At 43.4% G+C, this 115,343-nt stretch carries 73 protein-coding genes, 1 tRNA gene and 1 other annotated feature; of the genes, 37 read left to right on the forward strand and 37 right to left on the reverse strand.

Annotated features, from left to right (window positions below; all coding sequences use genetic code 11):
- The coding region (locus Xind_RS00555; RefSeq protein WP_338114322.1) for a non-ribosomal peptide synthetase at positions 1-4,015 on the reverse strand (4,015 nt) is incomplete at its 3' end.
- A 980-nt stretch (positions 4,016-4,995) separates the two neighbouring features.
- Here Xind_RS00555 and Xind_RS23745 point away from each other — a divergent pair.
- From Xind_RS23745 to bla, 5 genes are all read left to right on the forward strand, one after another.
- Positions 4,996-5,310 (forward strand): arginase family protein, encoded by a 315-nt coding sequence (locus Xind_RS23745; RefSeq protein ID WP_420856054.1) that lies wholly within the window; start codon positions 4,996-4,998, stop codon positions 5,308-5,310.
- Positions 5,255-5,536, forward strand: a complete 282-nt coding sequence (locus tag Xind_RS23750; RefSeq protein ID WP_369793170.1) for an arginase family protein — start codon at positions 5,255-5,257, stop codon at positions 5,534-5,536. The genes Xind_RS23745 and Xind_RS23750 overlap by 56 nt, the downstream gene beginning before the upstream one ends.
- Positions 5,508-5,633: a hypothetical protein gene (locus tag Xind_RS23755; RefSeq protein ID WP_420856055.1), complete on the forward strand. Its 126-nt coding sequence runs from the start codon at positions 5,508-5,510 to the stop codon at positions 5,631-5,633. Before Xind_RS23750 ends, Xind_RS23755 begins: the two co-directional genes overlap by 29 nt.
- 327 nt (positions 5,634-5,960) lie before the next feature.
- Positions 5,961-7,901, forward strand: coding sequence for an exoribonuclease II (locus Xind_RS00565; RefSeq protein WP_047685593.1), 1,941 nt, complete (start codon positions 5,961-5,963; stop codon positions 7,899-7,901).
- Between the two features lie 190 nt (positions 7,902-8,091).
- Positions 8,092-8,934 carry a class A beta-lactamase gene (gene bla / locus Xind_RS00570; protein WP_369793171.1) on the forward strand — a complete coding sequence of 281 codons (843 nt, stop codon included), beginning with the start codon at positions 8,092-8,094 and terminating at the stop codon, positions 8,932-8,934.
- Positions 8,935-9,171: 237 nt separating this feature from the next.
- Here bla and pulA read toward each other — a convergent pair whose 3' ends face one another.
- Positions 9,172-11,985, reverse strand: coding sequence for a pullulanase-type alpha-1,6-glucosidase (pulA, locus tag Xind_RS00575; RefSeq protein WP_246432433.1), 2,814 nt, complete (start codon positions 11,983-11,985; stop codon positions 9,172-9,174).
- Between the two features lie 355 nt (positions 11,986-12,340).
- Positions 12,341-13,699, reverse strand: coding sequence for an aspartate aminotransferase family protein (locus tag Xind_RS00580; RefSeq protein ID WP_187649253.1), 1,359 nt, complete (start codon positions 13,697-13,699; stop codon positions 12,341-12,343).
- Between the two features lie 685 nt (positions 13,700-14,384).
- Here Xind_RS00580 and Xind_RS00585 point away from each other — a divergent pair.
- The 4 genes from Xind_RS00585 to Xind_RS00600 all read left to right on the forward strand — a co-directional run bounded on the left by Xind_RS00585 (position 14,385) and on the right by Xind_RS00600 (position 40,911).
- A complete protein-coding gene (locus Xind_RS00585) occupies positions 14,385-17,654 on the forward strand; it encodes a non-ribosomal peptide synthetase (protein WP_187649254.1) in 3,270 nt (1,089 codons plus the stop codon).
- A 26-nt stretch (positions 17,655-17,680) separates the two neighbouring features.
- Complete coding sequence (locus tag Xind_RS00590; RefSeq protein ID WP_187649255.1) at positions 17,681-27,580, forward strand: non-ribosomal peptide synthetase; 9,900 nt, start codon at positions 17,681-17,683, stop codon at positions 27,578-27,580.
- 28 nt (positions 27,581-27,608) lie between these two features.
- Positions 27,609-38,357 carry a non-ribosomal peptide synthetase gene (locus Xind_RS00595; RefSeq protein ID WP_187649256.1) on the forward strand — a complete coding sequence of 3,583 codons (10,749 nt, stop codon included), beginning with the start codon at positions 27,609-27,611 and terminating at the stop codon, positions 38,355-38,357.
- 103 nt (positions 38,358-38,460) lie between these two features.
- Positions 38,461-40,911 (forward strand): penicillin acylase family protein, encoded by a 2,451-nt coding sequence (locus Xind_RS00600; RefSeq protein ID WP_187649257.1) that lies wholly within the window; start codon positions 38,461-38,463, stop codon positions 40,909-40,911.
- Between the two features lie 122 nt (positions 40,912-41,033).
- Here the strand turns inward: Xind_RS00600 and Xind_RS00605 are convergent, their stop codons facing one another.
- The 5 genes from Xind_RS00605 to Xind_RS00625 all read right to left on the reverse strand — a co-directional run bounded on the left by Xind_RS00605 (position 41,034) and on the right by Xind_RS00625 (position 44,384).
- Positions 41,034-41,483, reverse strand: coding sequence for a GNAT family N-acetyltransferase (locus tag Xind_RS00605; RefSeq protein WP_187649258.1), 450 nt, complete (start codon positions 41,481-41,483; stop codon positions 41,034-41,036).
- A 240-nt stretch (positions 41,484-41,723) separates the two neighbouring features.
- A complete protein-coding gene (gene yciH / locus Xind_RS00610; RefSeq protein WP_047678121.1) occupies positions 41,724-42,047 on the reverse strand; it encodes a stress response translation initiation inhibitor YciH in 324 nt (107 codons plus the stop codon).
- Complete coding sequence (gene pyrF, locus Xind_RS00615; protein ID WP_047678124.1) at positions 42,040-42,780, reverse strand: orotidine-5'-phosphate decarboxylase; 741 nt, start codon at positions 42,778-42,780, stop codon at positions 42,040-42,042. Before pyrF ends, yciH begins: the two co-directional genes overlap by 8 nt.
- 98 nt (positions 42,781-42,878) lie before the next feature.
- Positions 42,879-44,048, reverse strand: a complete 1,170-nt coding sequence (lapB, locus tag Xind_RS00620) for a lipopolysaccharide assembly protein LapB (RefSeq protein WP_047678127.1) — start codon at positions 44,046-44,048, stop codon at positions 42,879-42,881.
- Positions 44,049-44,054: 6 nt separating this feature from the next.
- The gene (locus tag Xind_RS00625) at positions 44,055-44,384 is read right to left on the reverse strand and encodes a LapA family protein (RefSeq protein WP_047678175.1); all 330 of its coding nucleotides are present in this window, start codon (positions 44,382-44,384) and stop codon (positions 44,055-44,057) included.
- A 573-nt stretch (positions 44,385-44,957) separates the two neighbouring features.
- Between Xind_RS00625 and ribA the strand changes: the two genes are divergently transcribed.
- The gene (ribA, locus tag Xind_RS00630) at positions 44,958-45,554 is read left to right on the forward strand and encodes a GTP cyclohydrolase II (protein ID WP_047678130.1); all 597 of its coding nucleotides are present in this window, start codon (positions 44,958-44,960) and stop codon (positions 45,552-45,554) included.
- 144 nt (positions 45,555-45,698) lie between these two features.
- On the opposite strand, the gene acnA is transcribed toward ribA, so the two are convergent.
- Complete coding sequence (gene acnA, locus Xind_RS00635) at positions 45,699-48,404, reverse strand: aconitate hydratase AcnA (RefSeq protein WP_187649259.1); 2,706 nt, start codon at positions 48,402-48,404, stop codon at positions 45,699-45,701.
- Between the two features lie 236 nt (positions 48,405-48,640).
- Between acnA and Xind_RS00640 the strand changes: the two genes are divergently transcribed.
- From Xind_RS00640 to Xind_RS00650, 3 genes are all read left to right on the forward strand, one after another.
- Complete coding sequence (locus tag Xind_RS00640) at positions 48,641-49,456, forward strand: hypothetical protein (RefSeq protein ID WP_187649260.1); 816 nt, start codon at positions 48,641-48,643, stop codon at positions 49,454-49,456.
- Between the two features lie 94 nt (positions 49,457-49,550).
- Complete coding sequence (locus Xind_RS00645) at positions 49,551-50,168, forward strand: FMN-binding negative transcriptional regulator (RefSeq protein WP_047678139.1); 618 nt, start codon at positions 49,551-49,553, stop codon at positions 50,166-50,168.
- Positions 50,169-50,373: 205 nt separating this feature from the next.
- Positions 50,374-51,072 carry a hypothetical protein gene (locus tag Xind_RS00650; RefSeq protein WP_156115303.1) on the forward strand — a complete coding sequence of 233 codons (699 nt, stop codon included), beginning with the start codon at positions 50,374-50,376 and terminating at the stop codon, positions 51,070-51,072.
- 81 nt (positions 51,073-51,153) lie between these two features.
- Here Xind_RS00650 and cysB read toward each other — a convergent pair whose 3' ends face one another.
- The 3 genes from cysB to sohB form a co-directional block, all read right to left on the reverse strand.
- The gene (cysB, locus tag Xind_RS00655) at positions 51,154-52,128 is read right to left on the reverse strand and encodes an HTH-type transcriptional regulator CysB (protein WP_047678146.1); all 975 of its coding nucleotides are present in this window, start codon (positions 52,126-52,128) and stop codon (positions 51,154-51,156) included.
- Between the two features lie 341 nt (positions 52,129-52,469).
- Positions 52,470-55,067: a type I DNA topoisomerase gene (gene topA, locus Xind_RS00660; RefSeq protein ID WP_187649261.1), complete on the reverse strand. Its 2,598-nt coding sequence runs from the start codon at positions 55,065-55,067 to the stop codon at positions 52,470-52,472.
- A gap of 481 nt (positions 55,068-55,548) precedes the next feature.
- Complete coding sequence (sohB, locus tag Xind_RS00665) at positions 55,549-56,595, reverse strand: protease SohB (protein WP_187649262.1); 1,047 nt, start codon at positions 56,593-56,595, stop codon at positions 55,549-55,551.
- Between the two features lie 295 nt (positions 56,596-56,890).
- On the opposite strand from sohB, the gene Xind_RS00670 reads away from it, so the two are divergent.
- Together Xind_RS00670 and cobO are read left to right on the forward strand one after the other, a co-directional pair.
- The gene (locus Xind_RS00670; RefSeq protein WP_047678179.1) at positions 56,891-57,655 is read left to right on the forward strand and encodes a YciK family oxidoreductase; all 765 of its coding nucleotides are present in this window, start codon (positions 56,891-56,893) and stop codon (positions 57,653-57,655) included.
- Positions 57,655-58,251 carry a cob(I)yrinic acid a,c-diamide adenosyltransferase gene (gene cobO, locus Xind_RS00675; protein ID WP_047678154.1) on the forward strand — a complete coding sequence of 199 codons (597 nt, stop codon included), beginning with the start codon at positions 57,655-57,657 and terminating at the stop codon, positions 58,249-58,251. Before Xind_RS00670 ends, cobO begins: the two co-directional genes overlap by 1 nt.
- A gap of 177 nt (positions 58,252-58,428) precedes the next feature.
- Here cobO and rluB read toward each other — a convergent pair whose 3' ends face one another.
- The 5 genes from rluB to Xind_RS00700 form a co-directional block, all read right to left on the reverse strand.
- Positions 58,429-59,352 (reverse strand): 23S rRNA pseudouridine(2605) synthase RluB, encoded by a 924-nt coding sequence (gene rluB / locus Xind_RS00680; protein ID WP_047678157.1) that lies wholly within the window; start codon positions 59,350-59,352, stop codon positions 58,429-58,431.
- A gap of 75 nt (positions 59,353-59,427) precedes the next feature.
- Entirely contained in the window at positions 59,428-60,048 is a 621-nt protein-coding gene (locus Xind_RS00685; protein ID WP_047678160.1) for an L-threonylcarbamoyladenylate synthase, read from the reverse strand.
- A 50-nt stretch (positions 60,049-60,098) separates the two neighbouring features.
- Complete coding sequence (gene rnm / locus Xind_RS00690; protein WP_047678162.1) at positions 60,099-60,971, reverse strand: RNase RNM; 873 nt, start codon at positions 60,969-60,971, stop codon at positions 60,099-60,101.
- Between the two features lie 367 nt (positions 60,972-61,338).
- The gene (locus Xind_RS00695; RefSeq protein WP_187649263.1) at positions 61,339-66,408 is read right to left on the reverse strand and encodes a trypsin-like serine protease; all 5,070 of its coding nucleotides are present in this window, start codon (positions 66,406-66,408) and stop codon (positions 61,339-61,341) included.
- Positions 66,409-66,436: 28 nt separating this feature from the next.
- Positions 66,437-68,842, reverse strand: a complete 2,406-nt coding sequence (locus tag Xind_RS00700; protein ID WP_187649264.1) for a hypothetical protein — start codon at positions 68,840-68,842, stop codon at positions 66,437-66,439.
- Positions 68,843-69,149: 307 nt separating this feature from the next.
- Positions 69,150-69,250: a sequence feature (Trp leader region), on the forward strand.
- A 40-nt stretch (positions 69,251-69,290) separates the two neighbouring features.
- Between Xind_RS00700 and Xind_RS00705 the strand changes: the two genes are divergently transcribed.
- The 7 genes from Xind_RS00705 (at position 69,291) to Xind_RS00735 (ending at position 76,268) form a co-directional block, all read left to right on the forward strand.
- Positions 69,291-70,850 carry an anthranilate synthase component 1 gene (locus Xind_RS00705; RefSeq protein ID WP_187649265.1) on the forward strand — a complete coding sequence of 520 codons (1,560 nt, stop codon included), beginning with the start codon at positions 69,291-69,293 and terminating at the stop codon, positions 70,848-70,850.
- A complete protein-coding gene (locus Xind_RS00710; RefSeq protein WP_047686083.1) occupies positions 70,850-71,446 on the forward strand; it encodes a glutamine amidotransferase-related protein in 597 nt (198 codons plus the stop codon). The genes Xind_RS00705 and Xind_RS00710 overlap by 1 nt, the downstream gene beginning before the upstream one ends.
- 22 nt (positions 71,447-71,468) lie before the next feature.
- Positions 71,469-72,467 (forward strand): anthranilate phosphoribosyltransferase, encoded by a 999-nt coding sequence (gene trpD / locus Xind_RS00715; protein WP_047686081.1) that lies wholly within the window; start codon positions 71,469-71,471, stop codon positions 72,465-72,467.
- A 2-nt stretch (positions 72,468-72,469) separates the two neighbouring features.
- A complete protein-coding gene (trpCF, locus tag Xind_RS00720) occupies positions 72,470-73,837 on the forward strand; it encodes a bifunctional indole-3-glycerol-phosphate synthase TrpC/phosphoribosylanthranilate isomerase TrpF (RefSeq protein ID WP_187649266.1) in 1,368 nt (455 codons plus the stop codon).
- A 77-nt stretch (positions 73,838-73,914) separates the two neighbouring features.
- Positions 73,915-75,108 (forward strand): tryptophan synthase subunit beta, encoded by a 1,194-nt coding sequence (gene trpB / locus Xind_RS00725; protein ID WP_187649332.1) that lies wholly within the window; start codon positions 73,915-73,917, stop codon positions 75,106-75,108.
- A complete protein-coding gene (trpA, locus tag Xind_RS00730) occupies positions 75,108-75,914 on the forward strand; it encodes a tryptophan synthase subunit alpha (protein ID WP_187649267.1) in 807 nt (268 codons plus the stop codon). Before trpB ends, trpA begins: the two co-directional genes overlap by 1 nt.
- A gap of 39 nt (positions 75,915-75,953) precedes the next feature.
- Positions 75,954-76,268: a BON domain-containing protein gene (locus Xind_RS00735; RefSeq protein WP_187649268.1), complete on the forward strand. Its 315-nt coding sequence runs from the start codon at positions 75,954-75,956 to the stop codon at positions 76,266-76,268.
- A 161-nt stretch (positions 76,269-76,429) separates the two neighbouring features.
- Here the strand turns inward: Xind_RS00735 and ompW are convergent, their stop codons facing one another.
- Complete coding sequence (ompW, locus tag Xind_RS00740; protein WP_047684734.1) at positions 76,430-77,071, reverse strand: outer membrane protein OmpW; 642 nt, start codon at positions 77,069-77,071, stop codon at positions 76,430-76,432.
- A gap of 377 nt (positions 77,072-77,448) precedes the next feature.
- Between ompW and Xind_RS00745 the strand changes: the two genes are divergently transcribed.
- Positions 77,449-78,189: a YciC family protein gene (locus Xind_RS00745; protein ID WP_047684731.1), complete on the forward strand. Its 741-nt coding sequence runs from the start codon at positions 77,449-77,451 to the stop codon at positions 78,187-78,189.
- 44 nt (positions 78,190-78,233) lie between these two features.
- Here Xind_RS00745 and Xind_RS00750 read toward each other — a convergent pair whose 3' ends face one another.
- Positions 78,234-79,970, reverse strand: coding sequence for a SulP family inorganic anion transporter (locus Xind_RS00750; RefSeq protein WP_246432434.1), 1,737 nt, complete (start codon positions 79,968-79,970; stop codon positions 78,234-78,236).
- Between the two features lie 175 nt (positions 79,971-80,145).
- Here Xind_RS00750 and Xind_RS00755 point away from each other — a divergent pair, with 175 nt between their 5' ends.
- On the forward strand, positions 80,146-80,682 hold the full coding sequence (locus Xind_RS00755; RefSeq protein ID WP_047684728.1) for a septation protein A: 537 nt from the start codon (positions 80,146-80,148) through the stop codon (positions 80,680-80,682).
- A gap of 75 nt (positions 80,683-80,757) precedes the next feature.
- The gene (gene yciA, locus Xind_RS00760) at positions 80,758-81,192 is read left to right on the forward strand and encodes an acyl-CoA thioester hydrolase YciA (protein WP_038270132.1); all 435 of its coding nucleotides are present in this window, start codon (positions 80,758-80,760) and stop codon (positions 81,190-81,192) included.
- 174 nt (positions 81,193-81,366) lie between these two features.
- On the opposite strand, the gene Xind_RS00765 is transcribed toward yciA, so the two are convergent.
- The 3 genes from Xind_RS00765 to Xind_RS00775 form a co-directional block, all read right to left on the reverse strand.
- Positions 81,367-82,107, reverse strand: coding sequence for a hypothetical protein (locus tag Xind_RS00765; RefSeq protein WP_047684725.1), 741 nt, complete (start codon positions 82,105-82,107; stop codon positions 81,367-81,369).
- Between the two features lie 246 nt (positions 82,108-82,353).
- A complete protein-coding gene (gene tonB, locus Xind_RS00770; RefSeq protein ID WP_338114324.1) occupies positions 82,354-83,094 on the reverse strand; it encodes a TonB system transport protein TonB in 741 nt (246 codons plus the stop codon).
- 86 nt (positions 83,095-83,180) lie between these two features.
- Positions 83,181-83,357, reverse strand: coding sequence for a YciY family protein (locus Xind_RS00775; protein WP_156115410.1), 177 nt, complete (start codon positions 83,355-83,357; stop codon positions 83,181-83,183).
- 329 nt (positions 83,358-83,686) lie between these two features.
- On the opposite strand from Xind_RS00775, the gene cls reads away from it, so the two are divergent.
- From cls to Xind_RS19865, 3 genes are all read left to right on the forward strand, one after another.
- A complete protein-coding gene (cls, locus tag Xind_RS00780) occupies positions 83,687-85,147 on the forward strand; it encodes a cardiolipin synthase (protein WP_187649269.1) in 1,461 nt (486 codons plus the stop codon).
- Positions 85,148-85,305: 158 nt separating this feature from the next.
- Positions 85,306-85,665 carry an HI1450 family dsDNA-mimic protein gene (locus Xind_RS00785; protein WP_156115409.1) on the forward strand — a complete coding sequence of 120 codons (360 nt, stop codon included), beginning with the start codon at positions 85,306-85,308 and terminating at the stop codon, positions 85,663-85,665.
- 308 nt (positions 85,666-85,973) lie between these two features.
- Entirely contained in the window at positions 85,974-86,591 is a 618-nt protein-coding gene (locus tag Xind_RS19865; protein ID WP_222941684.1) for a tail fiber protein, read from the forward strand.
- A gap of 166 nt (positions 86,592-86,757) precedes the next feature.
- Here Xind_RS19865 and oppF read toward each other — a convergent pair whose 3' ends face one another.
- The 6 genes from oppF to Xind_RS00820 all read right to left on the reverse strand — a co-directional run bounded on the left by oppF (position 86,758) and on the right by Xind_RS00820 (position 94,140).
- The gene (oppF, locus tag Xind_RS00795; protein WP_047684716.1) at positions 86,758-87,774 is read right to left on the reverse strand and encodes a murein tripeptide/oligopeptide ABC transporter ATP binding protein OppF; all 1,017 of its coding nucleotides are present in this window, start codon (positions 87,772-87,774) and stop codon (positions 86,758-86,760) included.
- Positions 87,771-88,778, reverse strand: a complete 1,008-nt coding sequence (oppD, locus tag Xind_RS00800) for an ABC transporter ATP-binding protein (protein WP_047684714.1) — start codon at positions 88,776-88,778, stop codon at positions 87,771-87,773. Before oppD ends, oppF begins: the two co-directional genes overlap by 4 nt.
- Before the next feature lie 9 nt (positions 88,779-88,787).
- Positions 88,788-89,696 carry an oligopeptide ABC transporter permease OppC gene (oppC, locus tag Xind_RS00805; RefSeq protein ID WP_047684711.1) on the reverse strand — a complete coding sequence of 303 codons (909 nt, stop codon included), beginning with the start codon at positions 89,694-89,696 and terminating at the stop codon, positions 88,788-88,790.
- Positions 89,697-89,710: 14 nt separating this feature from the next.
- Positions 89,711-90,631, reverse strand: a complete 921-nt coding sequence (gene oppB / locus Xind_RS00810) for an oligopeptide ABC transporter permease OppB (protein ID WP_187649270.1) — start codon at positions 90,629-90,631, stop codon at positions 89,711-89,713.
- Between the two features lie 100 nt (positions 90,632-90,731).
- Entirely contained in the window at positions 90,732-92,372 is a 1,641-nt protein-coding gene (gene oppA / locus Xind_RS00815) for an oligopeptide ABC transporter substrate-binding protein OppA (protein ID WP_047684705.1), read from the reverse strand.
- 136 nt (positions 92,373-92,508) lie between these two features.
- Positions 92,509-94,140, reverse strand: coding sequence for an ABC transporter substrate-binding protein (locus Xind_RS00820; protein WP_047684702.1), 1,632 nt, complete (start codon positions 94,138-94,140; stop codon positions 92,509-92,511).
- Positions 94,141-95,050: 910 nt separating this feature from the next.
- On the opposite strand from Xind_RS00820, the gene adhE reads away from it, so the two are divergent.
- Positions 95,051-97,687, forward strand: a complete 2,637-nt coding sequence (adhE, locus tag Xind_RS00825; RefSeq protein ID WP_047684699.1) for a bifunctional acetaldehyde-CoA/alcohol dehydrogenase — start codon at positions 95,051-95,053, stop codon at positions 97,685-97,687.
- A gap of 117 nt (positions 97,688-97,804) precedes the next feature.
- On the opposite strand, the gene Xind_RS00830 is transcribed toward adhE, so the two are convergent.
- Positions 97,805-98,410 (reverse strand): thymidine kinase, encoded by a 606-nt coding sequence (locus Xind_RS00830; protein WP_187649271.1) that lies wholly within the window; start codon positions 98,408-98,410, stop codon positions 97,805-97,807.
- Between the two features lie 645 nt (positions 98,411-99,055).
- Between Xind_RS00830 and hns the strand changes: the two genes are divergently transcribed.
- Positions 99,056-99,457, forward strand: a complete 402-nt coding sequence (hns, locus tag Xind_RS00835; protein WP_047684693.1) for a histone-like nucleoid-structuring protein H-NS — start codon at positions 99,056-99,058, stop codon at positions 99,455-99,457.
- 251 nt (positions 99,458-99,708) lie between these two features.
- Here hns and Xind_RS00840 read toward each other — a convergent pair whose 3' ends face one another.
- The 3 genes from Xind_RS00840 to galU are packed head-to-tail and all read right to left on the reverse strand — an operon-like array spanning position 99,709 to position 103,013.
- A complete protein-coding gene (locus Xind_RS00840; protein ID WP_047684690.1) occupies positions 99,709-100,719 on the reverse strand; it encodes an NAD-dependent epimerase in 1,011 nt (336 codons plus the stop codon).
- Positions 100,720-100,727: 8 nt separating this feature from the next.
- Complete coding sequence (locus Xind_RS00845; protein ID WP_047684687.1) at positions 100,728-102,071, reverse strand: UDP-glucose dehydrogenase family protein; 1,344 nt, start codon at positions 102,069-102,071, stop codon at positions 100,728-100,730.
- Positions 102,072-102,095: 24 nt separating this feature from the next.
- Complete coding sequence (galU, locus tag Xind_RS00850; RefSeq protein WP_047684684.1) at positions 102,096-103,013, reverse strand: UTP--glucose-1-phosphate uridylyltransferase GalU; 918 nt, start codon at positions 103,011-103,013, stop codon at positions 102,096-102,098.
- Positions 103,014-103,467: 454 nt separating this feature from the next.
- Here galU and Xind_RS00855 point away from each other — a divergent pair, with 454 nt between their 5' ends.
- The 3 genes from Xind_RS00855 (at position 103,468) to Xind_RS00865 (ending at position 105,112) form a co-directional block, all read left to right on the forward strand.
- On the forward strand, positions 103,468-103,929 hold the full coding sequence (locus tag Xind_RS00855) for a YchJ family protein (RefSeq protein WP_047684681.1): 462 nt from the start codon (positions 103,468-103,470) through the stop codon (positions 103,927-103,929).
- Positions 103,930-103,986: 57 nt separating this feature from the next.
- Complete coding sequence (purU, locus tag Xind_RS00860) at positions 103,987-104,835, forward strand: formyltetrahydrofolate deformylase (RefSeq protein ID WP_047684678.1); 849 nt, start codon at positions 103,987-103,989, stop codon at positions 104,833-104,835.
- 192 nt (positions 104,836-105,027) lie between these two features.
- A tRNA-Tyr gene (locus Xind_RS00865) sits at positions 105,028-105,112 on the forward strand.
- A gap of 357 nt (positions 105,113-105,469) precedes the next feature.
- On the opposite strand, the gene Xind_RS00870 is transcribed toward Xind_RS00865, so the two are convergent.
- Entirely contained in the window at positions 105,470-106,333 is an 864-nt protein-coding gene (locus tag Xind_RS00870; protein WP_038270174.1) for a helix-turn-helix domain-containing protein, read from the reverse strand.
- A 649-nt stretch (positions 106,334-106,982) separates the two neighbouring features.
- On the opposite strand from Xind_RS00870, the gene xthA reads away from it, so the two are divergent.
- A complete protein-coding gene (gene xthA / locus Xind_RS00875) occupies positions 106,983-107,789 on the forward strand; it encodes an exodeoxyribonuclease III (RefSeq protein ID WP_047682546.1) in 807 nt (268 codons plus the stop codon).
- An 84-nt stretch (positions 107,790-107,873) separates the two neighbouring features.
- On the opposite strand, the gene Xind_RS00880 is transcribed toward xthA, so the two are convergent.
- Positions 107,874-109,793: a DNA topoisomerase III gene (locus Xind_RS00880; RefSeq protein ID WP_187649272.1), complete on the reverse strand. Its 1,920-nt coding sequence runs from the start codon at positions 109,791-109,793 to the stop codon at positions 107,874-107,876.
- Positions 109,794-109,945: 152 nt separating this feature from the next.
- Complete coding sequence (locus Xind_RS00885; RefSeq protein WP_047682542.1) at positions 109,946-110,497, reverse strand: NAD(P)H nitroreductase; 552 nt, start codon at positions 110,495-110,497, stop codon at positions 109,946-109,948.
- A 170-nt stretch (positions 110,498-110,667) separates the two neighbouring features.
- Between Xind_RS00885 and sppA the strand changes: the two genes are divergently transcribed.
- The 3 genes from sppA to pncA all read left to right on the forward strand — a co-directional run bounded on the left by sppA (position 110,668) and on the right by pncA (position 114,369).
- Positions 110,668-112,563: a signal peptide peptidase SppA gene (gene sppA / locus Xind_RS00890; RefSeq protein WP_187649273.1), complete on the forward strand. Its 1,896-nt coding sequence runs from the start codon at positions 110,668-110,670 to the stop codon at positions 112,561-112,563.
- 131 nt (positions 112,564-112,694) lie between these two features.
- A complete protein-coding gene (gene ansA / locus Xind_RS00895; RefSeq protein ID WP_047682538.1) occupies positions 112,695-113,714 on the forward strand; it encodes an asparaginase in 1,020 nt (339 codons plus the stop codon).
- Between the two features lie 19 nt (positions 113,715-113,733).
- Positions 113,734-114,369, forward strand: coding sequence for a bifunctional nicotinamidase/pyrazinamidase (pncA, locus tag Xind_RS00900; RefSeq protein WP_047682536.1), 636 nt, complete (start codon positions 113,734-113,736; stop codon positions 114,367-114,369).
- A 90-nt stretch (positions 114,370-114,459) separates the two neighbouring features.
- On the opposite strand, the gene Xind_RS00905 is transcribed toward pncA, so the two are convergent.
- Together Xind_RS00905 and msrB are read right to left on the reverse strand one after the other, a co-directional pair.
- Positions 114,460-114,744 carry a YeaC family protein gene (locus Xind_RS00905; protein WP_047682534.1) on the reverse strand — a complete coding sequence of 95 codons (285 nt, stop codon included), beginning with the start codon at positions 114,742-114,744 and terminating at the stop codon, positions 114,460-114,462.
- A gap of 102 nt (positions 114,745-114,846) precedes the next feature.
- Entirely contained in the window at positions 114,847-115,254 is a 408-nt protein-coding gene (gene msrB / locus Xind_RS00910; protein ID WP_047682532.1) for a peptide-methionine (R)-S-oxide reductase MsrB, read from the reverse strand.
- Positions 115,255-115,343: the final 89 nt, after the last annotated feature.

Here is a 115,343-nt window from a genome sequence, read left to right on the forward strand (position 1 = left end):
AGTAGTTAATAACAGTGTACGTTCTGCTTCCGGCAGGATATTCAACTGCCCGTACCGGGGTTTCCGGCGCCTGTTCCAGCGCCGCCACCAGACTTTCCAGCGCCTGCTGCATATAGCCGCATATCCGCGCCGGCTCAAACGGCTGCACGACCTGCGCCGTTAAGCCTAACGCCTCACCAAAATCTTCCACTGACAGTACAAAGGGATAGTTGGTTCGCTCCTGTTCCCCAACAAATTCAATCCCTCTGACCAGTTCACCTGACATTCCCAATAAGACATTGTGTCGATAATTCAACAAAGCACTAAAGAGGGATGTACCACGGTCAACCCCACTACACTGCTGCGCCAGCGCCAGTGATGCATGTTCATGGGCTAATAATCCCGCCAGCCGGCGATGGGCGGCCTGCACGCTGTCCCGTACCGGTATATCATCAATATCCAGCCGCAACGGTAAGGTATTAATAAACAGCCCCATCCCATTCCCTGTTCCTTCGCCACCAGTCATACGTCCAAACAACACGGTGCCGAATACCACTTTTTCCTGTCCACAGACCCGTGACAACACCTGGGCCCAGGCCAGATGACACAAAGCCGCCAAACTGACGCCTAACTGCCGGGCCTGACTGCGCAAGCGATTATTCAGCTCAGGCGTTAACATTTGGTGAAATTCCGTCACCTGTGAACCGTCACGATGCACCTCTGTCAAGCCAAACGGCAGCGTCGGCTCTTCCACTTCAGCTAACATTTCAGTAAAGAAACGGGTATCGGCTTCCTGACTCATCCCCAATCGGGACTGAGCCACCAGATTGCGAAACGGCACCGGTACAGGCAGATTTTCCTCTTGCCCTGTCAAGTATAACTGGACTTCACGGTGCATCATTTCTAGCGCTTCATGGTCGCCAATCAGGTGATGGTGCAATTCCAGTAAGAACCAGCGGCCATCAGTTTCCTGCGCTACAACAAAATGCAGAAGCGGAGCCTGACCCAGAACCAAGCGATAATGACGCGGATCAAAACGCTGACTTAACTGGTCAATGACCGGACCATCAGCCGGATCCAGCGTCAGCTCAGTCACTGATAAGTCAGCATGACGCCAGACGACCTGTACTGGCACGGATATGTTTTGCCAAATAAAGGCGGTGCGTAAGATATCGTGCCGCTCAATGATTTGTTGCATCGCTGCCAGATAACTATCCAGCAAAGCGCGATCAGCAAAAATCATCTGGACGGTCAACAAATACGGATCGCCTTTCTGCGCCAATAAGTGATGGAACAAAATACCGTCCTGCAAGGGCGATAAGGCGTAGATATCCTGAATATTTTCTATCCCACCCGGCACTTGTTCAACAATTTGGTCAACATCTGCCTGGGTTAAATCCACCAACGGTAACATCGCCGGGGTCAGTTGCTGTGTTGCGGGAGTAATCATATTGGGTGGGACTTCGATAGTCTGATGCTGCCCCAACATTTTCGCCAGATCGGATAACACAGGCGACCGGAATAAATCACTCGCCGCCAGCGCCAACCCCTGCTGATGCAGGTGCTCAATCATACGCATCGCGAGCAGGGAGTGGCCACCCAATGCAAAGAAGCTGTCATGGCGGCTAATTTGCTTAATGCCCAATAACTCACTCCAGACTGTCGCCAGTATCGTTTCCTCTTTCCCTTGCGGGGCGTCATACACCTGCCGGACAAATGCTTCATCGTCGGGGGCCGGTAATGCCCGGCGATCCAGTTTGCCATTCGGAGTCTGCGGGAAGCTGTCCAGACGCATAAAGGCTGCCGGCACCATATAATCCGGCAGAAGTGCACTCAGATGGGTACGCAAGCTGTTTATCCACTCGTCATTCTCTTCCTCCCTCACAGTTTCCGCCACGATATAAGCCACTAACCGCCTACTTTGTCCGTCATCCAGTGCCAGCACTGCTGCCTGATTCACTGCTGGATGCTCCAGCAAACGGGTTTCAATTTCCCCCAATTCGACACGGAAGCCGCGGATTTTTACCTGCTGGTCATTACGACCCAGAAACTCCAGGTTTCCGTCCGGCAGGTAACGGGCCACATCCCCGGTACGATACATCCGGGCACCCGATACGGGGCTAAAAGGGTCGGGGATAAAGCGTTCTTCACTTAAAATTGGCTGGTTCAAATACCCCCGCGCAACCCCCACACCACCAATGTAGATTTCCCCTGAGCAACCTAGCGGTACGGGTTGTCCATTGTTGTCCAGTAAGTAAATACGGGTATTGCTGAGGGGCCGGCCGATGGAACGATCATCGTCCGAAGAGAAGACTTCTTGACAGGTGGCGGTAACGGTATTTTCCGTCGGGCCATAAGCATTTAATAACCGAGGGCGGTGACCCGACTGGGCAAACCAGTCCTGAAGGGCTTTTTTCTGCACAGCTTCACTGCCGATGATAACCAATCGGAGCGCGTCAGGTAGTGCTAATTCTGGCTCTCTGGCTGCCAGTTCAGACCAGAATAACGTGGGCAGTAACAGCACCGTGATACGGTTTTCCCGCACTAAGGTGATAAATTCTGTCATTGATTCCAGCCAGCTATCATCGCGAATAACCAGCGTAGCACCATAACATAATGAGGAGAAACACTCCTCAACCGCAACATCAAAGGCAAACGCCGCAAACTGCAATACCCGATCCTGCGCCGTCACGCCATACTGTTCATTGACGCCCAACATGCGCTGATAGACCGCCTGATGCTCCACCATCACCCCTTTTGGTTGACCGGTGGAGCCGGAGGTATAAATCACATAGGCCAGATTTTGCGGTGTTAACATTGAAACTTGTGGGTTACTGTCCGGTTGATCCGGCTGCATCGTCGGGTCAAGTACCGTCAACTCAGCCAGTATCTTGTCACCCAATATGGACTGTCCGGTGCCATCCGCCAATATTACGGATGGGGCACTGTCATTTAGGATATATGCCAGACGCTCAGCCGGGTAGGTAATATCCAGCGGCACATAAGCCCCACCGGCTTTCAGTACTGCGAGTAGTGACACCACCATGGCCTGTGAGCGTGCCACGCAAATGGCAACCCGTTGCTCCGGTCCAATTCCCTGCTCAATCAATTGGTGGGCCAGCCGGTTAGCGCGGGCGTTTAATTCAGCATAACTCAGTGTTTGCCCCTGATACTCAAGTGCCGTAGCCTGTGGGGTCTTTTGTACCTGTTGCTCAAACCACTGATGAATACACAAGGCTTCAGGATAAAGGATTTCAGTCGGGTTCCAGGTTTCCAATAGCAATGTCCGTTCCACCTCCGGCAACAAATTAAGCTGCTCAATGGGGATATCATCACTTCTTCCTTTTGATAACAGCAACATCTGTAAATGGTTATCCATGCGCGCAATCACTTCCGCACTCAGGCGATTTTCATCATAGATCCAACGGAAAAAACCGCCCTGCTCATTTATCTGAAGTGTCAGCAATTCACCCGACGCTTTTTGATCACACTGTCTGTCATCCTGTATCACCGAAACCGCTATCGACCACGGATAGTGAGTGCTTAATTCAGGGATGGCGTGCAATGAAGGTAAATGAGAAAGGCGGTCATAATTGAATGTCTGGTGTTGCGCCAGTTGGGTAAGTTCATCATCAACCGCGTCAGCTACCCCATACCACGGTTGATCCAACGCCACTGCAATGTCCATGGGCACCACTGAGGCCAGATTTGCCTGGTTATCGTTTAATGCTACCCCCCAGCCGATTTGGCATACTGGCTGCTGAGTCAGACGCGCAAGATAGATAACAAATGCTTGCAACACTATTCGCCACGGCTCTTCTTGACCACTTTGAAGAGACGGGGACTGCCAACAGCTGATTGCCCAACGGGGTTCAGCAATCTTATGGGGAATGTCGAAAGGTAACTGGAGGGGGTGCAAAGCGGCAAGACGCTGATACCAAAATAATTCACTGGGTGTGAGTGATTGTAGAGTATTTATTCCAGAAAGTGCTTCACCATTAAGACTATTTCCCGTTGTAGCAATGTTATCTTTCATTTATTTATTACCTCATCTCAACGAATCTGTTAGTTGTTTGAAAATATTCAGTCTGTAGGATCATCAAAAATATTTTTTCTTACTTTTTTTCATTTGACTGGAGAGAAATACAACTCATGCATAAAACATGGATCAAAATATTTAGGCAGTACTTTTTGTCAGGCTTTAAATACAATAGCCCGATGAATAGTGATAATGTTAACGTTATGAAATAATAATTTTGTTAACAATGAAAAAATAATTAGCCAGATAAATTGGAATAGGACATTCTATTTTTATTAACTCCATTTACTATCCTCATAAATAGCAATAGAATCGCAGATTAAAAATACTTAAACCCTAATATATTTTATAACCATTGAAGCCATTTGATTTCTCTACTTCAAGATACAGGTTTAAAATTATTTTACTTATAATAAATCCAATTATTTAATTAGTTTACATTCTTGGGTATTAAAATATATACAATCAATAAAAATATTATTACTCTCAATCGTGCAATAATATATACCCTATTAACTTGAAGATGCAAATTTCATTACCTTAAAAAGATTTATTCTCTTTTTCTCCAAGCGAGACTTAAAAAAATGATGAACACAGTGGCAGTGATAATAGTCGCCTGTGACTAAAAAAACAGGGAAAATTTTCAAAAAACTTCCCACCAAAATATAATTGGAGATTTAAAATAAGCGGCTATTTTTTGCACAAATATAAGGTGTTATCTTCGATGATGAGGGTAACAAAAACAGTCGAATTTTCCGGGCATAATTTATTTAAAACCAGCATCTTCAAGTTGAAAAGATTTATATAGTATAAGTGGCGAAAAATAATCTTAATAAAATTTCACTTTGATCACCACTTGTCGTCATTTCATCAAAACATTATCAGGTGACTGAATTATCAGATTTAAGATCTGAGTTAATACCGGGTTATTCATTTTTTCGTCAAGTGAACCATTTTTATTAAAGGAGCCGAATATTATGGCTAATAGAAATAATAAAACGTTAAGATTAATTTTTCCTCAGTGGCAAGGAGGAAATAATCCTCCCTATTATTTTGGCGCAAAACTTTTGTCGTGGCTTGCCCCACAATCTGCCGGACCTGTTGAGGAAGTCCCTGTAATTCCACCGTCAGAAATCCCGCCCAGGGAGGAAAATGGAATAGTGGGACGTTCTGTACTAACTGAACAATTATCCATTGCACGTCAATTAATTGAGCAGCATTCTCCTGATTCTGTTGTTGTACTGGGGGGGAGATTGTCTTGTCTCTCTTGCGCCATTTTCTTGGCTGAATGAAAAATATACAGATAAACTGGGGATATTGTGGATTGATTCACACCCTGATGTGCAAACTCCGGTTCAGTATAAAAACGCTCACTCCCATGTTCTCGGTGCCCTGATGGGGAATAGTGATACTGATTTTATTAGTACAGTAAAATTGCCTGTATACATACGCCACTGGAATATAAGGCAAGTTAACTATTTCAGATATTGTGGGCTTAATCAATCGCGCTACTTCTGACACAAAGACAGTCGGTCTGACTATTTCTGAACATCTTCCCTGGGATGCCATTAACCTTAAAGCCATGCTGGCTCAACTTCCACTACTGGGTAAGTAAAAATTAGAAGCATATCAATTCTGTGTATTGAGATTCTGTGTATTGAAAGGCCAGAGTTCATTCGACCTCAGTTTTTTAAGAAGATGTATTCTTCAAGCAAGTGCCAGCGATTTTTATTGATCGCTGGTGCAATAAATCAGTGCGGAAAATGTGGCATACTGCAACCAGAAAAACCTCTACGGCCAGCCAAACATAAACAGTATAATTATTAGTCTTTGCTGACAGTTTTTCGTGTTTTGATAAGATGTTACTTGCTCCATAACCTTGATTCGCGTAAAACTGTTACCCAAAATTACCAATAATAACTCCATAACTCTCCTGATTATTATGTTTCAAAACAATCCGCTGCTTGCTCAGCTAAAACAGCAACTTCACGCTCAAACCTTGCGTGTAGAAGGTTTAGTCAAAGGAACTGAAAAAGGCTTCGGCTTTCTGGAAGTCGATGGTCAAAAAAGTTACTTTATTCCACCACCTCATATGAAAAAAGTGATGCACGGTGACCGCATCACAGCCGCTATTCACACCGACAAAGAAAAAGAGATCGCTGAACCAGAAACGCTTATTGAACCCTTCTTGTCCCGTTTTGTAGGAAGGATCCAGAAAAAAGAAAACGATAACCGTCTATGGATTGTTCCTGATCACCCATTGTTAAAAGACGCTATCCCTTGCCGACCGGCCAATACAGTGACCCATAATTTCGAAAATGGTGATTGGGCTGTTGCTGAAATGAAGCGTCATCCATTGAAAGGTGATCGTGGATTCCATGCAGAGGTAACAGGCTATATCACCCGTGGTGATGACCACTTCGCTCCCTGGTGGGTTACTCTGACACGTCATAATCTGGAACGTGAAGCACCCGCTATGACGGATTGCCAATTGGATGATAATTCTTTTGAACGTATTGATCTGACTTCTCTTGATTTTGTGACCATTGACAGTGCAACAACTCAAGATATGGACGATGCATTGCACATCGCCCGGAATAATGACGGAAGTTTAAAACTCTCCGTCGCCATCGCTGATCCAACGGCTTATATCAAAGCTGACAGTGAACTGGATAAAATCGCTTACCAGCGTAGTTTCACCAACTATCTGCCGGGTTTTAATATTCCTATGCTGCCCCGCGAACTATCTGATGATTTGTGTTCGCTGCGTCCAAATGCCCGACGCCCTGCTCTGGTTTGTCAGGTTTCCATTCTGGAAGATGGGCAACTAGGTGATGATCTTCAATTTTTCACAGCCTGGGTCGAATCGAAGTTCAAATTAGTTTATGACGAAGTTTCTGACTGGCTGGAAGGCCAGGATGGTTGGAAACCGGGTTCTGATGCTGTTGCTGAGCAAATCACACTATTGAAAGAAATGTGCGAGCGCCGTAACAACTGGCGCCAACAGCACGCCCTTGTGTTTAAGGAAAGACCAGATTATCGGTTTATTCTTGATGAAGGGGGGAATGTGGCTGATATTGTTATCGAGCAGCGCCGCTCCGCCAATCGCATTGTTGAAGAAGCAATGATCGCGGCTAACTTGTGTGCGGCAAAAATCCTGCGCGATAAATTAGGTTTCGGTATTTATAACGTTCATACTGGATTTGAACCAGCACAAATTGAGCACGTTGTTGAAGTGCTCAAGGAACACAATATTGAAACCTGCCATGAAACTCTGTTGGGATTAGAAGGGTTTTGCGAATTGCGTCGCGAACTGGATAAACAACCGACGCAATTCCTCGATAGCCGTATTCGCCGTTTCCAGACTTTTGCGGAAATCAAAACAGAACCCGGCCCACATTTTGGACTCGGTTTTGATGCTTACGCAACCTGGACATCTCCTATCCGTAAGTACAGCGATATTATCAACCATCGTTTGCTGAAAGCGATTATTCAACAAACAGAAGCAGAAAAGCCAGCCGAAGAAATTTGCCTGCAATTATCCGAGCGTCGACGGGCAAATCGTATGGCTGAACGTGATGTAGGCGATTGGCTCTATGCCCGTTTTCTTGCCCCTCACGCTGGTACGGATCAAACTTTTTCCGCTGAAATTATTGATATCACTCGTGGTGGATTGCGTGTTCGCCTGGTTGACAATGGCGCAATTGCTTTTGTCCCAGGCCCATTCCTGCATGCTGTTCGTGATGAACTTCAATGCAGCCAAGAAACAGGTTCCGTATTAATTAAAGGCGAAACAGTTTATCGTCTGAATGACATTATCAATGTGCGTCTTGAAGAAGTCAGAATGGAAACCCGTAATATTGTGGCACGCCCTGTTAGTTAAACTTGTTAGTAAAACTTAGCAGAGAAATACCCAATAAAACGGGACTTCCAGAACAATAAACACACTGCCGCTATTATAAGCGGCATTTTTACAACAAATATTAAACAATTATTCAGATTTTCATATGAAACTTCTTACACTAAAATTCACGCGCATTACCGCAGCAATTTTACCTTTATTCAGTGCATTAATGACTTCACCTTCCCAGGCATCCCCTACTCAGCCTAATACGGCTCAACAAGAACAGATTATTAATCAACTTATCGCCTTAGAAAAAAGTGCTAATGGACATCTTGGTGTGTTCTTAATCAATACAGCAGACAATTCAACCATCGGTTATCGGGCAAACGAACGTTTTCCGTTGTGCAGTACCAGTAAATTTATGGCAGCCTCTGCGCTTTTGAAAAAAAGCGAAAAAGATGAAAACTTACTGAACCAGCGTATCAACTACAAACAATCCGATGTTGTTGAATATAGTCCGATTACCGAAAAACATATTGCAAGCGGTATGACATTAGCAGAGTTGAGCGCAGCAACTTTGCAATATAGTGATAATACAGCTATGAACTTGCTACTTGACCAATTAGATGGCCCGCGTGGTTTGACAAAATTTGCCCGTACTATCGGCGACAATAAATTCCGGTTAGATCGCAAAGAACCTGAATTGAACTTAGTCAAACCGGGTGATGAACGTGATACATCGACACCTCAAGCTATGGCGGAAAGTTTATACAAGTTGACCTTAGGTAATATGTTAGCAACCAATCAACGTGTGCAACTGGCAGAATGGCTAAAAGGAAATACAACGGGTGATGCCAGTATTCGTGCCGGAGTACCAAAAGATTGGGTTGTGGGAGATAAAACGGGTCTCTGTGACTACGGGTCAACCAATGATATTGCCGTGATCTGGCCGACGGAAAACAGAGCGCCATTAGTATTGGTCACTTATTTCACTCAACCTGGCGATAAAAACGCTAAAGCCCGTCGTGATGTACTGGCAGAAGCAGCCCACATACTGATTCAAACTAAATAAAGATCGACAATGCTACGCGGTTAATTTACGGCGTAGCTTGAGAAGATTTATAAAACAAGGTTTAATCGAAGCTACAAACCGACCCTGCCCGCCCTAAACATTGACTGACAGAAACAGGGGTCGGTTATCGGTTCATGCCTGACAAGTTATTAACATTCTTCCCACAGTGAATAACGGGGCCTTACAGCATCAGGTAAAATATTCGCTCAAGAGACTCAAACAGCTTGCCCGGTTTTGTTATTTCTTACGAACAGGTAAACCTGTTCCACGCATTCCTTCTTGCGGTAAAACCAGTACGGCTGCCGACCATGCGGGCATTGTTACTTCGCCATCCTCAGTGATCCGTATCCCTGCGGCCAAAGATGTCTTGCCCAATTCACGTTGAATATCATTTAATTTCAATCCGTTGACATTAAGATCTTTAACAGTCACAGACCAAGATGCAGCGTTAATAACGACAACCAAGCCATCAAACCGCCAGTCAAGATCACGTGGAGTCATATTGCCATCATCAATCGTCATGACCATTAAACCCATTTGCTGCTGAGGACCAACATTAACAAAATCGACACGTTGTCTGACAACAGCGCCATTACCAAGAGCCATCAATGGTGAAAACTGACGTAACTGCAATAACTCCTGATAAAACGCCATCATCTGTAATAATTCATTTTGACCTGGTTTTTTCACCTGATTTTTCACACGATTAATCAGTGGGTAATTCTTACCATCATCACTCTGTGCTGGCAGCCCCACATCATAATTATTGTCCTTATAGTCATAACTAACACGATTAAACCAATCGCCAGCGTTATAAGAATCACGGGTAAAGGATTTTGAACGCAATAATTCTGATCCATGTTGATCGAAAGCCAGACCTTGCCCAAGAAATACTGTAGCCAGGGAGATCGCCTGCATACGAACCCGTGTTATCAAATCCGCTTCATAGGCAGCTTTATAGCTAATAATGTCCCACAATGTTTGATTATCGTGTTTAGATACATAATTCAGTACTTCAAGCGGGGCTGATGCATAACCCGCAATAGCGCCCTTATAATCAATTTCGCTACCTGTTTTCACTGCCCCGTCTTTATCGATCATGACAAAATCAGCCAGATTACCAGCCATGCCAAGCCGAACCAGATCCCATAAATGACGAACGTTATCGGCATCTAACCTGGAAATTTCATTAGGCAATATTTCAGCACCATTACCGACCCCCTGATTACTGCGGATACTGTCGGCAACATCAAATGGCCCACCGCCACGCACCGCATCACGCAATCGGTCAGAGAAAGTACCAATGCCAGTTCCTTTAAGATTGATTTGAGAAGCTGTTTCGAATCGATCATCCTGCCCAGAATTCCACCCTTCGCCGAAAAAGTAGATCGATGGATTAATCGCCCGTACTTTTTCTAACGCTGATATCATTTGTGCTTTAGGATGATAACCCATTAAATCGAACCGAAACGCATCTATCTTATAATCTTTAACCCATGTCACCAGTGAATCTTCGATCAATTTGGCAAACATGCGATGCTCCGGCGCAGTATCAGAACAACAGGTATTATTTTCAACCTTGCCTGTTATTTCATCCAAACGGTGATAATACCAAGGTACAATCTTATCCAACACCGATGTTCTGGATGTCGGGCCTGCTGCATTGGTATGGTTGTAAGCAACATCCATGATTACGTTCATTCCCAATTGTTGCTTGATGGCCTGCACCATGGCACGAAACTCTTTTATACGAACAGAACCTTCCGGCTCAGTAGCATAAGAGCCTTCTGGTACTGAATAGTGAAACGGATCGTAACCCCAGTTATAAGAATCCGTTTTTGCCACCATCGTATTCAATTCTTGCACTTGCGGATTATTGATATTGTCATCACGCCGCAACTGCTGCAAAACCTCCCTCACAGTTAATGAACTATGGCAAAATGCCGCAAAACGACTGTTCTTCACTATGGGATTGATTTGACACAGACGGCTAAAAGGATGATCGAGATCAGCCACCTGATGACTAAATTCATTGATGGAAGCAATATCAAACACAGGCAACAGTTCTATATGAGTCATTCCCGCCTGACTTAATGCCTTAAGATGCTTGAACATATCGCTGTTATTGTCAGTCAGTGCCAGATATTTACCACGCCAGGCTACGGACACCGTACTGTCTGAAGCGGAAAGATCACGGATATGCGCTTCATAAATGGTCATACGTGCAATATCGGCTGGCGTATTTTGTGGATGTGGTGCCAACAGGTTATCCCAGTTGTGGGGCTTTAACACTTCATCATTCAAGTTGACGACCTGACTATATTCCGAATTAGCAGACAAGCTATAAGAATAGGGATCGGTCACTTCATAGTGTTCTACATTGCGAGATTGAGGATGATAGACCTGTAAGGCATAGCGGTAATAAGCTCCAATCAATTTCTTGTCACCTTGCCATGACCAGGAACCACTGGCTGTATCACGTTGCATGACATGATTAGCGATAACCTGTTTATTTTGATCATAGATAATCAAACTTACCTTTTGTGCCGTGGGTGCCCACAACCTGAAAATCACACCTTTATTATTGATCCTGGCCCCATATTCCAATTTATCAGCCGCATCGGCGAAACGATCGTCTAATACCCCCGCCGTTTGTACTTGAGTTGCCGATATAAATAGACCTTGCTCATTGGCCGAAAAAACCACCAAATCTCCGGTCAGGAGTCGATCAATATCCACGTTTTCAGGCAAGCGGAAAGCTGGCCACTTTGCCAAATGTGGGAATTTTTTTGCTGTTTCCTGACTTAAAACTGTTGGTGTGAGTGTCAGATAATTATCAGTAAAATAACCCTGGTCATTGGCCTCTACCTTATTACTTTGGTTGTGATATAAGCGAATAACAGATTTACTTTCACCTCCTGACCATAATAACGTCTGCCTGTCAATCCAATGTGCAGAAGCCTGAGAAATTTCTGGCACAGAATGAGAGGTGTTAGTACGACAAAGATAGATTTCTTCACTACCTGATATTTGCTTCACACGATGTGCCATCAGTTTCTCCTGATTTTTGAACAAATAACACTTGTTTTTCATGAAACTATTTTTAGTAAAATGATTTAATATAAAACTACTTTGTGCACAGCTTGTAAGTAATAAAATCAATAGGCTATTCAATACAACAAGATAAACCTTCCTCCAGAAGTTAGATTTCACAGTTAAACCTTTTTACTTAAAAGATAACATTAATCATTTATACCCTATTGGGTTTCAAAATGCAGCGCGGCAGCAAGGGAGTAATCCCCAAGCGCATAGATAACGATGTGATTGGGATGAGTGAACCGTGTAATATTATCCCGGTGCCTAAATATCTTTTTTATCATACCACGTAACAGACACCGGATTAACATTATCCTTTTTTGTGAGTCATGTTATTGTAAAAAACAAAAACCTCTTCAAGAATTTGAAACGCTTCGTTTACGGTTTTAATATCAATATTTAATGGAGGTAATAACCGAAGAACAGTATCATTACGGCCACCAAGCTCAGTAATAAGTCCATGTTGCAATGCCAGTTTCTGCAATTCTTTAGCACTTTTCTCATCAGCATCTTCGAGCTTAGGATCTAATATTTCCACCCCTAACATAAGGCCTTTCCCACGAATTTCACCAAGGAATGGAAATTTAATTTTTAATGCATTCAATTTCTCAATGATTATTGAAGACATCGCTTTTACATTATCCAGTATGTTTTCTTGCTTAATTATTTGAATAGCTTTTACTCCCGCACTAAAAGCAAGCTGATTTCCTCTAAATGTACCTATGTGATTTCCTGACAGCCAATTTTTATATGCTTTTTTATAAAACATTAATGATGAAGGAAGCCCTATTCCGCTGGTTCCTTTTGATGTGACAAAAATATCAGGCTCTATGTTATACTGTTCGAATGCATACCAAGTCCCGGTTCTACCACAACCTGTCTGAATTTCATCAATAATTAGAGGAATATTGAATTCTCTCGATAACTGATAAATTTTAGATACAAAAGATTTTTCGGCAACATAAAGACCACCTTCTCCTTGTACCAATTCAAGGATAATTGCTGCGATATTTCCAAGACCTGAGTTTGCATCTCTTAATGCAGATTCCAGAAACATACCAGCATCAAGTTGCTGTGAATTCATCACCCAACTGGTTTGAGAATGTGATTCTGAGCCAAAGGGGAAAAAATGTACGCCCGGCATCAAGCCCAAAAAATCTTTCTTCATTTGGCGATTGCCAGTGACTGCTAAAGCGCCAGTAGTACATCCGTGGTATCCGCCTCTAAAACTGATAATTTCCTGATGACCCGTTGATACTTTAGCTAATTTAATTGCAGCTTCTACTGCATCAGCTCCCGTAGGCCCACAAAAATGTAGCTTGTAAGAATCCCGCAGTTTTTCAGGTAACATACTAAAATGAGCTTCAGTAAATGATTCTTTTATTGGTGTAGGAAAGTCTAAACCAAGACTTAGCTTTTTCGCCTGTTTACATACCTCATCTACTAATTCTGGGTGCGAATGCCCCAATGGTAATGACCCTGCTCCCAATAAAAAATCGATAAATATGTTACCATCGACATCTTGCACGTAAGAACCACACGCTCTGTCTAAAGCTATTGGTAATCTTTTCGGATAAGATATCGCATCGGACTCCCATTGAGCTTGTTTTTGTAAAGCAATTTTTGATTTTGGTCCAGGAATCTCAGTTTTAATTATTGACTTTTCCATTATCCATTCTCTTTTTTAATTTAAACTTGAAATTGTTCATAGCTGTATTGATAATCTAAAGTTATTTTCAAATAAACAAATAAATTATTTTTACAAATTTAAGCGTAAAATATATATGGTAAATTTTTAGTCATTGTTTTGTAAGCCATTTATTTAATCAACAAAAGAAATAGTTTTACACCAATGGATATAATATCAATAAATTTTAATTATATCCCTCATTTTCAATAATTTCATCACATAATTCCACCTACTCACCTTATCTATTTTATCTCTTGATTTGAGAATAAAAATATTAATAATAAGTTCATTAGAGATAATTTCTTACTTGAAACATCATTAATTACTCTCATAACAAATAATATATCAAATAATAATTATTATAAATTTATTATTGGTTTTTATTTATTCGGCATCTGAGCATAATGTGTAAAAAAATGTATCAATACTCAAATAAATACCAAGCTCAGTAACATGTTAAATATTTTTTATTAGTGCTCTCTGTCGGGGGAATAACAGTTCAAAATGAAAAAAGCCGGTATTTTCTCGCAACAGACTGGGTCAGTTTTTTGCTATTTTTTGAGTATTCCACAAACATTTTATCTAAGTGTAAAGGTCATTTCTAATTTAATAGTTCAATTATTATATTTTTTAATATGCATATAAAAAAAGGGAGCTATATAAAGTGAATCACCCTGAAAATATGAAACTATTTTCCTTATCTGAAGCTCAGAATAGTCGTTGGTTTCAATATCAAATTAATCCAACCCAACGGGGAAAAAATAATAGTGCATTTTGTGCACGGGTTAAGGGTTTAACTGTTGAACGTTTAGAAACTGCAATCAATCATCTGATAAAACGACATCCTATGTTACGGTCTAGCTTTGGACTATACGATGGCAAGTTGGGATACCGTATTGCAGAGCATGTTGAAATACAGATCCAACAACATAATGCTAAATATCTCGACGAAAATACGCTGCAACAACGAATACGCAGTGATTGCTGGCATCCTTTCGATTTGGAGCACCCATTGCGGATTTATGCCAGTTGGTATCAATACCATCCCGAAGAAAGCATCATGGTACTAACTTTTGACCATCTGGCAGTTGATGGCTGGTCTTATTGGTTATTATTGGAAGAATTAGGCCGTGTCTTAGCCTCACAAACCTTAGAACCAATATCAGAGCATAGTTTTCAAGACTATGTTACATGGCAGCAGCGATGGCTGAACAGTAACAGTGCAAAAAAACAACAAAATTTCTGGCGTAATCATTTGGCTGGTCATCTGAATACACTACAGTGGCCAAACATAAAATGGTCAACAGAAAATGTCTCTCTTAAAAATACACCAACACCATTAACCGATAAAATCACAATTTCTCGCCTGATTCCAGATATATTGGCGAATAAACTCCGCACTATGGCTTCTGAATATGGCAACAGTCTGTTTGCTATTTTTCTGGCTGCATACCAAATCTTATTGAATCGCTACACAGAACAGAACGATATTATTATAGGCTCAATGATGCCGGGGCGAAGCCGTGCACATTGGGGAAAATTGGTCGGTGAATTTGTTAATCCAGTCGCATTACGTGGTCAAATTGACGGTGATATGAACGTTCGTGAGCATATTCTCCAAGCTCAGAAAAGCATCCGTCAGGCTATTGAAAATCAAAAATATCCCTTTGCTAAGGTACTGGAGCAACTAAAATTACAACGCCATGCAGAAACTCATCCCGTTTTCCAGACTTTGATGACTTTTCAACAACCTCGATATATTGGTGACTTATTATTGCTATGGATGGACGAAGATAATCGTACGACAGTACATTGGGGAGGTGCAGAATTACAGCCTTTTTCCTATCCCCTTTATGCTGATACTCCCGTCCCTTTGATGCTTAATATATTAGAGGTCAACACACAAATTCGGTGTTATTTCCATTACGATCCCCAGTTGTTCGATACTGAGTTAATCCATCAACTCATGAAAAATTTCTTCGTTTTGCTTACTGCAATGGCTGATAACGAACAACAAAAAATTGACCATTTGCCACTGATGAATGAGCAAGAACGTCAACAAATTCTCTGTAATTTCAATACAACAAATAAAGCCTTTCCTCAACAAACTTTGATTCACCAACTGGTAGAACAGCAAGTCACCCGCACGCCAAACGCAATTGCCCTAATTTATGATAACCATAAATTAAGTTATGCTGAATTAAACCGACAAGCCAATCAATTAGCCCATGCTTTGGTTAAATTTGGTGTTTGCCCAGATGACCGTATCGCCATTTGCATGGAACGCAGTGCGGATATGGTGGTTGGTTTGCTAGGAATACTCAAAGCAGGTGCCGCCTATGTACCTCTCGATCCTGAATATCCGACAGATCGTCTGAATCACATATTATCAGATAGTAATCCAATACTCGTATTGACTCATCAAAATCTGAAAAGACATTTACCAGAAACAAATATTCCTGTATGGCGATGGGGAAGTGAAGAATTTCAAACAAAAATGACTGTGCAGGAGGAAAATAATTTATCAGTTACCGAATTAGGCCTGACATCCCGCCACTTAGCCTATGTACTCTACACTTCTGGTTCAACTGGTCTGCCCAAAGGGGTTATGAATGAGCATCGTGGCGTTGTAAACCGTCTGCTATGGGCTAAAGACGAATACCAATTGAATCAACATGATCGTGTATTGCAAAAAACGCCGTTCAGTTTCGATGTTTCAGTATGGGAATTTTTCCTGCCTCTGCTCTCTGGCGCTCAGTTAGTCATAGCACGCCCTAATGGCCATAAAGACCCCGTCTATTTGCTGGAAGAAATTGAACTCCGTGGTATTACAACTATTCACTTTGTTCCTTCCATGCTGCACAGTTTCATTCATCATATTCCAGCAAAGCGTTGCCCTTCTTTGCGTCAAATTTTATGCAGTGGAGAAGCACTGCCATACTCTCTGCAACAGAAATGCTTATCTCATTTACCTCACAGTGAGCTGCATAATTTATATGGCCCAACTGAAGCCGCTATCGATGTCACCTCCTGGCGTTGTGGATCAGACAAATATTCCGCTTCAGTGCCAATTGGTTACCCTATTGCCAATACGAAAATCTATATTCTTGATAAATATGAGCAACCTGTACCCATCGGCATTACGGGAGAAATCTATATCGGTGGTATTGGCGTTGCCCGTGGCTATTTAAATCGTCCAGAGTTGACAACAGAACGTTTTATTCCTGATCCATTTAGCAACAACAAAGATGCAAGAATGTATAAGACAGGAGATTTAGGGCGATGGTTGCCTGATGGAAGTATCGATTATCTGGGGCGTAATGATTTTCAGGTCAAGATACGAGGAAACCGGATTGAATTAGGCGAAATTGAAACCTGCCTGACTCAATGTGCTGGTGTTCAACGTGCCATTGTTGTCGTGCATGAATACGACGCTACAGATAAACGATTAATTGCTTACCTTATACCTGAATCAGATATCACCTTGAGCATTCCCAAGCTGCGGGAACAACTGAGCATTAATCTGCCTGATTATATGATCCCCAGTGCATTTGTCACACTGGATGCTTTTCCATTGACCCTGAATGGTAAGTTGGATCGCCGAGCACTGCCAGTCCCCGATCATTCAGCAGTAATCACACAAGAATATGTCGCGCCACAAGGTGAAATTGAAGAACAATTAGCCAATATTTGGCAAATATTACTGAAAATTAAACGCATAGGACGCCATGACAATTTCTTCGAACTTGGCGGGAATTCACTATTAGTCCTACAGCAACAATCAAGAATATGGGAAATATTTGGTGTAGAGCTTTCTGTTCAGCAACTGTTTTCGCACCCCACCCTCAGCCAACTTAAAGAGTGTATTGTCGATGCTCAATTACTGCAATTTGACGCTGAATTACTAAAAAGTATTTACAAATCCATGAATTAAACATCAACCTTAAATGGTACTTAAGTATGAATAATAATGAATTAAATTCTTTACCATTAGCGGAACGTGAAAAATTACTTGAATCAGCTAAAGCAGCGAAGCTAACTCGTCAATATACACAGAGAACATCAATTACTGTACAACCTCGTGAGGGTGATATTCCATTATCTTGGGCACAACAACGCCTTTGGTTTTTAACTCAACTCGATCTTGCGGCACAAACAGCCTACCATATGTCAACAGGGCTTCACCTACAGGGCCTCCTGAATCAAAATGCGCTTAAGGCTGCGTTGGATAGGATTGTGGCTCGCCATGAAATCCTGCGAACAACTTTTGTGTCGATTGAAGGTACTGCCCGGCAAGTTATCGCAGATGCCAACGGTGGTTTTGCTTTAACGACTGAAGATATCAGTCACTTACCTGAGTCAGAAAAACAAACTACGGTAGAAAAGTGCGCCCGATACGAGGCCATCACTCCTTTTGATTTTACCCAAGGGCCGTTGTTCAGAGGGCATTTGCTTCGTTTAGCAGAAGATGAGCACATCCTACTGTTAACACAGCACCATATTATCTCGGATGGCTGGTCAGTTAATGTATTGATATATGAGCTATCCACCCTTTATCACGCTTTCTGCCAGGAGCTCGTTGATCCATTACCTGAATTACCGCTCCAGTATATTGATTACACCCTTTGGCAACATCAGTGGTTGCAAGGGAACGTTCTGGAAAATTTATTGAATTACTGGCGCAATGAATTGCAAGGTGCGCCAATACTGCTGGAGTTACCTACAGACAAACCACGCCCGATAAAACAGAGTTATACGGGCAACCGCGTTAATGTCGCCTTTTCACCCACCTTAAGCACAGCATTAAAAGCATTTAGTCAACGCCACGGTACGACCTTATTTATGACCCTACTGGCAGGCTGGTCGGTGTTGCTTTCTCGCATCAGTGGTCAGCACGATCTCGTGATTGGCACTCCCGTTGCCAATCGACAACAACACGAACTAGAGCCATTAATCGGTTTCTTCGTTAATACGTTAGCTTTACGTATTCAATTAAGTGATAACCCCAGTATCAGTGAATTATTGAATCGGGTGAAACATCAAGCTTTGAGTGCTTATGCACATCAAGATTTGCCATTCGAACAGTTGGTAGAAGTGTTAAAACCGCCACGTAATCTAAGCCATAGCCCTATCTTTCAAGTCATGCTGGCTTTGGACAATACGCCAGGGCAGCAAAGTTTCGAGCTATCTGGATTACACGTGAAAGAACTGTCACATATCAGAAATAGCACCTACTTCGATCTCACCTTATCTCTGAATGATACAGATCAAGGTTTGGTTGGTGATTTGGAATATTCCAGCGATATTTTTGAACACGCCAGTATTGAACGCATGGCCGGTCACCTACAAACTCTATTAGAGGCGATGATCGCCGATGACAACCAGCAAATAGAAACTCTCCCGTTGCTGACGTCACCGCAACGCGATCAACTACTGACCAATTTTAATCTCTCTGCACAAGACTACCAGCAGGATAGACTTATTCATCAATTAATTGAGCAGCAGGCTGCATCCAGGCCAGATGCCATTGCCCTGATTGGGGAAGAAGGTCAACTCAGTTACGCTGAATTAAACCGACATGCCAATCAACTGGCGTATGCCATCAGAGCAGCGGGAGTGTGCCCAGATGAGCGGATAGCCATTTGTGTCGAACGTAGTCTGGAAATGATCATCGGTCTGTTAGGGATTTTGAAGGCGGGAGCCAGCTATGTTCCGCTCGATCCAGAACATCCTACAGAACGGTTAATCTATATGCTGTCAGACAGCCAGCCAGCACTCATTCTGACTCAACGTCATCTTAGCGCGCGACTAACCAGTATCGACCTGCCAATTTGGGCACTGGACAGCACAGAACATCAAACCCATATTGCCAGCCAACCCCGAGACAATATCTCAATCACTCAATCAGGGCTAACACCCTCAAATCTGGCTTATGTGCTGTACACTTCCGGCTCCACGGGATTGCCTAAGGGAGTCATGATTGAGCACCGAAACGTAGTACACTTAATTCATGCTCATATACAGATGACAAAATTGACGCAATATGACCGTGTACTGCAATTTGCTTCATTTGGGTTTGATAATTCAGTCGCGGAAATATTTCCAACCCTTGCTGTTGGCGCTACATTGATCTTACGTCCGGCTCACATCAAAGTGCCGGATGCAGAATTTATCACTTTTCTGCAAGAAAATAATATCACCGTTGTCGATTTACCCACTGCCTTCTGGCACTTATGGGCTCAAGAAATCAACAACGGTTATAGTTATCCTCCCAAACAATTACGTTCTGTCGCCGCCGGAGGCGAAAAAGCAGAATCTCGTCATCTGAAAGCCTGGTTATCCAGCCCAGGGACACAAAAGTGCCGTTGGATTAATACCTATGGCCCGACAGAAACCACCGTCAACGCAACCTCAAGTGTGTTTGATAAAGATAACCCTTGTCCTTTTGAAGATATTCCCATCGGCTGCCCCATTACCAATACCCGCATCTATATTCTGGACAAACAGGGTCAACCCGTTCCTGTCGGTGTCACCGGGGAGATATATATCGGCGGGGATGGTGTTGCTCGTGGCTATTTGAACCGACCTGATCTGACATCTGAGCGGTTTCTTTACGATCCATTCAGCAATAAGCCAGAAGCACGCATGTATCACACGGGTGACTTAGGCCGTTGGCAGCCTGATGGTAATATCCATTATCTGGGGCGCAATGACTTTCAGGTCAAAATTCGGGGATTCCGTATTGAATTGGGTGAAATTGAAACGCAGTTAGTTGCTTGCATAGGGGTTAAAGATGCCATCGTTATCGCAAGGGAGGATGATAATGGGGATAAACGGTTAGTTGCTTATTTAATCCCCCAACCCAATACTATTCTAAATGTTGCCAGCCTACGTGAACAACTCAGCAATAACCTCGCCAGCTATATGATCCCCAGTGCTTTCGTTACACTGGAAGCCTTCCCACTAAATCAGAGTGGTAAAGTAGACCGAGCAGCCCTGCCCATCCCTGATCGCTCCGCCAGTGTTACCCATGAATACGCCGCACCACAGGGAGAAATTGAACAACAACTGGCAGAGATTTGGCAAAACTTATTGGGCCTGAAGCAAGTCGGACGCCATGACAATTTCTTTGAGCTAGGTGGACACTCTTTATTGACGGTACAGGTAGCATCTCGCTTACGTCAGACTCTGAATATTAATGTCACGCTGCAAAATCTGTTTCTTCAACCAACATTAGCTGACTTAGCACAAACTTTGGTCATAGAAACTCAGTCAATTCAACCCGATATTATACCTGTCAGCCGCCAAGAGCCATTACCACTCTCCTGGGCGCAGCAGCGTTTATGGTTTTTAGCGCAACTCGACACCGCGGCCCAAACCGCCTATCACGTATCAGGAGGTTTACACCTGCATGGCGTCCTGGATCTGCCCGCCCTCACAGCGGCGTTCGATCGCCTGGTCGCCCGGCACGAAATTCTGCGCACCACCTTCCGGCGGGTCGACGGGCAGGCCCGGCAAATTATCGGCCACCCGGACTGCGGGTTTGCCCTGACGGTACACGATTTCAGCCAGTTACCGGCCGCCGACCAGCATGCCGCTGTTGAGGCCGTCACTGACGGGGAAGCCTCCCAGCCCTTCGATTTTAGTCACGGCCCCCTGATACGCGCGCAACTCCTGAAACTCGCCGACCACCAGCACCGCCTGCTGTTAACCCAGCACCACATTATTACGGATGGCTGGTCCCTGAATATCCTGCTGCATGAACTGGCCACGCTTTACCGCGCCTTTACCCGCGGGCAACCCGATCCGCTGCCGCCACTGCCCGTGCAGTATGCTGATTATGCGCTGTGGCAGCGGCAATGGTTACAGGGGACGGTACTGGAAACGCAGCTGGCCTTCTGGCGCCAGGCGTTACACGGCACGCCGGCCTTGCTGGCCTTGCCCACCGATCACCCCCGGCCCGCCGTGCAAAGCTACCGGGGCGATCTGCTCCCCTTTACCTTATCCCCGTCCCTTGTGGCCGCCTTAAAAGCCTTAAGCCAGCGCCACGGCACAACCCTGTTTATGACCCTGCTGACCGGCTGGGGGATTTTACTGGCCCGCTTAAGCGGCCAGCCGGATATCGTGATTGGCACCCCCGTGGCAAACCGGCAGCACAGTGCGTTAGAGCCGTTAATCGGTTTCTTTGTCAACACCCTGGCCTTAAGGGTCACGGTGGACGATAATCCCAGTGTGCAGGCCCTACTGGCCCGGGTAAAAGCCCATACGGTGGCGGCCTATGCCCACCAGGATCTGCCGTTTGAACAGCTGGTCGAAGCCCTGCAACCCCCGCGCAGCCTGAGCCACAGCCCGATCTTTCAGGTGATGTTTGCCCTGGATAACACCCCCAAACATCAGCGGTTCGACTTACCCGGCTTAACCCTGACCGAGATGCCCGCCCCCCGCAGCCAGGCCCAGTTTGACCTGACGTTATCCCTGAACGAAACCGCCGAGGGGATCTCAGGGGATCTGGAATACGCCACCGACCTGTTCGGGCGGGCGACCATCGAACGCCTCAGCGGCTACCTGACCCAGATTTTAACGGCAATGGCCGCCGATGACCGCCAGCCCGTGAACGCCCTGCCGCTGCTGACCCCGGCCCAGCGCCACCAAGTGCTGGTCCAGTTTAACGCCACCGCCACAGACTCCCCGCGGGAGACGCTTATCCACCAGCTGATTGAACAGCAGGCTGCCGCCACCCCCGCGGCCCCGGCCCTGGTGAGCGAAGCGGGCCAGCTCAGTTATGCCGCCTTAAACCGGCAGGCCAATCAACTGGCCCATGCCCTCCGGGCCACGGGGATCCGCCCGGATGACCGTATCGCCCTGTGTGCCGACCGCAGCCTGGAGATGATTATCGGGATGCTGGCCATCTTAAAGGCCGGCGCCAGTTACGTACCGCTCGATCCCGACTACCCCACCGACCGGTTAATCTATCTGCTGACAGACAGCCAGCCGCTCCTGATACTGACCCAGTGTCACCTGCGCGCGCGACTGGCCGGTACCGGCCTGCCCATTTGGGTCCTGGACAGCGCCGCCCCCCACACGGCTATCGCCCGTCACCCGCAAACCAATCCTGCCCACACGGAAACCGGCCTTACGCCCGCCCATCTGGCGTATGTGCTGTACACTTCCGGCTCCACCGGCCAGCCGAAAGGGGTGATGGTTGAGCACCGGCAGGTGGTGAATTTTATTCAGGCACAAATCCAGCTCACCGCCCTGACCCCGCATGACCGGGTACTGCAATTCGCTTCCTTCGGGTTTGATAATTCCGTGGCCGAAATCTTCCCCACCCTGGCGGTGGGCGCCACCCTGGTCTTACGCCCGGCCCGCCTGAAAGTGCCGGATACCGACTTTGTCACCTTTCTGCACACCCACCGCATCACGGTGGTCGATTTGCCCACCGCGTTCTGGCATCTCTGGGCCCAGGAAGTCCGGGCGGGGCACAGCGCACCGCCGCCCGCCCTGCGCTCGGTGGCCGCCAGCGGTGAAAAAGCGGAGGTGCGCCACCTGCATGCCTGGTTAACCCACCCGGCGGCCCAAGCCTGCCGCTGGATTAATATTTACGGCCCGACCGAAACCACCGTCAATGCCACCGCCTGCCCGTATGAGCCCGGCCAGCGCCCGCCCGCGGACGATATCCCCATCGGCCGGCCGATGGCCAATACCACCGTCTATATCCTCGACCCCCAGGGGCAGCCCGTGCCGGTCGGCGTCACCGGCGAGATCTATATCGGCGGCGAGGGGGTGGCCCGCGGCTACCTGAACCGCCCTGAGCTGACCGCGGAACGCTTTCTCCCCGATCCCTTCCGCCCGGTGCCGGGGGCGCGTATGTACCGCACCGGCGATTTGGGCCACTGGCGGCCGGAGGGCTCGGTCCATTACCTGGGGCGCAATGATTTTCAGGTCAAACTCCGCGGATTCCGCATTGAACTGGGGGAAATCGAAACGCACCTGGGGGCGTGCCCCGGGGTGAAGGACGCCCTGGTTATCGTCCGGGAAGACGACCCCGGCGACAAACGGCTGGTCGCGTATTTGGTCCCCGACACCCCCGGCCCGCTGGATGCGGCCCGCCTGCGTGACCAGCTCAGCCATCACCTCGCCAGCTATATGATCCCCGGGGCCTTCGTGACCCTGGCCGCCTTTCCGCTTAACCCGAGCGGCAAAATTGACCGCCAGGCGTTACCGGCCCCGGACCGGGCCGCCCGTGTCAGCCGGGCCTATGCCGCCCCGCAGGGCGAAGCCGAACAGCAACTGGCCGCGGTGTGGCAAACCCTGCTCCAGCTGGCCCAGGTCAGCCGTCACGATAATTTCTTTGAACTGGGCGGGCATTCGTTGCTGGTGGTCACGTTGATCGAGCAGCTGCGCCAGCACCGCTGGACCCTGCCGGTCAGCGCCGTGTTTGCCGCCCCGACCCTGGCCGCCATGGCCCGGCAACTGACCCCGGCCCCGGCGGACAGCCCCAGACCCGGCCCGCCTGCCAACCTGATCCCGCCGGACTGCCCGGCCATCACCCCGGCGATGTTACCGCTGGTGTCACTGACCCCGGCCCAGATTGACGCGGTGGTCGCCCGGGTCGCCGGCGGCGCGCGCAATGTGCAAGATATGTATCCCCTCGGCCCCCTGCAGGAAGGGATCTTATTCCATTATTTGCTGGACACCGGCAGTGACACCTACCTGGACCGCCAGTTTATCCGCTTTGACAGCCGGGCCCGGCTGGCGCAGTTCTTACAGGCCCTGCAACAGGTGATCGCCCGCCATGATATTTTGCGCAGTGCGGTCCACTGGCAGGACCTGCCCGACCCCGTGCAGGTGGTGTACCGCCGGGCCGTCCTGCCCCAGACCGAAGCCGTGCTGGTGCCCGGGGAGGCGGGCGAACACCAGTTACGCCGCCTGACGGACACCCGCCTGGATATCACCCGGGCCCCGTTACTGGCCGCCACCTTCGCGCAGGAGCCCGGCAGCCCCCACTGGCTGCTGGCCCTGCAACACCATCACCTGGTGTGTGATCACCTGTCGCTGGAAATGATCTTCAATGAAATGCAGGCCCTGCTTGCCGGCCAGGGCGACACGCTGCCCCCGTCACTACCTTACCGGCACTTTATTGCCCAAGTCCGTGCGGTGCCGGCTGAAACCCACCAGGCTTACTTCCGGCAACTGCTGGGGGATGTGGCAGCGCCCACCCTGCCGTTCAGCCTGACCGAGACCCAACACCGCCCGGCCGATATCGCCGAAGCCGTTATGCCACTGGAGGACGCGCTCAGCCAGCAGATAACCGCGTGTGCCCGCCAGCAGGGGGTCAGTGCCGCGGTCTTGTTTCATGTCGCCTGGGCTCAGGTGCTGGCCCTGTGCAGCGGGCAGGACGATATTGTGTTCGGCACGGTGTTACTGGGGCGCCTGCAGGGCGGGGCCGGGACGGCTCAGGTATTCGGCATGCTCATCAATACCCTGCCGGTCCGTATCCGGCTACAGGATGACACGGTGCAACAGGCGGTACAGGCCACCCATCAGCAGCTCAGTGCCCTGCTGGCGCACGAGCAAACGCCGCTGGCCCTGGCGCAGCGGTGCAGCGGCATTCCGGCCCCCCTGCCCCTTTTCAGCAGCTTACTCAATTTCCGCCACAGCCAGCGGGCCCCTGAGCCAGCGGCCTCACCGGCCTGGGCCGGGATCCAGGTTCTTTCCGACGAAGAATACAGCAACTACCCGTTATCGCTGGATGTGGATGCCTTTGAGGACGGGTTTGCGTTAACCGCCCAGTGCCCGTCCTCCCTGAATCCGGCCCGCATTAACCAGTATATGGTGGCGGCGTTAAGCCAGCTGGTGAACGCCCTGCACACCGCCCCGGCCCGGGCTATCCGTACCCTGGATGTTCTCCCGGACGAGGAACGCCACCGGTTACTGGTGGCCTTTAATCCGGCGGCGGTGACGGCCCCGGCCGGCCTGCTTCACCAGGCGGTTGAGCAGCAGGCGGCCCGCACACCGGCCGCCACCGCCCTGATCGGGGGTGACACGTCACTCAGTTACGCCGCCCTCAACCGGCGCGCCAATCAGCTGGCCCACGCCCTGATCGCCGCCGGCGTGCGGCCCGATGACCGGGTGGCGATTTATGCCGGGCGCAGTGCCGCCCTGATTATCGGTTTACTGGGGATCCTTAAAGCGGGGGCCGGTTATGTGCCGCTGGCCACCGACCACCCGCGCGAACGCCTGGCGTATCTGTTGTCAGACAGTGCCCCGGTCTTGCTGCTGACGCAAACCCATTTACAGCCGCACCTGCCTGAAACCCCGGTGCCTGTCTGGTGCCTGGATGAAGCCCGCCAGCAGGCCAGCCTGGAGACCTCTCCGGCTGACAACCCGCAACCGGCCCGGCTGGGATTGCAGCCGCATCATCTGGCCTACGTGATTTACACCTCCGGCTCGACCGGGTTACCGAAAGGGGTGATGGTTGAACACCGTCATGTGACAAGTTTTGTCGCGGCGCAGTTGCAGGCCAGCCCCCTGACTGCCACCGACCGGGTGTTGCAATTTACCGCGGTGGCGTTTGATACCGCGGTGTCGGAAATCTTCCCGACCTTCGCCGCCGGGGCCACTTTAATTCTGCGGCCCGACGCCCTGCACATCCCCGACAGCGCATTCAGCGCGTTTTTGCACGCGCAGAAAATCACCGTTCTGGATGTGCCGGCCGCGTTCTGGCACTTGTGGGTGCAGGAGCTGGCTGCCGGCCGGTGCCCTTTCAGCCCTGATTTACGCACGGTGACGGTGGGCGGCGAAAAAGTGGAGGCCCGCCACTTACACACCTGGCGGGCTTTACCCGAGACCCAGCCGTGCCGCTGGCTTAACGCCTATGGGCCCACGGAAACCACTGTCACGGCCACCATCTGGGCAGGGGATAACACCGGCCAGCCCCCGCAGATGGGGCCCCCCGTGGCGGCTGTCCCGATTGGCCGCCCGCTGTCCAACAGCAAACTCTATATTCTGGATGCGCACGGCCGGCCGGTGCCTGTCGGCGTCACGGGGGAAATTTATGTGGGGGGCGCGGGGGTTGCCCGCGGTTACCTGAACCGCCCTGACCTGACGGCCGAACGGTTTATCCATGATCCGTTCAGTGCCCGGCCGGGGGCGCGCATGTACCGCACCGGGGATCTGGGCCACTGGCGGCCGGACGGCCATATCCACTGTCTGGGGCGCAATGATTTTCAGGTGAAAATCCGCGGGTTCCGCATTGAGCTGGGGGAAATTGAAACACAATTGGCGGCCTGCCCGGGGGTTAAAGAGGCGGCAGTGATTGCACGTGAAAATACAACAGGAGATCAATGTCTAGTCGCTTATCTAGTCCCACAACCCAATATTTCTTTAGATCCCAATGGACTGCGTGAACAACTCAGTCGTCACTTGATGGAGTACATGCTTCCTCAAGCTTATATGATACTGGATACCTTACCTCTCACCGCAAATGGAAAGCTGGATCGTCAAGCACTGCCTGCGCCGGATCACTCCTCTATTGCTGTCCATACATATGAAATTCCTCAAGGCGAAATTGAGCAACAACTTGCCACAATTTGGCAGGATTTATTAGGGTTAGACCAAGCCGGACGCCATGATGATTTCTTTGTATTAGGAGGAAACTCGCTTTCGATCATGCAGTTATCCAGGCACCTGCGTAACACATTCCATCTTGATATATCGGTTGCAGATATCTTCCGTCATTCAACTCTATCTCAACTTGCTGAACTTATTTCATCAATACAACAAGATATCAGTTCCATACAACAAGAACTGGATGATCTGTCTGAGGATGAGTTGCTTGCCATGTTACGTGAAGATTAATAGTGAACAAAATGGGCAAAAGAACAAAATGAATAATAACGAACAAAGACTAAATCAGTTAAAGCAGGCAGTACTTCAGAAAAAACTGAAAGGAAGAATTCCAGATAAGCAAATTGAAGAAAAATATCAGCTAGTCAGTAGAACCGATCCGAAACAGGAATTACCACTCTCCTGGGCACAGCAGCGTTTATGGTTTTTAGCGCAACTCGACCCCGCGGCCCAAACCGCCTATCACGTGTCAGATAGTTTACACCTGCATGGCGTCCTGGATCTGCCCGCCCTCACAGCGGCGTTCGATCGCCTGGTCGCCCGGCATGAAATCCTGCGCACCACCTTCCGGCGGGTCGACGGGCAGGCCCGGCAAATTATCGGCCACCCGGACTGCGGGTTTGCCCTGACGGTACACGATTTCAGCCAGTTACCGGCCGCCGACCAGCATGCCGCTGTTGAGGCCGTCACTGACGGGGAAGCCTCCCAGCCCTTCGATTTTAGTCACGGCCCCCTGATACGCGCGCAACTCCTGAAACTCGCCGACCACCAGCACCGCCTGCTGTTAACCCAGCACCACATTATTACGGATGGCTGGTCCCTGAATATCCTGCTGCATGAACTGGCCACGCTTTACCGCGCCTTTACCCGCGGGCAACCCGATCCGCTGCCGCCACTGCCCGTGCAGTATGCTGATTATGCGCTGTGGCAGCGGCAATGGTTACAGGGGACGGTACTGGAAACGCAGCTGGCCTTCTGGCGCCAGGCGTTACACGGCACGCCGGCGTTACTGGCCTTGCCCACCGATCACCCCCGGCCCGCCGTGCAAAGCTACCGGGGCGATCTGCTCCCCTTTACCTTATCCCCGTCCCTTGTGGCCGCCTTAAAAGCCTTAAGCCAGCGCCACGGCACAACCCTGTTTATGACCCTGCTGACCGGCTGGGGGATTTTACTGGCCCGCTTAAGCGGCCAGCCGGATATCGTGATTGGCACCCCCGTGGCAAACCGGCAGCACAGTGCGTTAGAGCCGTTAATCGGTTTCTTTGTCAACACCCTGGCCTTAAGGGTCACGGTGGACGATAATCCCAGTGTGCAGGCCCTACTGGCCCGGGTAAAAGCCCATACGGTGGCGGCCTATGCCCACCAGGATCTGCCGTTTGAACAGCTGGTCGAAGCCCTGCAACCCCCGCGCAGCCTGAGCCACAGCCCGATCTTTCAGGTGATGTTTGCCCTGGATAACACCCCCAAACATCAGCGGTTCGACTTACCCGGCTTAACCCTGACCGAGATGCCCGCCCCCCGCAGCCAGGCCCAGTTTGACCTGACGTTATCCCTGAACGAAACCGCCGAGGGGATCTCAGGGGATCTGGAATACGCCACCGACCTGTTCGGGCGGGCGACCATCGAACGCCTCAGCGGCTACCTGACCCAGATTTTAACGGCAATGGCCGCCGATGACCGCCAGCCCGTGAACGCCCTGCCGCTGCTGACCCCGGCCCAGCGCCACCAAGTGCTGGTCCAGTTTAACGCCACCGCCACAGACTCCCCGCGGGAGACGCTTATCCACCAGCTGATTGAACAGCAGGCTGCCGCCACCCCCGCGGCCCCGGCCCTGGTGAGCGAAGCGGGCCAGCTCAGTTATGCCGCCTTAAACCGGCAGGCCAATCAACTGGCCCATGCCCTCCGGGCCACGGGGATCCGCCCGGATGACCGTATCGCCCTGTGTGCCGACCGCAGCCTGGAGATGATTATCGGGATGCTGGCCATCTTAAAGGCCGGCGCCAGTTACGTACCGCTCGATCCCGACTACCCCACCGACCGGTTAATCTATCTGCTGACAGACAGCCAGCCGCTCCTGATACTGACCCAGTGTCACCTGCGCGCGCGACTGGCCGGTACCGGCCTGCCCATTTGGGTCCTGGACAGCGCCGCCCCCCACACGGCTATCGCCCGTCACCCGCAAACCAATCCTGCCCACACGGAAACCGGCCTTACGCCCGCCCATCTGGCGTATGTGCTGTACACTTCCGGCTCCACCGGCCAGCCGAAAGGGGTGATGGTTGAGCACCGGCAGGTGGTGAATTTTATTCAGGCACAAATCCAGCTCACCGCCCTGACCCCGCATGACCGGGTACTGCAATTCGCTTCCTTCGGGTTTGATAATTCCGTGGCCGAAATCTTCCCCACCCTGGCGGTGGGCGCCACCCTGGTCTTACGCCCGGCCCGCCTGAAAGTGCCGGATACCGACTTTGTCACCTTTCTGCACACCCACCGCATCACGGTGGTCGATTTGCCCACCGCGTTCTGGCATCTCTGGGCCCAGGAAGTCCGGGCGGGGCACAGCGCACCGCCGCCCGCCCTGCGCTCGGTGGCCGCCAGCGGTGAAAAAGCGGAGGTGCGCCACCTGCATGCCTGGTTAACCCACCCGGCGGCCCAAGCCTGCCGCTGGATTAATATTTACGGCCCGACCGAAACCACCGTCAATGCCACCGCCTGCCCGTATGAGCCCGGCCAGCGCCCGCCCGCGGACGATATCCCCATCGGCCGGCCGATGGCCAATACCACCGTCTATATCCTCGACCCCCAGGGGCAGCCCGTGCCGGTCGGCGTCACCGGCGAGATCTATATCGGCGGCGAGGGGGTGGCCCGCGGCTACCTGAACCGCCCTGAGCTGACCGCGGAACGCTTTCTCCCCGATCCCTTCCGCCCGGTGCCGGGGGCGCGTATGTACCGCACCGGCGATTTGGGCCACTGGCGGCCGGAGGGCTCGGTCCATTACCTGGGGCGCAATGATTTTCAGGTCAAACTCCGCGGATTCCGCATTGAACTGGGGGAAATCGAAACGCACCTGGGGGCGTGCCCCGGGGTGAAGGACGCCCTGGTTATCGTCCGGGAAGACGACCCCGGCGACAAACGGCTGGTCGCGTATTTGGTCCCCGACACCCCCGGCCCGCTGGATGCGGCCCGCCTGCGTGACCAGCTCAGCCATCACCTCGCCAGCTATATGATCCCCGGGGCCTTCGTGACCCTGGCCGCCTTTCCGCTTAACCCGAGCGGCAAAATTGACCGCCAGGCGTTACCGGCCCCGGACCGGGCCGCCCGTGTCAGCCGGGCCTATGCCGCCCCGCAGGGCGAAGCCGAACAGCAACTGGCCGCGGTGTGGCAAACCCTGCTCCAGCTGGCCCAGGTCAGCCGTCACGATAATTTCTTTGAACTGGGCGGGCATTCGTTGCTGGTGGTCACGTTGATCGAGCAGCTGCGCCAGCACCGCTGGACCCTGCCGGTCAGCGCCGTGTTTGCCGCCCCGACCCTGGCCGCCATGGCCCGGCAACTGACCCCGGCCCCGGCGGACAGCCCCAGACCCGGCCCGCCTGCCAACCTGATCCCGCCGGACTGCCCGGCCATCACCCCGGCGATGTTACCGCTGGTGTCACTGACCCCGGCCCAGATTGACGCGGTGGTCGCCCGGGTCGCCGGCGGCGCGCGCAATGTGCAAGATATGTATCCCCTCGGCCCCCTGCAGGAAGGGATCTTATTCCATTATTTGCTGGACACCGGCAGTGACACCTACCTGGACCGCCAGTTTATCCGCTTTGACAGCCGGGCCCGGCTGGCGCAGTTCTTACAGGCCCTGCAACAGGTGATCGCCCGCCATGATATTTTGCGCAGTGCGGTCCACTGGCAGGACCTGCCCGACCCCGTGCAGGTGGTGTACCGCCGGGCCGTCCTGCCCCAGACCGAAGCCGTGCTGGTGCCCGGGGAGGCGGGCGAACACCAGTTACGCCGCCTGACGGACACCCGCCTGGATATCACCCGGGCCCCGTTACTGGCCGCCACCTTCGCGCAGGAGCCCGGCAGCCCCCACTGGCTGCTGGCCCTGCAACACCATCACCTGGTGTGTGATCACCTGTCGCTGGAAATGATCTTCAATGAAATGCAGGCCCTGCTTGCCGGCCAGGGCGACACGCTGCCCCCGTCACTACCTTACCGGCACTTTATTGCCCAAGTCCGTGCGGTGCCGGCTGAAACCCACCAGGCTTACTTCCGGCAACTGCTGGGGGATGTGGCAGCGCCCACCCTGCCGTTCAGCCTGACCGAGACCCAACACCGCCCGGCCGATATCGCCGAAGCCGTTATGCCACTGGAGGACGCGCTCAGCCAGCAGATAACCGCGTGTGCCCGCCAGCAGGGGGTCAGTGCCGCGGTCTTGTTTCATGTCGCCTGGGCTCAGGTGCTGGCCCTGTGCAGCGGGCAGGACGATATTGTGTTCGGCACGGTGTTACTGGGGCGCCTGCAGGGCGGGGCCGGGACGGCTCAGGTATTCGGCATGCTCATCAATACCCTGCCGGTCCGTATCCGGCTACAGGATGACACGGTGCAACAGGCGGTACAGGCCACCCATCAGCAGCTCAGTGCCCTGCTGGCGCACGAGCAAACGCCGCTGGCCCTGGCGCAGCGGTGCAGCGGCATTCCGGCCCCCCTGCCCCTTTTCAGCAGCTTACTCAATTTCCGCCACAGCCAGCGGGCCCCTGAGCCAGCGGCCTCACCGGCCTGGGCCGGGATCCAGGTTCTTTCCGACGAAGAATACAGCAACTACCCGTTATCGCTGGATGTGGATGCCTTTGAGGACGGGTTTGCGTTAACCGCCCAGTGCCCGTCCTCCCTGAATCCGGCCCGCATTAACCAGTATATGGTGGCGGCGTTAAGCCAGCTGGTGAACGCCCTGCACACCGCCCCGGCCCGGGCTATCCGTACCCTGGATGTTCTCCCGGACGAGGAACGCCACCGGTTACTGGTGGCCTTTAATCCGGCGGCGGTGACGGCCCCGGCCGGCCTGCTTCACCAGGCGGTTGAGCAGCAGGCGGCCCGCACACCGGCCGCCACCGCCCTGATCGGGGGTGACACGTCACTCAGTTACGCCGCCCTCAACCGGCGCGCCAATCAGCTGGCCCACGCCCTGATCGCCGCCGGCGTGCGGCCCGATGACCGGGTGGCGATTTATGCCGGGCGCAGTGCCGCCCTGATTATCGGTTTACTGGGGATCCTTAAAGCGGGGGCCGGTTATGTGCCGCTGGCCACCGACCACCCGCGCGAACGCCTGGCGTATCTGTTGTCAGACAGTGCCCCGGTCTTGCTGCTGACGCAAACCCATTTACAGCCGCACCTGCCTGAAACCCCGGTGCCTGTCTGGTGCCTGGATGAAGCCCGCCAGCAGGCCAGCCTGGAGACCTCTCCGGCTGACAACCCGCAACCGGCCCGGCTGGGATTGCAGCCGCATCATCTGGCCTACGTGATTTACACCTCCGGCTCGACCGGGTTACCGAAAGGGGTGATGGTTGAACACCGTCATGTGACAAGTTTTGTCGCGGCGCAGTTGCAGGCCAGCCCCCTGACTGCCACCGACCGGGTGTTGCAATTTACCGCGGTGGCGTTTGATACCGCGGTGTCGGAAATCTTCCCGACCTTCGCCGCCGGGGCCACTTTAATTCTGCGGCCCGACGCCCTGCACGTCCCCGACAGCGCATTCAGCGCGTTTTTGCACGCGCAGAAAATCACCGTTCTGGATGTGCCGGCCGCGTTCTGGCACTTGTGGGTGCAGGAGCTGGCCGCCGGCCGGTGCCCTTTCAGCCCTGATTTACGCACGGTGACGGTGGGCGGCGAAAAAGTGGAGGCCCGCCACTTACACACCTGGCGGGCTTTACCCGAGACCCAGCCGTGCCGCTGGCTTAACGCCTATGGGCCCACGGAAACCACTGTCACGGCCACCGTCTGGGCAGGGGATAACACCGGCCAGCCCCCGCAGATGGGGCCCCCCGTGGCGGCTGTCCCGATTGGCCGCCCGCTGTCCAACAGCAAACTCTATATTCTGGATGCGCACGGCCGGCCGGTGCCTGTCGGCGTCACAGGGGAAATTTATGTGGGGGGCGCGGGGGTTGCCCGCGGTTACCTGAACCGCCCTGACCTGACGGCCGAACGGTTTATCCATGATCCGTTCAGTGCCCGGCCGGGGGCGCGCATGTACCGCACCGGGGATCTGGGCCACTGGCGGCCGGACGGCCATATCCACTGTCTGGGGCGCAATGATTTTCAGGTGAAAATCCGCGGGTTCCGCATTGAGCTGGGGGAAATTGAAACGCAGTTGGCGGCCTGCCCGGGGGTTAAAGAGGCGGCAGTGATAGCGCGTGAAGAAAAGGACGGTAATACCAGTCTGGTAGCTTATATTATTCCTCAGTCAGATATCACGCCGGATGCCATTCAGTTGCGTGAACAATTAGGTACACATTTAATGGAATATATGCTGCCTAGTATCTTTGTGACATTGGATGCTTTCCCACTTACCCCAAATGGAAAAATAGATCGCAAGGCATTGCCAACACCTAAACAGACAGATGTCATCAGTCGTGAATATCAAGCTCCTGCCAACACAACTGAACAGAAATTAGCCATCATCTGGCAAAATTTGCTACAACTGAAGCAAGTAGGACGCCATGATAACTTTTTTGAATTGGGAGGACATTCTTTACTGGTCGTTAGCCTAATAGAACAACTACGCCAATGCGGCTTTACATTGCAAGTCAGTGCCGTATTTTCATTTCCCGTCTTAGCAGATATGGCAAACCATCTAATTAATAAGACCGCTGATGATTCTACAGCACAAATCATTCCACCTAATTTGATCACAAATGCTAGTCAGATTATCACACCTGATATGTTGCCATTGGTATTGCTAACACAAGAACAAATTGATCAAATCGTTGCCAACGTGGTTGGGGGTGTTAGCAATATTCAAGATATTTACCCACTGGGGCCATTACAAGAAGGGATTCTGTTTCACCATTTACTGGAAACAAAAGGTGATATTTATCTGGACAATATGATGATAGCCTTTGACTGTCGTGCAAGGCTGGAGACATTTTTGCAAGCACTACAGCAGATAATCAACCGTCACGATATCTTACGTAGTGCGGTTCATTGGAATGATCTTCCTGAACCCGTGCAAGTTATTTATCGTCAAGCACAGCTTCCCATTACCGAACTGACATTATCACCCGAAGGTGAGGCTGAGCAGCAATTACTCCATCATACTGATCCACATTTGATACGTCTGAATATCACACAGGCTCCATTATTGTCAGCCACCATTGCCAAAGATCCCCATAGTGGAAAATGGTTGCTGGCCTTGCTACATCACCATTTGGTTTGTGATCATCACTCACTGGAGATCATATTCAATGAAATTCAGACAATACTCTTGGGGCAAGGCAATCAACTTCCCCCTCCTTTGCCTTACCGTAACTTTATCGCTCAGCTCCGCATGGTGCCTCTTGAGCAACATCAAGTTTACTTCCGCCAACTTTTAGCTGATGTTGATGAACCGACTTTGCCTTTTGGTTTGTTGGAAGTTCATGGCGAAAACAGTGAACATTTTGCAGAAACTGAATTCGAATTAGAAACATCACTGGCCCAGGCATTGCGAAATTGTGCTCACCAACAAGGCGTCAGTACAGCAGTACTGTTCCACGTCGGCTGGGCACAAGTACTGGCACAATGCAGCGGGCGAGATGATGTTGTTTTTGGTACTGTGCTGTTGGGGCGTTTACAGGGGGTAATCAATTCAGACAAAACTCTCGGTATGTTTATGAATACACTTCCCATCCGCATTAAATTAGGCGATTTCACTGTGCAGCAAGTTGTCCAGCAGACATACCAAGTATTGAGTGAATTATTGGAACACGAACAAGCCCCGCTTTCATTGGCTCAACAATGCAGTGGCGTCAAGGCACCTTTACCTCTGTTTAACAGTCTGTTGAATTATCGCCACAGCCCAAATAATGATAATGATCAGAATACGCGATCTGCTGAGGAAGGTATCGAGCTGTTAAGTTCTAATGAACGTACTAACTACCCACTAAGTTTGGCAGTTGATGATACTGGACAGGGATTCACGCTGACCATGCAGTGTGTATCATCCCTTGATCCCAAACGGATTAACGCCTTCATACTTACTGTGCTATATGACTTAGTCAAGATTTTGCAAAATTCACCAGAACATACCTGCCGACAATTGAACATCTTGCCACAGGAAGAACGTATCCAACTCTTGCAAGCATTTAACAATACTCATATTGAATATTCGCAAGATGTTTTAATCCACCAACGCTTTGAGCAACAAGTGGAATATTCGCCTACGGCTATCGCCTTAATTTACGGCGATCAACAATTGTGTTACGACGAACTGAACCGAAAAGCTAATCAGTTAGCACACTATTTAATTTCACTTGGTATACGCCCAGATGATCGGGTGGCAATTTGTGTTGAGCGCAGTCTGGATATGGTCATCGGCTTATTAGGCATATTGAAAGCAGGCGCGGGGTATGTTCCTCTTGACCCAGACTATCCTACTGAACGACTGTCCTATATGCTGTCGGACAGCCGGCCTGTAGTATTACTGACCCAATATGCCCTGCAAGTTCGTTTCTTCGATACAGAAATTCCCTTATTGGTACTGGATGATAGTAAGTACCAAGCAAAAATCAGAAATCAGCCAGATTATAATTTGTCAGCCTCTGATTTAGGAATTACATCACGTAATCTAGCGTATGTACTGTATACCTCCGGCTCAACAGGGCTACCCAAAGGGGTAATGATAGAACATATTAGTGTGGTTAACCTGCTACTCTCAATGCAAGAGATATTGCAAATTACTATTGACGACACAATGCTCTTCTCCACTACCATTGGCTTTGATATAGCCGGGCTGGAGCTTTATTTACCCTTATTCAGCGGCAGCCGTATTGTCTTAGCGTCATCACGAATAGCCAAAGATCCCGAACAATTGGCAGCATTCATTGCATTACATAACATCAAAATTGTACAGGCCACACCTACCGCCTGGAGAATGTTGCTTGATTCTGGATGGATAGGTGCAGACATCAAGGCATTAAGCGGTGGTGAAGCGCTATCTCACGAACTGGCACAACGTTTAAAACAAAAAGTTAGTAGCTTATGGAATCTGTATGGACCAACAGAAACAACTATCTGGTCAACAGTATCCACTAATATTTTGATCGAGCAAATCAACCATCACACGAAATCTCAAATAACGATTGGTCGTCCAATCGCCAATACTCAAATTTATTTACTTGATCAACACAACCAACCTGTCCCCATTGGAGTAGTTGGTGAAATTCACATCGGAGGTATCGGAGTGGCTCGCGGTTATTTGAATCGTCCAGAACTTACCAATGAACGCTTTGTTCACAATCCTTTCAGTGAGCAAGTTGATGCACGAATGTATAAAACAGGAGATTTAGGACGTTGGCTTCCTGACGGTACTATCGATTATCTCGGACGTAATGATTTTCAAGTCAAGATCCGTGGTTTTCGGATTGAACTGGGTGAAATTGAAGCCAAACTACTTGCCTATCCTGGGATCCAAGAAGCGATTGTGATGGTACGTGAAGATATCACTCATGATAAGCGTCTGGTGGCTTATCTGGTCTTACAGCCAGAGATGACCCTGAATTTGGAACAATTGCGGGAAACTTTACATACCAGTTTGCCTCACTACATGATCCCTAATGCTTTTGTAACATTAGATTCATTTCCACTAACGCCAAATGGTAAGTTAGATCGCCAATCTTTACCATCACCAGATGCATTTGCTGTGATTACTCAAGACTATGAAGCTCCTGACGGTGAAATAGAGAATATCATTGCTGAAATCTGGCAAGAAAACCTCAGATTAGACCGTATCGGAAGGCATGATCATTTCTTCGAACTCGGTGGGCACTCGCTACTGACATTACAAATTGTTACACGCTTACGTCGGGCTTTAGACATCAATATAGCAATACGAGATCTATTCCTTCACCCAACAATCAGTAAGCTTGCCTGTTACCTGCAACAACTTTTATCCGGCAGCTATCAGGAACAACAAAAAAACATAGTCACTATCCGACAAGGCAAAGAGGAATCGTCACTGCTTCTTGTTCATCCAGCAGGAGGTGGTATCCACTATGCCTATGATCTTGCTGCTCATATTCATGATCAAGACATGACAATTTATGGAATTACCGCCAGTGATAGATTCGGAGATGAAAATCTTCAATTAACGTTTAGCGAAATGGCTAAAGAGTATATTACCTCTATTCGTCAAGCTCAAATACCGGGACCTTACACGATTGCTGGATGGTCAATCGGCGGAACTCTTGCATATGAAATAGCCAACCAATTGATAGCCGAAGGAGAAACTGTCAATTTCATAGGATTAATTGATTCGATTGCCAGTTATCAAAATACATTCACCCAGGAAGAGAAACAGACTGGATTACTCTTTAATGCAAAAAATACTTTGTATAACGTACTAGCAGAAGAGATAGATATCTCCCCTCATGTGGATGAGAAATTACAAAGGATTACAGATAAATATGACTACAATACCCTACTGGCTTTTGCTCAGCAGAACGATTTACTGCCACCTCAAATCCCTTCAGATAATATTCTCTACTATCTGAGCCTTTATCATAATATTATGGTTGCGGCCTATCGCTATATTGCCCCAACAAACATTGCTTCAGAAATCCCTCTTCATGTCGTCTTGTTCAGAGCAACAGAACAAAATGAGCAGCACAGCTATGCCCTTGGGTGGGAAGATGTTATTCCACCAGAACAGCTCTCTATTGTTCATGTTGTTGGTTCTCATGAATCCATTATGAAGTTGCCGCATATCAAACATGTCGGTCAGGCCTTACTGGAAGCCATTATGGCCACAAAAGAAAATTATTAACTGGATACCACCTCCTATGGAGGTGGTTAACAGCAGGTTGACTCCGCCAAATAATATTCTCTCCTATGAAGAGATATTTTTACTATTGCTAGGAAAAAGAAACATGATATTTGAAACGATAAAAATAAAATCCTGCCTTAAAATGATTACCTTCATTTTTAGCTCAAGCTTATTGGGGGGCTGTCTTCATCACGCTCCTGCGACACAAGTTAATAGTCATTTGGATAAATATGCAGAAATACGTCGCACCAGTTTAGGCATTCCACATATTAAAGCCAAAAATTGGGTTGGATTAGGTTATGGCTATGGTTATGTTCAGGCACAGGATAATCTTTGTACTATGGCAGATTCCTTTCTGACTTATCGTGGCGAACGATCCCGATATTTTGGCGGAAAAACCACACTGGTTTATGAAGGGATAACAAATAAAGTGAAAAATCTGGATTCTGATTTTTATCACCGCCATATTCTTTCAGAAGATATGCTGGAGCGTATGATTCAAGCCCAACCTGAAAAGATCAAACAACTTGTTTCCGGCTTTACGGCTGGTTATAACCGATACCTGCACGAATTACCCCTTCATAGCACGGCTCATCAGGCCTGTCGTGATAAGGACTGGATCCAGCCGATCAGTGAACAGGATATTTATCGACGTATGTATGCTGTCTTATTCGCAGAGGGGTATACCCTTATGTTAACTAACATTGTCAGTGCCCAACCTCCCACGACTTTGTCAACTACGGATATTTCAACCTCAGAATTACCGATATCAATAGCTTCATTTCGTTTGAACAGATTGGTAAGTAAAGGCATTGGTAGTAATGTTTATGGATTTGGAACACAAGCCACTCATTCAGACTCCCCTCTATTATTTGGCAATCCGCATTGGTTTTGGTTTGGCCCAGACCGTTTCTACCAAGCTCAATTCACAATTCCTGGTGAAATCAATGTCAGTGGAGTGTCATTTTTAGGGATTCCCATTATCCAAATCGGCTTTAACAAGGATGTTGCATGGAGTCACACCAATTCGGTAACAGCTCGTATAGGTTTTTATGAACTCAGTCTGGCACCTGATGATCCATTAAGTTACCTCCGTGATGGCAAAAAAATAAAAATGCAAGCCAACACCATTACAGTTCAAGTTAAACAAGATACTGGCACTGTGATTCCCGTTACCCGCACATTGTATAAGTCAGAATATGGGCCACTGGTGAATCTTTCCCCACTACGTTGGGACACAGAAAAAGCATTTGCAGTTCGCGATATCAATCAAGACAATTTCCGCTTATGGCGAAACTGGTTACGCTGGGGTCAATCCCGTTCTCTTGACGAATTTATTGCTATCCAACAGCAAGAAGCGGCTATGCCCTGGGTAAATACCGTCGCCGTGGGTCGTGGCAGTGATCAGGCCTGGTATGCGGATATGGGTGCTGTCCCTAATGTTTCCCCAGAGCAAGTGAAAATTTGTACCACTAAATCCCGCCAAATCTTGGCTGCTCAATTATCTCCGGGTATTCCATTTTTTGACGGTTCACACAGTTTCTGTGATTGGCAGAGTGACCCTGATTCAGTTCAAGCAGGTGCTGTAGGACCAGCGCGAATGCCTAATTTGCTGCGTACTGATTATGTCGCCAATATGAACGACAGTTATTGGCTTACCAATCCCCAGACACCTTTGACGGGTTATCCTGTCATCTTTGGCCCTGATGGTAATAAACCTGTCAGTATGCGAACACGTTTAGGCCATATCATGGTACAAGAACGTTTGAAAGGTCATGATCAATATCCGGGGAAATTCATCAATAATGAAGTACTCCAGAAAATGGTTTTGAACAGTCGCGTTTTGACCGCTGAATTATTCAAATCTCAACTGTTAGAAAAAGCTTGTCATTCACCGCTGGTCGATATACAACATGACCCTCTGAATGACATAACCTACTCCTCTCCGCAACGCGTTAATATAACCACAGCCTGCCATATTCTAAAGGCTTGGGATAATAGTGGTAATATTACCGCACGAGGGGCACATATTTGGGATGGTGTTTGGGATCGTCTGCTGGATTTACCGGATCATATTTTATTTGCCATTCCCTTTAACAAAAATGATCCATTAAATACACCACGTAAGCTCCATGCTGATATAACAGAAACACTCCGGCAAGCACTGGGATCCACCGTGCTGGATTTAAATCACCGTGGATTATCACTGGATGCGCAACGGGGTGACTATTTATATTTACCACGAGGAAATAATCGTGTTCCTTTATATGGTGGCTGTGGTGAAATCGGGTATTTCACTATCGCTTGTATAAAACAAATCGATGATACAAAACTCGATATCTTTGGCAACAGTTACTTACAGCTTATTAGCTTTCCAAATAATAAAGTAGAGGCTTATACTGCATTATTAACCTCATTGTCAGATGATCCTGCTTCGCCGCATTATAGTGACGCCACTCGTTTCTATAAGGCTAAACAATGGTTACATTTACCATTTGAAGAATCAGAAATTATCTCAGATCCAAATTATCGTCTTCTGATTTTAAAAGATTGATGTCTGACGTTATTTAAGAAACTTTGAAAGAAGTATGTAGAAGCTATCGAGATCAAATAGAATGAGGCGCCTGCGCCTCATTCCTTATATTAGCCACATGTAATCCTAAATCAGAAAAATTTTTATATATCTAAACTGTAATAATACTCTTCTTTTAAAACTTTTCCCGTGAAAACAAAACCAAAAGAAGTATAAAGTTTTTTAGCAATTAGGTTATCATCATCTATCATCAAAGTTACAGTTTTAATTCCTGTTTCTTTAAAGTAAGATAATATCGCTTCAAATGTCATTCTTCCTAGCCCTTTTCCTAAGAATTTGTAATCAAGCATATATCGACAAATTTCCACTTCCTGTGGTTTCTGTTCTATATGTTTATACATAAAAAAACCAATCAATATTCCATTATGATATAAGGCCTTTGGTTCAAATTCAGGAAAAAATTTGGCTTCAGCAATTGAAATAGCATTGCAACAAATATATTCTTCCATCACAGTTCCAATACCATCTTTATTTGATGTTAATTCGCATATATCAAACAAATTATCTCTATCAATTTCACGTATTTCTATCATATATAGTAACCTTTTAAACTAACTAAATGTCAGTGGTGTGCTAAATAGTATGAATTTTAAAATGTTAAAATCTTCTCATAATAGATAATCTAATTGAATAATTAATATTTAACTTTGAGATATGAAACGCATTGAATTTTGATTGAGTCAATAGGCCGCTATGACAAGCTACACAATTAATTTACTGCATAGCTTGTGAGGATTTACGAAATGCGTATGAGGTAAGGATGAGAAACTAAATCAGCCACCCGCTAATTTCACTTTCATGCCTTTCGCTTCCAGCAATTGCTTCAGCAAATCACGCTTATCACCCTGGATTTCAATTTCACCATCCTTAACGGAGCCACCACAACCACATTTTTTCTTCAATTCTGCTGCCAGTTTGGTAAGCGTTTGGTCATCAGCATCAATACCTGTGATCACACAAACCCCTTTCCCTTTACGCCCACTGGTTTGACGTTGAATACGCACGATACCATCACCTTTAGGACGAGCAGGAGTCACTTTTTCTTCCTGAATGCGACCAAAATCTGTCGAATACACCAGGCGAGAATTATTATCCATGGACAATCCCAATAGACTGATTAATTTTCTGTAATGCCAGTGCGGGATTTTCAGCACGAGTAATCGGACGACCGATTACCATGTAATCCACACCTGCCTGAACAGCTTGTGGTGGCGTCATAATACGGCGTTGGTCTGCGGCATCTGAACCTTCAGGGCGAATACCCGGTGTAATCAGTTTGAACTCCTGACCACATACCGCTTTCAATTGCTGAGCTTCATGGGCTGAACAAACGACACCATCTAAACCACATTGTTTGGTCAATTTTGCCAGACGTTCAGCATGTTGTGCTGGTGTAACATCAATACCTGTTCCCAACAGGTCAAATTGTTCCATGCTGGTTAAAACAGTTACAGCAATTAACAACGGGGCATCTTTACCATAAGGTAATAAAGCCTCTTTAGCTGCGGTCATCATTCTCTCCCCGCCACTGGCGTGAACATTGACCATCCAAACCCCCAATTCTGCCGCCGCAGCCACAGCTCTTGCAGTTGTGTTAGGAATATCATGAAACTTGAGATCCAAAAACACGTCAAAACCACGTTGATGTAATACCTGAATAAATTGTGGGCCATTCAATGTAAACATCTCCTTACCCACTTTCAGACGACAATACTGTGGATCAATCTTATCGACGAATGCCAGTGCGGCATCCTGATTATCATAATCCAATGCAACAACAACAGGGGACTCAATCTGTTTATCTAAAGTTTGAGCTGTATGAGATGTCATTCTTCGGCCTTTAATTAACTAATAAACTTTATTTCGTGAATGAAAACTTCATAAATGAAAAAACATGTCGAAAGGTGCCATCAATAATCGTGACACTGTCACTGACCATCTAAACCACGGATGGGTTTGATGGTGTCCCACGAACGACATGAAGGACAATGCCAATAAAATGAGCGAGAAGTAAAGCCACATTTATAGCATCGATAATCTGGTTTAGTGCGGATCTGCTCACCTACCATATTACGCAGAAGGATCAAACTTTCTTTGGCACGGCCATCTTCTGCGTCCGCCAAATGGTAATCCATCAGGCGATAAAATAGACGCATTGTCGGGTGGCTTTCCAATTGACGGTTAATGTAATTTTGGGCGATATCACGCCCCTCTTTTTTCTCAATAATATCAGCCAAATGAAGTTCTGCAATTGCACCGCAATCTTCTTCTACACAGCGCCGAATAAAAGTTTCCCACTCTTCTGGTTGAGCAAGATTTTGATAACACTCCTGCAACATCGGCAGAGATTCGCTGACTAACTGTTTATCCTGTTCAAGAATGCGTTTAAGTACCTCAATCGCTTTGAGATACTCTTTTTGTGCCATATAAATACGGCCGAGCATGATAGAAACACGGGCACAATGCTTATCTGTCTGAGCTGCTTTATTCAAATACCCAATGGCATTACTGAAATCCTTTTCTCCCATACCTTGCAGAGCCAATTCACAATAAAAGTGGGCAATCTCTTCCCGAAACTGCTGTTTACCCAATTTGACCAATTTTTCAGCGACATCAATAGCTTTGCTCCAGTCGCTGGTTGATTGATAAATAGTTAGTAAAGAGTTAAACGCATTTTCACGAAAATCCTTTTCATCGACTAACTGAACAAACATATTTTCTGCACGGTCATACAGCCCTGCCACTGTATAGTCTCTTCCAAGCTGCTGAATAGCGAGCAAGCGTTGTTCAAATGTCAGAGAGGCGCTTTCCATAAGGGATTGGTGAATTCGGATGGCTCTTTCAACTTCACCACGAGAACGGAACAGATTTCCCAGCGTTAAATGTGCTTCAAACGCTGAACTATCTTCCTTTAGCATATCAAGAAATAGATCAACCGCCTTGTCTTGCTGATTGGAGAGTAAAAAATTAACACCATCAACATATTCACGCGACAAGCGGTTTGCAGATTGCTGCTTATCTTGTTGAGCACTTCTGCGTCCCATATACCAACCATAAGCTGCAGCAATAGGAAGCAACAGAAACAACAGCTCTAACATAGAGAATTATTCCTTGTTTAAAACTACTGAAGAAGCAGTTTTAGCGGCTTGTTCTTTGGCAGATAGCTCAATCGGTTGTTCCAACTGAGTCTCCAGACGCTTAATTTTACGTTTGGCGCGTCTTAGTGACAGACTGGTACGCAGATAAAATCCCCCACAAATTCCCCATCCAAGAGCAAAACCGATAGCAAACAATACCGCCAGCAGCGTAGATATCGAATAATCGCCTTTGGCAATCAGATAATTAAATGTTACTACTTGATTATTATTCGTTCCCAGTGTAACTGAGATAACAAAAACAACCAGTGCCAGTAATAAGATCAGAAAATATTTCACATTGTTTCCTGTTATCGATTGTTGCTGATTAATATGCCAAATAACAGACATAATGGCTTGCTAAATTAGCATTTCTCGTCTACGCAAAGGAAGCACTTTATTGCATCAAACCAATATTTCTCCTTTTTTGTGACAATATTCTACTTCGCTCCCTCGCAATTCCGTCATTATATTGGAATGACAACATCTAACCTTTCTCCCAAAATACGTTTATAGTTTAGCATGCTAAATTACTGTAATTAATTTCTCTCATGTGTTCTCTGCAACCGTCTTTCTTTACGGACAAAAACATAATTTCTGTTATAATCCGAGCGCGTACATGCGCTGTAATCAGAGAAAATTTTGCGCAGTTTTAGCTGATTTCCAAACTGGTATTGTTCTGAGTATCACAATATTTATACCCTATGGAATTCAAGATGCAGCGTGACGGTAAAGGAACAAATCTCCGGGAGCGTAGATAGCTATATGATAGATATAGATAACTGTGTGACCAGATGAACGAACACCGTCAACAAACTGTGGCTTGAAAAACGACGGGGATATAACGAGCTAAATCAACATATGAATACAAAAATGCAGCTAAAACGAGTAGCTGAAGCTAAGTTGCCCACTCCCTGGGGCGAATTTATGATGATTGGATTTGAAGAGATAGAAACAGGTCGTGACCATGTTGCTCTCGTGTATGGTGACATTTCAGGCGATGACCCTGTTTTATCCCGCATCCATTCAGAATGTCTGACAGGAGATGCTTTATTTAGCTTAAGATGCGACTGTGGTTTTCAGTTAGAGGCTGCTCTGTCACAAATCAGCAAGGAAGGCCGGGGTGTTCTGCTGTATCACCGTCAAGAAGGTCGTAATATTGGCCTGTTGAATAAAATTCGCGCCTATGCATTACAAGATCAAGGCGTTGATACTGTCGAAGCCAACCATCAGTTAGGTTTTGCCGCTGATGAGCGGGATTTCACTCTGTGTTCAGACATGTATAAGTTACTGGATGTTCGTGCTATTCGTCTTCTGACAAATAATCCACAAAAAATTGAGATTATGCTAGGAGCAGGCATTAACATTGTCGAACGAGTGCCACTGGTTGTCGGGCGTAATCCCAATAATGCTTACTACCTGGATACAAAAGCTCGTTTAATGGGACATTTATTATCCAAATCCAGTTAATATCCTTTCTGTAAGGAAATAAAAACTGTGAAAAATAAAAACTGCGTCGGTGTGGGCGCAGTCTTTATTTATATAAATTTGAGCTCAGTGGCTTTTATTGCTGGATATATATCACTGGATATTGCTTTCGCTATTTAATTTTTGCTATTTCAACATATTACGGATCACATAATGCAATATGCCGCCATTGTAGAAATATGCCAGTTCAGTGTTGGTATCAATACGACAACGAGTATTAATCCGTATTTCCTCACCACTGGGATAAGTAATTTTTACCACAATAACCTGTCCGGGTTTGATGTCACTTAATCCGGTGATATCAATACGCTCATCTCCCGTCAGATTAAGTGTTTTGCGACTGACACCCTGCGGAAACTCTAATGGCAATACCCCCATACCAATCAGGTTAGAACGGTGGATGCGTTCAAAAGATTCTACAATAACTACCCTTACTCCCAATAGCCTGGTTCCTTTGGCCGCCCAGTCACGGCTGGAGCCAGAGCCATACTCTTTACCAGCAATAACAGCCAGCGGTTTCTTCTCTTCCTGATAGCGCATAGCTGCATCATAAATGGCCATCTGAGTTTGTGATGGAATATAACGTGTATATCCACCTTCAATACCGGGTACCATTTCATTGCGGATGCGAATATTAGCAAAAGTTCCACGCATCATAACTTCATGATTTCCACGCCTTGAACCGTAAGAGTTGAAATCTTTCGGATCCACACCATGTTCCTGTAAATATCTTCCTGCCGGGCTGTCAGCTTTGATATTTCCTGCGGGAGAAATATGATCCGTAGTTACCGAATCCCCCAGAATTGCCAGAATATTAGCCTGATGGATATCCGTCATCGGCTCGGGTTCCGGTGTCATATTATTGAAGAAAGGCGGAAGACGAATATAAGTTGAATCTTGCTGCCAGGAATAAGTGGCTGAACTTTCAACCTCTAATGCCTGCCAATCTTCATCACCGTCAAAAACAGCATTATATTCTTTATGGAACAGCTCTGTTCTGACTTTTTCGACTGCCTCAGCCACTTCTCTGCTATTCGGCCAAATATCTTTCAGATAAACATCATGGCCTTGTCGGTCTTGCCCTATTGGTTCTCTGGTCAGATCCTTCTTCATGTTGCCAGAAAGAGCATAAGCAACGACAAGTGGAGGAGAAGCCAGCCAGTTGGTTTTGACCAAAGGATGAATGCGCCCTTCAAAGTTCCGGTTACCGGAAAGTACCGCACCAACGGTCAGATCAGCCTGTTTAATCGCCGCCTCAATCGGATCTGGCAATGGCCCAGAGTTACCAATACAGGTGGTACAGCCATACCCCACAAGATTAAAACCGAGCTTTTCAAGATAGGGCATAAACCCTGCCAGTTTCAGATACTCTGTTACGACTTTTGATCCCGGCGCCAATGAAGTTTTAACCCACGGTTGCCGTTGTAAACCTTTTTCAACCGCTTTCTTGGCAAGTAAACCTGCGATCATCATGACACTGGGATTCGAGGTGTTTGTACAAGATGTGATGGCCGCAATAACAACAGCACCTTCTTGTAATGAAAAAGTCTGGTCATCAAAAGTCACAGGTACAGTTGCATGATCCCCTTGTTTTTTCTGGAGATCCAGATCCATAGCGGATTGGAAAGCCTTTGGAACAGCGCTCAATGCAACCCTATCCTGAGGTCGTTTTGGCCCGGCCAGACTTGCTTCCACCGTAGACATATCTAACTCCAGACTACTGGTGAAGACAGGTTCATCACCTGCATTGCGCCATAACCCCTGCTGTTTGCAATAGGCTTCAACCAGTGCAATTTCATCTTCACTGCGTCCGGTTAATTGCATGTAATCTAACGTAATTTCATCAACAGGGAAAAAACCACAGGTCGCACCATATTCCGGTGACATGTTGGCAATAGTTGCTCTGTCTGCCAATGGCAAATCAGCCAGACCATCGCCATAGAATTCTACAAACTTACCGACCACACCATGCTTACGTAGCATTTGTGTTACAGTCAGAACCAGATCCGTCGCAGTAATACCTTCACGTAGCTTACCTGTCAGTCTGAAACCAACCACATCAGGTATCAACATGGAAATAGGTTGCCCTAACATCGCAGCTTCGGCCTCAATTCCGCCAACACCCCAACCGAGCACACCAAGCCCGTTAATCATCGTGGTATGAGAATCTGTGCCAACCAATGTATCGGGATAGACAAAATCTTTTCCATTATGATTTTCATACCAAACTGCCTTACCCAAATACTCAAGATTAACCTGATGGCAGATCCCCGTTCCGGGCGGTACAACGCGGAAACGATTGAACGCTTTTTGCCCCCAACGCAAAAATAAATAGCGTTCATAGTTACGTTCCATTTCGATCTTAACATTCTCTGTAAATGCTTGTTCAGTGCCAAATTTATCCACCATAACGGAATGGTCAATCACCAGATCAACGGGAGATAATGGATTCACTTGTTCAACATTTCCACCAAGCCGTAAAACAGCTTCTCTCATCGCTGCAAGATCGACTACAGCAGGAACTCCGGTAAAATCCTGCATCAATACACGGGCCGGACGATAAGCAATCTCCCGCTCTGCATGGCCGCTTTGTTGCCATGCCACCAGCGCTTTCAGATCATCTTCAACAACAGAATCACCATCAATGTTACGCAGGAGGTTTTCAAGCAGGACTTTCAGAGATTTCGGAAGACGGGATATTTCACCTAATTGCCCGGATAACAAAGACAAACTGTAATAATGGTAAGTTTTACTGCCAAGGAATTTACTGTTAATGGATTTACTATTAATGGAAAGTGTTGAGGCACAGTCCGTTTTCAACTTAAACGACATAACTCCTCCATTCTTATATTTATGATCAGTTACACCATTAAACATAACATATTCGTGAATAATTGTGGTTCAGCTATCACACATTTCATTAACACTCTGTAAATCCTCATTTATTGATAAATTTTAGTGATGACAGCCACAAAATGGATGTGTTTTATTGATGAGCAGAACCGATATTTAGTGCCCTGAATATTTTCTACAAATAATTACTGCTTATTAATGATTAGAGGTGAATTATGGATAAAGAAATTATCACAAAACGTGAAGAATATTTAGATCAGATAAAACAGGCCGAGCGATTTTTCTTTTATGATATTGAAGACCATTTCACCTTATCTGATCATCGATTCAGTGATACTGATGGCCTTGTTCAGTTTGTCATGACTTCACAACTCAGTGATAAATCTGCTGTTATGAAAAAACTGGATGAAATAAAGAAAATCCAGATAACACTTTCTTCCATTGCTACTGATTATATCATCAAATATTCCAATACTCGTGGACGACAATACAGAACAGATGTGCAATTTTGGAGTGAAGTTATGGGCAAACTACCATTAGTGAGTATCCGAAATATTGAAGAACAGACATACCAACATGTTATGAAAGGCTTCTCTATTGCAACAAATTTACTACAACTCATTATGGATATTGTTGTGAATACACAATCCCCAAGTATGAAAAGCTTCTCTCAATTCCTGCAAAAACAAGGAGATGCGATCAGACTTGGATTGAAAAAAAATAGCGACCATTATTCCACTCTCACATTAGCAAGTGTTATTGAAGCTGTTGGGAATGAAGAGCAAGTGATGTATATTCCCAAAATGAAACTCTATAAACTGGATTTTGATAGAAATAATTCAGAGATCACATCAAATTGTGCTTCTAATGAAACTATTAATGTTGAATTTATCTATTCTTCCTGCGTATCATTATTTGATTATCAAGCATTAGAAGATCCTGAAATTAAAACAGCCTTTGAACGATTTATCCTTAAAAATAAACAGTCATCAATAGAAAGATCAGATAACTTTTTTAATGGAGAATTTTAAATTCAGCTTGAATACATAAACCACGCAATTACTGTACCAATTTTTCACAGCTATTCTTAAACCGCTTGAACAAATCTATATCGGAGCCACAAGCATGTATACACCTGATAAAATGAAGATGAAAAATCAAGAAGATATCACTAAATTTATTTCTACTTATAGTTTTGGGTTATTAGTTTCTCCCTCTTTAACCGGAACACATCTTCCATTTGTATTTAATCCTCATGAAGGAGAAAATGGTGTTTTATACGGTCATATTGCTAAAGCTAACCCGCATTGGAAAGAGTTGGAAAATCAGAACGTTTTAGTTGTTTTTACTGGCCCACACGCTTATATATCTCCTACGTGGTATGAATCCATTCATGCCGTTCCAACCTGGAATTACACGGCAGTTCATTGTTACGGTGTCACAAAATTTTTAAACTATGAAGAAACCAAATTGGCTTTAGAAGAATTAGTCAACAAATATGAGCCTGGGTTGATGAAAAATACCGAATTAATGCCAGAAGAGTACCTTAGTAAACAACAACAGGCTATTATCGGATTCAAAATCATCATTAATGAAATACACGCTAAAGAGAAATTAGGACAGCATAAAAATCCAGGCGATCAAAAAGGTGTTTTTACTGCCTTGCAAGCAAGTAAAACAGAAGATAACAAAAAACTCGCTAATTATATGAAAGTACGTTGTATCGGCACAGGAGAGTCATAAACCACTTTTCGTATCATTTTGAATAAATTAAATTATTATTACCTATTAGAAAATATCTCTCCATAATAATATTTCAGAATGAGAAAAACATGTCAGATGACACTAAACAACAAGTATACATTAGCATAATTTGCTTGTTATTTGGTGATAATAGTTGGATAACTATTTATCATAGTAATTGTCTTTAATTTTTGTGGAGAGATATATGATTTATTTGGCCAAATATTTCGAGCAGTTACGTAAGAACCGACTTATTAAGGAATATACAAGAAGCTCCGATGGAATAACATCATTACGTATAATATATAATGATTTCAGTCAATTACGTATCCCCAAAGAACCACAAATATCAGATGACATGATACATAGCCTATTGGCAAGTATGGGGTTCACACAAGATATTCCTGGAAGGTATATCTTGTGGAGTGGTCATACCTACAATATAAATCTAAGTACATACATGTTTTCTATTGTACCTCATCTATCATATTGCTCTGATAAACATGAAGCATTAGAAAAATTTAAATCTTCATACAACATTTTTCTTTTCTCACAATCACAACCCTCTTCCTCGTCCGCGCCTATTCCATCACAAGAATATTATGAACACTACACAAGTGGAGATATTCCAGGGCCATCGAACTTACAACAACCACTCACACAGCCAAGAACCAGAAATCTCCACAGAAGAGGTTTGCAGCCTCCATTTAGTACAGTACCTGGACGTAATCCTCCTCCTTATGAAGCCCCCCCCTCCTATTCAGCACCTTCCTATGAAGCACCAAGCTATGATGCTCCTCCCAGCTATGATTCACTCGGCTTTGGACAAGCTTCATCAGCACCTTCACAAGCAGGAAACAGAAGTTCCAGAGGAGCTAAACATCGCAGAGGGCACAGAAAATAAAGACACTATTCACGAATCACAAACGACAAAAACCGAGGAAAATAACTCTTGCTATTTTCCTCGGTTCTTATTAGTTCTTTTTTATACAATGGGTAGTTCAATATCCTTAAACATTTCTTCAATTTCTTCATTAGACCGCAATGCAATAGCCCTATCCACAACATCACGGGTTAAATGTGGAGCAAAACGCCAGATAAAGTCATACATGTAACTACGTAGGAAGCTGCTGCGACGAAAACCAATTTTAGTTGTGCTATAGCTGAACTTATCACGCATATCAATTCGTACCAAGTCACTATCCTGAATGGGTTCTACTGCCATACTGGCAATAACCCCGACTCCCAATCCTAAACGAACATATGTCTTAATAACATCCGCATCTGTCGCAGTAAATACGATTTTAGGTTTAATGCCAGCACGGTCAAAAGCAACATCCAACTCGGAACGCCCCGTAAAACCAAAGGTATATGTCACAATTGGATACTCTGCCAGCTCCTCAATAGTTACATTTTGCCTTTCTGCCAATGGATGATCTTTGGTGACTACCACAGAACGATTCCAGTGATAACAAGGCAGCATGATAAGATCACTATAAAGGTGAAGCGCTTCCGTTGCTATTGCAAAATCACTATTGCCTTTACAGACTTCTTCTGCAATTTGGGTTGGAGAACCCTGATGCATATGAAGAGATACATTAGGATAACGTTTAATAAAACCTTTAATAATGGGAGGTAAAGCATACCTTGCTTGTGTATGTGTGGTGGCAATATACAGAGAACCACGATCCGGATAGGTATGCTCACTGGCGACGGAGCGAATCGAGTCAATTTTTGACAGGACTTCACGGGAAATACGGACAATCTCTTCACCAGCCGGGGTAACGTGTGTCAAATGTTTTCCACTACGCGCAAATATTTGGATACCCAGCTCATCTTCAAGCATCCTTACCTGTTTGCTGATCCCTGGTTGAGAGGTATACAATCCTTCCGCCGTAGAAGATACATTCAGGTTGTGGTTAACCACTTCTACAATGTAACGTAATTGCTGTAATTTCATATCAGCACTGTCCCTAAGTAGTCATTATGTACGAATGTTTTTGTAGTTTAAATCAGCTCTATATTGCTAATAGTTATTCACTTATAACCATATGGAATATATTCTTATAGGCATATAACTACTATAACACTTGCTGTATATATATATAACAAATAATTAGGGTCAATAACGATTATTGAGCACATGTTGCTGAAATATTATGCTTTTATTCTAGATAAAAACAAAAAAAGCCAGTCCCAAAAACTGGCTTTTCAGAAATAAAAATTATACTTTAAGTAAAAAAAGAAATATCTATCTGATTATATTTCAATGCGCTGACTGAAAATCCAGCATCAGAATCATTATTTCTCTTTAACTACCCAGGCACCATCAACAAAAAATGCTGTCCATCCGGTCGCTTTACCATTCTTCTCTGAGGAAACATATTGTTGTTTCGTCTTACGGCTAAAACGTACAATAGTCTTATTGCCTTCAGGATCTGCCACAGGTGCTTCCGCCAGATAACGCAGTTTCTCCGGCAGACGCTCTTTAAACCGCACAAGCTCTTCAACTAAAGGAGCACGTGTTTCACGTGATTTCGGGAATGTGCTGGCAGCTAAAAATACACCAGCAGCACCGTCACGCAGGACAAAATAGGCATCAGATTTTTCACATGGCAATTCAGGTAAATAAACGGGATCTTCTTTCGGTGGTGCAACTTCCCCGTTACGAAGGATTTTACGGGTATTTTTACACTCTTCGTTTGTACATCCCATATATTTACCGAAACGACCCATTTTCAGGTGCATTTCTGAACCACATTTATCACATTCGACAATAGGCCCATCATAACCTTTGATACGGAATTCGCCGTTTTCTACTTCATAACCATCACACGCAGGGTTATTACCACAAACATGTAATTTACGCTGAATATCAATTAGATAGCTATCCATCGCCGTCCCACATTTGCTACAACGACGACGGGCACGCAGCGCATTAGTTTCCGCATCATCCCCTTCAAGGATGTTCAGTATTTCATTTTCCGGGATCAAGTTAATGGTTTGTTTGCAACGCTCTTTTGGAGACAGTGCATAACCTGAACAACCAAGAAATACGCCTGTAGTGGCCGTGCGGATACCCATTGGGCGGCTACAAGTCGGACATTCAATAGAGGTGATAACCATTGGATTCGGGCGCATTCCGCCCTCTTCTGGGTCTTTGCTGGCAACGTCCAATTGCAAACTAAAATTGATGAAAAACTCATCCAGCACCCCTTTCCAGTCCGCTTGATCATTCGCAACGTGGTCAAGCTGATCTTCCATTCTTGCTGTAAAATCATAGCTCATCAATTCGTTGAAATTCTCTTCCAAACGATCATTGACAATTTCACCCATTTTTTCCGCATAGAAGCGGCGGTTTTCAACCCGCACATAACCACGATCCTGGATAGTGGAAATAATTGATGCATAAGTTGATGGGCGGCCAATACCACGTTTTTCTAACTCTTTGACCAGAGAGGCCTCACTGAAACGCGCGGGTGGTTTAGTGAAGTGCTGACTTGGCAGCAACTTTTGTAAATCAAGATCAGTGCCTGCTTCCACAACAGGCAATGTACGATCATCGTCCCCTTTACGTAAAACTGGCATGACTTTTGTCCAGCCGTCAAAACGCAAAGTGCGGCCTTTAGCCCGCAATTCAAAATCACCGGCCTGAACGGTCAGCGTAGTCGAATCGTATTTCGCAGGTGTCATCTGACAGGCAATAAACTGACGCCAAATAAGCTGATACAATTTCTGAGCATCAGCTTCCATGTCTTTCAGTGCTTCAGCCATGACATCAACATTGGAAGGCCGGATAGCTTCATGAGCTTCTTGCGAATTCTCTTTGCTGCTATAGACATTAGCCTCTTTAGGCAGGTACTTGTCACCGAAGTTGTCACGAATGTAACCGCGAACCATACTCAAAGCATCCTGACTTAAATTAGTTGAGTCAGTACGCATATAAGTAATGTGACCTGCTTCATATAATTTTTGCGCCATTGTCATGGTCTTCTTAACACCAAAACTTAGTCTGGTGCTGGCAGCCTGCTGCAAGGTAGAAGTAATAAATGGCGCACTCGGTTTACTTGAAGTTGGGCGGTCTTCGCGATCGATGACTTTATATCTGGCTTTTTCAAGCAGAGACACCGCAGCTTGTGCCTGCTCCGCATTAACTGGCTTGAATGGTTTCCCCTCTTTATGGGTAACTTCCATATGGAGCTCAACGTCTCCTTTAGCCATTAAATCCGCATATATCTGCCAGTATTCCTCAGGAACAAAGGCTTTGATTTCACGTTCCCGTTCAACAACAAGCCGGACCGCTACGGATTGAACCCGCCCGGCAGACAATCCTCTGGCAACTTTTTTCCATAGTAGCGGTGAAACCATATAACCAACTACACGATCCATAAAACGACGTGCCTGTTGGGCGTTAACACGATCAAGATTCAACTCACCCGGTTTATCAAAAGCCTGCGTGATGGCATTCTTTGTAATCTCATTAAATACAACGCGGCTGAAACGCGTGTCATCTCCACCGATCACTTCCCGCAAGTGCCATGCAATAGCTTCTCCTTCGCGGTCAAGGTCCGTTGCAAGATAGATATGCGCGGCTTTTTCAGCCAGCGTTTTCAGCTCTGCCACCACTTTCTCTTTGCCGGGCAAAATTTGATAATTCGCTACCCAACCATGATAGGGATCGACTCCCATTCGGCTAACCAGTGCTGTTTTCTCATCTTTTTTGGTTTTCTTTTTATTCTTATCGGTAGATGAGTTCGAACTCTTTTGACTTGCCGCACCACTGGTCGGCAAATCACGGATATGGCCTACACTGGATTTCACAACGTAGTCATTCCCCAGATATTTATTGATTGTTTTGGCTTTTGCCGGGGACTCCACTATAACAAGAGCTTTACCCATAGTTACCTTTACCTAATTATCTTCTTTTCAGATGGCGAAAATTACGGAGTTATATTGCGTTGCGGTATATAAAATAGATCTCTTTTTATATTGCGATAGATTCGCAAGATATCAACTAATTTTTATCTTTGGCTTTAATTTTATTGCCAAACCCCTTGAAATATATGAGGTATTTTATACACAAACGCATATCATACAATGGTATGGTTTCACCGTTGTAAACAAAATCTTCCATCCGCATGACGAAAAGCCCACACTCTACCTGATAAAAAACGATGCGCAACAACTTATTTTTTTGAGAAGCACAATAGATGCAAACTGAAACAATCCCGGCTAATTAAGTGTGGTACAAAAAAGTCTTGCACTGATTTTATGAAAAATAATGCGGATAATAGAAGCATAAGCCATCATATTATCCGCCATATCTGCTGGCGCTTACTGCGCGTTTTTACTGTTCTAATTTTTTACTGTCAATTCACTGTCAAAGCAGCGGTTTTTGGCCTCTTTGCCACCAGCGCATAAACAATTTATCAACATTCTCCATTGCACTTCCCATGAAACGCTCGACTACTCGTTTACGACGAGAGTAATTGACACCAATAACTTCATAGTGTTCAATTTGTGCAATCAGAAAATCATCACTGACACCGATTTCATCAATCAAACTATGCTCTTTTGCCTGTGTACCATACCAATATTCACCAGTTGCCACTTTTTCTACATCCAGAGCAGGACGATGTTGCTGAATAAATGATTTAAATAACTTATGAGTTTCATTCAGATCTTCTTGAAATTTCTGCCGTCCTTGCTCTGTATTTTCACCTAATAGAGTCAGAGTACGCTTGTACTCCCCGGCAGTATGAAGTTCGATGTCAATATCATTTTTCTTGAGCAATCGATGGATATTTGGCAACTGTGCCACTACGCCAATTGAACCGATGATAGCAAAAGGTGCGGCAATTATGCGATCAGCCACACAAGCCATCATATAACCACCACTTGCTGCGACCTTATCTACAGAGATCGTCAGACGTATACCTTTTTGTTTTAGGCGAGCTAACTGAGATGCGGCAAGCCCATAACCATGCACCATTCCTCCAGGGCTTTCCAAACGCAGAAGAACTTCATCTTTGCTGTCAGCCACAGCCAGGATAGCACTAATCTCTTCACGCAGAGAATCCACCTCATGCGCATCCATACTGCCTTTGAAATCAACAACATAAAGGCTAGGTTTCAGTGAACCTTTCTGACCAGCTTTAGCAGCGGCCTTTTTCTGTTTAGCCTCCTCTTTCTGCTGTTTTTTCAACTCCTTCTGCCAGATTTTTTGTTCTGCTTCACTCATTCGAGCCTGCTGCATCTGACGCTGCTTTTCCTTATATGACTCACCAAGATTGGTCAGCCGTAATTCTCCTTTTTGCATCGTCTTACGCACACTGACTCCAATACAAAATACTGCCAAAATGACGACTGCCAAGACTATAGTCACTACTTTGGCCAAGAACAGTCCGTATAGAGAAAAATACTCCACAGATCCACCTTTCTTCATTATTTATGATGAACAATACGCTTCATTTTAACTAAAAACCTGAGATAGCGCTCTAACAGTTTACTTTTCTCGATTTCATCAAAGCTATTTTTCATCAAAGCTATTCGTTCTATCAAAGTTATTCCATCAAAACCATTCATTAGTATCGCTCATAAAAGCACATACAGATAAAAGGCATACAGTCTTTTGTCAATTTGACGGGAGCATTAAGTTTTGTTGTGATGACAAATTGTTTATGTCACTTTCAGATTTAAAACAGTTTATGGAAAATAGTCAGATGTTAGATTACCAACCCAATAATAACCTGCTGCAACAAAAAATCATTTTAGTTACTGGTGCTGGTGATGGTATTGGTCGTGAAGCGGCATTAACTTATGCCCGCTACGGCGCACAGGTTATTTTGCTTGGGCGCACAACTGCAAAACTGGAAGCAGTTAAACAGCAGATCGAATATGAAGGCGGTTTACCTGCTGCCGTTTATACAATGGATCTTTTAACTGTGACTGCTGAAGAGTACCAGACTTTTGCCGATGAACTGGCACTACATTATCCTCGTCTGGATGGCGTGTTACATAACGCTGGTTTGTTAGGTGTTGTTGCTCCCATCACAGACCAACCCGTTCAACTTTGGCATGATGTTATGCAAGTGAATGTAAATGCCACTTTCATGCTGACTCAGGTTTTGATCCCATTGTTACTGAAATCTCCCAATGGTTCTTTGGTATTTACCAGTTCCAGTGTGGGGCGTGAAGGAAGAAGTAACTGGGGCGCTTATTCTGTTTCCAAATTTGCTACAGAAGGTTTAATGCAGGTTCTGGCAGAGGAATATCAGGATACCCCTCTGCGGGTCAATTGCATTAATCCGGGTGGAACGCGAACCGCTATGCGTGCCAGTGCATTTCCTGATGAGAATGTGGCGAAGTTAAAGACACCCGCCGATATTATGCCAGCGTATCTTTACCTGATGGGAGAGGACAGTTTGCATGATTCAGGCATTAGTTTTGATGCTCAACCGGGCCGTAAGGCAGGGCAAACCGAATAATGACAAGAGATAACAGCCAGTACCAAAAGAGACAACAACGTCTGAAAGAGAAAGTTGATGCCCGCATTGAAGCAGCGCAACAAGAACGAGGCATTGTCATGATCTTCACCGGAAATGGCAAAGGGAAAACAACTGCTGCATTTGGCACTGTTACCCGTGCTATTGGTCATGGGCAACGTGCTGGCGTGATCCAATTCATCAAAGGAACATGGGAAAACGGAGAAAAGAATCTATTGATACAGCACGGTGTTGAATTTCATGTTATGGGAACCGGGTTTACATGGGAAACACAAAATCGTGAAGCTGACATCGCGGCTTGCCAGTCTGTGTGGCAACATGCCTTGACGCTGTTATCCGATCCTGCAATCCAGCTTGTTGTGCTTGATGAACTGACATATATGGTCAACTACGGTTATCTGGAACTGACCGATGTTCTCACAGCCCTTAAACAGCGCCCTGCCAATCAGTCCGTCATTATTACCGGACGAGGTTGTCATCGTGAGCTGCGTGAATTTGCGGATACAGTTACAGAGATGCGACCAATCAAACATGCATTTGAGAACGGCATTAAAGCGCAAAAGGGCATTGATTGGTAATGTATTGATTAGTAATACATTGATTGAAAAACAAACTAATGAAAGCCGCTATTTCAAAGATCAGTGACTCAATATTCAATAAACATTGTCCAGTAAATAATATTCAGCGAAAAAATGTTTACCAACTATAGAGTTAACTCAACTGCTTTATTCAACTGAAATAGCGGCCTGAGAAAATTAACGGCCTTTAAGCGTCGTTTTTCTTCCCGTATTTTGGCGAGAGCTGCTTGCTGGGCGTTTTCCGGCGGGGCGGGAAGTCACCTGAGCATGCCGCCTTACTGCACGACGGATCTGATTGGCTTTGATACGACGTTGTTCACGTTCAACCGCAACTTTAGATACGGTTTCTTCATTTAGGCCAACCAACTCACGTAAATAGTTAGTCTGCTCCAGCCCTAATTCAGCCCAACCGCCACGAGGTAAGCCTTTCGGCAAGTTAATATCACCGTAACGGACACGGATCAGACGACTGACCTGCACGCCAACGGCTTCCCACAAGCGCCTGACTTCACGGTTGCGTCCTTCTGTCAATGTGACGTTGTACCATTGGTTAATCCCTTCTCCACCTTTAAACGAGATAGTTTTGAATGAAGCAGGGCCATCTTCCAGTTGTACGCCTTGTTTCAACTGACGCAATTTAGCGTCGTCCACTTCACCAAAAACGCGAACAGCATATTCACGTTCAACTTCACGGCTCGGATGCATCAGACGGTTTGCCAGTTCACCATCTGTCGTAAACAACAACAGGCCACAAGTATTGATATCCAGACGTCCCACAGCAATCCAGCGAGCATCCTGCATTTTCGGCAAGCGGTCAAACACCGTCGGACGCCCTTCAGGATCATGTCGGGTGCACAATTCACCTTCTGGTTTATAATAAGCCAAGACCCGACAAACTGTTTTTTGCGGCTCTTTGATATTTAAAATCCGCCCGTCAAAGCGGATTTTGGTGGAAGGTTTAACTTCGATTCGATCACCCAACGTTGCGATCTTACCATCAACACTAATGCGCCCCTGTTGAATATATCCTTCAATTTCACGGCGTGAACCGTGACCAGCACGCGCAAGAATTTTTTGTAACTTTTCTGTTTTATCGCTCATTGAGCAACCTCTGCTGTCGCCTTCACAGGCGTCGTATGATAAAAAAATAAAAAAGTGGGAACTTCAAACTTCATCTTATAAAAAAGGGGTCACATCACCTTCGCCTTCACGAAGAACCACTGGTGAATCCCCGGTTAAATCCACTACCGTTGTCGGTTGCTGCCCAAGATAGCCACCGTGAATGATTAAATCAACTTGTTTACTCAAAGTATCTTTGATCTCTTCCGGATCAGACTCGGCAAAATCATTGCCCGGCAAAATCAGGCTGCATGACATCAAAGGCTCACGCATTGCTTCCAATAACGCCAGAGCAATAGGATTGGACGGGACGCGCAAACCAATAGTTTTACGTTTCTCGTTCATTAAACGACGAGGGACTTCTTTTGTTGCCTGTAAAATAAAAGTGTAATTACCGGGAGTATTATTCTTGATTAACCGGAACGCCTGATTGTCCACATGGGCATACGTTGAGATCTCTGACAGATCACGACACATCAATGTAAAGTTGTGCCGTCCATCCAATTGACGGATACGGCATATACGGGTCATGGCATCCTTATTTTCAAGGCAACAACCAATGGCATAGCCTGAATCAGTAGGATAAATAACAACTCCCCCCTTTTTCAGCATCCCTACACTTTGCTCAATAAGACGGGCTTGTGGATTATCAGGGTGGATATAAAAAAACTGGCTCATAATGATAACCTCTACTTCTATACAGCTTTAAGTTCCAGCAGCGTTAAGTTCTATGCAGCCCCAAGCCGTGACCAGTCGTACCATATTGGTACAACATCACCGGGTAACCACAAATTACGACCGAGTTCTATCCATGAACAAGGTTGGTGAAAATCCGATCCTAATGATACTTTCAGCCCATATTCTCTCGCCAGTTGACCAAGTTGTTGCCTTTCATTAGGTGCTTGTTGACATTGCGCAACTTCCATTGCATCACCGCCATGTTGTTGAAACCAGGCTATTAAGCGTTTTAGCCATTTCATTGACAAACCATATCTGCCGGGATGAGCAATAACAGCCTGTCCCCCTGCCTGGTGAATGGTTTCAATAGCCTGCTCGATTGAACACCATTGGGGTGGAACATAACCGATTTTTCCCTTTGCCAGATATTTTTTGAAAACTTTCTGGATCATCGGCTCAACTCCCGCCTCAATCAGATAACGGGCAAAATGCCCGCGAGTGACCTGCCCGCCATTAGCTAACCGGGATGCTCCTTCCCACGCATCGGGAATACCTGCTTTAGCTAACCGACGCCCGATTTCAATGCCACGCTGTTTCCTTAAATCAACCTGATTAGCCAGAAATTTTCTTAAGGAAACGGATTTGATATCAATATTTAAGCCAACGATATGAATTTCCAGATTTTGCCATAACGTCGAAATTTCAACGCCGGATATTAACGTCAATGACAAATTATTTTGCTGAATATAGTTTAAGGCAGGTGAAATACCCTCTGTCGTATCGTGATCAGTGATTGCCAATACATCAATACCCATGGAAATCGCTCTGCCCACGAGCTGTTCAGGTGATAAAACGCCATCTGAAGCAGTCGTATGGCTATGCAGATCATAGCGCCTTATCATTTCACTGGCGGCTTCAGCCATTGTTTTTACCTGTTTTGTTGGGTGGGAAACAAGAAAACTATCTATCACGTGATATCAAGCACGAAGCAAGAATGATAACACAGTAGGTGGAATTAAAGGGGTTAATTCCTGAATAGATTTCATTATTGATTGGAAAAAAAATTGAAACCCTATCTATCTATGATTAAGTACCAAATGACAATCATAATCTAGAAGATAGGGTTGGAACTACATGACTATTGGTTATTTTTATTTCTTATATACTCATTAAACTTCAAGTTGCAATTTACAACACTATATGAAACCTGATTTCTCCCCGCTTCGCGGGGAGAAATCACACGCATCTTGAAGTTAGATTGGTATAAATCCAAATCAAAAGATGAAATATTCATCTCATATATGGGTGATAACAAAATTTTCTTTCAACCTGAATGAATTGCCCACAAAATTGTGCAGAAACCGTTATATTTTGTTTTCCAAATTGACTAAGTTTTGCGTCAAAACTCCAGTATCCCTGATCATCAGCCACTATACTTCCTTTTTTAGTATCTCCAGATGGAAAAGGGACTTTAGGTAAAAGAATACTATAACAAAAAAAATCCTCATCATTCTGAACGTTATATGAAACTTTCATTTTCGGTAGTGCATCTCCCGTTACTTTCACATCAATTGGAGGATGATATGAAACTTTAATACTCCCTTCTGGCGGTGCTGAAATACTCAAAACAGACGCATCAACATTATCTTCTTTCATTCTTTTATGAAGCTGACCATTAACCGTAATAGATTGTGTGGCTTCTACCTGATATATTCCCGGCTGTACATTATGTAGACTACAACGCCAGTTACCATCCGTTTTTGAAACCTGTACAGGGCCACAGTTCTGAGAATCTCCATTTGCAGGGGTAGCTTTCAAAGAAATATAAGCACCTTTTGTTGCTATTCCCGTAATAGGAATAGAAATAGTCTCATTACTTTTCATCATGGGAGTAAATTCCTCTGATGATTTTGCAATTTTACTTGCACTTGAAGCTGTACAGATCGGCTTAGCTATAGGATTAATGGTAATATCCGATATGTAAATCACTTCAAAATTGCGGGTTACTGGCTTTCCTGAAGGCTCATTATCTACCCATTGCTGCGCCAAGATCCTATAATCTCCCGGTTTGGATTCGATTTCGTCAGGACAAACCCAATCCTGATTTTCATCCACATCAACTTCGCAGATTTGCTTACCGGCAAGAGAAACTGTGATACGAGCCCCCACCTGCCCTTTACCATTGATGGTATACGTCGGCGTCGCAATTTGTTCCCCTTCCGCAGGCTTAAGCACACGCATTTGTAAATTAGCCCCATAACGCACTTTAAAACTTCTGTTAATCTGAGAGCCTGCATCATCCACGATTGTCACATCGTAATCCCCCGGCACAGAACTATAAGGCCCACATGTCCAAGTGTAATTTTCCCTATTGAGCTTCGCAGAGCAATCATCATGCCCGCCGAATGCTTTTACCGTAACGGTTTTTGCATTACCCGGCATCGTGCCACTAAAGGTATATGCAGGTGTTTTTATAATTTCAGCTTCCTTAGGGGATTTCACTGTTAGCTTGATTTCTCCGGGAGCAGGAATTATCTCAAATGTCACTTTCGCTGTGGATTGCCTTACCTTGTCCAAAAAGGCTGTAGCAACCAGTTTTTGCTCTCCTCTGACGGAGGTATCCAAACCATCAATCCATTCCCAATGCCCTTTATCATCCACTGTAACGCCATTCTGACAGATCTGTGACAACGCTTTTTTGTCCAAACACACTACTGTTCCCGGCTCTCCGGTGCCTTTAGGCAGAATGTTTTCGAGATGCTGATACACTCCGCCGTTGTGTGGTTGTGTGATAACCACCGGCTTAATGGTTTTGGTTTGTATTTCAAAAGAAACAGATGAACTTGAGTTCAATGTATTATCAATAAACTGCTCTGCTACAACAGAATATTTTCCCTCTTCCGGCTGATAAGGTCCACAAGACCATTTACCCGATGCGTCAACTTCGGTATTACAATCTTTAGTACCTCCAAACCCCTTGATGTATACCTTAGCTCCTTTTTCTCCCGTACCTGTAATAGTAAAAGGCAGCGTCGTTATCTTTGCGCCGTGAGAAGGGAGAGTGATCTGTATTTTTGTTTTGCTGACTTCGTACTTACGCGTCACTTGCGAAGTTCTTTCATAAGTCCCGCCAAACTCCGTCGAACTTATTTTTTTATACTGAGCTGCATAAAGAGAAAATACCCCTTCATTAATCGCCGTCAATGCAGGTTGATGAGAACAGGCCCATTTTCCACTTGAATCAACCGTGACGAAACAAATTATTCCCTCATTAGACATCGGTAATGTCATCCCTTGTGGCAGAAACTCTTTCGCCGCGGCGACAAGAACCAGCTGACCAGGAGTTCCCTGACCTTCAATGGTAATCCCGTCGTACAAACGATATTGCGCTCCCTTGGCAGGAGATGTGATACGTATAGGGATAGTAAAATGCAAAGTGACAGGATCTCCAACGTGTACCCCATTTTTAGTTTCCTGTATCCCCAAGGTATAAGTATCTCCACCTAAAATAGCCCCAGGCATGATCGTAAACTCCCAAAAGAAGCCAAGACCACTGCTAAGGGCAGAACCAACCAAAGATTCAACACCCCCAAAAACGGCCCCGGCCAAACTGCTTAAAAAACCACCAAATCCGCCGCCTCCACTACCTCCAGAACCACCGTATTTACCAGAAAGACGGATTGGGTTATCCGGATCAACCGTTGAATTATCCTTAGGATTATCGATTTCAAGTTTTTTTTCGGGGTTATCGTCGTCGTCATTTTTATCTTTAACAGTAAAACGTGTAACATCTGTGGCAACCACTTTGCCTTCTTTGATTAATTCAGCAGTGAGTTCATAAGTCCCCTTAGTAAAAATGATTGGTCTGTCACACTGCCAGTTACCATTGTCACTAACCACAGCACCTGTACAGATAGAAGTCTCTTTAACAAGTCCTTGATTGCCTCCCTCCAACTTTGGTGAAAAAGGGTCTATTCTGCGCCTTTTAACATCAACTTCATCTCCGGGAACATTAGAACTACCCGATAGAAAACTTGAAGTACCCACTGTGCTTGTTTCACCCGTAAAGGGAGTTGTAATCTTAATTTCAGGAGTTATTATTCGGAAATAGCTTCTTTCAGGAGGTGAACCACCCCAATATTTTTTAAACTTTTCCAACCCCAATGGATAATATTTATCCGCGACTTCAACATAGTAAAGTCCATCTTTTAATGAATAATATGGAAGAGAAATTTCCCAAACAGGATGATTGTTTTGCCCAGAATAGATTGGAATAGAAGAAAAGAACCGATGCTCACCTAATTTTACCGGAGAAAAAGTATTTTTATCCTCTTCTTTAATTTTTATGGAATACTCTGATGGTAAAATTACATCACCATTTGGCCAAATATATTTCTGCCTATCACCACCATAACCAGAAAATATCTGATCTTGTTGTTCTTTAGAGTTTATCTCTCTCGGATTATTAATATCATTTTTATCCTTAAACGTCGGGCTTAAATACCCTCCTAATTCACTCGATTTATTCCATAAGATTGGATCAAGCGGGTCAACATGCTCAATTTTTTGTATTGCAAAAATATTGAATTGCCGTAACCCGGCATTTAATCCATCTATTTTCTTATTAGGAAGATAAACTCTACTTATCTTATCATTAACATCATTACAATATAAATATGACTGATTAAAAAAACAAAAAAAACTGGCTTTATTATCTAGCCCTAAATCAAAAGGTAACATTTTACTATAGTTACTGTATAAGTTATCTTTAATTAGTTTAATATTTGGGCTGTTACTCTCTTCAGGTTGAAACAGTATATTAACTTGATCATAAATATTTAAATTATTAGTTTTTTGAATCGCTGTTATTTTATAATTCCATTCTGTTTCACCACTAGGATCTTCTATTTCTTCAATAGCTGAGTAATTTATAGTACATGACCAGAAACCATAATCTGTTGTTTCTATTGTTTTTCCATCAGTTATTCCCTTACATAGTTCGTCTTGTGTATAGTAATCATCATCACTTACAGTAGATTGCAATTCAAGTTCAACTGCTGACCCAGGATCAGCATAACCACGTATGGTAAAATTCTTCGTAAATACAGTTGATTTATCTGCTGGGTAAACAATACCAAACTCTTTTGCAATAGAAGGTATTTTTGCTTGTACGCTATCTTCTCTCCACGATACACTTTTTGATAAATTATCTGATGATTCCTTAGCTGTAATAATGACATTATGTCCTTCTTCTTTATTCATTTTCTCAGTGAAAAAGTCATTATTCGGGATGTGACATTTCCACTCTCCACTATTATCAACAATATCTTTACATTTAAAAGATTTTTTTGCTCCATCATTGATAGAATAAATTAATTCTATTGCACTTTTTGGCCTTCCCCAACCCTTAACAAGAATATCTCCATCCCGCTTTCTTAAATGAGCATTCCAATCTGGGGTATCAATCCAGATCTGCTTCATTGTCTGAGAAAACCACTTGCCAGGAAAAAATTTATCGATAAAACCGATTTTATTATACTTGCCAGTAACATCTGAAACGACAAAAAAAGGATAATCACGCTTATCATCAGTTTTTTGTTTTACACTAGGTACCTCAAATCCAAAGGATGATACCCCAACAATTGTATCGTTCCAAATAATCGGACCACCAGAATCTCCATGCTGTATAACACCTGGTTTTAAACCTGCCTTTTTATTTTTTGCTATAACTAGCCCTTGGTTATTAAAAAAATCACGAGCTGGAGAAATAATCTTAACATCAGCATAATACTGAGCATTGTCGCTATTCTTTTTCGGCTCGCCTGTTGTTTCATCAATTCCTCTATAACCATAGCCATAAATAGAAGATTGGTAGTAACTGCTATCTAATTTTTCATAAGCTTCATCATAATTGAAGAAACGACGAATGCGACCATATTTTCCATCCAACTCTAACGGTTTATCCAGCTTTAAAATCGCTACATCATGCGGGTCCGGTCCAAATGCCCCTGGAATTTCCATCTTTATAAAATTATAGGTAGATGCAGTGACTTTTTTATTTTTGTCATATGAACTAATCACATAATAATTTTTAGCTTCTACTTCTTCACAATGTGCAGCAGTTAGAACATAGTTTGGTGCAATCAACGAACCGGTACATAACATCTTTTCTTCGTTTTTTTGATCAACATAATAAATACTGACAACCCACGACTTACATTTATCGCTGTTAATATCCTTACAGCTTTCTTCTCCCCCTGCAATAGCCTTTAAAGGTAACGATTTAATTGAACTATCAGAAAATGAATTACTACAATGGAATAAAATTAGTAATATCAACACTGCTCTAATAACAATCATTTCAAGCTCCTTAAATATAATTCCACAACTAATTTTTATTAATGCAATTCATTCCGCGATCACTGCCTATGCATTTAAATGTTTTACCGCCTCTGCTTTGATAAAAATAGTTATCGCTACTTTCTTGGAAAGTAAAAAGATACTCTCCTCTCTTAGCATAATGCTTATACTCATATGTCCAATTGCCATTTTCATCAGATACAATTTCTTCTGGTTCTTCTGGAAACTCAACTCTATTAAAAGATAGCTCGACACCGGACATCAAATTTTCTTCATCATCTTTAATAGTTGGCATAGAGGTCCCATAAAATTCAGTGAAAACACTATCATTTCTGATTTTTACAGAAAAAACTTTAGAACTGAGTATTTTCACTTCATCTTTGTTGTTTGGAATAGATTCACCTGAGATATTTCTGCCAACTGCTCTTATCATTATAAAACCTACGGGCATTCTTTGAATTTCATAACGCCAATTATTATTATCAGGACTCACAGAATATGATGGAGATTCATAATCATTATGTTTATATGATATATTGACCGTGCTTCCATTAGCTGCCTGACCTTCAATCAGAATATTCTGTGTATCTTGAGTCGTTGAAGAAATCAGCTCATTATTTTCAGGCTTGGTTATCTTTACAGGGCAATTTTGCGCAGAATAGCTCACCTCTTTTTTACCCTGCACACTGGGTAAAAAAGATTGATGAGTGGACTGCAATTCTGAAGAATGATCGAGTACAAATGCTTTATAAGAAATAAAGCAAACAGCTTCTAAACCGTCCAGTTTCCATTCACCTGTCCCAGTATCAACATCAGGAGTATAACTCTTTGCTGGTGTATAAATCGTCCCATCACTGTTATAACCCGTGATTTGAACCTGTATACGCTTTGCGTCATCAGCCGTATCGCTATTCACCCGGCCCGATAAACTGTATTTTCCGGCAGAAATGGTTTGCCCATCCTGCATTGAAGTAATGGTTTCTCCACAGGGCGGACCATTAAATGTGACTCCTGAATTATCGATACCCTCAAGGCTAACTGTACCGGTAATACCACACGGCATCCAGAGTTGCCCTTCCCAATTATCACCAACTCCTGTAGGTTGAACTTCATAAAAATAGAAATTGAAACTTGTGTTAATATTAGGAAGAGTTCCATCCTGATTACGGCCTTTACCTGAAATTGTAATATAATTATTTTCTACGGTTGAATTAGGCTTAGGGCTGGTTATTTCTGGAGGGCAATTTTGCACAGAATAGCTCACTTCTTCTTTTCCTGGTATTTCTGGTAAGAAAGAATGATGAGTGGCCTGCGATTCTGATGAATAACTGAATACAGATGCTTTATATTGAATAGAGCAAAATGCCTCTAAACCGTCCAGACGCCATTCACCTGTCCCAGTATCAACATCAGGAGTATAACTCTTTGCTGGTGTATAAATCGTCCCATCACTGTTATAACCCGTGATTTGAACCTGTATACGCTTTGCGTCATCAGCCGTATCGCTATTCACCCGGCCCGATAAACTGTATTTTCCGGCAGAAATGGTTTGCCCATCCTGCATTGAAGTAATGGTTTCTCCACAGGGCGGACCATTAAATGTGACTCCTGAATTATCGATACCCTCAAGGATAACTGTACCGGTAATACCACACGGCATCCAGAGTTGCCCTTCCCAATTATCACCAACTCCTGTAGGTTGAACTTCATAAAAATAGGAATTGAAACTTGTGTTAATATTAGGAAGAGTTCCATCCTGATTACGGCCTTTACCTGAAATTGTAATATAATTATTTTCTACGGTTGAATTAGGCTTAGGTGAAGTGATTGATGGAGGTTCCCAGTTATTATCATCTTTTATTGCAATAGTAATATTATAATCATCTGCAATGGGGGTTCCAAAGTTATTTAAACAATTATTTCCACCACAATCAGGGATGACTGTAAGATCACAACCACTTTCTGTATTAACATGATAATACCAATCATATCCAGAAATATAAAAAAATGGATTATAAGAAAAAGTCAATGTAATTACACATTGTTTATATTGACTATTATTGAAATAAGTTGTCGCCGTCCAAACTATGCTTTTAGCAATCCCAGTACACAGTGGCACGCCAAAGAGGTTTTTAATTTCAACTTGTTGTGTCTCTTCTTCCCCTGCTTGCAAATAAATGCTCTCTTCCCCTGCATTATACATACAATGATCATAAGTACGATAAAGATTCAACTTGTCGTATTTACTGTCATTTTTAAAAGTTAAGTTAAAATAATAACTAGGAGGAATTATAGATGTATTCATAGGTTTCTTTATTTTATTATTTATTTCATTTGGAATAATAATATCTTTATTTAATTCAACTGCACTAGCATTGTGAAAAATGATTAAAATAATAAAAAAGAACATGGCATATAAGTTTATTTTTTTCATAAGATAATATCTCATTAAAAAATGATGCTGTTTTGTGAAAAACATCAGAATTCACTCACAATAGAATCACGTGGGATAAAACTCAACCTATTGTACTTATAAAAAATAAACTATACGTTATAAATTCAAATCACAGCCCGATACACAATACCCGATACACAATAGCAGAAAAATATATTAAAAAGACTATTGACAAGTGAATCTCGAATCAGTTTACTAGTACGCAAGATTGATTTGAATACATTTTATTAATACTCTACTTAACAAGGCACTTAAGATGGCTGTACTGATGAAAACGACTCAGAAGATGCGTTGGTGGCTCAATTTCCCATTCAGGGCGGTTGAATGACGCACATAAGTAGAGAACCAAAGTGCCAATAACCCGCTCTGAAAAGCGGGTTTTTTTATACCAATTTTCTGTAGATAAAGATCACAAAAGGGGGTGGGTATGATAGGTAAGGACTTCAATATTTCGATAAATCAAATAGAAACAGTCTATCAGGCTGATCCGACACTGCTTTTCAATCAACTTTGCAACAACCGACCAGCAACGTTATTGCTAGAATCTGCTGAAATAAACAGTAAAAAAGATCTTAAAAGTATGTTGATCATTGATAGCGCGATACGTATTACTGCCAGTGAGCAACAGGTCAATTTTACAGCACTTACTGAAAATGGCCGGAATTTGCTGCCTGTTCTCGCCGAATTACTGTCAGAGAAAGCCCAAATCAGTATTGATACACATTCCTTTCAGGCACAATTTCCTATCATTGAGAAAAATTTAGACGAAGACAGCCGATTAAAAGCAGACTCTGTTTTTGACGCATTACGCGTTCTAACCACTTTATCTTCTTTTTCAGGAACCCCTGAAGCCATTTTCGCAGGTGGATTATTTGCCTATGATTTAGTCGCTGGATTTGAACCACTCCCTAAAGTCAAAACTTCTCAACACTGCCCTGATTTTTGTTTTTACCTGGCCGAAACCTTAATGGTGATCGACCATCAAAGCCAGCATACTTTGTTACAAACTTCATTATTCGGTGCATCAGATACAGAAAAACAACGTCTTGAAAAACGCTTATCTGCACTGGCTGACATCATTGCTCAACCTCGTCAGCCATTGATCCCCACAACATTACCTAATATGGAGATTTCCTGTAACCGGAGTGATGGACAGTACGCAGACATCGTTCAGCAATTACAACAATTTATTCGTCAGGGTGAGATATTTCAGGTAGTGCCATCCCGGCGTTTCACATTACCCTGCCCTTCCCCATTAAGTGCTTATCGTACCTTAAAAAATCAAAATCCCAGTCCTTATATGTTCTTTATGCAGGATCAGGATTTTTGTCTGTTTGGTGCATCACCTGAAAGTGCCCTGAAATATAATGCTAATAACCGGCAGGTTGAAATTTATCCAATAGCAGGAACCCGTCCCCGTGGACGCAATGCTAATGGCGAGTTAGATGCCGATTTCGATAGCCGAATTGAGTTAGAAATGCGTACCGATGCCAAAGAGATGTCTGAGCATGTCATGCTGGTTGATTTGGCCCGCAATGATTTAGCCCGTATTTGCGAGCCGGGCAGTCGCTATGTCGCTGATTTAACTAAAGTCGATCGCTATTCGTTTGTTATGCACCTTGTTTCCCGTGTTGTCGGTACAATTCGCCATGACTTGGATGTCTTTCATGCTTATCAGGCTTGTATGAATATGGGAACGCTGACAGGTGCACCAAAAGTCCGGGCGATGCAACTTATTGCGCAATATGAAGGTGAACGCCGGGGCAGTTATGGCGGCGCAGTGGGTTACTTCACCGGCAAAGGTGATTTTGATACGTGCATTGTTATTCGCTCTGCCTATGTAGAAGACGGTAAAGCCACCGTTCAGGTAGGTGGCGGCGTGGTTTTGGATTCCATTCCCGCAGCAGAAGTCACCGAAACTCTCAATAAATCCAGAGCTGTCATTCGTGCTATAGCTCAAGCTCACAATACGGAGGTCGCATTCTAATGGCAAATATTCTTCTGCTCGATAATGTAGATTCCTTTACCTACAATCTCGTGGATCAACTCCGTGCCAGTGGTCATCAAGTTGTTATCTACCGTAATACCGTTTCCACAGAGACAATAATAGCGCAACTTGGAAAGATGGATTCCCCCTTGCTGATGTTATCCCCTGGCCCAGGAAAACCGTCAGAGGCCGGATGCATGCCACAATTACTCAGGCAGGTTATTGGGCAAATCCCAGTGATTGGTATATGTCTTGGGCATCAGGCGATTATCGAAACATACGGCGGCAATATTTCGGTAGCCAAAGAAATTCTGCATGGCAGATCAACATTGGTGACACATGATGGACAAGCCATGTTTGCCAATCTGCCTAATCCTCTCTCCGTTGCCCGTTATCATTCTCTTGCAGGCGTTAACATTCCGGCAACACTGACTGTTTCGGCTTCTTGTGGCGAGACAGTCATGGCTGTACGTCATAATGACGACAGAGTCTGTGGATTCCAGTTCCACCCTGAATCAATCCTGACAGCGCAAGGAGCCAGGTTGCTTGAACAAACTCTGGTATGGGCGCTGCATCCAAAGAGATTTGACAGATAATAAAAAGAAGAGGATGAAAAAAATGCAATTAACTTTCGAAAAATTGTTCAGCGCCCAACCCCTGACCCAACAAGAAAGCGAAAAACTCTTCACTGCTATTATTTGTGGTGAATTAAGTGAGCCTCAATTAGCTGCTGTCTTAATCAGCATGAAACTGCGGGGCGAACAGCCGCAGGAAATTGCAGGCGCGGCACAAGCACTATTAGCCCATGCTTCTCCGTTTCCACGTCCTGACTATTCCTTTTGTGATATTGTCGGTACAGGCGGAGACGGTACAAACAGTATCAATATTTCAACTGCCAGTGCTTTTGTTGCCGCCGCCTGCGGCCTTAAAGTCGCAAAACATGGCAACCGCAGCATTTCCAGTCGTTCAGGTTCATCTGACTTACTGGCTGAATTTGGTATAGCATTGGATGCCAGCGCTGAAAAATCCCGCCGGGCCCTGGATGAAATTAATATCTGTTTTCTGTTTGCACCGCAATACCACAGTGGATTTCATCATGCAGTAACAGTTCGCCAGCAATTGAAAACCCGTACTTTATTCAATGTACTTGGTCCTCTGATCAACCCTGCCCGACCGCCTCTCACCTTAATTGGTGTTTATAGCCCAGAATTGGTAGATCCTATCGTGCGTACATTACAAGTATTGGGTTATCAACGTGCTGTGGTGGTACATAGCGGAGGCGTGGATGAAGTTGCTTTGCACGCGCCCACTCAAGTTGCTGAACTTAATCACGGTGAGATTACTCAATATCAGTTAACAGCGAAAGATTTTGGACTACCCAATCATCCGATATCATCGCTGAATGGCGGAACACCGCAAGAAAATGGCCATATGTTGAGTTTATTACTGCAAGGACGGGGGGAAAAAGCTCATGCCGATACGGTGGCTGCCAATGTTGCTCTCTTAATGAAAATACATGGAAACGAAGACTTACGGCAAAATGCCCAACTGGCATTAGATACAATTTATAGTGGTCAAGCTTATGAAAAAGTGATCGCATTAGCGGCAAGGACTTAATCATGAAAAGTAATATATTACAGAAGATTGTTGCAGATAAGGCACTATATCTCATCACTAGCAAGGAAAAACAGCCACTGGAAAGTTTCATTGATTCCGTTGTACCAAGCCACCGTCCGTTTTATCAGGCACTGACTCATAAACAAACGGTTTTTATTCTGGAATGCAAAAAGGCGTCTCCTTCAAAAGACGTGCTACGAACAGATTTCGATCCAGTACATATTGCCAAAAATTACCAACCCTACGCAGCAGCGATTTCTGTACTGACTGACGAAAAGTATTTCCAGGGCAGTTATGATTTTCTCCGCGTAGTCAGTGCGGCTGTACATCAACCCATTCTGTGTAAGGATTTCATTATTGACCCTTATCAGGTTTACCTTGCCCGCTATTATCAGGCCGATGCTATTTTGTTGATGCTTTCTGTTCTTGATGATGAAACCTACCGTCAACTATCCGATCTGGCACATGGCCTTGATATGGGGGTATTAACAGAAATCAGCAACGAAGAGGAACGCCGTCGGGCAATAGCACTGGGTGCAAAAGTGATTGGTATTAATAATCGGGATCTGCGTGATTTGTCTATAGATTTAGATCGTACCCGCAGTCTGTCCATCGATTTGCCAGAAAATACCATTGTTATTAGTGAATCCGGCATTTACCGCCACCAGCAAGTACGAGAATTAAGCCAATTTGCCTGTGGATTCCTGATTGGTAGTGCTTTGATGGCTCAATCTGATTTGGATCTCGCTCTACGGCGACTGATTCTGGGTGACAATAAAGTCTGCGGTTTAACCCGCTCACATGATGCTAACGCAGCATTACAGGCTGGTGCCGTTTATGGTGGTTTAATTTTTGCTGAAAAATCACCACGTAAAGTCAGCCTTCAACAAGCACAACAAATCATTAATGAAGTCCCTTTGTTATATGTTGGTGTATTTCAGAATCAGTCAATTGAATTCGTCAATCATACTGCCCGCAATCTTTCACTCACAGCCGTTCAATTGCATGGTCATGAGGATCAAACCTACATTAATGCGCTCCGTTCTGTCCTGCCAGAACATTGTGAGATGTGGAAAGCGATTGATATGTCACAGGCAAAAATGCTTTTCGATATATCTTATTCCAATATTGATCATCTATTATTGGATAATGGCTCTGGAGGTACAGGCACAGCCTTTGATTGGCAATTAATCGACAAAAATTTTCAGCATAACAGTATATTGGCAGGTGGTTTAAATGCTGAGAACTGTAGACAAGCCGCAGCTCTGGGTTGTTACGGACTGGATTTTAATTCCGGTGTTGAAATCAGGCCAGGGATCAAAAGCAGCCAGAAAATAAAACAAGTATTCCAACAATTACGCTGTTATTAATCATATTTTCAAAAAACTAGCATTCAAAAGACGAATATTCAGATAGTTAAATTTTAACCAAAAAGTGAGAAATAAAAATAATGGCTAAGTTAAATCCGTATTTTGGTGATTTTGGAGGGCAATTTGTTCCCCAGATCCTAATCCCTGCCCTTGATCAATTAGAAGAAGCTTTTATCGAAGCAAAGAATGATCCTGAATTTCAACAAGCATTTCATAGTTTATTGAAAAACTATGCAGGCCGTCCTACTGCTTTAACACGATGCCAAAATTTAACCAAAGGCACAAAAACCCGTTTATATCTGAAGCGAGAAGATTTACTCCACGGAGGGGCACACAAAACCAATCAGGTTTTAGGACAAGCATTACTGGCAAAACGGATGGGGAAAAAAGAAATTATTGCTGAAACAGGTGCTGGTCAGCATGGTGTAGCGACTGCTCTGGCCTGCGCGCTTTTAGGTTTGAAATGCCGCATCTACATGGGAGCAAAAGACATTGAACGTCAATCTCCCAATGTATTCCGTATGCGCCTTATGGGCGCTGAAGTCATTCCTGTTCACAGCGGCTCCGCAACACTAAAAGATGCCTGTAACGAAGCGATGCGTGATTGGTCTGGCAGCTATGATAAAGCACATTATTTGCTAGGAACCGCTGCTGGCCCACACCCTTACCCCACAATGGTACGTGAATTTCAGCGCATGATTGGTGAAGAAGCCAAGACCCAGATTTTGGAAAAAGAAGGACGCTTGCCTGATGCCGTTATTGCCTGTATTGGTGGTGGTTCAAATGCTATTGGATTATTTGCGGAATTCATTCCAGAAACCCACGTTCGCCTGATTGGTGTTGAACCTGCCGGGCATGGTATTGAAACCGGGGAGCATGGTGCACCATTAATACACGGTAAGCTGGGAATTTACTTTGGCATGAAATCGCCAATCATGCAGACAGAAGATGGGCAAATAGAAGAGTCATATTCCATCTCGGCCGGATTGGATTTTCCTTCTGTTGGCCCTCAACATGCCTATCTTAACAGCACTGGACGAGCCGATTATGTTTCCATCACTGATAATGAAGCACTGGATGCATTTAAAGCACTATCACTTAATGAAGGGATTATTCCGGCCTTAGAATCTTCACATGCACTTGCCTACGCCTTGAAAATGATCCATCAGGAACCGAATAAAGAACAATTATTGATCGTCAACTTATCCGGTCGTGGCGACAAAGATATCTTTACCGTTCACACTATTTTGAAATCAAAAGGAGAAATCTGATGGAACGTTACGAATTGTTATTTAAAAAATTAGAAAAACAAAATCAAGGCGCTTTCGTTCCCTTTGTCACTCTGGGCGATCCTAATCCTGAATTATCTTTAGATATTATCGACGCTCTCATTTCTGGTGGAGCCGATGCCTTAGAAATTGGCATTCCATTTTCCGACCCTCTTGCAGATGGCCCGACGATTCAGGATGCTAATTTGCGTGCATTATCTGCCAAGGTCACACCGACATTATGTTTTGAGTTATTGGCACAAATTCGGACAAAACACCCTGATATTCCAATCGGTCTGCTGATGTACGCAAATCTAATATTTCATAATGGAATAGATGAATTTTATAACCGCTGTAAAAAAGCAGGGGTTGATTCGGTTCTGGTTGCTGATGTGCCATTATCTGAATCACGCCCTTTTTATTCAGCAGCCATAAAATATGACACTGCGCCAATTTTCATTTGTCCACCCAATGCAGATGATAATTTATTGCGTGAAATTGCCTCATTCGGGCGCGGTTACACTTATCTGCTATCAAGAGCCGGTATTACAGGAACTCAAATTCGGATGGAACAACCATTGACACATTTGGTTAATAAACTAAAAGAATACCATGCAGCACCTGCCCTACAAGGGTTCGGAATTTCTGAACCAGAGCAAGTCATATCTGTCATCAATAGTGGAGCTGCCGGTGCTATTTCAGGTTCTGCTGTGGTGAATATCATTGAGAATAATTTACATCAACCTCACATTATGCTGGAAAAACTCACGATATTCGTCCGCTCCATGAAATCAGCAACCCAGAAATAATCTTTCTTTTCCCCCATAGCGCAGTTAAGGAGATTTACTATGAAAAAGTTGAAGACCATTTCCGCATTTTTTATTGCGGCCATTATAACCGTTACGATATCTGCATGTGCTCCAACAGCAACAACAGAAAGCACTGGAAACTACATTGATGATACAGTCATCACTACCAAAATAAAAACTGCACTGTTTGAGGCTAATAATTTGATATCCAATGACATTAGTGTAGAAACCTATAAAGGGCGTGTTCAATTAAGTGGATTTGCACGTTCTCCCGAAGAAGTCAAACAAGCAATTCAAATTGCAAGAGGGATTAAGGGAGTGAAAACCGTTATTAACTCTATAAAACTCCGGTGAATAAATTTGAAAAATATCGTAAAAATGGGGCACAGCATATGCTTGCCCCATTGGTTCTCTCTTATACCCTTTATTTTTCAAGTTGCAGATAACAAAGTTGCACCTTAAAATCTATTGGGTTATCAAACACACAGGTTAATTACACTCGCATCATCAAATAATCAGAATTTATAACCGACACCAAACATAAATACCCAAGGGTCAAGACGGGTTTTATATTTATAATCCTTATTTCCTGCTTTAAACTTCACATCAGTTTCAATATTCATCCACCAGAGTGACGTATTCAACATCCAGTTTTTATCCAGTTGATAATCTAAACCTACTTGACCTGCAATCCCCCAGGAATCTTTCAGATCCAGGCTATTTAAATTCGCCGCTTTAACAGTTGCATTATTATTAAATTTTTCATCAAAGAATGTTGTATAGTTTACACCTATACCAATATAAGGACGTAAATCATTTTCTTTATCACCAAAATAGTATTGTGCCATTAATGTTGGTGGTAAATGTTTAACCGTCGCGATCTCACCGACTTTTGGCAAATTAACATTATGTTGAAATGGCGTAGCAGCCAATAATTCAACACCAATGTTATCAGTGACCATATAACCAAAAGTTAAACCTAACTGTGTGTTATTATTTACGTCAAACGAACCTAAACCTAAAACATTATCAGAGCCAGCATTTGGTCTTACCGTTGCTGTGCCTGCACGGAATAGGAAATCACCGGCTTCATGGGCAAAAGTCAATGATGGAGCCAGCGTTGCAGCAGCCAAGACAAGCGCAGAAATCTTTTTCATTATCAATCCCATTTATGTGGTTTTAGTATTTAAAAATTTATTATTTCACCTATGGGATATTTTTAATTGATCCAAATCAAAGTTACCTGAATATATATTTATGATGAAGGAAATTTTATATTTCCCTATCAATTTTTGATTACAACCTATAATTAAGAATATTAGTATTATATTGACAACTAATATATATCAATTAGATCCTGTTCAGTTAACACAGAATTAACACGATTATCGAAAGAACAAAAATTAACCAAAAAACGTTTCTGGTAACAAATATTGTGCAATAGTGACTAACCTTTACTTTTAGGTATCCAATAATCTGCCGAACAAGGTACAATCGGGTATCATCATTGTTTCATTTGATAGGAGCCATTTTCATGCCCATCACGGCAAATACCCTGTATCGTGACAGCCTCAATTTCTTTAAGCATCAGCTGTTGAATATTGTCATACTCTCTGTTTTGGCCGCGTTGGTGACAACATTGCTGGAGCATGTTCTCATGCCTGATGGTGAGCAACTCAAATTACTGGTTGAGATACAAGATGCTTTCAAAGAATCAGGCAATGCGGGTATTAAAAACTTCGTAGAGCAATTGACCTCGGAAGAGCAGTTAATGTTCTTGCATACAGCATTCGGGATCCTATTTTCCAACATATTTGGTGATACTTTACTCACTGTCAGTGTATTGATACTTATCAGTGCTATTTCAAATGGGCATCAAACCAATGCATTACAGGTCAGCAAACTATTTATTATTCAATTGCCTAAGATGTTATTGCTGATGTTTATCTGTACTCTATTAGTTCAGATAGGTTATACGTTGATGTTCATCCCAGGGGTTCTGTTTTCAATCACATTTGCATTTGCCCCGATTTTTCTGCTTGATAAAGGTAAAGGGGTGTTTGCTTCTATGCAAGAAAGCTGGAGATTAGCGTTCAATAATTTTCGCCTGTTAGTTCCTGCTGTATTACTATGGCTTGCAATAAAACTGATTTTAGTACTGGGTTTGTCTAAGCTGCCTGATATCGCACTATCATCACTGAATAACCTGCTTTCTTCTGTGCTGCTGATTTATCTATTCCGCTTGTATATGCTGACCAAACCACAAAATCAGTGAATTACAAATTAGTTACATATAAGAAATCCATTGCCTCGCCCTACTCAGCGAGGCTCTTTCTCTTCAACTTGTTTCTTACTCTGAATCAAACGAATAGCAAAATAGAGATCAGGGACAACAATTAAATCCTCATCACTACGCTTGAGTTTGTTTTGTTTGATCCAGTTCTTCAATTCAGTTCTGCGGCCAGCAAGGATTAACGTTATCCTTTTTCGTTTTAGCACCGTAATGAGTTCATCCAACGCAGCAAACACACTGACATCATCATAGGTAAAACTGACCGTTGCATCCACAACTAACCATGCAGGGCGTTTGGGGGTGCTATTTACATGCTGTAAAATCCGTCTTTTAAAATACCCGACATTAAAGTAAGTCAAAGGTGAATTAAAACGATACATCATCACGCTATCTACTGCTTCAATATCATTACCTTGATTGATTGAACGGATCATGCCTTGCTCATTCACACCCAACAACTGATCAGAAGGACGAAAAATAATACGTAAAAATTGTAATAAACCCAGTAATACCGCAAAACCAATACCATCAATCACACCGACTAATAAAACTGCAACCAATGTGAAAATGGATAATATAAAAGCCTGACGATTACGTTTCCGATATGCCCAGATATTTTTTAATCCAAGTAATGACCACGTAGAAAAGATCAGGACAATGCCTAATGATGATAATGGGATATATGACAGAAATTTAGTCATAAAAAATAATACTAATAATATGGCTATTGCAGAGATAACCGACACCATCTGCGTTTTTCCACCAAGAGCATCATTGACCGCGGTACGGCTGCTGGCGGCGCTGACTGCAAAACCCTGTGATAACGACGACGCAATATTGGCGATGCCCAATGCCCGTAATTCTAAATCTGCATCCACCTGATAACCATTTTTACTGGCAAAACTACGTGCTGTCATCATGAAACTGACAAAACTGATCACCGCAAGGTTGATGGAAGGAACAACCAAATCACGTATGCTGCCGAATTCGAATTCAGGCATTGGGACAATCGGCAAACCGTCCTCCATATGGCCAACAATCTGAATACCATATTGATTCAATTCAAATTGCCAACTCACATAAGTAGAAATGATCATCGCCAGCAACGGTGCTGGCCAACCTGGCCGCAGAAAACGTACACTCAGCAGAACTAATAACGTCATTGCGGACATCCCGACAGTCGGCCAATGAGATGCCAGCAATTTATGCGGTAATGCAACCAATCGTTCAATCAATTCTGGTGGTAAACCGGAAAGCCCAAATACTTTGGCGATCTGATCCGCCATAATAGTAATCGCAACCCCATTAATAAAACCTTTTAAAATGGGTCTAGAGATAAAATCAGCAAATGCTCCCAGACGAAAATGACTAGCCAGTATGCACCAAAATCCCGTCATCAATGTCATCACGATGGCGAGCTGCCAGCGAACATCTTCATTCCCTAACGCCAGCGGCGTTACCGCAGCCGCAATAACAGCACATGTCGCAGCATCCGGCCCGACTATCAACTGACGAGATGTTCCAAACAAGGCATAAGCAATCATGGGTAAAATACAAGCATACAGGCCAATGATAGCGCTTATCCCCATTAATTCAGCATAAGCAATCGCAACAGGCAGAGCGACAGCAGCAACAGACAAACCGGCTCGCATATCATGGCCGAAATACTCTTTACGATAGTGACAAAGACTCTCCAATCCCGGCATCCAGCGATATAACTGTTTCCACAATGTGCTTTTCCACAACATTTTTTTCCACAACATAGCATTACAGTCCTTTCGTGAAATGAAACACAGTATAATGCGGTGTTAAATCAAAACTCACAATCCTCATCACTCCGCTCCCTGCCTTTTTCTTTAAACCATTTCATTGAGATCTGATACACTCTGGCATAAATTCAGAAACGTGCCATCATCGGTATTAAAGTGAGCCCAATTTATGAAACAACTTTTAGACTTTTTGCCATTAGTCGTTTTTTTCGTCGTCTACAAGATGTATGACATTTTCTATGCTTCAGGAGCGTTGATAGCAGCGACAGGCCTGGCCGTTGTCATCACCTATTTGATGTATCGCAAAGTTGAAAAATCCTCCTTAATTACATTTGTCATGGTTGCCATCTTTGGTACATTAACATTGGCTTTTCACAGCGATTTGTTCATTAAATGGAAGGTAACGGCTGTTTACGCTATTTTTGCCTTAGTTTTGCTTATTAGCCAATGGGTTATGAAAAAGCCACTGATCCAACGGATGTTGGGTAAAGAATTGAAACTACCTGATACTATCTGGAACAAGCTGAACATGGCTTGGGCAATCTTCTTTATCGCCTGCGCGTTAGCAAATATTTATGTTGCTTTCTGGCTACCTCAAAATATTTGGGTAAACTTTAAAGTGTTCGGGTTAACAGCATTAACACTGGTCTTTACCGTGTTGAGTGTGATATATATCTACCGTCATCTGCCTCGCGAACAAGAATAATAATAACTTTCATATGGATACCTGCTGAATTACTGGCAGGTATTGTTGTAATCACCAAATAAAGCAAGTTTTCTAATGACACAACAACAATGCTTACCAAACGGAGAATTGGTTCTCCGTACACTGGCCATGCCTGCTGACACTAACGCCAATGGAGATATCTTCGGTGGCTGGCTGATGTCTCAAATGGATATTGGCGGCGCAATTCTGGCAAAAGAGATTGCTCTGGGACGCGTAGTTACTGTTAGCGTAAATGGGATCAGTTTCCTAAAACCAGTTGCGGTAGGTGACGTCGTTTGCTGTTATGCCCGTTGTCTGAAAACGGGAAATTCATCCATCACCATTCATATTGAAGTATGGGTGAAGAAAGTGGCCTCTGAACCAGTTGGGCAACGTTACCGGGCAACAGAAGCTGTTTTCACATACGTAGCCGTTAATGAAAATAATACGTCCCGTCCTTTACCGGAAGGGAAAAGAAACTTCAAACTGGAAAGCAGTGATTCAGAGTAACGATTCATTAGAAATGTAACTCACAAATTAAAGGAGCACATTGAATGAGCTCCTTTTTTATGACTCATTTTTATTACTGATAAGTAATGATAAATTAAAAAATATAAAGTTTAATGCTTATAATGCCTTTGTTGTTATGTTATTGGCAGAGGTATTATCTCGTATTTAAATAACTCAATTAAAGGTTTCTACTTGACCATCTCGATATATCGCAGACAGACGATAAACCTGCTTATCACTGCACTCAACCGTTAGATATGTATATTTTTTTAAAGGAGAGAAACTTTCTGCGGAAGGTGATGAGGAACCGGGTTCTTTTAATAACAAACACATTCCCTGATGATTCCATTCCATCATCCTATGTTTCCATCTATTATTATAGTCTTCTGCTAAGCAAACAATATCTGCCCATGGATCGCAAACCCATGAGCCCACCGGCAATTCGTGATATATAGTCCCAATCTTTGGCCTGCGAACTAGCGAGTCAGGATGATCCAGCAGTAAAAATACATGATCGTATACACCCAATGTGTAAATCTGCTGAATGTAAATAGGACAAGTTAACTTAGGGTATTCATAATTCCAATTTGCGCTATATAACTCCCAGATATCTTTTGCACGTTCTCTAGTTAAATAAATGTATGTCGCTAAACAAAGTTCAGGGCAGTTCCCAACCAGACTATTATGTTCATTACTTAATAAATACTGATGTTTTTGACCAATATCTTTTAAATTATAGAGTTCAAGACGGATTTTCTTATGTCTATCCATCCTGCTGACAATCGCACTTCTTTGATATATTGATTGTTCAGATTCTGGCAATACACTGAGATCAGGATAAAATTTATTCGTCGTTCTGTTACCAAAGAATCTTTTGGCATACTTAATTGCATCATGTAAAATATCTTCAATCATAAATTAATCTGCTTTATTAAAATAGAAAATAGCTCAGTTAACTTGCAGCAATATTCCAATTTGACTTAGATATCCCTTATGATTATTGCATCTTAAAATTTTTTTAAGATTACCATGAAAAAGTGTTTATCCCTCTTCCCTTGAATTCAGTAAAACAAAGTTAAATATAAAAATCCAGAATTTTATATGAGAGCAGGAGATGTTTTACATCTCCTGCTATTAATGTGGAATATTACGGATAAGAAATCATGATAGTGAAACGCCTGACAACCTAAATTCAATAGTCGTCACATATCCCGTTGCTGGTTTCTTTTCATACCGCCATTTTCTCATGGCTTTTTTCACCTCACGTTCGAAAACATTTTTAGGATTTGCAGAAATAATTTCGATGTTTTTAACCCGGCCATTTTCATCAATATCATATTTTACCCGCACAGAGCCTTCTGTACCCAACTGCTGCGCTCTGGATGGATAAACAGGATCCATCCTGCTCAACGCCTTCGGCCCATTTTGTGCTTTAGAGGCATCTCTGATAGCAGAATCAGTTGGTTTCTGGTCATTCAAGTTTTTTGCTAACAGAGGTTCCTGATCCGTAATCGGTTTCACAGGTTCTTCTGACGTTTTTTCTGTCTTTATCTCTTTTGGCTTAGACTCTTTTTTAACAATTTTCTTCTCTTCTGGTTTCTTTTCAGGCTTAGGTTTAGGTAGCGCTATTTTTGCAATAGGTTCCGGTTCAGGCTCTGGTGCCGGAGGTTCAGGCTCTGGTTCAGAAATAGCAGGCTCTTCAACAGAAGACTCTTCCGCCGCCAACTGGATCATGGCTACAGACATCGGAGGAGCTTCCGGCGGTTCTCCAGATTTAATGGAGCCCAAAAGCGCCACAGCAATGGAAATATGTAAACAAACAGAAAGTAGTACTGGCCAATGTATCCAACGCATAAGAAAATTCTTGATTAGCAGCATGATAGTCAATTTTAGGATAGCCATTAGTTTAAATGCAAATGACTATCATATTCAATAAAGATCCAAAAACATCTGCATCATGCCACATACACATATCATATTTGAAACAGCTACAGCTCTGCGTTTTGTATGAACAAAATTGACCTGCGATGTTTATAATTATCTATCTTACGCAATGTATAGATGCGTGAATTTCGGCGTGACTGAACTTCTAACCAACGACGGCGGCGGCGGATATTTTGACGAAGGAGACGCCATCTTCCTACTTCATTCCTGCTTTTTTTCATAAAATACCCTGATTGTTTAAACTTTCTCTCAGTATAAGTGAGTAACCGTATTATTCTTAAATGTCATAATCAAGAATGTCAACTAATCACAGGATTGTCTCAATATTCATATTGAATATGTTTCATCATAATTTAATAAAACAAATAAATAACATCTGATTGAGCCGAATCCAATCATATAATATATAAGACTGTATTTGATTGTATATTGACAATATTTTGGTTATTTTCTGCCAATTTGGCTGTATGCCCTTGATAGTTTTTCTAAATTTCCAGACACTTGCACTAACAACAGTATTAAAATACCTAAACAGGATTGATTGCCACCTATGACAACCATTTATTCTGTACTGAGCTGGCTGGCGTTTTTCTTATACTGGCTGATTATTGCTGGTATCACCATTCGAGTCCTGATGAAACGTCGGCCAGTGACATCAGCGATGACTTGGGTGCTTATCATTTACATTCTTCCTTTAGTCGGAGTTATTGCTTATCTGTCATTTGGCGAACTGCATCTGGGGAAACGCAGAGTTGAACAAGCAAAACAGATGCGCTCGTCTGTGGCTAATTGGCTCTCTGAGCTAAGGAAATCGAAGCATATTTTTGCCAATGAAAATAGTGAAGTGGCTGCGCCACTGTTCCGGTTATGTGAACGCCGCCAAAAGATAAGAGGAGTCAGAGGCAACCAAATGCAACTCATGACTTCTTATGAAGAGTCTCTGAAATCCATTATCAATGACATAGAAAACGCCGGTCAAAGTATCGAAATGGTGTTTTATATATGGCAGGCTGGCGGGTTGGTTGATCAGGTTACTGACGCTTTAATGCGTGCAGCTAAGCGTGGTGTCAAATGCCGTATAATGGTGGATTCAGCAGGAAGCTGGCAATTTTGCCGAAGCCCCTACTCTGACATGATGCGTAAAAGCGGCATTGAATTTGTAGAGTCACTAAAAGTGAATATTTTTCGTCTGTTTTTACGTCGCATGGATTTGCGGCAACATAGAAAAATTATTCTTATCGATAACTATATTTCATATACCGGAAGTATGAATATGGTCGATCCCCGGTTTTTCAAACAGGATGCAGGAGTTGGTCAATGGATCGATATCATGGTAAGAATGGAAGGCCCTGTCACCACAACATTGGGAATTATCTATGCTTTCGACTGGGAAATGGAAACGGGTCAACGCCATCTGCCACCGCCACCTGACAGTAATATCATGCCTTTTGAACAGGCATCCGGGCATACTGCTCAGGTCATTGCTTCCGGCCCCGGTTTTCCCGATGAGTTGATTCAGCAATCCCTAATGACGGCTATTTTTGCTGCCAGAGAGCAACTCATTCTTACTACCCCCTACTTTGTGCCCAGTGACGATTTAATGCACGCAATCTGTACTGCCGCCATGCGCGGAGTTGATGTCAGCATTATCGTGCCAAGCCAGAACAATTCATTCCTTGTGCGTTGGGCAAGCCGGGCATTTTTTACAGAATTACTGGAAGCAGGCGTGAAAATTTATCAATTCGAGGATGGGCTATTACATACCAAAAGCGTTTTAGTGGATGGGCAACTCAGCATGGTTGGCTCTGTCAATTTGGATATGCGTAGCTTGTGGCTGAACTTTGAAATCACAGTTATTATTGACGATGGGCTGTTTGGCAGTGACTTGATGCTTGTCCAGCAGGATTATATTACTCGTTCTACATTACTTGATAATGAGGAATGGCTAAAGCGCCCCGTCCGGTACCGCATTCTTGAACGTCTTTGTTATTTTTTTAGTCCACTTTTGTGAGTTGCAGCGCAAAAAGCGCTGCTGAATACGGATAAATGAGTATTTATCATAGCCCCATCAATACTGATGGGGCTATGATTTTAGGTTAACAGTATCCAATCACTGCTGTTCATGTTTTAATTTCTCTCAGTTATTTATTAAGTTCAGGCAATACCACTATGAAAAATCGACCAACACATCCACATTCTCTGCAATTAGACCTCAATAACCGAATAACCGAAGATGAAGCGCTGGAAAAAGCCTACGACCTATTTCTGGAACAAGCAGCCGCTAATCTCGATCCTGCGGATAGTTTACTGTTTAGTTTACAATTTGAAGAACGTGGTGGTGCAGAGTTATCAGAACCTTCAAAAGTATGGCTCGAACATGTGGATTTTGAATTAGATCCTGATTTCTTTTCGGAGGTGATTATTGGGCTGGCAGAATGTGACGACGCAGAAATTGATGATATATTTGCGCGTGTACTGATTTGCCGGGAAAAAGCGCATCCAAATTGGTGGATATTGTGGAAGAAGTAGGATTAGTAAGTAAAACGGCGAGGAAATCTCACTTTATCACGCTAAACTTTATCAGTTGTCAGATAAATTTTATTAATTCCCCGTTTATTATTCTATGTCATCTTACTATCAAAACATGCACCTCATTAAATCCATAAATTAACTAACAGACTGAATTTACTCAAGATGCATTCTCCAGTATTGATGAACCCATTTTATTGATGTTCACTGGCGGAGAAGTATCCCCCGCCTCATATTGTCAGGAAAATTTTCGTCCGACTTCCCGGCTTAATTAGCAATCAATATTGTTAATTCATGAGGAATAAAACATGAGAAATAAATATATCGAGTCTAATCCAGCAACCTTAACAGAGGATGATGTTGTCATTGTACCAACGCGGAAATATGTCAAAGATACAATCAAAGAAGCGATTGAAGAGCATGCCAAAAGCCGGGATCATCCCTATGCAACATTAGAAAACAGCGGTTTTATTATTCTAAGCAACGATGTCGATAGCGATAGTGAAATAACTGCGGCAACATCTAAAGCAGTGAAGGCCGCATTTGATCTGGCAAATACTGCCAATCAAAGCGCCAATAACGCAAATGATAGTGCTAACACTCGGTTGTCTAAGGACCAGAATGGGGCTGATATTCCTAATAAAGGAGAGTTTTTGAAAAATCTTGGTCTTAGCAATATTGATGGTTATGTTGGACGATTAATCAATGTGCAAAAATTCACAACCAGCGGTAACCACCATTATCATGCAACACCTGGCACTAAAAAAATACTCATTACTGTGATTGGCGCAGGAGGAGGTGGTGGTGCTGACAATGGACCCGAACACGTTTCGGGTGGTTCTGGAGGATTTGGTGTAGCGGGACAGGAGGGACAACCGGGAGGTCGAGGTGGTGATGGGATAGTGATTATCGAAGAGTATGCTTAATCAATAATGTGTGTAACTTTCCATCTGTCCTATCTCATATCTCTGTACACAGGCACCCAAGTTATCCCTTTTCATCCATAAAGAAGCCCTCACAATGAGGGCCTTGAATAAATATTAGTGACAGCATCATATAATCGATTCACTTATCACAATGCCTATTTTCTTGCTATAACGGATCAACCTTAAGACAAGAAACCGCATGTTTAAAGCTACCTTCCAGTAATGGGCGCGTTCTGGCACATTCTGCATCAGCCATCGGGCAACGGGTGCGGAATACACATCCAGATGGAGGGTTAATCGGTGACGGGAGTTCCCCTTCCAATAATTCAATCTGTTTGTTACGTTCTTTATCTGGATCAGGGATAGGTACTGCTGACATTAACGCGCGGGTATATGGATGCAGAGGATTGTGATAAACCTCGTCGTAAGTCCCCAGTTCCACTGCGTTCCCCAAATACATGACCAATACTCGATCTGAGATATGTTTTACTATTGAGAGATCATGAGCGATAAAGATCAAGGAAAGACCCATATCCCGTTGTATTTCCTGCAATAAGTTTACAACCTGCGCCTGGATGGAGACATCTAACGCGGAAACGGGTTCATCACAGATGATCAGTTTAGGCTCCAGAATCAGGGCACGGGCAATGCCGATACGCTGACACTGACCACCTGAAAATTCGTGGGGATAGCGGTTAATCAGGTTAGGCAATAAACCTACCTTCATCATCATCTTTTTAACCTTTTCTTTTACCTCCGCATCTTTCATTTTGGGGTAATAAGTTTTTAATGGTTCGGCGATAATGTCACCAATCGTCATACGTGGGTTAAGGGATGCCAGCGGATCCTGAAAAATCATCTGGATGTCATTACGAATATCCCGCCACTGCTTTTCATTGATATCAAAAAGGTTTTGGCCAAGCCAGGTAACCGAACCACCAGAAGCTTTGACTAAGCCAATAACCGCTCTGGCAAGGGTTGATTTACCGCAGCCTGATTCACCGACAACGCCTAATGTTTCTCCTTCGTACAGTCTCAAGGTAACGCCGTCTACAGCTTTCAATGTTTTCGCAGGTTGCCAAAACCACTGCTTGCCATCTTTGATATCAAAATAAACTTTTAGATCATCAACTTCCAGGAGGACTTTTTTTTCAGTGATTGTGTTTGTACCAACTGTATTCATACTAATTCCTCCTGACGTCTGAAGCAGGCACGTAAGCGCCCAAGGTCAAACTGTTCCAATGGTGGTTCTTCGCTCACACAATGTTCAGTAGCAAACTGACAACGTGGCTGGAATGGACAGCCTTTTGGCAAACGCAATAAGTTTGGAGGATTACCCTGAATTGTTGCCAGAGATTCTTCATCATCATCCAATCGTGGAACAGCGTTAAGCAATCCAATCGAATATGGATGTGTCGGACGATAGAATACATCACGCGCAGTACCATATTCCATGGTTCTGCCCGCATACATAACCAACACTTTGTCACAAATACCAGCAACGACGCCCAAGTCATGGGTGATTATAATGATGGCGGTGTTAAGTTCTTTTTTCAGTTCGTTAAGTAAAGTCATAATCTGCGCCTGCACAGTGACGTCTAGCGCAGTAGTAGGTTCATCCGCAATCAGTAACTTAGGCTGACACAATAACGCCATTGCTATCATGACGCGCTGACGCATTCCACCAGAAAATTCATGCGGGAACATTTTCATTCGCTTACGCGCTTCTGGCATTTTAACAGCATCCAACATTCGGATGGATTCTTCAATGGCTGCACTCTTGCTCATACTTTTATGCAGCATTAGTACTTCGGTCAGTTGATCACCGACCCGCATATAAGGATTGAGAGATGTCATAGGATCCTGGAAAATCATCGAGATTTCTTCCGCTCTCATTTTATTCAACTCTTTTTCTTGCAGGTTAAGAATTTCGCGACCGTTAAAAACCGCTGATCCACTGACAGCACCATTACTGGCCAGCAATCCCATTAAGGCAAATGCTGTCTGAGATTTACCTGAACCTGATTCACCCACAATGCCCAGAGTTTCTCCTGCCTGCAAATCAAAATTCAGTTTATTCACTGCGGTTACGTTGCCATCAGGCGTACTGAATACCACGTTTAAATCATTCACCGTTAATAGTGGTTCAGCGCTTTTAGCATGTTTTATCGTTCCTACGCTATTCATAGGCTCTCCTTAACGGTCTTTCGGGTCGAGGGCATCTCGCAGGCCGTCACCAATAAAGTTAAAACAAAACAGGGTCATTACCAGAAAGCCCGCAGGAAATAAGAGTAACCACGGAGCCACTTCCATTGAGTTAGCACCATCACTTAATAAGGCTCCCCAACTACTCAGGGGTTCTTGCGTTCCCAATCCAAGGAAACTCAGGAAAGATTCAAACAGGATCATACTTGGCACCAGCAATGAAGCATAAACGACCACCACACCCAGTACGTTTGGCACAATATGGCGTAAAACGATGTGACGGGTAGATACACCACAGACTAATGCAGCTTCAATGAATTCCTTACGCTTAAGGCTCAATGTCTGCCCCCTGACGATACGTGCCATGTCCAACCATGACACCATACCTATCGCAACAAAAATCAGCAGGATATTTTGCCCAAAGAAAGTCACTAACAGGATGACGAAGAACATAAATGGGAAGGAGTTGAGAATTTCCAGTAAACGCATCATGACCATATCGACTTTGCCACCAAGATAACCTGACATTGCGCCATATAATGTGCCGAATATCACAGCAATCAAAGCAGCCGCGATACCGACCATTAATGAAATGCGTCCGCCGATGGCGACACGGACTAACAGATCACGACCGGATGAATCTGTACCAAAATAGTGGTGCGATTCGAAATCAGGTGGCATGGTCATCATGTTCCAGTCAGTATCGTCGTAGGCATACTGAGATAACATGGGTGCCAGAATGACAAACAAAGTAATTAAGAATAGGATACATAAACTTGTTATTGCTGCTTTATTGTGCATAAAACGGCGGCGTGCATCCTGCCACAAACTGCGGCCTTCAATTTCCAGTTGCTCAGAGAAATTTTCCAGAGCTTCGCTATTTTTCTTATTTAGTAACATTGCGTGCTCCAGTTTTAGTAACGGATTTTCGGATCGATGACGGCATACAGCACATCAACGATAGCGTTGAACATAATGGTCAGCCCGCCTACCAAAATCGTCAGGCTCAACACTAATGAGTAATCACGGTTTAAAGCACCATTAACGAACAATTGCCCCAGACCGGGTAAACCGAAGATAGTTTCAATAACCATTGAGCCGGTAATAATGCCCACAAAAGCGGGTCCCATATAAGAAATCACTGGCAATAAGGCAGGTTTCAACGCATGGCGGAAAATAATCGTTCGTAATGGCAGCCCTTTGGCTCTTGCTGTTCGGATAAAGTTGGAATGCAGAACTTCAATCATAGAACCACGAGTAATACGGGAAATACTGGCGATATAAGAAAGAGATAACGCAACCATCGGCAAAAGCATATATTTAGGTGCTCCGCCATTCCAACCGCCTCCTGGCAGCCACTTTAATGTAATGGCAAATATCAGAACCAATAAAGGGGCCACTACGAAACTTGGGATAACAACCCCCGTCATAGCAAACCCCATTACCGTATAATCCCATTTAGTATTCTGATTCAGCGCAGCAATAACCCCCGCACTGACACCAAATATAACGGCCATAATAAAAGCAGCGGCACCTAACTTAGCAGAAACGGGCAACGCTTCTGCCACCAAATCATTTACGCTGTAGTCCTTATACTTGAATGAAGGGCCAAAATCCCCTTTGGAGAGTTGGATTAAGTAATTGAAATATTGTTTATAGATAGGATCATTCAAATGGTATTTTGCTTCGATATTCGCCATCACTTCAGGTGGAAGCTTTCTTTCCCCGGTAAATGGGCTACCGGGAGCAAGTCGCATCATGAAGAACGAAATTGTGATGAGAATGAAAAGTGTCGGGATCGCCTCTAAGCAGCGGCGTAAAATAAATTTAAACATTGCCCGTTCCTATTATCTGACCAAACCTTGTATCTGACCAAACCTTGGTCTTAATTATCTGATACACAGGCAGCTCATTACTTAAGCCACCTGCAGATTCCTAATGTTTTATGATGTACATGTCCTTAGTATGGAAGTTATCCAGCGGATCTTTGCCGGTATACCCACCTACATAGGGTTTTAATAAACGGGTATTTGTATAGTAAAAGAGAGGAACCACCGCAGAATCTTTATCCAATTGCGCATTAGCCTTAGCATAGATTTCGGCTCGCTCTTCATCTGTTTTAGCTTGCAATGATTGCTTCATTAAAGCATCAAATTCTTTGCTCTTATAATGAGAAGTATTGTTGCTACTATTGGATAACATCGGGTTCAAAAAGGTAGAGGCTTCGTTATAGTCAGCACACCATCCGGCTCTGGCGACGTCATAATTGCCCTGATGTCGGGAATCAAGGAAGGTTTTCCATTCCTGGTTTTCGAGAGAAACTTCAACACCAATATTCTTTTTCCAAACAGACGCGGCGGCAATGGCTAATTTTTTATGTAGATCGGAAGTGTTATACAATAATTTAATTTTCAGTGGGTTATCTTTGGTAAATCCAGCTTCTGCCAGTAGCTTCTTCGCTTCTTCGTTACGCTGCTGTTGATTTAGCTTAGTGTACCAATCTGGTTTTTCATCTTTAAAATCAGCGATATAAGGTGGAGTATAACCATAAGCGGGTATATCACCCTGATTTTTCACCTTATGAGTCATAAGATCGCGATCCATACCCAATTTTAGCGCGGTACGAACTCTAGGATCATTAAATGGCGGCTTCTCATTATTAATTTCGTAGTAGTAGGTGCACAATTTTGGGTTAGCACGTAATTGTTCAGGGATCTCTTTTTTCAGTTTTTGGAATAACTCAACGGGTAAGTTGTCATAACTCATCTCAATTTCGCCGGCACGATAACGATTGACATCAGTGACTTCAGAAGAGATAGGCAAGACGGTGACTTGATCAATTATTGTATTTTTATTATCCCAATACATTGGATTACGTTCTAAAACAAGACGCTCATTAATCACCCAACTTTTCACTTTATAAGCACCATTACCGACAAAATGCTGTGGCTGTGTCCATCTTTCACCGAATTTTTCAACAGTCGCACGATGCACTGGTGATGTTGATGTGTGAACCATTAATCGGACTAAATAAGGTACAGGTTCGCTGAGTGTTAACTGTAATGTATGGTCATCTAATGCTTTAATACCCAATGTTTCCGGCTTTTTCTTACCTTTGATGATATCATCAACATTCAGAAGATGAGCATATTGCATGTAACTTGCATAAGGGGATGCCGTGTTTGGATCAGTTGCTCGACGCCAACTGTAAACAAAATCTTGTGCCGTGAAAGGATCACCATTTGACCATTTCGCATTTTTACGCAGGTGGAATGTCCAGACTGTGAAATCCGGGTTATGTTCCCAGCTCTCAGCAACACCCGGAATAATTTTACCATCAGGCTCATTAATCACCAGTGTTTCAAATAAATCACGAGCAATATTTGATTCTGGTACACCTTCGATTTTATGGGGATCCAATGATTGTGGTTCAGTGCCATTATTGCGTACCAGAGTCTGTTTTTCTGCCAGTTGTACACCCGCAGGAACTTTTGCAGCAAATGCCTGTACCCCGATCATCATGCTTAATGCTACCGTAATGCCAGCAGCAATCTTCTTTTTTGTTATGTTTATCATCTTTTATTACTCCTATTGATTCATCAGGCTCTTATAAAAGCTACCTTAATTTCAGGGCTAATTATTTTCTCATTTCAAAAGGAACTGCTTTATTTACATTTACAGTAACAGAACTCCTGTAATAACAGTCAGTTATCTATTTTTTGATATATAAGTTCTTAAGATCAACGTAATCTAAAGGATCTTTTCCTGTTATTCCTCCGACCGTTGGGCGAATCAGGCGTGTAGAAACCCGGTAATAGACAGGAATCAAGCCCGAATCAGCATCAAGCTGAACCTCTGCTAACTGGTAAAATTCCTTGCGTATTTTTTCGTCTTTAGCTATCAGGGCCTGCTTAAGATAATTATCAAAGGCCTCATTCTGGTAAAACGCCGTATTATTACTGCTGTCCGACAATAGGTAATTTAAGAAAGATGAAGGCTCGTTATAATCGCCACACCATGTCGCTCTCGCCACATCATAATTTCCCTGGTGACGATTTTGCAGTGAGGTTTTCCATTCCTGATTTTGCAATGTGACTTTTGCACCAATGTTTTTCTGCCACATGGACGCCGCAGCAATAGCTTGTTGTTTGTTCTGCTCTGAGGTGTTATAGAGCAAGGTAAATTTGAGAGGATTACTGGCATCAAAGCCGGCTTCTTTTAATAACTCTTTTGCCCGTTGATTGCGTTGTTCTTGTGTCCAATTCGCCCAATCTGGATTAATCGTAAGACCGCTACCAATAAAAGTAGGTGTAAAACCGTATGCCGGAATTTGCCCCTGTCCCATAATCCTTTGAGTGATAATATCTCTGTCAAGACTCAGCTTAATGGCTTCACGTACTCGTTTATCTTTAAATAATGGCTTTTGGTTATTAATTTCGTAATAAAACGTACATAGATAAGGTGAAATTTGCACTTGCTCAGGAATATCCCGTTTCATTTTTTGATACAGTTCTGGTGGAATAGCATTGTTGGTAACATCTACTTCCCCACTGCGGTAACGGTTAACATCACTGATACCTGAGACGATAGGTAAGAAAGTGCCTTTTTCGATAATGGACTCTTTATCATTCCAATATTGTGAATTACGCGTTAAAACGATTCGTTCATTAATAACCCAATCCTTTAATGTGTAAGCTCCGTTACCGATAAAATTCTCTGGTAACGTCCACTTAATACCAAATTTTTCTACAATATCTTGCCGGATGGGTTTCAGTGGTGTATGGCTCAACATATTAATAAGGTAAGGAACAGGACGACTTAATGTCACTTGAAAACGGCGCTCATCAAGCGCTTTAACACCCAGTTGATCAGGCGATTTTTTTCCTTTTAAGATCTCATCTGCGTTCAATACATAGGTATATTGTAAGTAACTGGTATAAGGCGATCCTACTTTTGGATCAGAGAGACGACGCCAGCTATAAACAAAATCCTGTGCTATAACTGGCTTACCATCACTCCACTTGGCATTGTCACGTAGATAAAATGTCCACACCTGATAATCATCAGTTTCCCATTTTTCTGCGACTCCTGGCACAATTTCACCGTTTGGCCCGGTGCTTACTAATCCTTCAAGTAAGTTACGAATAATGTTGGTTTCCGGAACACCTTCAATTTTATGAGGATCCAGTGATGTAACCTCAACACCATTATTAATAGTAACTTCTTGCTTCTCTGCCAACACTACACCTGCGGGAACCTGCGCAGCAATTCCTTGTGTCATAGGAAACGATAATAAAACGATAGAGGAAATCAACTGACTCAACTTTGACGGTGTTTTTTTCATTATTCTTCTCCAGTGATAAACAGTGAATTACTCATTTTTTAATCTAGCAATCCCGATAATTCATTTTATTAAATAAGAGCAATTTATATGTTTGGCATTCAATCTAAACAAGGTTTGTTATGATATTTTTTATAATATGTTTATTAAGTCGTTAAAGTAATTATTTATTCTTACATGGAATACGTCTATTGAAATAACAATAACATACTGATAAAAATGATTTTTTATTTATCTTTATCTATCAGATCACTAAAGTATCCAACAAAAAAGAAAATAAACATTATTTTAACAAAATGCAATCATCACAGATTAAAAACCCATCTTCATCACAAAATGGTGAAACAAGACACCAATGATGGCCCGTTATAGCAAGCAATAGGGTGTAAAAAAAACAGTATTTTTCAGAGAGGAAAGGCAAATTATCAAATAAAATATAAAAAGTAAGTTCTTAATCAGATACGAAAATGCTTTTATCGCCTAGCTATACTCTTTATTGGTTGTCTATTAATTATTTTTCACTTATTTCTTCTAAAAAAATATTATCAAAATTTATTTAACAAAATATTCCATAAAAATTAAATAAATATTTAAAAATAACCCTAATAATTTTTTGATATCGAATAATAAAACCTATCTATTGAATGGTGTCAGCTTGCTGTTTTCATGATCTAAATCACTATTTAAAAGCCAGTCAATGATAAGCTGTACTCAAATAAAAACGCTCAGAAAAAATACAGACTTAACACTCATTTATATGAATTTATACAGTTTTTTTAAGGTGATTAGCGGTATTCATAACAGCGTTTTTACTGATAAAGCTCACAACATGAATTTGACTTTATAGAACAATAACCACAAACCGCACAGCTAATTTCCTAAAAAAATTTGACTTTTACCAGGAGTACTCTCTATGGCTGTAACTCAGGTTGCTGAACTGAATGAATTAGTTGTTCGTGTAAAAAAAGCGCAAAGAGAATTCGCCAGTTTTTCACAAGAGCAAGTTGACCACATATTCCGTGCTGCTGCTCTTGCTGCTGCTGATGCCCGCATTCCTTTGGCAAAATTAGCTGTATCTGAATCAGGAATGGGAATAATCGAAGACAAAGTGATCAAAAATCACTTCGCTTCTGAGTATATTTATAATGCCTATAAGGATGATAAAACGTGTGGGGTTTTATCCGAAGATGACACCTTTGGAACAATCACTATAGCTGAACCTATTGGGCTTATTTGTGGCATCATCCCGACAACTAATCCGACTTCAACTGCCATTTTCAAAGCACTTATCAGTCTGAAAACCCGTAATGGCATTATTTTTTCTCCACATCCACGGGCTAAAAAAGCCACGAACAAAGCAGCAGAAATTGTTCTACAGGCAGCTATCGCAGCAGGCGCACCAAAAGATATTATCGGCTGGATAGACGAACCTTCTGTTGAACTCTCAAATGCTTTGATGCACCACGCTGATATTAACCTTATTCTGGCGACGGGCGGTCCCGGAATGGTAAAAGCAGCCTATAGCTCAGGTAAACCCGCCATTGGTGTTGGCGCAGGCAATACACCTGTCGTGATCGATGAATCGGCAGATATCAAACGCGCTGTGGCCTCTATTTTGATGTCTAAAACGTTCGATAATGGCGTGATTTGTGCTTCTGAACAATCCGTTATTGTGGTTGATCATGTTTATAAACAGGTCCGTGAACGTTTCTTAAATCATGGTGGCTATATTCTGCAAGGAAAAGAACTGAAAGCTGTTCAAAATATTATCCTGAAAAATGGCAACCTGAACGCGGCTATTGTCGGTCAGCCAGCAACCAAAATTGCGGAAATGGCAGGGATCGCCGTTCCTGAAAATACCAGAATTCTTATCGGTGAAGTTACATTGCCAGATGAAAAAGAACCATTCGCTCATGAAAAATTATCACCACTGCTCGCCATGTATCGGAGTAAAAACTTTGAAGATGCTGTTGAAAAAGCAGAAAAACTCGTTGAAATGGGTGGTATTGGTCACACGTCTTCTCTCTATATTGATCAGGATAATCAAGCAGCCCGCATTCAATATTTCGGCAATAAAATGAAAACGGCGCGTATTTTGATTAATACTCCCGCATCTCAGGGGGGAATAGGCGACCTTTACAACTTTAAACTGTCCCCTTCTCTAACGCTAGGATGTGGCTCCTGGGGAGGAAATTCCATTTCAGAAAACGTCGGACCAAAACACTTGATTAATACAAAAACTGTCGCTAAAAGAGCCGAGAATATGCTGTGGCATAAAATTCCCAAATCAATCTACTTCCGGCGTGGTTCTCTGCCTGTCGCTCTGGAAGAGATTGCGACAGACGGAGTAAAACGCGCCTTCATTGTGACAGACTCCTTCTTATTTAATAACGGCTATGCTGATCGAGTTATCAAGGTATTGAAAGCGCATAATGTAGAAACTGAAGTATTTTTTGAAGTCGAAGCAGACCCTACCTTAAGTGTTGTCCGCAAGGGTGCTGAACGGATGCATCTGTTTAAACCTGACGTTATTATTGCGCTTGGTGGTGGCTCACCGATGGATGCAGCAAAGATCATGTGGGTTATGTATGAACACCCAGAAACTCACTTTGAAGAACTGGCATTACGTTTTATGGATATCCGTAAGCGCATTTATAAGTTCCCGAAAATGGGGAGTAAAGCAAAAATGGTCGCCATCACAACGAGTTCCGGGACAGGCTCAGAAGTCACACCTTTTGCGGTTGTGACTGATGACATAACAGGACAAAAATATCCATTAGCAGACTATGCGCTGACTCCCGATATAGCTATCGTTGATGCAAATCTTGTCATGGATATGCCAAAATCACTATGTGCTTTTGGTGGATTAGACGCCGTAACTCATGCGTTGGAAGCTTATGTTTCTGTTTTAGCCAATGAGTACTCGGATGGTCAGGCACTACAAGCCTTGAAGCTGCTCAAAGATTTTCTGCCAGCCAGCTATCAACAGGGAGCACAAAATCCGGTTGCTCGCGAACGAGTTCATAATGCAGCAACTATTGCAGGGATCGCTTTTGCCAATGCCTTTTTAGGCGTCTGCCACTCTATGGCTCATAAGCTTGGCTCCGAATTCCACATCCCACATGGGTTAGCGAATGCCCTGCTTATCTGTAATGTTATTCGCTATAATGCCAATAACAACCCAACCAAACAAACAGCGTTCAGCCAATATGATCGTCCTCAGGCAAGACGTCGTTATGCCGAAATTGCAGAACATCTGGGATTAAGTAGTGTTGGTGATCGCACGGCAATCAAAATTGAAAAACTCCTTACATGGTTAGAAGAATTAAAATCTCAGCTAAATATTCCAACTTCAATTCGTGAAGCCGGGGTTCAGGAAAGCGAGTTCTTGGCAAAAATAGATAAACTGGCAGAGGATGCCTTTGACGATCAATGTACCGGTGCCAATCCTCGTTATCCGTTAATTACTGAATTGAAGCAATTAATGTTGGATTCCTTTTATGGCCGTAAATTCATAGAGCCTGCCTTATCTAAGGAAGAAGAAAAATAATAAGAAATAATAATAAATGATAAACCAATGTGATTTAAAAGGCATCAGGTATAACCGATGCCTTTTTATTAATTCATTTGTTCTAACTTAATCATAATATTCATACAAAAAAAGGCATTATGTCTGCTCAACTTTTTTAGCCTTAGCATCACGAATGACATCAGAATAGTGCCTGCGACACACTGAGACATATTTTTCATTGCCTCCAATATCAACCTGCGCACCATCATAAACAACGTCGCCATCGCTGCCAAAACGCAGTACATGGCTGGCTTTTCTTCCACAATGACAAATCGTTTTCAGTTCAACTAATTTATCCGACCACGCGAGAAGATATTGGCTACCACTAAATAATTCTCCCTGAAAATCTGTTCTTAAACCATAACAAAGAACAGGGATATCATCGTAATCAACAATTTCACAAAGCTGTTTGACGTGTTCTTTTGTTAAAAATTGGCATTCATCAATCAAAACACAATGAATCTTTTCTACTTTGTTTTCACGTCTGATAAGTTCAGCGATATTAGTTACCGGTGAAAACAACAAGGCATCTGCGGATAAACCAATACGGGAACTCACCTTCCCTTTTTCAAATCGGGTGTCGATTTCTGCTGTAAAAATCAACGTCCTCATTCCTCTTTCGTTATAGTTATAAGAAGACTGTAATAAGGAAGTTGATTTTCCTGCATTCATAGCAGAATAATAAAAATAAAGCTGAGCCATTGGCCCGTCCATCCTCTTGTCAAATTTAACCAAGCAATATATCACCGCAAGTTTACCACAATCTCAACTTAAGGTTATCCTTTGTTATTGATCAAATGAAGCACAGGATAAAAAACCAGAACAAATATGAAATGAATAATTTCATGATAATCGTCACATTTGCGCATATAAAATCAGCACCACAAGTACTTATTGCATGACAAATGAACAAATTTAACATTGGAAAGAAATAGCTATTTTTTATTCCATTCTTTGCATATTAATAATCAAAGTGGTTTACTTTTGTGCAATTTACTCCGCTATAATCATAACCAATAGATTACCCATAAAAAAAATTTCATTACTCCTTTGAACATCAACTTATTTTGGGATGAACAGTTAACATCTCTTACGGATTGACTATAAATTAGTTTTATATGTTCGAGTTTATCACGCTCTGCTTTGAGTAAACTACGTTTAACCGTTATCGAGAAATGATAAATCCAATAGTAGAATTAAAACACAATATATCGATTATCAAAAAAATTGCATTTTAAAATGAGATGTTTTAGCCTGAGAAAGTAAATTCACTATTGCAGAAAATAAAATAGCATTCTATTATTATCCGTACATCAGCCATCATCATTATAATTTGAGACCAGGACAATGAGCGAAAATTTAAAATCCTTAAATAACATCCGCACCTTGCGCGCGCAAGCAAGAGAATGTGAACTTAGCACTTTAGAAGAAATGCTGGAAAAACTTACGATTGTTGTTGAAGAACGTCGTGAAGAAGAAAGCCAAGCTCGTGCTCAAATAGAAGAACGTACACGTAAGCTTCAAGAATACCGTGAAATGTTGGAAAAAGACGGTATTGAATTAAGCGATTTAGTAGACGCTTTAAGTGGTAAAGCTACTGGTAAATCTAAACGTGCTGCACGTCCAGCTAAATATTCATACATTGACAATGGTGAAACTAAAACCTGGACTGGACAAGGCCGTACTCCAGCAGTAATCAAAAAAGCAATTGAAGAAGAAGGCAAGTCACTGGAAGATTTTCTGATCTAATCAGTTATTTTGCAGACTAATAACAAAAATACCCTGTCAAGGGTATTTTTGTTTTATGGTTAATATATCTAACTAAGTTAATTACTGGCTGATGTACGAGCACCACGGGTTATATTAACGGTTTAAACTCCCTTATTATTTCCCAATGTGAAAAAAAACAATTTAACATCAACTTAGTTTTTTATTAACACAGAGTTAAAAAAGGAGCTGTTAGCTCCTTTTTTATTACTATTCTAATATTAAGTCTAATCTTAAGGCTGCTGGTAAAAATCCAAATACCAATCAACAAACTGTTTCACACCTTCTTTCACTGGAGTGTTGGGTGAAAAACCTATCTTCTCGTAGAGCGCTCTAGAATCAGCACAAGTGGACAATACATCACCATCCTGAATATCCATAAAATTTTTCTTTGCCTTTATACCTAATGACGATTCAATTGCTTCAATAAAATCACCCAATTTTGTCGGATGACCATTACCAATATTGTAAATACGATATGGTGCAGAGCTGGCAGATATCTGCCCTTTTTCAACTGACCAATCTTTATCAGAGGTAGGAATAACGGCTTGTAATCTGATTATAGACTCGACAATATCATCAATATATGTGAAATCCCTCACCATATTACCATGATTATAAACATCGATAGGCTTACCCTCCAACATAGCTTTAGTAAACTTAAATAAGGCCATATCAGGACGCCCCCACGGGCCATATACTGTAAAAAACCGTAAACCTGTGGTTGGTAATTGATAAAGATGTGAGTAGCTGTGAGACATTAATTCATCAGCTTTTTTGGTAGCAGCATATAAAGAAACAGGATGATCAACCGAATCATCAGTAGAGAATGGTTGTTTTTTATTTAATCCATATACTGAACTTGAAGACGCATATAATAAATGTTCAACGCGATTATGACGACATCCTTCAAGAATATTGATATGACCAACGATATTGGCATCAATATATGCCATTGGGTTCTGTATTGAATAACGAACACCCGGCTGGGCGCCCAAATGGATAACTCGTTGAAATTGGTGTTTAGAAAACAACGCCGAAATTGCAACTCTATCAGCCAGATCTAATTTTTCAAATTTAAAACCCGGATTAGGGAGTAATAAATTTAATCTTGCCTGCTTCAAATTAACATCATAATAATTATTGATGTTATCGATGCCGACAACTTCATACCCCATACTTAATAACCGCTGGCTAACATGAAAACCAATAAAACCAGCGGAACCTGTGACTAGAAATTTCATATCACAACTCAAATGACTGGATTAATAGAGGCACCACGACCAATGCCATAGTATGTAAATCCTCTGGATTGCAGACGTTCAGGATCATAAAGATTACGTCCATCAAAAATAACCGGAGTTTTGAGTGAATTTTTTATGACATCAAAATCAGGCGCTCTAAAGTTTTGCCATTCTGTACAAATAACCAAAGCATCAGCACCTTTTAATGCAGCTTCTTTTGTACCCATCAGGGCAAGATCATCCCGCTGTCCATAAATACGCTGAGCTTCCTGCATAGCTTCCGGATCATACGCTTGTATTTTGGCACCACCTTCCCATAATACTTCCATCAATACACGGCTTGATGCTTCTCGCATATCATCTGTATTAGGCTTAAATGATAATCCCCATATCGCAAATGTCTTGCCAGATAGATCATCACCAAAGTGACGTTTAACAAAAACAGGTAATTTTCTTTTTTGTTTTTCATTAACCTGCTCTACTGCCTGTAAAATCTTGGGCGTATATCCAATTTGTTCAGAAGTGCGAATCAATGCCTGCACATCTTTAGGGAAACATGAACCGCCATATCCACACCCCGGATAAATAAAGTGATACCCAATACGTGAATCAGAACCAATTCCTTGACGCACATGTTCAATATCTGCCCCCAACATTTCTGCCAGGTTAGCAATTTCATTCATAAAACTGATTTTGGTTGCTAACATGCAATTAGCGGCATATTTTGTTAACTCCGCACTGCGGATATCCATAACTATCATACGATCATGATTACGATTAAACGGTTCATATAGTTCTCTCATCACATCAATCACGCTATCGTTATCACAGCCAATGATAATGCGTTCAGGACGCATACAATCAGCAACTGCGGCCCCTTCTTTCAAAAACTCAGGGTTGGAAACAACGTCATATGGAATATTAGCTCCACGTTCAGCCAAAGCTACTTGCATGACAGCTTTGACTTTATCCGCAGTTCCCACAGGAACCGTTGATTTATCAACCACCACTTTATAGTTATCCATATTCTCTGCAATAGTCCGGGCTACAGCAGTGACATATTGCAAATCGGCAGAGCCATCTTCATCAGGAGGTGTTCCTACGGCGATAAACTGTAATTTGCCATGTGCGACGCCAGCTTTAGCATCCGTTGTAAAGCTCAGACGCCCTTCCGCATAGTTTTTTTTAACCAAGGATTCCAGTCCTGGTTCAAAAATAGGGATCTGGCCATTTTTCAGGTTTTCAACTTTTCTTGTATCAACATCAACACAAAGTACATCATGCCCGACTTCGGCAAACACGGTTGCCTGGACTAAGCCAACGTAGCCAATACCAAATACAGTAACTTTCATTTCACATCCTAAATTACTAATAGATTATTTTTCAATCTGATCTTGCAAAGTCACAATCCAGTCTTTGAATGATTCTCCCAACTGCTTATGCTTCATACTATATTCAACAAACGCCTGCATATAACCCAATTTATTCCCACAATCATGACTACGGCCTTTTAAGTGATACGCCTCAACTGGCTCTTTTTCCATCAACATGGCAATAGCATCGGTAAGCTGAATTTCGTCCCCTGCCCCTGGTGCTGTTTTTGCCAGTAATGGCCAGATTTTCTCAGATAATACATAGCGACCAACAATAGAAAGATTTGATGGGGCTTCTTCTGGTTTGGGTTTTTCAACAACACGAGCAATTGGTTTACTGTCACCTGGTTGCAGGTTTTCTCCAAAGCAATCAACAATTCCATAATCAGAGACATCCTCAACAGGAACCGGTTCAACCAGTATTTGACTTATTCCGCTATCGTTAAAACGTGATAACATCTCGCTCAAATTGTATTTCGATAAATCTGCACTGTACTCATCCAAAATGACATCCGGCAGAATAACAGCAAATGGTTCGTCCCCAATAAGTGGCTTAGCACATAGCACCGCATGTCCCAATCCTTTAGCGATCCCCTGACGGGTCTGCATGATCGTCACATGATTAGGACAAATCGACTGAATTTCGTCCAGGAGCTGACGCTTTACTCTTTTTTCAAGAATTGCCTCTAGCTCGAAGCTAGTATCAAAATGGTTTTCTATAGAGTTTTTGGATGAATGTGTAACCAGAATAATTTCATTAATGCCTGCTTTAATGCATTCATTGACAACGTATTGAATAAGTGGCTTATCAACCAGAGGCAACATTTCTTTAGGAATAGCTTTAGTGGCTGGTAACATCCTGGTTCCCAAACCAGCAACAGGGATTACGGCTTTTTTTACTTTTTTATTTATTACTGACATTACTAGTCTCCTGCGGCTATGCTATAGCTGAAAAACTCCTTTTGCAGCTATAACAATAGCACCAACTCTCTAAAAAATCGTATATGTGAAAAAAGTCACATACCTAAAAAAACATACCTAAAAAATAGTGCGCCAAAGTATACCAGCTAACACAGCCAGGTATACAGTGAATAAAAATTTAATTATGGTTTCCATACTACGGTATTTACATAACTGATATATACACTCTGAATACACCTTTATATCAAATAACTGTTAAATGAATTTTCTGAAGCATAAAGGGCATTGATAATAGAGTACTCTCACTAAACATTGCAGCTACAGTCTGTATTCAGGTATTATTGATGGTAATCTAATCAATCATAACTATTTATACGCTTATATATTTTACGCTTACATACCTTTACAGTATCAGCCATATTAACAACAACCTTTTTAATTAACCGGAGTTATTTTGACAAAAATATGTCACTGTGGCAGCGGCTCACCTTTCGCACATTGCTGCGGCCTTTATATTGATAATCACTACCCTGCTCCAGATGCCGAATCTCTGATGCGTTCCAGATATAGCGCTTATGTGACAAAGAATGTTGATTATCTGATTGCAACCTGGCATCCCGATTGTGCAGCAGAAACCTGGCGTTCAGAAATAGAACAAAGCTTTGTTGGTGTACAGTGGCTAGGGTTGAATGTCATCAACACAAATAGAGGGCAACATAATAATGAAGCCTACGTTGAATTTTCAGCTTGCTTTATTGAGCAGGAAAAGCAAGATAGGCAATTGATACATGAGCGTTCTCGTTTTTTGCGTATTGACCAACATTGGTTCTATATAGATGGTGTTCGCCCTGAAACAGGACGCAATGATCCTTGCCCATGTGGTTCGGGCAAAAAATATAAAAAATGCTGTAGTTAAATATTTTAAACACAACCATTCACACACAGTGAAAAACATTTGAGGATCACGTTATCCATGCAAAACGCAATTATACAAAAAAAAATCTTGCGTACAATTTGTCCTGATTCCAAAGGATTAATCGCGAAGATCACAAATATTTGTTACAAGCATCAACTGAATATTGTACAAAATAGTGAGTTTGTCGATCATCTCACTGGCCGCTTCTTCATGCGTACAGAGCTGGAAGGTATTTTTAATGATGAAATATTTCTGACCGATCTGGATGATGCTCTTCCGGTTGGCTCAAGTCGTGAATTGAATACAGCAGGTCGTCGTCGTATTATCATCATGGTAACAAAAGAAGCCCACTGTATCGGTGATATATTAGTAAAAAGTGCTTATGAAGGATTGGATGTGGAAATAGCTGCTGTTATTGGCAACTATACTACTCTGCAACCATTGGTCGAGCAGTTTGATATTCCTTTCCATCATATCAGCCATGAAGGTTTGAGCCGGGAACAGCACGATGAAGCGTTAATGGCGCAAATAGATCAATATAACCCCGACTATGTTGTACTCGCCAAGTACATGCGTGTCTTAACACCAGCATTCGTTCAGCATTACCCAAACCAAATTATTAATATTCACCACTCATTCTTACCAGCATTTATAGGAGCCCGCCCTTATCACCAGGCTTATGAACGTGGTGTCAAAATCATTGGAGCCACTGCACATTATGTCAATGATAACTTAGATGAAGGCCCTATTATCACTCAGGATGTGATTAACGTGGATCATAGTTATACTGCTGAAGAGATGATGCGGGCAGGACGAGATGTTGAGAAAAATGTGCTAAGTAAAGCATTACATTCAGTTTTTTCTCAACGTGTGTTTGTGTATGGTAACCGCACTATTATTCTGTGATAAGTTAAGGGTATTTTTGTTAGATAACAATGTGATTATTCTTGATAACAAAATACCCTAATGGAATGATATTCAGACACAAAGTTTAAAAAAACATCGTTCGATACTTAGTTTTCAAATAACTACTTTACAGCGGCGGTTGATTTGATATTATGCCGTCCGCTGGCAACGACAGCGTACAATTCAAAATCTGGTGGGGTTCCCGAGCGGCCAAAGGGAGCAGACTGTAAATCTGCCGTCACAGACTTCGAAGGTTCGAATCCTTCCCCCACCACCATCTAGTTATGTCATCTTACCCACTCTTGAATAAAAAAACATTTATGCTCACTGAGAGGAAGAATGAGAGTCTTCGAGCAAAATTTAGATTAAGAATCGAACACAGCGAAGTGATATTACGCACAGTACGTTAACCGGAAGGTGAAAAACGAGAAATGGTGCATCATCCTTCCCCCACCATATCTTAAGGTATATTCCATTATCTGCATTTACTGTTAAAGCTAACAGATATACTGCTTGGGGGAAGAACAATCTAATTTACTCAATGAGCAAATGGATATCGTAAAATTAACGTGTTCACCAAACACCAATAGCGGAGCTCTGGAGGATCTGCAATTTGCTCCGCTTATGCAATCGGTTACTCCATATCACTAACGGAGTCGATAAAACGATTTAACACGCTTGAATGGGATTTAGATTTATAAACGTAACACTGATTAACTGCATCAGCTCGTGATATTGGAATAAAGCCCAAGCTTTTTCCTTCCTCCAACGCACCAGAACGGGCATCTGTAATAAAAATATAATCTTTGGATTGAATGAAATTAAGACAGCACTCCATATTGTCCATTTGCCTTATATTAACTTTCTCTCCGTTTTTTATCATATCCTCTTCCAAATTCTTTATAAAATCGCTTTTATAGAGAACTGGATCACACAACCACGTTTTCTTTTTCAATAATTGAGTTAAATCACCATTGGCTTCATCAATTAACTCTTGACGGCAGCAAATACCTAAATTCTGCCCTTCAATTTTACGAACCAAACTGAATCTATCACTGAGTATTTTTTCCGAGCTTAAAATTATCGTATTGCCTTCATAGTCAACTATTTCATCAATGTTATCATAACTAAAGCGTAATATATTAACTTGAGCATTATTTCTGTCTGCTGCTTTATAAAGTGAAATCAGGTGCCTGTCTTTCCCCCAGTCGTAGTAGATATTGACGCTGTTACAAATAGTTCCGCTAAAGTGTTTCTTTGTAATTTCTTTTTCTTTCAAATAAAGTTCTTTTAAGTCATTATATAGTTCCACTCCGTCTTTAGTCAGTATCATCCCAAACTTCTCCCTTTTAAATAAGCGCTTTCCTAACGTCGCCTCAAAGTCTTTAATTGATTTAGCAACTGGGGGAGTCGTACGGTTCATCACTCTTGCCGCTTTGCTTAAAGAACCCATTTCCACCACCGCCATGAATGCTTCTAATTTACGAGAAAAAAACATAATTCACCGTTCCTATGTAACTTGTGGCTAAAATAATTTCCTTGAAATGGCCTTCTCATCAGGTAACCGCTAAATCAAACTTGATATTGTGAAGGTATAATTTTGTACAATAAAAATAGCTATTTTTCAAATGGCATTTATATGTAATGCCAGCCCCTGATGCAAAAATGCGGTTCAGATGAACTATATTATTCACCTGTATCATGATGAATATTCCATCGTGAATGTAAACCATTAATAAATATAAACATGGTCTACAAGTTCAATTTTCTATCAGAGATTGATTAACTCTTCTACTTTTTCATTAATTATTTTTTGTAATGCGTGACACAGAATAAATTTCAAGAATAAAAACACTTACCTAAAAACATAATACCAAGCGTTGAATATAACAAAGAATGATTAATTAAATAAGTATTTATACATTAATTAATTATTTGCTCATCACGTGTTTTTTATTATTTATCATGATTACATACTCTAAATTTGAGTAATAGGCGTATTATACTCAATATAACATTACATATAAGAGTAAAATAGTGAAATATCAAGATAACCTACTTAAAATTATTATTTAATAAATGGTTACATCCTTTTTTATATCTGTTAAGATTAAAAAGATAAATATTCTATAGGTGATTATAACGGTATGAAATTTGTATCATTCAATATTAATGGCCTGCGGGCACGTCCTCATCAACTTACCGCGATTGTTGAACAACATCAGCCTGACGTAATTGGATTACAAGAAACAAAAGTTCATGATGAAATGTTCCCTTTGGAAGAAGTTAGCAAACTTGGTTACCATGTCTTCTATCACGGTCAAAAATCCCATTACGGTGTGGCCCTGCTGACACGCCAGAAGCCAATTGAAGTTCAGAAAGGTTTTCCTACAGATGAGGATGATGCGCAGCGTCGTATTATCATGGCAGATATTGAAACACCTTTAGGCTCATTAACTGTAATTAATGGTTACTTTCCACAAGGTGAAAGCCGTGATCACCCGGTCAAATTTCCTGCAAAAGCAAAATTCTACCAAGATTTACAAACCTACCTGGAAAGAAAACAATCCCCAGAATCCAATATTCTTATTATGGGTGATATGAATATCAGTCCGACTGATCTTGATATTGGGATCGGTGAAAATAACCAAAAACGCTGGTTGAAAACGGGAAAATGTTCTTTCTTACCGGAAGAAAGAGAGTGGATGGAACGCCTTAAAAGTTGGGGGCTCGTTGATACGTTTCGTGCTCATCATCCTGAAATCAATGATCAATTCTCTTGGTTTGATTATCGCTCGAAAGGGTTCGACGATAATCGGGGGCTTCGCATTGACTTGTTGCTTGCCAGCCGTCCACTAGCGGAAAAATGCCTTTCTGCTGGTATAGATTATGGTATCCGTAGCATGGAAAAACCATCTGATCACGCTCCTGTTTGGGCTGAATTTAAAATTTGATTCTCAAAATAATAAAATCCAGCACCGGAGTTGGCGGTGCTGGATTTTTCTACAGTATTTTTAATTGCATCGTTTTGATCTTATCTACCCGGCTTTGTCAGTTTTTGTTCTCTTCTTTTTACTCTTTTTTCCTTTCACGGAAACAGGAGGTAACTCCCTAAAAGCCTTCAAATTTCGATACTGTTTTGCCTGCCAAATCAACTGCTGCAACGTTTCGTGAAGAGGCAACATAAAATCCTGATAGCGGACTTGTTTTTCACTGATTTGTGTTAGTTTTGACTCCCAATGCGCTGTCATATCGGGCAGTACAGCCATATCAGGTAATACATGGATAAGCGCCCGCCCCGCAGGGGTTGCATGGATATAGCGCCCTTTTTTGTACAGAAATTCTCGTTTAAACAGTAATTCAATAATACCTGCTCTCGTTGCTTCTGTACCCAGACCATCTGTTGCTCGTAACACTTTTTTTAGTGCTTTATCTTGTACAAATCGGGCAATTCCTGTCATTGCAGACAATAAAGTCGCATCAGTAAAAGGACGTGGTGGCTGAGTCTGCCTCTCCACCACTTCTCCTTTTTCACATAAGAGTTCATCACCTTTGGCAACAACAGGCAGCGGAGTGCCTTCATTTTCCTCATCTCGCTCTTTATTACCCAATAAGGTTCTCCAGCCAGCCTCTGCCAGAAAACGAGCTTTTGCTATGAATTTTCCACCTGCAATATCAAGCTCGATCGTACACTTGCGAAATACCGCATCCGGGAAAAACTGCATCAAGTACTGTCTGGCAATCAATCCATAAATATGGTGTTCATTTTCCGTCAAATTGATCTGGCTGCTTCGGGCTGTGGGAATAATCGCATGATGAGCATCAACTTTTTTATCATCCCAACAGCGGTTCTTTTTCTCCGTGTCCAACGCTTCTTGTGGTAATAAATGCGTGGTATGAACTGAAATAGCATTTAAGACAGCCTGACGCCCCGCAAAATGCTCTTCCGGCAAGTAACGACAATCAGAACGTGGATAAGTGATTAATTTATGCGTTTCATAAAGTCGCTGACAAATATCCAGCACATCCTGAGCACTTAAACCAAAGCGCCTGGCTGCTTCAATCTGTAATGAAGAGAGAGAAAACGGTAATGGTGCCGTTTCTGATTCTCGTTTATCCTGATACGCAGTAACATAAGCGGGTTGCCCTGTAATACGCGCCACAACATGCTCTGCTAAAGGCCGATGGATAATCCGACCTTCTTCATCCTGAAAATCAACACAGGATTCACTGGGTTGCCATACAGCCGTAAACCGTTCTTCTTTCGGAGTAACAATATAAGCTTTGACCTCAAAGAAATCTTTCGGCACAAAATGCTCTATTTCCTCATCACGACGAACAACCAACCCCAGAACCGGGGTCTGAACACGTCCGACAGATAACACCCCTTGATAGCCGGCATTCTGCCCTAGCAATGTATAAGCACGAGTCATATTAATGCCATAGAGCCAGTCCGCTCTAGCTCTGGCGAGGGCTGAAACACATAGAGGAATAAATTCCCGGTTACTCCTTAAACGCTCAACCGCTTTAAGTACCGCCTGTGGATTTAAGTCGTTGATCAGGCAGCGTTGGACATTTTGCTTTTTATTATTATCCAAATGCAAAAAATCCAATACTTCATCCACCAGTAATTGACCTTCACGATCAGGGTCTCCGGCATGGATAATTTCATCAGCCCTTTCCAGAAGAGATTTAATCGTATTAAGTTGTTTGGCAACCGTTGCGCGTGGTTTCAACTGCCATTTTTCAGGAATGATCGGTAAATCAGCCAATACCCAACGTGCATAACGGCTATTGTAAGCATCTGGCTCAGACTGCTCTAACAAATGGCCTACACACCAGGTAACAAATTGGTTATTACCACACTCAATAAACCCATCACCCCGACGATGAGGTTTGGGTAAAACATCGGCAATGGCTCGTGCCAGACTAGGTTTTTCTGCAATAAAAAGACGCATAGAATTATTCAAAACTTCAATCAATACCTTGTTCGAGCGTGGTTAAATCAGTTCATCTACGGCAATTAAACTAAAAGAAGTGGATTGATGTGGCGACTTTCATCTTCCCCACCACATCTGATCCACCGCATCTGGCAATATCATCAGTCACTTTAGAAGTAACTGACAAAACCCGTTAAATCTGGTGTTGAAACTTTCATCGGAGCTTTAAGTTCCGGTGTACCCAAATAGAGGAATCCAACAATTTTATCATTTTCTTCACATCCCAAACCCGCTCTAACTGTTGGATCTTCAGTCCAGGAGCCAGAACGCCATATTCCACCAAACCCCTGAGCCACCGCAGCCATTTGCATGGCATGAACTGAACAACCTGCCGCCACAACTTGTTCCCAGGCAGGCACTTTCACGTGTTCAACAACTTTGGCAATAACAGTAATAATCATAGGTGCACGATAAGGTGCATTTGTTGCTTTTTCCACCACATCTTCACCCATATCGCCTTCAATTGCTGATTTTTTAAGTAATTTACTGAATTTATCAATCCCTTCCCCCTGCATTACAATAAAATGCCAGGGACGTAATGCTCCATGATCTGGTGCTCGCATTCCCGCCGCAAGAATATGTTGCAATGCCTCTCCTTTCGGAGCTGGAACGGTTAAACGAGAAACAGAACGACGATTCAATAAAAGTTCCAAAGCATTCATAATTTCCTCCTGAATAAGTTAACCTATCACGACCCAACATTCTCTGTTTATTCGTTACTGAATGAAAGAGTAGATATTATTATTTTTTCAATCATTCTCGTGAATTCCAGCTGACATTTATCAGCTAGCTGATTAGGATAATCCTATTTGACCCCATAACTGGAGACGATATGCGTACTTTATGGAAGTTTATAGCAGCAATATTTAAATGGAGTTGGAAACTGCTAAATTTCGTTCGCCAATTTATTTCCAACCTGATTTTTGTCCTATTGGTTGTATTAGTCGCCACTGGCATTCTCATATACAAAGAGCAGTTCCGCTTAAACAATGATTATAATGGGGCATTATATGTCAACTTATCCGGTATCGTTGTTGATCAAGTGACTGTTCTCAATCCACTGGATCAACTCGGACGGGATCTTGTTGACTCCTCCAGCAGCCGTTCACAGGAAACCTCTGTGTTCGATATTGTTGATAGTATCCGCCGGGCGAAAAGTGACCCTAAAATTACCGGTATGGTATTGAAGTTAGATGACTTTATTGGTGCCGATCAGTCTTCTATGAGATATATAGGCAAAGTCATCAATGAATTTAAGGCTTCAGGTAAACCAGTTATTGCCATCGGAAATAACTATAGCCAGGCACAATATTATTTAGCCAGTTACGCAAACGAAATATTCCTTGCTCCACAGGGGAGTGTGTCCCTTCATGGCTTCTCAAACAACCGTCTGTTCTATAAATCATTATTAGAAAATCTGAAAGTTTCCACTCACATTTTCCGTGTTGGTACATACAAATCAGCAGTAGAACCAATGATGCGGAATGATATGTCAGATGATGCCCGTAAAGCAGATACGCTCTGGCTTAATGAACTTTGGAACAATTACCGGCAAGTTATTGCCACCAACAGGAAAATACCTCTTGACAAAGTCCTTCCTGCCCCTTCAACGTTTATTGAAAAACTCCATAAAGCTAGAGGAAATAGTGCACTCTATGCGTTTCAAAACGGTTTAGTAGATAAAATTGCGCCTCTGAATGTCATTGAAAAGAAATTGATACATCAATTTGGTTGGGATAAACAAAATCAGCATTTCAACTACGTCAGTATTAATGACTATATTGCTAAACAGCCAGTCCAAAATAGTTATCAAAACAATGGCAACATTGCGGTGATCATAGTTGAAGGTGCAATCATGGATGGTAAACAATCCAATGGCATAGCTGGTGGTGATACAATCGCAGCACAACTGCGAGAAGCACGTATGAATCCCGAAATCAAAGCCATTATATTACGTGTAAACAGCCCTGGCGGCAGTATCGGTGCATCTGAACTCATCCGCAGTGAACTCATGGCAATTCGGGAAGGTACTGATGAAAATGGTAAAAAGGTCAATCAAAAACCCATCGTTGTTTCAATGGGGGGTCTTGCGGCATCAGGGGGATACTGGGTATCCACACCAGCTAACTACATTATTGCATCACCAAATACTTTAACTGGCTCCATTGGTGTTTTCGGTGCCTTCAATACCTTTGAAAAAAGCCTGGATCACCTTGGTGTAAATACAGATGGTGTTTCAACACATCCACTGGCAGATATTTCATTAACAAAAGGTATAAACCCTCTGTTTTCTGACGTTATGCAATTGTCGATTGAAAACGGCTACAACCAATTTATCGAGCTGGTAGCAAATTCCCGGCATAAGCCAGTAGATGAGATTAAAAAAATCGCCGAAGGTCGTGTCTGGAGTGGTAGTGATGCGAAAAAGAATGGCTTGGTCGATCAATTAGGCGATTTCGATGATGCAGTGAAGAAAGCTGTTGAATTAGCAGGCCTCAAAACAGCATCATTAGACTGGATGCAGCCAGAGCTTTCTCTCACTGAAAAACTCATGCTAGAGTTTTCTTCATCTGCTCAGGCAATTATGCCAAATATTCTGCAATCAATGTTGCCGGCACCATTTGCTCAGGTTGCACAAGATATGAAACAGCAAGCAGTATTTTATAATCGCATGAATGATCCACAGCATGTTTATGCATTCTGCCTGAATTGCGAGAATATTCGCTAGAAAATTATTTCTAAAATGCGATAACAGTTATACCCAAGAGCCTGATCTTTATATATCAGGCTTTTTTTATTCCATATACCCCCTATAATCGGCTGAATATTTTTATCAGGTACTGTTATTGGGGTACTTCCATGCAGAAGAAATCTATCTATGTTGTTTATACAGGTGGCACAATTGGGATGCAGCATTCTCCCAATGGTTACATTCCTGTCTCTGGTCATTTACAACGGCAACTTGCACAGATGCCGGAATTCCACCGTCCAGAAATGCCAACGTTCACGATCCGTGAACATCATCCTCTTATCGACTCTTCTGATATGAGTCCGGATGATTGGGGGATTATCGCCAACGATATTGACCAGAATTACCATGATTACGATGGTTTTGTGATCCTGCATGGGACAGATACCATGGCTTTCACTACCTCAGCACTCTCTTTCATGTTTGAAAACCTAAACAAACCCGTTATCGTGACAGGGTCACAAATACCTTTAGAAGCGCTGCGTTCAGATGGTCAGACAAATTTGTTGAATGCACTGTACCTGGCAGCTAATTATCCCGTTAACGAAGTTAGCTTGTTTTTTAACAATAAGTTGTTTCGAGGGAACAGGACTGTTAAAGCTCACGCCGATGGTTTTAACGCTTTTTCATCTCCCAATTACCCTCCACTCATTGAAGCCGGGATCAATATCCGAACATTAAATACTGCACCCATACCGGCCAATCATGGTGACTTTATCGTACATCAAATCAAATCACAGCCAATCGGCGTTGTAACTATCTATCCGGGATTATCCTGTCAGGTGGTTGAAAATATCCTGATGCAACCTGTCAAGGCACTGATTTTACGCTCTTATGGTGTTGGTAATGCCCCACAGCGTTCCGATTTGTTAAAAATCTTAAGAGAAGCGACTGAACGAGGCATCATTGTGGTCAATTTAACACAATGTATCTCTGGAAGGGTCAATATGGAAGGTTATGCCAATGGTCATGCGCTAGCTACATCAGGCGTTATCAGCGGCTATGATATGACTTTTGAAGCAGCACTGACCAAACTGCACTACTTGTTGAGTCAGCACTACGAAACTGAAGAAATCCGCTCGCTAATGCAGCAGAATCTACGCGGAGAATTGAGCTACTCCGACAAGTAAAAATACGTCGAGGCATATAATGAAAACCGCATTATTACTTATCGATCTACAAAATGACTTCTGTACAGGCGGTACACTGGCGGTCAGGGAAAGCGAAGAAGTTATCGAAATGGCAAATAAAGCGATTGAATTGTGTCAGCAACACAATATCACTATTATCGCAACTCAAGATTGGCATCCATCCGATCACATGAGTTTTGCCATCAATTCTGGTCAACCTGTCGGTGAGTTGGGGGAACTGAATGGTATCCCTCAGATATGGTGGCCAGTGCATTGTGTACAGGGACAATTAGGTGCAGACTTCCATCCAGCGCTGAATCAGTCTGCTATTCAGAAAATTTTTCATAAAGGCGAAAATTCACAGATAGATAGCTATAGCGCATTCTTTGATAACGATCATAAAAATGCTACCAGACTACATAGTTGGCTATCAGAGCAACATATTAATCGCCTGTTGATTTTAGGAATTGCCACTGATTACTGCGTAAAATTTACGGTCTTGGATGCTTTAGAACATGGGTATGAAACTTACGTGATTGTTGAAGGTTGCCGTGGAGTCAATATTCAAGCGGATGATAGCCAACGAGCCATTGAAGAAATGTCAGCCAAAGGAGCCAGGTTGACTTCATTAAGTGAAATAACAACGCTTTTTTAAGTTATTTTTTCTGAAAATACCCAAAATTAACCTCGTCCTTTTATTGCAAACTCATTGCAAAGGACGAGGTTATTATTTTAACCTTCTGGCTCATTCTTCTTCTGACTGAGGTTTTAACTTAGCAACCATTTCTGATTGGAACATAGCCTTCAGTTCTTGCTTACTTTTTATCGTAATTTGACCATCCGTGCCAATCGTCATATGTTCAGGATCATAATTATGCCTGGCTTGCCAAAGCATCACCATTTGCAAACTATTTTCTTTCTGCTCTGTTGTTAATGGAACACCATCTTGCCATTTGCCCAACTCAACAGCCTGAACTAATCGTTGATAAATCTCAGGCGTCATGGCAGAGAGTAAATCATCCAACTTCATTGATATTTCCTTACGGCTACATATTTTGGCTGAATCGATTCTATTTCAATGAACAATTCATATTTCTTATATATCTATTTAAAAACACCCGCAGTCATAATATTAACCTGCTGTTTCCTCACCTGTTTCCTTATCAACAAACCATAACGCAACCGAATTAATGCAAAAGCGCTCTCCGGTAGGTTTAGGGCCATCAGGGAAAACATGCCCTAAATGTGCCTGACAATGACTGCAACGCACCTCTATTCGATGCATATTATGGGAGTAATCATCAATATATTTGATGGATTTATCATTGATTGGCTGGTAAAAACTTGGCCATCCACATCCAGAATCAAACTTAGTATCAGAAACAAATAATGGCTGATGACAACACAAACAATGATAAATACCCCTTTTTTTGTTGTGCAACAGCTTTCCTGAAAATGGCGGCTCAGTACCTGCTTCCTGCGTGACATAACGCTGCATTTCACTAAGCTGCTCCAGAGAAACGGAGATATTTTTAGCCATGGAAACCACCTTTTGAGGCCAATATTTTCAATTAAAAAACACCGAAAACAACAAAAAGCAAATATTAGAATGCTAAAAAGCATTCTAAC

This window comes from Xenorhabdus indica (assembly GCF_014467235.1).
Taxonomy (GTDB): domain Bacteria; phylum Pseudomonadota; class Gammaproteobacteria; order Enterobacterales; family Enterobacteriaceae; genus Xenorhabdus; species Xenorhabdus indica.

Coding starts and splice junctions, on each gene's coding strand:
- Xind_RS23745 (WP_420856054.1), top strand. CDS start 4,996: ATGGCTAATAGAAATAATAAAACGTTAAGATTAATTTTTCCTCAGTGG.
- Xind_RS00565 (WP_047685593.1), top strand. CDS start 5,961: ATGTTTCAAAACAATCCGCTGCTTGCTCAGCTAAAACAGCAACTTCAC.
- bla (WP_369793171.1), top strand. CDS start 8,092: ATGACTTCACCTTCCCAGGCATCCCCTACTCAGCCTAATACGGCTCAA.
- pulA (WP_246432433.1), bottom strand. CDS start 11,985: ATGGCACATCGTGTGAAGCAAATATCAGGTAGTGAAGAAATCTATCTT.
- Xind_RS00580 (WP_187649253.1), bottom strand. CDS start 13,699: ATGGAAAAGTCAATAATTAAAACTGAGATTCCTGGACCAAAATCAAAA.
- Xind_RS00590 (WP_187649255.1), top strand. CDS start 17,681: ATGAATAATAATGAATTAAATTCTTTACCATTAGCGGAACGTGAAAAA.
- Xind_RS00595 (WP_187649256.1), top strand. CDS start 27,609: ATGAATAATAACGAACAAAGACTAAATCAGTTAAAGCAGGCAGTACTT.
- Xind_RS00600 (WP_187649257.1), top strand. CDS start 38,461: ATGATATTTGAAACGATAAAAATAAAATCCTGCCTTAAAATGATTACC.
- Xind_RS00605 (WP_187649258.1), bottom strand. CDS start 41,483: ATGATAGAAATACGTGAAATTGATAGAGATAATTTGTTTGATATATGC.
- yciH (WP_047678121.1), bottom strand. CDS start 42,047: ATGGATAATAATTCTCGCCTGGTGTATTCGACAGATTTTGGTCGCATT.
- pyrF (WP_047678124.1), bottom strand. CDS start 42,780: ATGACATCTCATACAGCTCAAACTTTAGATAAACAGATTGAGTCCCCT.
- lapB (WP_047678127.1), bottom strand. CDS start 44,048: ATGTTAGAGCTGTTGTTTCTGTTGCTTCCTATTGCTGCAGCTTATGGT.
- ribA (WP_047678130.1), top strand. CDS start 44,958: ATGCAGCTAAAACGAGTAGCTGAAGCTAAGTTGCCCACTCCCTGGGGC.
- acnA (WP_187649259.1), bottom strand. CDS start 48,404: ATGTCGTTTAAGTTGAAAACGGACTGTGCCTCAACACTTTCCATTAAT.
- Xind_RS00640 (WP_187649260.1), top strand. CDS start 48,641: ATGGATAAAGAAATTATCACAAAACGTGAAGAATATTTAGATCAGATA.
- Xind_RS00645 (WP_047678139.1), top strand. CDS start 49,551: ATGTATACACCTGATAAAATGAAGATGAAAAATCAAGAAGATATCACT.
- Xind_RS00650 (WP_156115303.1), top strand. CDS start 50,374: ATGATTTATTTGGCCAAATATTTCGAGCAGTTACGTAAGAACCGACTT.
- cysB (WP_047678146.1), bottom strand. CDS start 52,128: ATGAAATTACAGCAATTACGTTACATTGTAGAAGTGGTTAACCACAAC.
- topA (WP_187649261.1), bottom strand. CDS start 55,067: ATGGGTAAAGCTCTTGTTATAGTGGAGTCCCCGGCAAAAGCCAAAACA.
- Xind_RS00670 (WP_047678179.1), top strand. CDS start 56,891: ATGTTAGATTACCAACCCAATAATAACCTGCTGCAACAAAAAATCATT.
- cobO (WP_047678154.1), top strand. CDS start 57,655: ATGACAAGAGATAACAGCCAGTACCAAAAGAGACAACAACGTCTGAAA.
- rluB (WP_047678157.1), bottom strand. CDS start 59,352: ATGAGCGATAAAACAGAAAAGTTACAAAAAATTCTTGCGCGTGCTGGT.
- Xind_RS00685 (WP_047678160.1), bottom strand. CDS start 60,048: ATGAGCCAGTTTTTTTATATCCACCCTGATAATCCACAAGCCCGTCTT.
- rnm (WP_047678162.1), bottom strand. CDS start 60,971: ATGGCTGAAGCCGCCAGTGAAATGATAAGGCGCTATGATCTGCATAGC.
- Xind_RS00695 (WP_187649263.1), bottom strand. CDS start 66,408: ATGATTGTTATTAGAGCAGTGTTGATATTACTAATTTTATTCCATTGT.
- Xind_RS00700 (WP_187649264.1), bottom strand. CDS start 68,842: ATGAAAAAAATAAACTTATATGCCATGTTCTTTTTTATTATTTTAATC.
- Xind_RS00705 (WP_187649265.1), top strand. CDS start 69,291: ATGATAGGTAAGGACTTCAATATTTCGATAAATCAAATAGAAACAGTC.
- Xind_RS00710 (WP_047686083.1), top strand. CDS start 70,850: ATGGCAAATATTCTTCTGCTCGATAATGTAGATTCCTTTACCTACAAT.
- trpD (WP_047686081.1), top strand. CDS start 71,469: ATGCAATTAACTTTCGAAAAATTGTTCAGCGCCCAACCCCTGACCCAA.
- trpCF (WP_187649266.1), top strand. CDS start 72,470: ATGAAAAGTAATATATTACAGAAGATTGTTGCAGATAAGGCACTATAT.
- trpA (WP_187649267.1), top strand. CDS start 75,108: ATGGAACGTTACGAATTGTTATTTAAAAAATTAGAAAAACAAAATCAA.
- Xind_RS00735 (WP_187649268.1), top strand. CDS start 75,954: ATGAAAAAGTTGAAGACCATTTCCGCATTTTTTATTGCGGCCATTATA.
- ompW (WP_047684734.1), bottom strand. CDS start 77,071: ATGAAAAAGATTTCTGCGCTTGTCTTGGCTGCTGCAACGCTGGCTCCA.
- Xind_RS00745 (WP_047684731.1), top strand. CDS start 77,449: ATGCCCATCACGGCAAATACCCTGTATCGTGACAGCCTCAATTTCTTT.
- Xind_RS00750 (WP_246432434.1), bottom strand. CDS start 79,970: ATGTTGTGGAAAAAAATGTTGTGGAAAAGCACATTGTGGAAACAGTTA.
- Xind_RS00755 (WP_047684728.1), top strand. CDS start 80,146: ATGAAACAACTTTTAGACTTTTTGCCATTAGTCGTTTTTTTCGTCGTC.
- yciA (WP_038270132.1), top strand. CDS start 80,758: ATGACACAACAACAATGCTTACCAAACGGAGAATTGGTTCTCCGTACA.
- Xind_RS00765 (WP_047684725.1), bottom strand. CDS start 82,107: ATGATTGAAGATATTTTACATGATGCAATTAAGTATGCCAAAAGATTC.
- tonB (WP_338114324.1), bottom strand. CDS start 83,094: ATGGCTATCCTAAAATTGACTATCATGCTGCTAATCAAGAATTTTCTT.
- Xind_RS00775 (WP_156115410.1), bottom strand. CDS start 83,357: ATGAAAAAAAGCAGGAATGAAGTAGGAAGATGGCGTCTCCTTCGTCAA.
- cls (WP_187649269.1), top strand. CDS start 83,687: ATGACAACCATTTATTCTGTACTGAGCTGGCTGGCGTTTTTCTTATAC.
- Xind_RS00785 (WP_156115409.1), top strand. CDS start 85,306: ATGAAAAATCGACCAACACATCCACATTCTCTGCAATTAGACCTCAAT.
- Xind_RS19865 (WP_222941684.1), top strand. CDS start 85,974: ATGAGAAATAAATATATCGAGTCTAATCCAGCAACCTTAACAGAGGAT.
- oppF (WP_047684716.1), bottom strand. CDS start 87,774: ATGAATACAGTTGGTACAAACACAATCACTGAAAAAAAAGTCCTCCTG.
- oppD (WP_047684714.1), bottom strand. CDS start 88,778: ATGAATAGCGTAGGAACGATAAAACATGCTAAAAGCGCTGAACCACTA.
- oppC (WP_047684711.1), bottom strand. CDS start 89,696: ATGTTACTAAATAAGAAAAATAGCGAAGCTCTGGAAAATTTCTCTGAG.
- oppB (WP_187649270.1), bottom strand. CDS start 90,631: ATGTTTAAATTTATTTTACGCCGCTGCTTAGAGGCGATCCCGACACTT.
- oppA (WP_047684705.1), bottom strand. CDS start 92,372: ATGATAAACATAACAAAAAAGAAGATTGCTGCTGGCATTACGGTAGCA.
- Xind_RS00820 (WP_047684702.1), bottom strand. CDS start 94,140: ATGAAAAAAACACCGTCAAAGTTGAGTCAGTTGATTTCCTCTATCGTT.
- adhE (WP_047684699.1), top strand. CDS start 95,051: ATGGCTGTAACTCAGGTTGCTGAACTGAATGAATTAGTTGTTCGTGTA.
- Xind_RS00830 (WP_187649271.1), bottom strand. CDS start 98,410: ATGGCTCAGCTTTATTTTTATTATTCTGCTATGAATGCAGGAAAATCA.
- hns (WP_047684693.1), top strand. CDS start 99,056: ATGAGCGAAAATTTAAAATCCTTAAATAACATCCGCACCTTGCGCGCG.
- Xind_RS00840 (WP_047684690.1), bottom strand. CDS start 100,719: ATGAAATTTCTAGTCACAGGTTCCGCTGGTTTTATTGGTTTTCATGTT.
- Xind_RS00845 (WP_047684687.1), bottom strand. CDS start 102,071: ATGAAAGTTACTGTATTTGGTATTGGCTACGTTGGCTTAGTCCAGGCA.
- galU (WP_047684684.1), bottom strand. CDS start 103,013: ATGTCAGTAATAAATAAAAAAGTAAAAAAAGCCGTAATCCCTGTTGCT.
- purU (WP_047684678.1), top strand. CDS start 103,987: ATGCAAAACGCAATTATACAAAAAAAAATCTTGCGTACAATTTGTCCT.
- Xind_RS00870 (WP_038270174.1), bottom strand. CDS start 106,333: ATGTTTTTTTCTCGTAAATTAGAAGCATTCATGGCGGTGGTGGAAATG.
- xthA (WP_047682546.1), top strand. CDS start 106,983: ATGAAATTTGTATCATTCAATATTAATGGCCTGCGGGCACGTCCTCAT.
- Xind_RS00880 (WP_187649272.1), bottom strand. CDS start 109,793: ATGCGTCTTTTTATTGCAGAAAAACCTAGTCTGGCACGAGCCATTGCC.
- Xind_RS00885 (WP_047682542.1), bottom strand. CDS start 110,497: ATGAATGCTTTGGAACTTTTATTGAATCGTCGTTCTGTTTCTCGTTTA.
- sppA (WP_187649273.1), top strand. CDS start 110,668: ATGCGTACTTTATGGAAGTTTATAGCAGCAATATTTAAATGGAGTTGG.
- ansA (WP_047682538.1), top strand. CDS start 112,695: ATGCAGAAGAAATCTATCTATGTTGTTTATACAGGTGGCACAATTGGG.
- pncA (WP_047682536.1), top strand. CDS start 113,734: ATGAAAACCGCATTATTACTTATCGATCTACAAAATGACTTCTGTACA.
- Xind_RS00905 (WP_047682534.1), bottom strand. CDS start 114,744: ATGAAGTTGGATGATTTACTCTCTGCCATGACGCCTGAGATTTATCAA.
- msrB (WP_047682532.1), bottom strand. CDS start 115,254: ATGGCTAAAAATATCTCCGTTTCTCTGGAGCAGCTTAGTGAAATGCAG.